The following is a 110,984-nucleotide window of genomic DNA, read 5'->3' on the forward strand; positions in this document are numbered from 1 at the left end:
ACGCCCCCTTCACCCTGTTCCGGTTCGCCGAACGGGAGCTGCCGGACATGGTGTTCACCGAGTATCTGACCGGCGCGCTCTACCTCGACTCGCGCGACGAGGTGGCCGCGCACCTGGAGGTGCTGGACCACATGACGGCGCTGGCCGCCTCCGCTCAGCGCACCCAGAAGCTGCTGCGGGAGTTCCGCGAGAGCCTGTGACCGGTGCCGCGCCCCTCAACCCCGAGGACGCGACGCGGCACCGGAAGAGCCACAGGCTTCAGGCCAGCTCGGCCGTGAGGCTGATGTCGGTGCCGGTCAGGGCCTGGCTGACCGGGCAGTTCTTCTTGGCGTCCTCGGCGGCCGCGCGGAAGCCGTCCGCGTCCAGGCCGGGGACCTCGCCGCGCACGGTGAGGTGGATGCCGGTGATGCCCTCGCCGGGCTGGAAGGTCACGTCGGCCTTGGTCTCCAGCCGGGTGGGCGGCGTGCCCGCGCCGGTCAGGCCGTGCGACAGCGCCATGGAGAAGCAGCTGGAGTGGGCGGCGGCGATCAGCTCCTCGGGGCTGGTGCGGCCGTTAGCCTGCTCGGCGCGCGACGGCCACGACACCGGCTGGGAGCCGATGCCGGAGGAGTCGAACGTGACGGTGCCGCTGCCCGACAGCAGTTCGCCTTCCCAGACCGTGTGTGCGGTGCGCGTGGTAGCCACGGTGGTTCCTTTCGCGTGTGTTCCGGTTCCGGTGTCCCGGTGCTCCGGTTTCTCGTGCCCCCGTACCCCCATCCGATCACATCCGAGGTCACGGCACCGTGAGGACCGGCCCGCGTGCTCAGGCCGCCCGGCGTTCGGGGTCCACGTCGAGCGGTACCTCGGGGCCGTTCAACTCGCTGAGCCAGCGGCGCAGTACGTCGTGCACGCGCTCGGCGCCGGAGAGGGCCTCGTCGTCCTCCTCGGGCACGGAGAGGGTGAGCGGGGAGAGCAGGAAGGGGCGGGACTGGGCGCCGCCGAGGCCGCCGTGGGAGCCGATCTGCTCCTCGAAGGCGTGCACGTGGCCGCTCGCCGGGTCGTGCCAGGAGTTGACCATGATGTCGGCGGTGTGCGGGAAGGCGTGGGCGCGGCGTACGGCGTCGGCGGCGCCGGGGCCGAAGCGGGCCAGCGGTCCGGGCCGCTCGTCCAGTTCGGCGAGCGGGATCTCGGTGCCGCAGGGGCCGAGGACCACGCCGTCGTGCTCGGCGCTGCGGACCAGCAGGAAGCCGATGCCGGGGTGGTTGGCGAGGGTGGGGAGCAGCGCCGGGTGGCGGGCGTCGATCTCCTCCTTGGTCATCCGGTGCGGGACGTCCGGGAAGGAGACCAGGCCGAGGTTGCCGGAGGCGAGGACGACGGGTTCGGAGCGCGGCGCGGGCCCGCTCTCCAATTCGCCCCGGCCGAGGGCGGCGCGTACGGCGGCGCGGGCCTCGGCACCGCTGGGGGTGCGTCCGGCTCCGCGTGGGACGGGCAGTCCGCTTCCGGCGCGGACGAGGTCGGTGAGGGTGAGGCCGTAGCGGGAGCGGAAGGTCTCACCGGGGCTCTGGCCGTGGTCGGAGAGGACGACCAGGCGGTAGGGGCGCGGGGCGTGCTCGGCGGCCTTCTCGATCAGGGCGAGGGAGCGGTCGAGGCGCCTCAGGACCTTGCGGGCGTCGCGGCTGTCGGGTCCTGAGTGGTGGGCGACCTCGTCGTAGGCGACGAGGTCGGCGTAGACGGCGGTGCGTCCGGCGAGGAGGTCGCCCATGACGGCGGTGACGACCACGTCCCGTTCGACGACGGTGGCGAAGGCGCGGACGAACGGGTAGAGGCCGCCCCGGCCGACGCGCGGGTGTTGTCCGGCGAACCGGGCGCGGGTGGACTGGCCTATCTCGCGGCCGATCTCGGCGAAGAAGGACAGCGCGGTGCGTACCGCGTTGGCGGGGTCGGAGAAGTAGGCGAAGTACCCGGCGCGGGAACGGTTCTCCCGGCCTCGGCGGCGGGTGGCGATGGACAGGACGAGGGCCTGTTCCCCGGCGCCGCCGCTGAACAGGTTGCCGCGGCTGGCGCCGTCGACGGCGAGCAGTCCGGCCTCGCCGGTGCGGGCCATGGCGCGGCGCTGCAACTCGGCGGCGGAGGTGGGCCGGTTGCAGACCATGATCTCGCCGCGGTCCTTCTCGTACCAGCGGAAGGCGGGGACGTCCCAGGTGCTGCCGTGCAGGATGCCGAGCTGGCTGGCGCCGGTCTGGCTGGACCAGTCGGTGCGCCAGGCGGTGAGCCGGTGGGTGGGCGGGATGATGCCGTCGGCGGCGAGCCAGCGGGCGACGGTGGGCATGAGGCCGTCGCGGACGGCGGCGGTGAGCACGTCGTGGCCGACGCCGTCGAGTTGGACGCAGACCAGGCCGGGGGTGCTCGCGCAGGGCAGGGTGGCTCGTCGGCGGCGGTCGGCCAGGCGGAGCAGGCGGCGGCGGTAGGCGTCGTCGTCGCGTACGGCGAGCGCGCCTCCGGTGGCGGAGGCGACGGCGGACATCACGGCGGCGACGATCACGGCGGTCTCGGGTGCCACCTCGCCCCGGCCGGAGGGGTTGACGCGCAGGGCGAGCAGCAGCAGGGAGCCGTTGAGGAAGAAGACCAGCAGGCCGAGGAAGAGCGCGGGCACGAGCAGCAGCATCCGCACCAGTACCGGCCAGGCGAGCGCCGACAGCAGGCCGAACGCCCCGGCTCCGCAGGCGGCGGTGACGGCGATACGGGTGGCGCTGTCGCCGTCGGGTGACTGGAGCCGGAAGTCGGGGAGGAGTCCGGCGAGTACGAGCATGGTGAGTGTGGAGACCGCCCACACCGTGACGCTCCGACCGATCTGACCGGCAACCCGCCGCCACCGCACGCCCCGCGCACCTCACGTCCCGGCCCGCCCCACGGAGCCTGCCCCCACCTTGTCACACCGGCCGGACGTGCCGGACGGCTTACTTGCCGTCGTATCCGGCCGTCGGCATCGAGAGCCGCCGGTGCACGCGCGCCTTCATCCGGGCGTCGTACGCGGGTTCGGCGCTGCCCACGGTCTCGACGCGGACCCCGCGGCGGGCGCATTCGGCGGTGAACTGCTCCGCCGAGGACAGCGCGCGTGCCAGGACCCTGAGGCTGGGGGCGACGAACACGTCCACGCCGGGCCGCATGCCGTCCCACAGCGCGCCGTGGTCGAAGCGCAGCCCGCCGACGAGGAGTTCGCGCGCGATGACATAGCCCTGCTCGGCGGCCCAGCGGGCGCACATGGCGTGCTGGCTGCGGGAGTCGACCAGGAAGGGGTCGGCCTCCAGCTCCTCCAGCGGGGTCAGGCTGGCGATGGCGGTGATCCGTACCGTCGCCGCACCGGCCGAGGCACCCTGTAACGGTCCCATGGCGTCCCCTCACCTCCGGGTTTCGCCGCCGACCCTACCGCTGCCCGTAGGCTTCGGGGGAGTCGCGCGGCGGAGGTGAGGGTAGTGCCGGTGGAGGTCACCTGGTGGGGTCACGCCACCTGCACGATCGAGGACTCGGACACCCGGGTGCTGACCGACCCCTTGTTCGCCTCCCGGCTGGCGCATCTGCGTCGCCGTAGGGGCGGTCCGCCGCCCGCCGGAGCCCGCCGTGCCGACGCGGTGCTGGTCTCGCATCTGCACGCCGATCATCTGCATCTGCCCTCGCTGGCGGGGCTGGCGCCGGGCACCCGCCTGCTGGTGCCGCGGGGCGCGCGGCGGGCGGTGCCGGGACTGCGTCGGCTGCGGGGGTTGGAGATCACCGAGGTGGCGCCCGGTGACGAGGTACGGCTCGGGGAACTGCGGGTGCGGGTGGTGCCCGCGCTGCACGACGGGCGGCGGCTGCCGTTCGGCCCGCACCGCTCCCCCGCGCTCGGCTATGTGGTGGAGGGCGAGGCGCGCACCTACTTCGCCGGGGACACCGGGCTGTTCGACGCGATGGCCGAGGAGGTCGGGCCGGTGGATGTGGCGCTGCTGCCGGTGGGCGGCTGGGGGCCGAACCTCGGTGAGGGGCATCTGGACGCGGGCCGGGCGGCGCGGGCGCTGGCCCGGCTGGCGCCGGGCTGGGCGGTGCCGGTGCACTACGGCACGTACTGGCCGATCGGGATGGACGCGGTGCGTCCGCACGAATTCCACGCGCCGGGCGAGGAGTTCGTGCGGCTGGCGGCCGAGGCGGCGCCGAAGGTGACGGTGCACCGGCTGGGGCACGGGGAGGGCGTACGGCTGGAGGTCGGCCGGTGAGATGCGTGGGGGGTGTGGCGGTGCTGGCCGCCGCCGTGACGACCGGGGTGCCGTTGGGGCCGTCGCAGCAGGCGTTCGGGTATCCGTCGCTGTTCCTGCTGGTGTTCGTCGGGGCGTTGATACCCGTGGTGCCGACGGGGGCGCTGGTGAGTACGGCCGCGGTGGTGGCGGTCCATCGGACGGCGCCGTTCTCCCTGGTGCTGGTGTTCGTGACGGCGTCGCTGGCGGCGTTCCTGGGGGACGCGGCGCTGTACTGGCTGGGGCGGCGGGGGCTGGGCTCGCGGAGCGGATCGCGCTGGCTGGAGGCGCTGCGGTCGCGGGCGCCGGAGGAGCGGCTGAACCAGGCGCGGGAGAAGCTGGCCGAGAACGGGGTGACGGTGCTGGTGCTGTCCCGGCTGATACCCGCGGGCCGGATTCCGGTGATGTTGGCGTGTCTGCTGGCCGAGTGGCCGTTGCGGCGTTTCGCGCGGGGCAACCTTCCGGCGTGCCTGGCGTGGGCGCTGACGTATCAGCTGATCGGCATTCTGGGGGGTTCGCTGTTCGCCCGGCCGTGGGAGGGCGTGCTGGCGGTGGTGGTGCTGACCGTGCTGGTCAGTGCGGCTCCGGGGCTGGTGCGCCGGGTGCGGGGCGGGGAGCGGTAGTACGCGGGTCCGGTTCCAGGACCCGGGAGGCGCCTACGGGCAGGTCCCACAGGTCGGTGCGGGCGAGGCCCGCCTTCTCCCAGGCCGCGCGGACGCGGGTGAGGGGTTCGAGCACCGGTTCGGCGGAGAGCACGAAGGTCCCCCAGTGCATGGGTGCCATCCGGCGGGCGCCGAGGTCGAGGGTGGCCCGCACGGCTTCCTCCGGGTCGCAGTGGACGTCGCTGAGCCACCAGCGGGGGTCGTAGGCGCCGATGGGCATCAGGGCGAGGTCGATGCTGGGGTAGCGGCGGCCGATGCGGCCGAACCAGTGGCCGTAGCCGGTGTCGCCCGCGAAGTAGAGGCGCTGTCCGTCGCGCGCGGTCATCACCCAGCCGCCCCACAGACTGTGGCAGGTGTCGGTCAGGGTGCGCTTGGACCAGTGGTGCGCGGGCACGAAGTCGAAGCGCACACCGGAGAGTTGGGCGCCCTCCCACCAGTCCAGTTCGGTGACGTGGGTGAACCGCCTGCGCCGGAACCAGCGTCCGAGTCCGGCGGGCGCGAACACCGGTGTGTGGCGCGGGAGTCGGCTCAGGGTGGGGGCGTCCAGGTGGTCGTAGTGGTTGTGGCTGACCACGACCGCGTCGACGGGCGGCAGGCTGTCCCAGGCGACGCCGACGGGGGTGACGCGGGCCGGGGTGCCGAGGATGCGGCGCGACCACACCGGGTCGGTGAGCACGGTGAGTCCGCCGATCCGCACCACCCAACTGGCGTGCCCGGCCCAGGTGACGGCGAGGGTGTCGGCGCCCACGCGGGGCAACGGGCCCGGCTCGTACGGGAGTCGGGGGATTCCGGCGAGGCCCTCGGGGTCGGGGCGTACGGCGCCCTCGCGGGCGAAGCGGGCCATGGCCTTCCAGCCGGGCAGCGGCGCGGTGAGCCGGTCGTGGAAGGTCCTCGGCCATACCCGGTGCTCGCCCAGCGGGCGGGGTTCGGCCAGCGGCGGGGACGCGGGCGCGAGCGGGGCGTCGACGACCACCTCGGGCGCGGCGTCCGCCGGTCCGGGGGCGCTCGGCGGGGGTGTGGTGGTCGTCGTGGCGGTGGACCCGGGCTCATGCGTCTGCTGCGTCATCGAGGGGGCTCCCGTCGCACGGTGTCGTCACGGAGTTCGTCGAGGACCGACCCCAGGGAGAGCAACGCGTCCCGGGTGTACGGCAGTTCCGTCGGGTCGGGCGAGGTGAGCGCGGCCTCGCGCTCCTCGTCCGTACCGCCCAGCAGCGGGCCGGTGGACAGTCGTACGCGCAGGGCGCCGAGGTCGTCGCCGAAGCGGTGGCCGCCGGGCGTGGGCATGCCGAGCCGGGCGGTGAGGAAGTCCTCCAGTTCCTGCGCGTCCCCGACACCCCGGGCGGCGAGGGGCTCGCGCAGTGGGCCGAGGTCGGCGTAGAGGTGGCGGCCCGCCTGCGGGGGCGTGGCGAGCGCGCCGCCCGCGAGGACCGTGCGGTGCGCGGCGGCGGCCAGGCGGGCGTGCAGCCGTACGGCGGCGTCGCGGCGGGCGGTGACCGGCTCGGGTTCGTCGAGCGCGTACTGGGCGGCGGCCGCGACGGGGGCGGCGAGCCGGGCGCCGAGCGCGGTGAGCACGTCCAGCACGCGGGCGTGGGCGTCCTGCCCGGCCGCGGTGTCCGGGAAGCGGGCGACGGCGGCGGGCCAGCCGACCGGGAGCAGCGATCCGGCGAGGTCGGCGACGACGGTGACGTGGTCGGGCAGCATCTCGGCCGGACTGACCAGGACCGTGTCGTGCGGGTGGTGCCGGGTGTCGCGCCAGGTCTCGTCGCTGATCAGGTGCAGGCCCTCGGCGGCGGCCGCCTCCACGGTCTCGTGCAGCAGTTCGGGCGGCGGGACGGCGGCGGTCGGGTCGTCCGCGACGGACACCACCAGCAGCCGGGGGTCGCCGCCCTCGGCGCGGACCCGGCGGACGGTCTCCAGCAGGGCGTAGGGGTCGGGTATGCCGCCGCTCCCGGCCGGGGCGGGCACCGGGAAGAGGCGTCTGCCGAGCAGCCGGGCGCTGGGCGCCCACCAGGCGGCGCGGGGGCGGGGCGCCAGGATGTCGCCGTGGTCCCCGGCGAGCGCGGCGGTGAGCGCGAGCAGCAGCGGGGGTGCGCCGGGGGCGAGGGTCACGCGGTCGGGGGTGCAGGGCAGTCCGCGCCGGGTCCAGTAGCCGCAGGCCGCTTCCAGCAGGGCCGGGATGCCACCGGCGGGCTGGGCCTCGCCGTGGTGGTCGGCGGCGGCGAGGCGGGCGGCGAGTTCGGGGAGGACGGGCAGGCCGTCGGCGGGGAACGGGGGGCCGTAGCGGACGGGGCCGTGGCCCTCGGGTTCCCTCCGCCGCATGTCCGCCTCCGCGCGGTCCGTGTGCCGAATCCCCTGTGTCCCTGGTGTACCTGGTGTCTCGTGCCGTGTGGCGGGTGCGCGGGGTGCCTGCTGGTGGTGCCCTCGGGAAGGTGTGTACCCGGCGAACGGCCCGGCATGGCTCGCGTCCGGCGTCGTCCCGGTCACGGCGGTCTTCCGGTGCCCGCCGTCAGCGCCCGGCCGGACGTCTGCGGCCGAACACCCGGTAGCCCGCGCCCGCGGCCGCCGCGGCGATCAGCGCGCCGCCCGCGGCGAGGGCGGGCACCGAGTCGGTGAAGGTGCCTCCGGCGCCCGCCCGCACCCCGTGCTCGATGGTGGGCGGGGCGTCCTTCGCCGGGCCGGAGTCCCAGTCCTGGCCGTCCTCGTCGCCGTCCTCCCGGACCGGGTCGTCGCCGCCCTGCCCGGTCTTCCCGGCGGAGCCGCCCGCGCAGCCTTCCGCGCCGTTCCACGCCGGGGCGGTGGGGGCCTTGCCGCCGGGGTCGGGCGCCGCGCTCAGGTACGGCGCTCCGGGCACCGGGCGCGTCCCGGTGCCCTCGTACGACGAACCGGGCGACCGGGACGCCGACGCGGCGGGGTCCTCGCAGGGGGCGCCGGGCTCGGCCGACACGGCGGGCCCGGCTATGGCGAGCGTGGCACCGGCCAGGGCGGCGGCGGTGGAGAGGGCGCGTACGGTGCGGCGCATGGGGCGGGCTCCTCGGCGGTACGGCGGTCGGGGCACGCGTTCCGTGCCCTCGCTGCCATCAGAGCCCCCCGGGCGCCGCCCCGCGCGCGGCCGGACCCCATTCGCGGGACACGGACGACACCCAACGGGTGACACCGGCCCCCGGAGCCCGCTCGGACGTCATGCCTCCCCCGGCTCCCCGCAGCCCCGTTCGCGGGCGCCTTCGCGGGTGCGGGCCGCGCTGACCAGGCGGCGCGGGTTGCGGCGGAGGTACTCGCCCTCCAGCTGGGCCATGCGTTCGTTGTGGGCGCGCAGGGCGTCGTTCGAGCCGTACAGCAGGGTGTCGTGGCGTGTGCGGTGGATCGTCTCCAGCTCTTTCATGAGCTGCTGGTCGTCCAGTCGGCTGGGGTCGACTCCGGTCATGGTGGTACCCCCGCTCGTGGTGTCCGCGGTCCTGAGGTCCACTGTACGAAGATCCCGCTCCCCCGGCCTCCGCGCGTGCCGCCCGCGCGCGTACCCGGGCGGGGGCACAAGAAAGGCGCGCTTCGGGGTAGAGGGTCGAGCATGAGCGCAGATGTCGACCTCACCGCTGTCCCGGCCACCGGCCGCAATGTCCTGCGGCGGCTGCTCGCGGCCGACGCCCGCCTCTTCGAGGTGGCCGCCGAGCGGAACTGGCCCGGCGCCCAGAAGGTGCTGCCCCGCCTGAGCCGGAGCGCCAACCACGGTGTGCTGTGGTTCGCTGTGGCCGGTGCGATCGCCGCGACCCGCACCCCGCGGGCACGCCGGGCGGCCGTGCGGGGGCTGGCCTCGCTGAGCCTGGCCTCGCTGACCGTCAACACCCTCGGCAAGCGGTCGGTGCGCCGCTCCCGGCCGGTGCTGGACTCGGTGCCGCTGTCCCGGCAGCTGAAGCGGCAGCCCATCACCACCTCCTTCCCGTCCGGCCACTCCGCGTCGGCCGCCGCGTTCGCGGCCGGGGTCGCGCTGGAGTCCCCGGCGTGGGGTGCGGCGGTGGCGCCGGTGGCGTTCTCGGTGGCTACGTCGCGGGTGTACACCGGTGCGCACTTCCCCAGCGATGTGCTGGCGGGTGCGGCGCTCGGGGTCGGGGCCGCGTTCGTGGTGCGGAAGCTGGTGCCGACGCGGGCGGCGGCCCGCCCGGTGGCCCGGCCGCGGGCGGACGCCCCGGCGCTGCCGGACGGCGAGGGCCTGGTGATGGTCGCCAACCGCTCGTCGGGCACCGCGGACCGGGTGAGCGCGCTGCACGACGCGCTGCCCCGGGCGGAGATCGTGGAGTGCGAGCCGGAGGAGGTCCGGGCCGAGCTGGACAAGGCGGCGGCCCGTGCCCGGGTGCTCGGGGTGTGCGGCGGCGACGGCACGGTGAACGCGGCGGCGGAGGTCGCCCTGCGGCACCGGCTGCCGCTGGCGGTGCTGCCCGGCGGCACCCTGAACCACTTCGCGTACGACCTCGGTGTGGAGGACGCGGCCGATCTGGCCGCCGCCGTCCGCGCGGGCGAGGCGGTGCAGGTGGACGTCGGCGAGTTCACCGCCGACGGCCGTTCCAGCGTCTTCCTGAACACCCTGAGCCTCGGCGTCTACCCGGAGCTGGTGCGTGAGCGCGAGCACTGGTCGCCCCGGATCGGCGGCTGGGCGGCCGGGGTGCTGGGCGCGGTGAAGGTGCTGCGCGCCGACCGGCATCCGCTGGTGGTCGAGGCGGGCGGCAAGCGGCATCCGCTGTGGATGCTGTTCATCGGCAACGGCGTCTACCGCCGCAGCGGCCTGGGCGCCGGGCGCCGTACGGAGCTGTCGGACGGGCCGCTGGACGTGCGGGTGGTGCACGGCAACGGCTGGCCGACGCTGCGTCTGCTGGCGGCCGCGGTGGCGGGCCCGCTCAGCCGGTCCCAGGGCCACGCGGCGGTGCAGCTGGGCCGACTGCGGCTGTCGGGCCTCGCGCCGGGCACCCCGCTGGCGTACGACGGTGAGGTCACGTCGGTGTCCGGCACGGTGATCGTGGAGAAGGTGCCGGAGATCCTGACGGCGTACAGCCCGCACCCGAACGTGGCCTGACGGTGCGTCAGTCCGTATCGCGGAACGGCGGTCTCAGCATCCGGGTCGCGGGCGTACCGTGACGTCATGCCGGAGACACGCGAGACCGCCGTCTACACGCACGGGCACCACGAGTCGGTGCTGCGTTCGCACACCTGGCGCACGGCCGCCAACTCGGCCGCCTATCTGCTCGGTTCGCTCGAACCGGGCATGCGCGTCCTCGACATCGGCTGCGGCCCCGGCACCATCACCGCCGACCTCGCCGCACTGGTCCCGGAGGGCCGGGTGACCGGCGTCGACCGCGCCCCCGGCATCCTGGAGCAGGCCCGTGCCACCGCCGAGGGCCGGGGTCTGGGCAACGTGGACTTCGAGGTGGCCGACGTGCACGCCCTCGACCATCCCGACGGCGCCTTCGACGTGGTCCACGCCCACCAGGTGCTCCAGCATGTCGGCGACCCGGTGGGTGCGCTGCGCGAGATGGTCCGGGTGACCCGGCCCGGCGGGCTGATCGCGGTGCGCGACGCGGACTACGCGGCCATGGCCTGGTACCCGGCCGTGCCCGGCCTGGACGACTGGCTGGACCTGTACCGGCGCGTCGCGCGGGCCAACGGCGGTGAACCGGACGCCGGTCGGCGGCTGCGGAGCTGGGCGCTGGCGGCCGGGCTGAGCGACGTCACGGCGACCTCGGGCACCTGGACGTACGCCACCCCCGAGGAACGCGCCTGGTGGAGCGGGCTGTGGGCGGACCGTACGCTCGCCTCCGCCTACGCCGACCGCGCGGTGGAGGGCGGCCACGCCACGCCCGAGGAACTGCGCGCGGTGTCCGACGCGTGGCGGGAGTGGGGGCGGCGGGAGGACGGCTGGTTCGCCGTCCTGCACGGCGAGATCCTGTGCCACAAGCCCGCCTGAACACGACGGCGGGCGCCGCGTGAGCGACGCCCGCCCTCGCACAGTGCCTAGCTCACCACGGCCTCGCCGACCAGCAGCCGGGCGGTCGCCGCGATGTTCGCGGCGTCGATCCCGGCCGCGTGCAGCTGCTCGTCGGGCGTGGCGGAACCCGGCATCATCCGGACCGCGAGGCGGACCAGGCGCGGTACGGGACGCCCGTCGGTGAAGGCTTCCACGACCGCGTCGCCGATGCCGCCCTCCTCATGGTGGTCCTCGACCGTCACCAGGCAGCCGGTGTCGTCGGCGGCCCGGCGCAGCGTCTCCACGTCGACGGGCTTGACCGAGTAGAGGTCGATGACCCGGACCTTGATGCCCTCCTCGGCGAGCTGGTCGGCGGCCGTCAGCGCCTCCTGCACGGTGACCCCGGCCGCGACGACCGTCAGCCGGTCCTCGTCGCCGGAGCGGAGCACCTTGCTGCCGCCGACGGGGAACTCCTCGTCGGCGTCGTAGATCACCGGGCTCTCGCCGCGCGAGGTGCGCAGATAGCGGACGCCGTCCAGGTCGGCCATGGCGGCGACGAGGCGGGCGGTCTGGTTGGCGTCGCAGGGGTAGAGCACGGTGGAGCCGTACACGGAGCGGAACATGGCCAGGTCCTCCAGGCCCATCTGGGAGGGCCCGTCCTGCCCGATGGCCACGCCCGCGTGCGAGCCGACCAGGTTGATCCCGGCGTCGCTGATGGAGGCCATGCGCACGAAGTCGTAGGCGCGGCTGAAGAAGGCCGCGAAGGTGGACGCGTACGGCAGCCAGCCGCGTGCCGCCATGCCGACGGCCGAGGCGACCATCTGCTGCTCGGCGATGTAGGACTCGAAGAACCGCTCGGGGTGCTCCTCGGCGAACACGCCGGTGCGGGTGGAGTCGCCGACCTCGCCGTCCAGGGCGACGACGTCGCCGCGTGCGGTGCCGAGGGCGGCGAGGGCCTTGCCGAAGGCGTCGCGGGTGGCGACCTCCTCGCCCTTGTCGAAGCGGGGCAGCTTCAGCGGCTCGTGGGCGAGCTTCTCGGGGCTCGCGGCGGGCGGCTGGCTGACGTGGACCCGGATGTCGCGGCGGCCGCCCAGCTCCTCGATGGCCGCGTCGGCGTCGGGCAGCGGCTTGCCGTGCTTGCCCTCCTTGTCCTCCACGGCGGCGACGCCCTTGCCCTTGAGGGTGCGGGCGATGATCGCGGTGGGGCGGTCCTTGGTGGACTCGGCCTCGCTGTAGGCGCGGTCGATGGCGGCGACGTCGTGGCCGTCGATCTCGATCGTGTGCCAGCCGAACGCCTGGAAGCGGCGGGCGTAGGCGTCCAGGTCGTGGCCGTGCCGGGTCTCGCCGCGCTGGCCGAGCCGGTTGACGTCGACGATGGCGGTGAGGTTGTCCAGCTTGTCGTACGCGGCTGCCTCGGCGGCCTCCCAGATGGAGCCCTCGGCCAGCTCGCTGTCGCCGCACACCACCCAGACGCGGTAGTCGGAGTGGTCCAGCCGCTTGCCCGCGAGGGCGATGCCGACGCCGACCGGCAGGCCCTGGCCGAGGGAGCCGGTGGCGGTCTCCACCCAGGGCAGCCTGCGCGGGGTCGGGTGACCTTCGAGGCGGCTGCCGAGCTTGCGGAAGGTGAGCAGTTCGGCGTCGTCGATGGCGCCGGCCGCCTTGAAGACGGAGTACATCAGCGGGGACGCGTGTCCCTTGGAGAGCACGAAGCGGTCGTTGGCGGGATGGTCGGGGCGTTCGAAGTCGTAGTGCAGATGGTTGGCGAGCAGGACGGCCAGCAGGTCGGCGGCGGACATCGAGGAGGTGGGGTGTCCGGATGCCGCGGCGTCCGCCGCCCGTACGCTGTCCACCCGCAACTGCTGACCGAGTTCGGCGAGTTCGTCGTTGTTCATGGGTCTCCTTTCCGCGGTCCGAGGCGACTCGGACGGTCCTCGGCACACCGGGCGGGCTGCCCGGCCCCCGACGGGCCGCGACTCGTCACGCTGGGTGACCGGCCGTGGGCGCCCCGGTGGTGCGGTTCGTCCGAGGTCTTCCGCGTAACCGGGGTGACGGCACCCAAACCCCCTTCACGTCACCCGGCCGCCGCGCACGCCCCCCGAAGCGGGCCGACGGCCTGTGCGCTCCGGTCCGCCCCAACTAGGCTCGTCCGTATGGAGATTCTTGGCGCCACCCTGCGCATCTGCGTCGACGACCTCGAAACCGCGATCCCGTTCTACGAGCGGCTGGCGGACGGCACGGCCCTGCGCTTCGAGCGCGGTGGCGTACGGGTCGCCGCGATCGGCTCGTTCCTGCTGATGAGCGGGCCGGAGGCGGAGCTGGAGGTGCTGCGCAAGGTGACGGCGACGATCGCCGTGAAGGACGTCGAGGAGGCGCACCGGCTGCTCTCGGCTCTGGGCGCGCAGATCATCGCGGGCCCGGTGCCGACGCCGGTGGGCCGGAATCTGCTGGTGATGCACCCGGACGGCACGATCCTGGAGTACGCCGACCAGTCGGGGGCCTGAGCGGGCGCGGGGCCCTGGATCAGCCCCGCATCTCCGCCGTGAGCGCCCAGCGTTCGTGGTCGCGCCATTCGCCGTCGACCCGGAGCATGGCGGGCGAGAACCCCTCCAGCCGGAACCCGGCGCCGCGCGCGAGGGCGATGGACGCGGTGTTGCCGGGCTGGACGTTGATCTCCAGCCGGTGCAGCCCGAGCGGCCCGAAGGCGTACCCGATGACCAGGTCGAGCCCCTCCCGCATCAGCCCCCGCCCGGCCGCGTGCGCGAACGCCCCGTACCCGAGCGCCCCGCACTGGAAGCCGCCCCGGACGATGTTGTTGATGTTGACGAACCCGGCGATGTCCCCGCCGTCCTTCTCGCACACCAGGAACCCGGCCCGCGCCGCGTCCCCGATCAGGCGTCCCGCGTAGTCGCCGTACGCCTCCTCACTGTCGGGCATCACCAGCCACGGCCGGTGCAGCTCCTTGCTCTCCCTGGCCCGCGCGGTGAACTCACCCCCGTCCTCCATCCGGAACCGTCGGACGGCCACCCGGGGGCCCTGGGCGAGGTAATGGGGCGCGGTGTGCGGCATCCGGCCAGCCTACGCCCGGCTCTTGACCGGAAGTCAGCGCAGCGCGGGCTCCTCCAGGGTCAGCGTGCCCGTGTCCGCGTCGAGTTCCGCCGCCAGGCCGAAGGGGATCGTCAGGGCGTCCGGATTGTGGCCGAAACCGGTGTTCTCGAGGACCGGGACGCCCAGGGGGGTGAGGCGGTCGGTGAGCATGGGGCGGAGGGTGTCGTAGGGGTCGCAGTCGTGCCAGGAGCCGAGGAGGACGCCGTGGACGCGGTCCAGCCAGCCGGAGCGGAGCAGCTGGGTGAGGTAGCGGTCCAGGCGGTAGGTCTCCTCGCCGACGTCCTCCAGGCAGAGGAGGCCGCCCGCGGCGGAGGGGCGGGCGTGCGGGGTGCCGAGTTCCGCCGCGAGGAGGGAGAGGCAGCCGCCGAGGGTGGTGCCCCGGGCGCGGCCGGGGACGAGGGGTGTGCCGTCGGTGGCGATCTCCTGGACCTTCTCCGGGGTGAAGAGGGTCGCGTGGAGGTGGTCGCGGGCGCGTTCGCTGCCGATGAAGTCGGTTCCGGCGGCCATCGGGCCGTGCAGGGTGACGAGGTCCAGACGGGTGGCGAACGCCTCGTGCAGGGCGGTGATGTCGCTGAAGCCGACGAACACCTTCGGTCCGGCCGCGCGCAACGCCTCCCAGTCGAGCAGGTCCACCATCCGCTGGACGCCGTAGCCGCCGCGCGCGCAGAGCACCGCGTCGACGGAAGGGTCGCACCAGGCCCGCTGGAGGTCCTCGGCGCGGGCGGCGTCGGTGCCCGCGAGATAGGTGAACTGGCCGTGCCGGTCCAGCACATGGGGTGCGGCGACCGGGTCGAGGCCCCAGCCGCGCAGGATGTCGAGGCCCGCGAGCAGCCGTTCCTCGGGGACCGGGCCGCTGGGCGCGACCACGGCCACCCGGGCGCCGGGGGCGAGCCGGGTGGGGCGCTTCAGTTGCTTCACGTGTCCAGCTCCAGTTTCGGGACGCCGGGCAGGTCGAAGCCGAACACCTGCGCGTAGAGGGACAGTTCGGCCTCCATCGCGCGGACCATGGTGTCGGCGCGGCGGAAGCCGTGGCCTTCTCCGGCGAAGGCCAGGTAGGCGTGCGGCACGCCCCGACCCGCGACGCGCTCCAGGAAATGCTCGCACTGCTCGGGCGCGCAGATCACGTCGTCCAGCCCCTGGAGGAGCAGGAAGGGGGCGGTGAGCTGGTCGGCGCGGTTGGCGGGCGAGCGCTCGGCGTAGCGTTCGGGGACCTCGGCGAAGGGGCCGACCAGGGACTCCAGGTAGCGGGACTCGAAGTCGTGGGTGCGGCCGGGGCCCCAGGTGGTGAGGTCGAGGATCGGGTAGCTGATCGTGCCGCAGGCGTAGACATCGGTGCTGGTCAAGGAGGCCGCGGTGGTCCAGCCGCCCGCGCTGCCGCCCCGGATCGCGAGCCGGTCCCGGTCGGCCGTGCCCTCCTCGGCCAGCGCGAGGGCCACGGTCGCGCAGTCCTCCACGTCGACCACGCCCCACTGGTGCCGCAGCCGCTCGCGGTACTCGCGCCCGTACCCGGTGGAGCCGCCGTAGTTGACCTCGGCGACGCCGATGCCGCGTGAGGTGAAGGCGGCGATGGCGACGTCCAGCACGAGCGGCACCCGGCTGGTGGGTCCGCCGTGCGCCCAGATCACGTAGGGCGGCAACTCGTCCTCGGGGCCGGTGATTTCGGGGTGCCGTGGCGGATAGACGTGCGCGTGCACCTCGCGGCCGCCAGGCCCGGTGAAGGTGCGGACCTCCGGCTCGGGGTAGTACGCGGGGTCGACGGGGTCCCGGTGCCGGGCGCCGACCGTGCGGGCGCGGCCGGTGCCGGTGTCCAGCTCGATCACCTCGTACCCGGTGCGCGGGCTCGCCCCGATGGCCGCGACCCGGCTGCCGTGGGCGGCGAGGGAGGACGCGAACTCGGTCCAGGGACCGGCCGCGTCGGCGATCTCACCGGTCTCGGAGTCGAGTATCCCGAGCACGGCGGCCCCACGCCCGTGCAGCACCGCGAGCAGCCCGTCGGCCAGCGGGACGAACCAGCGCTGGCCGGGCTTCCACAGTGGCCCGCCGAACTCCTCTTGGCGCGGGCACAGCGGTACGCCGTCCCGGTACAGGTTCCACCAGCCGCCCCGGTCGCTCGCGTACAGCAGCCGCCCGTCCGGCGCCCACTCCACCTGGGCGATGGCCTCGTCGTCGCCCCCGGCGACCGTGCGGACGTCCCGGAAGCGGCCGTCGTCGCCGATCTCCGCGACGAGCAGTTCGGTGCCGTCCCAGGGCATCCGCGGATGGTCCCAGGCGAGCCACGCGGCCTTGCGCCCGTCGGGGGACACACGGGCGCCGGTGACGAACCGGTGCCGCTCCTCGACGAGTTCACGCACGGCCGACCGGTCCTCGGCGGCCGAGCCGTCCAGCGGTACGGCGGCGAGCACGCGTCGCACGTCACCGCTGTCCTCGCCGGTGAACTCCTCCAGCACACAGCGGACTTCGCTGCGCTCGGGGTCCAACTCGAGCTCGGCCCAGCGCAGTCCGCCGCCGACCGACGAGAGCGGGGTCAGCGGGACCGGCTCGCTGCCGGGCTCGTAGCGGTAGAGCCGCTGGTCGGCGAAGTGGGTGAAGACGACCAGCGGCCGGTCCGCGCCGGGGGCGGCGGTCCAGGGGCGGCCGCCGTACTCGTGGACGCGGTTGCGGACGTTCCACGGCGGCGGCAGCACCGGCTCCTCGGCGCCGTCGGCCGTACGGCGCACCAGGGCGCGGCGGCCGCCCTCGGCGGGCCGCGGTTCGGTCCACCAGACCTCGTCCCCGACGAACCCCACCCACTCGGGGTGTCCGTCGTGCGCGGCGGCGAGCGCCGCGTCGATCGGCGACGGCCAGGAACCGTACGGCTGGACCTGCATCTCTTCCCCCATCTGGTCAGGCCGTCCGCAGGAAGCGGTCGAGGACGCGGACGCCGAACTGGAGCGCCTCCACGGGCACGCGTTCGTCCACGCCGTGGAACAGCGCCTGGTAGTCGAAGCCTTCGGGCAACCGCAGCGGGGCGAACCCGTAGCCGGTGATGCCGAGCCGGGAGAACTGCTTGGCGTCGGTGCCGCCGGACATGCAGTACGGGACGACGTGCGCGCCGGGCGCGAACTCCTCCACGGCCGCGCGCATCTTGCCGAACAGGGGTGCGTCGACCGGGGCTTGGAGGGCGACCTCGCGGTGCACGTACTCCCAGTCGACGTCGGGTCCGGTGAGCCGGTCCAGGGTGGACTCGAACTCCTCCTCGCCGCCGGGCAGGAAGCGTCCGTCGATGTGCGCGTGGGCCTCGCCGGGGATGACGTTGACCTTGTAACCGGCGTCCAGCATCGTCGGGTTGGCGCTGTTGCGGACGGTCGCCTCGACCAGCCCCGCGGCCGGGCCGAGCTTGTCCAGCAGCAGTTCCATGTCGTCGAAGTCGGCCTCCAGGCCGTACAGCGCGGCGAGTTCGGTGAGCGCGGCCCGCACGGTCGGGGTGATGCGCAGCGGCCACCGGTGCTCGCCGATGCGGGTGACGGCGGCGGCCAGCCGGGTCACCGCGTTCTCCCGGTTCACCTTGGAGCCGTGCCCGGCGCGCCCCCCTGCGGTGAGCCGCAGCCAGCCGGTGCCCCGCTCCCCCGCCGCGACGGGGTAGATCTCGCGTCCGGTGCCGTCGTGGAAGGTGAAGGCGCCGGACTCCCCGATGGCCTCCGTACAGCCCTCGAACAGCTCGGGGTGCTGGTCGGCCAGGAAGCCGGAGCCGTCCTCGGCGCTGGCCTCCTCGTCGGCGGTGAACGCGATGACCAGGTCCCGGCGCGGCCGCACGCCCTGCCGGGCCCAGCCGCGCAGCACGGCCAGGATCATCGCGTCCATGTTCTTCATGTCGACGGCGCCGCGCCCCCAGACCACGCCGTCGCGGACCTCGCCGGAGAAGGGGTGCACGCTCCAGTCGGCGGCCTCGGCGGGCACCACGTCCAGATGCCCGTGCACCAGCAGCGCGTCGGCCGACGGGTCGGTGCCCGCGACCCGGGCGACGACGTTGCCGCGCCCCGGTGTCCGCTCCAGCAGCAGCGGTTCGAGCCCGGCACCGGCCAGGCGCTCGGCCGCGTACTCGGCGGCGGGCCGTTCCCGGCAGTCGCCGCCGCCCCGGTTGGTGGTGTCGATCCGGATCAGCTCGGAGGTGAACTCCACCACCTCGTCAAGCGCGCGCTGGTCAGCCATACTGCTCCTCCACGGCGGCCGAGGCGATCGTGGTGACCGCCTTGAACGTGCGAATTGCCTCGTACATCGTGTCGGTGGTGTACGCCACCTTCCGCTCCCCGATCCGCGCGACGCCCGGCACCACGGTGACGGCCATCGCCAGATGCTCGGCGTCGAACTCGACAGCGACGGTGAACGGCCCCTGCTCCGAAGGCTCCTGGCGCACCGCGAGCCGGGCCGCCTCCTTGGCCGCCGCCCGGATGTCGGCGGCGGTACGGGCCGGGGTACGGCAGACGGCCGCGTACCGCGAGACATGGTCCTTGACCGCGACCTTCAGCGCCTCGGGCGCGTAGCCGAGCGCGTCCTCGCAGGCCAGGTCGTCCCCGGTGACCAGCACCACGGGCACCCCGTACTCCGCGACGACCCGCGCGTTGAGCAGGCCCTCGCTGGCGCGTACGTCGTTCAGCCAGACCCCGGTGATCTGGTTGGCTAGGTAGGTGTGGGCGAGGACGCCCTCCATCCCGGCGCCCGCGTGGTAGCCGACGAACGCGATGCCGTCGACGTCGCCGTGCTGGACGCCCTCCACCATCGACAGCGCCTTGTGCCGCCCGGTCAGCATCTCGACCCGCTCGTCCAGCCGCTCCAGCAGCAGGTTCCGCATGGTCCAGTGCGCCTCGTTGACGAGCACCTGGTCGGCGCCACCGTCGAAGAAGCCCTGCGCGGCGGCGTTCACGTCGGACGTGAACATCCCCCGGCACCGCTCCCACTCCGCCGTCCCCGGCAGCACGTCGGCGGGCCAGGTGACCCCGGTGGCGCCTTCCATGTCGGCACTGATGAGGATCTTCATGCCGCGCAGGTTACGCGCCCGGCCCGGCGACGGCTACGACCAGCCCCTCGGCCGCCGCCCGGCCCGCGCCCCTCTCACTCCCGCGTCAGCACGAACCACCGGGCGGGCAGGTCGATGCGGGTGCCGTCCGGGAAGTGTTCGGTCTGGGGGAGGACCGTCTCGCCGGTGGCGAGGATCTTGAGGCCCGCTTCGGTCAGGAGGCGGGGGATCTCCTCGTCCGGGGCGTCCGCGGGCTTGAGGTCGTGGTGGAAGACGCGGCGGAGTTTCGGGGGTGGCCCCGCGGGGCCCGCGGCCGCCCGCTTGAGGACGTCACGGGACGCGGAGGTCAGTTCGACGACGAAGGCGCGGCCCGACTCCCCGAGGAGTTCGGCCACGGCGGCGGCGACGAGCGGCCGGGCCGCGGGTTCGCTCTGGTGGATGACGGCCCGCATGTAGACGTGGGAGTCGCCGAGCCGGTCGTGCAGGGCGCGTACGGCGTCGGTGTCGGTCAGGTCGAGCTGCTCGAACTCGGCGGTGGCGCCCGCCGTGGCGCGGCGGGCGTGGTCGATCGCGGCGTGCGAGAGGTCGACGCCGACCGCGCGGGCGAACCGGGTGGCGAGGTAGCGGGTCTGGGTGCCGTTACCGCAGCCGAGGTCCACGATGACGCGGCCGGGGTCGGCGTGCGGCAGGAGGAGGTCGCTGTGCGGCTCGGCGGTCAGCGAGGGGTCGGCGTCCCAGATCGCGTCCCCCCGCTCCTCCGAGGTCTCCCGCCAGTAACTCTCCCAGTTGGAGCGGTAGTTGTCGGAAACGTTCACTGCGATCTCCCCAGGTTCGGTGCCATGATCGGGATATCGCGCCTCCTGCCCCTCGGCAAGGGGTCCAAGGGCACCTTTACGGGATCAGCGCCTGCTCGAACCACACCGTCTTGTGGTGTCCGCTCGTCGTGGCGCCCCACTCCTTTGCCAGTCGGCTGACCACGCGCAGGCCCCGGCCCGCCTCGTCGTCCGGCCCGGCGGTGAGCATGTCGGGCAGCTCCGGCTCCGCGTCCGTGACCTCGAACAGCAGGTCCTCGGTGCGGACCACGCGGAGCCCGACGGGGCCGCCCCCGCCGTGCCGTACCGCGTTGGTGACGACCTCGCTGACCAGCAGCAGCGCGGTGTCCACCGCCTGCGGCAGGCCCCACTTCAGCAGCCGCTCGCGGACCAGGTGCCGGGCGCGGGAGACCTCGCGCGGGTCGGCGTCCAGCCGCCACTGGGCCACATGGTCGTCGGGGATGCCGTTGAGCCGGGCCATCAGCAGGGCCACGTCGTCCTTGCGGCCGCCACGCGTGTTGAGGGCGCGGATGATGGTGTCGCAGGCGGCGTCCATCGAGGCGGCCGGGTGCGCGGCGGACTCGCAGAGCGCGGCCAGCCCCTCCCCGATGTCGGAGCCGCGCACCTCGACCAGGCCGTCCGTGCACAGCACCAGCCGGTCGCCGGGCGCGACCCGGAGAGTGGTCGCCTCGAAGGGCACTCCGCCGACGCCGATGGGCGCGCCGGTGGGCAGTTCGAGCAGATCGCTGCCGCCGTCCGCCGCGCGCACCAGCACGGGCGGGATGTGCCCGGCGTTGGCGAGCTGCAGCTCGCCGCGGATCGGGTCGTAGACGGCGTAGAGACAGGTGGCGAGGTAGTTCTCGCCCAGCCTGCGGGCCAAGTCGTCGAGGTTGCGCAGCAGTTGGGCGGGCGGGGTCTCGAGTACGGCCATGGTCTGGACGGCGGTGCGCAACTGGCCCATCATCGCGGCCGAGTTGAGCCCGTGGCCCATCACGTCGCCGACGACCAGCGCGGTGCGTGAGCCGGGCAGTTTGACGGTGTCGAACCAGTCGCCGCCGATCCGGCCGAGCCGGGTGCCGGGCAGATAGCGGGTCGCCACGTCGCACCCGGCCATGCGCGGGGTGACCTGCGGCAGCATGCTGTCCTGGAGGGTCTCGGCGACGTTCTCCTGGTACGTGTACATGCGGGCGTTGTCGAGCACGAGCCCGGCGCGGGCGGCGAGTTCGGCGCCGGTGGTGCGGTCGATGTCGTCGAAGGGAAGCCGGTCGGCGCGGCGCAGCAGCACCATGAAGCCGAGGACCACGTTGCGTGCCTTGAGCGGGACGATCAGCAGCGAGCGGCCGTTGATCAGCGGCCGGAGGTCGCGCTTCTCGAACTCGCCGGAGATCCGGTTGCCCAGTTCGTCGCTGATCCTCGGGATGAGGACCGGTTCGCCGGTGACCATGCACTGGTAGAACGGCGTGTGCTCGGGGAAGGCGAACGCCTCGCCGACCGGCACGGTGTCGTCCCAGCGGCCGGGTTCGTCGTTGTGCTCGACCCAGACCCGGTGCATCAGGGTGCTGGCGTCGGGCGGCCCGTCGGGGAAGCCCTCGCCCGCGAGGACGGCGGAGCGCAGGTGGGTGCCCGCGAAGTCCGCGAACCGGGGTACGGCCGCGCTGGTGACCTCGCGGATCGTCTCCCCCAGGTCGAGGGAGGTACCGATGCCGGAGCTGACCTCGTTGAGGAACTCCAGCCGCTCCCGCACGGCCGCGTACTCCAGGTCGGCCAGGGCGTCGGCCGGGATCAGGGGCTCGGAGCGGGGGCGGGGGACAACGCTGTCAGAGCGGCCGGGACGCCGGGGCACTCCCCAGTACGGGGTGACGGGCACCCGCTCGTACTGGCTGAACTCCAGCACCGGATAGCCGAGTTCGAGGACCTGGGAGACGATGCGGGCGCTGAGTCCGGGGCCCATGTTGGGCAGGATCTCGGGGAGCCTGCGCTCCAGGTCGGCGGCGGTGGGCAGTTCGGTGTGCCGGGCGAAGCCGGGCGCGATGCGCTCGGTGCCCTCGTCGAGGTGACCCCTCTCCTCGCGCAACCGGGTGGCGTCGGCGGCGAGCACCAGCAGCCGGGAGGGGCCGGGCCCGACCAGCGGGTAGGCCCACCACACCACGTCGATCCGCTCGTCGTCCCCGCGGCCGGGCGGGGTGAGCCGGGCGCGGCCCGCGGTCGGGTAGCCGGTGTACCCGCCGAGGGAGCTCTCCAGGTCAGGGCCGTCGTCGTCGGGGGTGTCGTCCAGCAGGTCGTCGGGCAGGGCGCCGGTGACGGGCAGCAGATCCGCGACGGGCTGCCCGACGGCCGCGTCCCGGCCGGGGCCGAACATCCGCCCGGCGCCGCTGCTCCAGTGGGACACCAGGCCCGCGCGGTCGACGATCACCACGGCCAGCGGAACCCGGCCCGCCGCGGGGGTCCCCGCACCGCGGCCGGGAGACGCGTCCCGCTCGCTGCCACGGTCCATGGCCCAGGCCCTCTCTCCCCACGGCTGTACGCGAACGATCAATGCCGCCCGCCACTACGGTACGGGGGAGTCACGTCGCCATGTGTGGCAAACCGCGAATTCCGTCCCCCGAGATCCCCGTGGGCCGAGAGGGCCCCTAGGGCCTGTCTCCGGATCTTGCCGGGGTCGCGGGCCCTGGCACGCACACCTGCGGCGTTGTCGTCACTCGCCGACGCTCCGCGTCGACTCCCTCCTCCGCCTTGCAGCTGCACGCACCAGACCCCGCTCGGGTCAGCCAGGAAGGCGCCGTCGGCCCGAGCCGGCCAGATCCGGAAGACAGGCCCTACCCTCAGTCCTCGTGCCCCAGTTGCAGGTCACGCTCGGTGCGGCCGCCGCCCGCGACCTGGAGCACCGTGGCGACGGGCGGGTAGCCCGCAGCGATGACGGTGTACTCGCCGGAGGAGAGGTCGACGAAGCGGAAGGTGCCGTCGGCGCCCGTGGTGAGGGTGTCGACGACGTTCCCGGCCGCGTCGAGCAGGGTCACGCGGGCGTCCTCCACGGCCCGCCCTCCCCCGGCCCGGACGGTGCCCTTCAGCACGGCGCCGCCCGCGAGTTCGACGTCCTGCCGGGTCTCGCGGGACGCCTGGACGGTGACCGGGAGGGCGGCCGGGCGGAAGGCGGGGGCGCTCGCGGCGAGGGTGTACTCCCCCGCGACCAGCTCGCCGATGACGTATCCGCCCTCGCGCCCGCTGCGGGTGGCGGCGACCACCTCGCCGTGCACGTTGGTGAGGGTGACGGTGGCGTCGCGCACCGGGCTGCCGTCGGCGGTGAGCACCGCGCCCGCGAGGCGTCCGGCGCCGCCGAGGACCACGTCGAGTTCGACGGGGCGTTCCCCGACGGTGACGGAGACGGCCTGCGGCTGGTGGCCGCCCGCCGCCGCGATCAGCACGTAGGAGCCGGAGCCTGGGGTGGCCAGCGCGTAGCGGCCGTCGTCGCCGCTGGCGCCCCGGCCGATCTGCACTCCGCCGACGTCGATGAGGGTGAGCGCGGCGCGGGGCACCACGGTGCCGTCCGGGTGCTGGACGGTGCCGCAGACGGCGATCCCGGCGGTGTGCGGCGCGCGGGCCTGGGGCGGTACGGGGATGCCCGGCACGGTGTCCGGTTCGGTGGTGGGGGCGTGCTGGGACACCAGGGGTTTCTCCTTGAGGAAGAAGGCGATGATCAGGCCGAGGACGAGCACCGGCACCAGGTACAGGAAGATCCGGGGCATGGCGTCGGCGTAGGCGTGGATGTAGGCGTCGCGCAGCGCCGGGGGCAGTGCGTGCACCAGTTGCGGGGTGATCGCCTCGGGGTCGGGCAGCGCGGCCGAGGCGTCCGGCGGGAGGTCCTCGCGCAGGGCGTCGGTGAGCCGGTCGGCGAAGAGGGTGCCGAAGATGGCGGCGCCGACGCTGCCGCCGATCTGCCGGAAGTAGTTGTTGGCGCTGGTGGCGGTGCCGAGGTCGGCGGGGCGCACGGAGTTCTGCACGGCGAGCACCAGGACGGGCATGACCAGGCCGATGCCGGTGCCGAGGACGGCCATCCAGACGCTGTAGGCGAGCCGGGAGGTGTCGACCTCCAGCCGGGACAGCAGCCACATGCCGAGCGCGGCGAGCGCGGCGCCGAGCAGCGGGTAGACCTTGTAGCGGCCGGTGCGGCTGATGAGCTGGCCGCCGACGATGGAGGCGATGACGATGCCCGCCATCATCGGCAGCATCAGCAGCCCGGACTCGGTGGCGCTGGCCCCGTCGACCATCTGGAGGAAGGTCGGCAGATAGCTGGCCGCGCCGAACAGCGCGACCCCGATGACCAGGCCGACCAGGCCGGTGATGTTGAAGACCGAGTCCCGGAACAGCCGCAGCGGGATGAGGGGTTCGGCGGCGAACCGCTCGGCGACGACGAAGAGGATCACGGCGGCGACCGCCCCCGCGCCGAGCCCGATGATCTCGCGCGAGTCCCAGGCGTACTCGGTGCCGCCCCAACTGGTCAGCAGCACCAGGCACGTCGAGGCGGCGGCGAGCAGCAGCGCGCCGGGTACGTCGAGCCGGGCGCGCTTGTTCGGCCGGGGCAGCTTCAGCACGGCGGCGACCACGGCGAGGGTGACCAGGCCGAAGGGGACGTTGATGTAGAAGCACCAGCGCCAGGAGAGGTGGTCGGTGAAGTAGCCGCCGAGCAGCGGCCCGGCGACCGAGGCGAGGCCGAAGGCGGCGCCGATCAGGCCCATGTAGCGGCCGCGCTGCCGGGGCGGCACGATGTCCGCGATGATCGCCTGCACGCCGATCATCAGGCCGCCCGCGCCGATGCCCTGGACCGCGCGGAAGGCGATCATCTGGTCCATGCTCTGGGCGCGCCCGGCGAGGGCGGAGCCGATGACGAAGACCAGGATGGCGAACTGGAAGACGCCCTTGCGGCCGAAGAGGTCGCCGAGCTTGCCGTAGAGCGGCAGGCCGATGGTGGAGGTCAGCAGATAGGCGGTGATCGCCCAGGACATCTTGTCCAGGCCGTGCAGCTCGCCGACGATCTTCGGCAGCGCGGTGGCGACGATCATCTGGTCCAGCGCGGCCAGCAGCAGCGCGAGCATCAGCCCGATGAAGACCAACCGCACCTGGCGCGCGCCGAGTTCGGGTCCGGGGGCGGGTGGTGGGTCCAGGTGTTCGACCGGAACCGGCACCGCCTCGGTGTCCGGCTCCTCCCACACCAGCGTCGTTCCGCCCACGTACCGCTCCCCTCGCTCACACCTGTCGCACATCCCGCGTTACGCGACAACTGCGAACACATACGGCGAGTTACGGCATGAATCCGGTCTCGGCGGCAATCACTCGAACCGGTGAGGGGAGCAACGTCCCCCGCACCGGCCGGTGTTTGGGGTCAGCTCTCGACTTCGGCGGCGAGCTTGTCGAGCACCGAGTCGTAGATGCGGCCGAGGCCCTTGGGGGCGAAGGTGCGCTCGAAGAAGCCGCCGATGCCGCCGGCGCCCTTCCAGGTGGTGGTGACCACGACGCGGGAGCGGCCCTCACCGGCCGGGGTGACGCGCCAGGTGGTGACCATGGTGGAGTTGCGGTCCTTCTCGACCAGCTCGCCGTCGGTGGGCTCGCCGACCTCCATCAGGCAGTCGCGTACGCGCTTGCTGGTGGCCTGGAGCTTCCAGTGGACGAGGGTGCCCGCGCCGTGGCCGCCCTCGCGCACCTCGTACTCGCTGAAGTGCTCGGGGAGCAGCTTCGGGCGGGTGGTCCGGTAGTCACCGAGCGCGTCGAACACCCTGTCGGCGTTCGCCGCGATGACTCGTTCCGTAGTGGCCTCGACCTGCGCCATCGCTCTCCTCCACGACCTGTTTTCCAGCGTTTCGGATCAGCCAACCACCCCGGCACCCCGGCTCCAAATCGGGGTCCGCCCGATCATGGGAACAGATGTTCTATTCTGGGGAACGAGCTACCGAGGAGGCGTCATGCGCTGGGAGAACCTGACCGACGAGTCCGGTGGTCACGGCCGGACCCCCGACGGCGCGCTGTTCGGCGCGGACGCCGTCACCACACGTACGTTCGACACACCGGAGTTCCGGGGCATCACCTTTCACGAGGTGCGAGCCCGCTCGATCCTGAACCGGGTGCCGGGCGCGTCCCGGATGCCGTTCGAATGGACGGTGAACCCGTACCGGGGCTGCTCGCACGCCTGTGTGTACTGCTTCGCCCGCAAGACGCACAGCTATCTCGACCTGGACACCGGGCTCGACTTCGACTCGCAGATCGTGGTCAAGGTCAACGCGCCCGAGGTGCTGCGCCGCCAGCTGGCCTCGCCGCGCTGGGGCGGGGAGCACGTGGCGATGGGCACCAACGTGGACTGCTACCAGCGCGCGGAGGGCCGGTACCAGCTGATGCCGGGCATCATCGACGCCCTCACCGAGCGGGCCAACCCCTTCTCCATCCTCACCAAGGGCACCCTGATCCTGCGCGACCTGGACCGGCTGGTGCGCGCGGCCGAGGTCACCGACGTCGGCATCTCGGTGTCCGTGGGCTTCACCGACCCCGAGCTGTGGCGGACGGTGGAGCCGGGCACCCCGGCGCCCGAGCGGCGGCTCGACGTGGTGCGCACGCTCGGCGAGCACGGCATCGGCTGCGCGGTGCTGATGGCCCCGGTGATCCCCTTCCTCAGCGACCGGCCCGGCCAACTGCGCGACACCGTGCGCGCCATCGCGGAGTCCGGGGCCACCTCGGTGACCCCGCTGGTGCTGCACTTGCGGCCCGGCGCGCGGGAGTGGTTCATGAGCTGGCTCGCCCAGCACCATCCACACCTGGTGGCCCGCTACGAGCGCATGTACGCGGGCGGCTCCTACGCCCCCACCTGGTACCAGCGCCGGGTCACCCGCCAGGTGCACGAGCTGGCGCGGGAGTACGGCATCGGGCCGACCCGCGCGAGCGCCACCCGGCGCATCCGCCCGGACCGGCCGCGGGAACGGCAGGCGGAGCCCGAGCCGACGCAGCTCACCCTCATGTGAGGGCGTTCGAGGGCATCGGGCGACCCGTTCGGGTCAACCACGGGGCGGACGGGCTCCGGGAGCGGGGATCGCAGGGACGATGCCGCGAGGGCCGTGACCCACGCGGTCCGCGCCATCCTCCGTCCCGTGGAGTTGCCACGCATGAGAACACGCGCAGCCGTACTGGGCGCGACGGCCGTCCTGCTGGCCGCCTCGGCCACCGCCCTGCCCGTCCAGGCCGCCCCCGCCCCCACCTCGCCGGGCCTGACCTGGAAGGACTGCGGCACGGATGACCACCCCACCCTCCAGTGCGCCTCCCTGAAGGTCCCGCTGGACCACGCGCGGCCCGCCGGGCGGCAGATCTCGCTCGCCCTGTCCCGCGTCCCGCACACCGCGAAGACCTCCGAGGGCCCGCTGCTGGTCAACCCCGGCGGTCCCGGCGGCAGCGGGCTGAGCCTCGCCGGTTTCGTAGCCTCCACACTGCCCGAGAAGGTGGCCGCGCGGTACGACGTCATCGGGTTCGACCCGCGCGGCGTCGGCAGGAGCACCCCGGCGCTGAACTGCGCCCCGGACCACTTCGCGCCGGTACGCCCGGACACCGTCCCGGCCACACCCGAGCTGGAGCGGCGGAACCTGGACCGGGTGCGGTCCTTCGCCGCCGCCTGCGGCAAGGCCCACGCGGACGTCCTGCCGTACATCGACACCGTCTCCGCCGCCCGTGACCTGGACTCGGTCCGCGCGGCCCTGGGCGCCGAGCGCCTCAGCTACCTCGGCTACTCCTACGGCACCTACCTCGGCGCGGTCTACGCCAAGCTCTTCCCGGCCCGGGTGCACCGCCTGGTGCTGGACTCGATCGTGAACCCGACCGGCGTCTGGTACGAGGACAACCTCACCCAGGACCACGCCTTCGACGCCCGCCACAAGGCCCTGATGGCGTGGATCGCCGGGCACGACGAGGCGTACGGCCTGGGCACCAACCCCGCGCGGATCGAGGCCGACTGGTACACGATGCGGGCCGCGCTGGCGAATGACCCGGCGGACGGCAAGGTGGGCGCCGCCGAGCTGGAGGACACCTACATGCCGGGCGGCTACTACGACGGCTACTGGCCCTACCTCGCCGAGGCCCTCGCCTCCTGGGTGCACGACAGGGACACCGGGCCGCTGGAGCAGGCGTACGAGAAGTTCGCCGCCGTCGACGCGGCCGGGGCCAACAACTACAGCGTCTACACGGCCGTGCAGTGCCGGGACGCGGCCTGGCCACGCGACTGGCGCCGCTGGTCACGGGACACCTGGGCCGCCCACCGCAAGTCACCCTTCATGACCTGGAACAACGCCTGGTACAACGCGCCCTGCGCGTTCTGGCCCACGCCTCCCCGGCAGCCGGTCAACATCGCCAACGGCCAACTCCCCCCGGCCCTGCTCTTCCAGGCCACGGACGACGCGGCCACCCCCTACTCCGGCGGCCTGATGACCCACCGCCTGCTGGCCCACTCCAGCCTCGTGGTCGAACAGGGCGGCGGCAACCACGGCCTCACCCTCACCGGCAACTCCTGCCTGGACGACCACCTCACCGCCTACCTCACCGACGGCACCGTCCCCCGCGGCCACGGCGAGGTCGACGCGATCTGCGACAAGTCCCCCGCCCCGAAGCCCCTGGACGCGAAGACGACACCCGCCACGTCGAAGGGCTCAACCCTCCACGGACTGCTCGGCTTCCGCCGCTGACGGCCCCGCCGGTGCCCGCTCGTCCGGCGGGCACCGGAAAATCCAGGGGCGCCGACCCATGCTCCTCCCTAGGCTCCCCGCCATGGACACTCTCCGCATCCGCCCGATGGCCCTCTCCGACTGCGACCGGGTGGCCGAGATCCGGGTGACGGGCTGGCGGCACGCCTACCGGGGGCTGGTGCCACAGGCCGAGCTGGACGAGCTGAGCGTCGAGGCGGACGCCGAACGCCGCCGGGCCCACTTCGCCCGCCCGGACGACCCCACCACCCACCTGGTCGCCGAACGCGCGGGACGGGTCGTCGGCTGGGCCGCGACAGGGCCGTACCGGGACGGCGAAACCCGTACCGGGGACGCCGAGTTGTACGCGCTCTACGCCGACCCCGCCCACATCGGGACCGGTGTCGGATGGGCGCTGCTCGCCGAGGCGCTCGCCCGCACCGCCGCTCGGCCGCGCATGCTGCTCTGGGTCCTGCGCGACAACACCCGCGCCCGCCGCTTCTACGAGCGGGCGGGCTTCCGGCCGGACGGCGCCGAGGACGGTACGTCGGCCCCTGAGGTGCGGTACGTGAGGTCTCAACTCCGTTGCTGTTGACGTGGGATGCGGCCCAGGGCCGTCGTCGCCGCGTCCGCCAGGAGCGGGTGGGCCAGGGCTTCCGTCAGGACGCGTTTGGCTCTGGGGTCGGCCAGGGTGCCGAGGCCGTCGACGCACGCGAGGGCGACGCGGCGGTAGGGGTCGTGGGGGCGCAGGCGGCGTTCGAGGGTGGTGATGAGGGCCGGGACGGACTCGGGGGCGCGCAGGCGGACGAGGAGGCGTACCGGCTGCAGGGCGTAGGCGACGCGGAGTTCGTTGGTGGCGAGGGCGGCGGCCGCGCGGGCGGTGCGCGGGTCGCCGAGGGCGGCCAGCGCGTCGGCGGCCGCGGCGCAGCGGGGTGGGTCACGGTGGTTGAGGAGCAGCACCAGGGACTCGAACGCCCGCCGGTCCCCGGCGACTCCGAGCCGGTACGCGGCCAACTCCCTGGCCCACAGCGGCTGTCCGGGCGCGGTGAGCACGTCGGCCAGTTCGTCGTGATCCCCGGTACCCACTAGCCTCTCGTACGCGGAACCGCCCCGCGACTCCTGCCGTAAGCGTTCGGTGAGCACTCGCAACTCTTCGTCCACGCACCCAGCGTAGGCGCGTGGTGACACCTGCGGGAGGTCCATCGCAGAGGTGCATCACAAAGACAGGGCCGGCCGTCGCCCCAGAGGCCCGCGTCAGTGGGTGCGTTCGTAGTGGCGTCGGGCCTTCTCGCGGTTGCCGCAGACGGCCATCGAACACCAGCGGGCGCGGTTGGCGCGGCTGCGGTCGAGCAGGAACAACCGGCACGCGGAGTTGGCGCACGGCCGCAGTCGGCCAGGCATGCGCTCCTCAATGTCGGCCCACGCGAGGATCACTTCGACAGCCAGCCGGGCGTGCGGCGGAGTCCTGAGCGTCCACCGAAGGCCCTCCGCGGCGACCTCCGGAATCCGCTGGACCCCGTCGAGCAGCGGCTCCAGCGCCTCGGGCGGGCGCGCTCCGGTCACGATGTCCCGCAGGACGTCCCGCGCCTCGCGCAGCGACGCCAGTTCCGCGAGGCTGCCGTCGCCGCCGTGCTCCCGTGCCCAGCGCCGCCCGTCGGCCGGGTCGGCGAGGGCGTCCGCTTCTCGCCCGTCGACCAGCGGCCTGCTGTTGAGCAGGTCCAGCAGCGTATCCACAGCACCTCCCTCTCTAACCACATCGGAGCACTTGACAGGTTAACCGAAGCGTGTTTGCGTGGCCAGGAGATAACCGGACTCAGCACCTGAAGGGGTTAGACATGAACTCGGTGCACCACCGGACCGCCACCGTCGACGGGCACGAGATCTTCTACCGCGAGGCCGGACCGGCCGACGCCCCCGCGATCGTCCTGCTGCACGGCTACCCGACCAGCTCGTTCATGTTCCGCGAGCTCATCCCGCTGCTGGCGGACACCTACCGCGTCATCGCGCCGGACCACCTCGGCTTCGGCCTCTCCGACGCCCCGGACGCGGCGGACTTCGCCTACACCTTCGACGCCCTCGCGGACATCACCGCCGAACTGCTCGACCAGCTGGGCCTGGACCGCTACGCCCTCTACGTCCAGGACTACGGCGCCCCCGTCGGCTGGCGCCTCGCACTCAAGCACCCCGAGCGGATCACCGCCCTCGTCACCCAGAACGGCAACGGCTACGAGGACGGCTTCGTCGAGTCGTTCTGGACCGACGTCTGGGCCTACGGGGAGAACCCCGGCCCCGACACCGAACCCGCCGTACGCCCGGCGCTGGGCATCGACGCCATCCGCTGGCAGTACCTGCACGGCGTGCCCGACCCGAGCGTGGTCAGCCCGGACACCTGGGAACACGACTTCGCCCTGGTCTCCCGGCCGGGCAACGACCAGATCCAGCTCGCCCTGTTCCGCGACTACCGCGACAACCGCCCGCTCTACCCGCGGTTGCACGAATTCCTGCGCACCACCGAGGTACCGGTGCTCGCCGTGTGGGGCCGCAACGACGAGATCTTCGGCCCGGACGGCGCCCGAGCCTTCGCCCGCGACGCCGAGGACGCGGAGGTACACCTGATCGACGGCGGCCACTTCCTGCTGGAGAGCCACCTGGACGTCGTCGCGGGGTATCTGCGCGGGTTCCTCGGCAGGGTGCTGGGCTGACGGCCAGGGGGACGAACGGGGGCCGGACGACGGGGGGTTCGAGCGGGCGGGGCACCGATGGCGCGTTCACGGTGCCGAGCCCAACCATCGGCACGCCAGTTCCCGCCAACCACTGGCGCGCTCGTTACTCACTGGTTAAGCTCAGACGAGCGAGTTACCCACTCGCGCTTCGGCTGGCGACGGTCTGGTGACGCAACCGTCGAGAGCACGACCCGGCTCCGGGACAGGGCCGGTCGGCAAGTTGGACCGTCCTGGGCGTGTGCGCGCCCGACATGACGGCACCGGGCGTGTGCGCTTCGCGGCCCGGCAACACCCGCATCCCCGCGCTCCGTCGCGTGTGCACCTTCACGCGTCCGGCGCGTTCCCTCGTCGTCACCACTCTTCCTGGAGTTCCGCGATGGCCACTCCCCTGTCCCACACCCCTCCCTCCCCGCTCCGGACGATCGCCGTGGTCGGTCTCGGCACCATGGGCACCGGTCTCACCGAGGTCCTGGCGCGGGCCGGTCGCGAGGTGGTCGGCATCGACATCGACGCCTCGCAGGCCGCCCGGTGCGTCCAGGCGCTGGAGACCTCCACCGCCCGCGCCGTCGAGCGCGGTCGGCTCACCGAGCCCGAGCGCGCGGCCCTGCTGGACCGGGTCACCACCTCCACCGACCTCGCGGCGGCGGCCGACGCCGACCTCGTGATCGAGGTGGCCCCGGAGTCGTACGAGATCAAGCAGCAGATCCTCTCCGAACTCGACCGCGTGGTGCGGCCGGAGACGATCCTGGCCACCGGCACCAACGCGCTGTCGGTCACCCGGCTCGCCGCCGGTTCGGACCACCCCGAGCGCGTCCTCGGCCTGCACTTCTTCAACCCGGTGCAGGCGATGAAGCTGGTGGAGGTGGTGTCCTCGGTGCTGACCGCGCCGCAGGCGGTCACCGCCGTCACCGATCTCGCGGTGGAGCTGGGCAAGGAGCCGGTCGCGGTCGGCGACCGTCCCGGATTCGTCGCGGACGGCCTGCTGTTCGGCTATCTGAACCAGGCCGCCGCGATGTACGAGGCGCGGTACGCCTCCCGCGAGGACATCGACGCGGCGATGCGGCTGGGCTGCGGTCTGCCGATGGGCCCGCTCGCCCTGCTGGACCTGATCGGCGTGGACACCGCCCGCCGGGTCCTGGAGGCGATGTACGCCGAGTCCCGCGACCGTCTGCACGCCCCGGCCCCCATCCTGAAGCAGCTCAGCCAGGCGGGCCTGACCGGCCGCAAGGCGGGCCGCGGCTTCTACACCTACGCGGCCCCCGGCAGCGCCGAGACCGTCCCGGACGCCCTCACCCCGGCGCCCGGCGACAGCGCGACGGCGGGCCGTACGGTGCGCTCGGTGGGCGTCGCCGGGTCCGGCACGATGGCGTCGGGCATCGCGGAGGTGTTCGCCAAGGCCGGGTTCGAGGTGATCCTGGCCGCCCGCAGCGAGGAGAAGGCGCAGGCCGCCAAGGCGCGCGTCGGCAAGTCGCTGGACCGCTCGGTCGCCAAGGGCCGCCTGACCGCCGAGTCGGCGGCCGGGATGCTGGAGCGGATCACCCCGGCGGGCGGCTACGAGGCGTTCGCCGACGTGGACCTGGCCGTGGAGGCGGTCGCGGAGGACCTGGACGTCAAGCGGCAGCTCTTCCAGGCGCTGGACAAGGTCTGCAAGCCGGGCGCGGTCCTGGCCACCACCACCTCCTCGCTGCCCGTCGTGGCCTGCGCCCGCGCCACCTCGCGTCCGCAGGACGTGATCGGCATGCACTTCTTCAACCCGGCCCCGGCGATGAAGCTGGTGGAGGTGGTGCGCACGGTGCTCACCGCCGACGACACCCACGCCACCGTCCGCGAGGTCTGCGCCCGCCTGGGCAAGCACCCGGTGGACTGCGGCGACCGGGCGGGCTTCATCGTGAACGCGCTGCTGTTTCCGTACCTGAACAACGCGATCAAGATGGTCGAGGAGCACTACGCGACCCTGGACGACATCGACGCGGCGATGCGGCTGGGCGGCGGCTACCCGATGGGCCCGTTCGAACTGCTGGACGTGGTCGGGCTCGACGTCTCGCTGGCCATCGAGAAGGTGCTGCACCGCGAGTTCCGCGACCCGGGTCTCGCCCCGGCGCCGCTGCTGGAGCACCTGGTGGCGGCGGGCTGCCTGGGCCGCAAGACCGGCCGGGGCTTCCGCGAGTATGCCCGCCGCTGACGGCGATGGTTTCCGGGACGGACCGGAGTGGGGCGGGCTGCTCGAACCGGGCGGCCTCACCCCGCCCGGCCGGGCCCCCGCCCGCTCCGGGGACGAGGAGGGCCTCCCGGCACCCGCGCGTGGGACGGCGTCGATGCAGTACGTTCGGGTCATGTCCCAGCCCGTCAGGTCCTCACGTACATCCGCCGCCTCCGACGCCCCGGAGAGCGCCGTGGGCGGTCGCGCCGCCGCCCAGCGGCTGAAGATGCGCCGGGAACTGGCGGCGGCCGCGATGGAACTCTTCGCGTCCAAGGGGTACGAGGCGACCACGGTCGACGAGATCGCCGCGGCGGCCGGGGTCGCCCGGCGCACCTTCTTCCGCCACTTCCGCTCCAAGGAAGAGGCGATCTTCCCCGACCACGACGACACCCTGATCCGGGCCGAGGCGGTGCTCAACGCGGCCCCGGCGCACGAGCATCCGCTCGACACCGTGTGCCGCGGGATCAAGGAAGTCATGAAGATGTACGCGGCCCAGCCGGAGATCTCGGTGGCCCGCTACCGGCTGACCCGCGAGGTGCCGACGCTGCGCGAGGCGGAGATCGCCTCGGTGGCCCGCTACGAGCGGCTGTTCACCCGCTATCTGCTGGGCCACTTCGACGAGCGGGCGCACGCCGACGACGCCAACGACGACCCGCTGCTGGCCGAGGTCGCCGCGTCCGCCGTGGTCACCGCGCACAACCATGTGCTGCGGCGCTGGCTGCGGGCGGACGGCCAGGGCGATGTGGAGGCGCAGCTCGACCACGCCTTCGCCATCGTCCGCCGGACCTTCGGCACCGGCATCGGGGCGGGCCGGAGCACGGCCACCGGCGCCGACCGGGCCCCGGCCGCGGTCTCCGCGCACGGCGAGGTGCTGGTGACGGTCGCCCGCACCGACGCCCCGCTGGACGAGGTCATGCGGACCATCGAGCAGGCGCTCAAGGAACGCTGACCGGTTTTCTCATCTTGTGCCGACGGCCACCCTCCGGGGTGGCCGTTTTGGCATGCCGGGGGCCGATTTCACCGGGCTTTCCGGCGCCGTTCGATCGATCATCGCTCATTTGTTACGTAAAGATTTCATGTGAGGCCAATTTCTGGCACTCAGTGCCTTGCCGCCTGACACGCGGTGTCATACGTTGAGAGTGTCCGGACGGCCGGCGCGTAGCGAAATCCCGCGCGTCGGCTGTCCCCGCAAGCCACCCGGCTCGCGCGTCCGGACGCCTGCGTCACAGGCAACCTCCCGCGCCACAAAGCGCCGCCGAAGCATCCGCCGCCACCAGACGGCACCCCCCTCGCACCCCCGAGCGCACTTCCCGCACCGACGAAACCCCAGCGCCCCTCCCTCAGGGCGCTCACCGCCGGAGGCAATACCGTGACCGTGAAGGACATCCTCGCCGCGATCCAGTCGCAGGACGCCACGTCCGCCGACTTCGCCGCGATCCCGCTGCCCGAGTCGTACCGCGCGATCACCGTGCACAAGGACGAGACGGAGATGTTCGCGGGCCTCGAGACCCGCGACAAGGACCCCCGCAAGTCCACCCACCTCGACGAGGTGCCGCTGCCCGAGCTGGGCCCCGGCGAGGCCCTGGTGGCCGTCATGGCCTCCTCGGTGAACTACAACTCGGTGTGGACCTCGATCTTCGAGCCGCTGTCCACCTTCGGGTTCCTGGAGCGCTACGGCCGCACCAACGAGCTGGCCAAGCGGCACGACCTGCCGTACCACATCATCGGCTCCGACCTCGCGGGCGTCGTCCTGCGCACCGGCCCCGGCGTGAACGCCTGGAAGCCCGGTGACGAGGTCGTCGCGCACTGTCTGTCCGTCGAGATGGAGTCCTCGGACGGCCACAACGACACGATGCTCGACCCCGAGCAGCGCATCTGGGGCTTCGAGACCAACTTCGGCGGACTGGCGGAGATAGCGCTCGTCAAGTCCAACCAGCTGATGCCGAAGCCCGGCCACCTGAGCTGGGAGGAGGCCGCCGCCCCCGGTCTGGTCAACTCCACCGCCTACCGCCAGCTCGTCTCCAAGAACGGCGCCGGGATGAAGCAGGGCGACAACGTGCTGATCTGGGGCGCCAGCGGCGGACTCGGCTCGTACGCCACCCAGTTCGCGCTGGCCGGTGGCGCCAACCCGATCTGTGTCGTCTCCAGCGACCAGAAGGCCGACATCTGCCGCTCGATGGGCGCCGAGGCGATCATCGACCGCAACGCCGAGGGCTACAAGTTCTGGAAGGACGAGCGGACCCAGGACCCCAAGGAGTGGAAGCGCTTCGGCAAGCGCATCCGCGAGCTGACCGGCGGCGAGGACATCGACATCGTCTTCGAGCACCCCGGCCGCGAGACCTTCGGCGCGTCCGTCTTCGTCACCCGCAAGGGCGGCACCATCACCACCTGCGCCTCGACCTCGGGCTACATGCACGAGTACGACAACCGCTACCTGTGGATGTCGCTCAAGCGCATCATCGGCTCCCATTTCGCCAACTACCGCGAGGCGTGGGAGGCCAACCGCCTGATCGCCAAGGGCAAGATCCACCCGACGCTGTCCAAGGTGTACTCCCTGGAGGACACCGGCCAGGCCGCCCACGACGTGCACCGCAATGCGCACCAGGGCAAGGTCGGCGTGCTGTGCCTGGCCCCCGAGGAGGGACTCGGCGTGCGCGACGCCGAGCTGCGCGCCGAGCACATCGACGCGATCAACCGCTTCCGGAACGTCTGAGGAGCGAACCGTGACAGAGCGTCAGGCGCCGCAGGCGCGTCAGAAGGACCGTCCGTGGCTCATGCGGACCTACGCCGGGCACTCGACGGCGGAGGCGTCCAACGAGCTGTACCGGCGCAACCTCGCCAAGGGCCAGACCGGTCTGTCGGTGGCGTTCGACCTGCCCACCCAGACCGGCTACGACGCCGACCACATCCTCGCCCGCGGCGAGGTCGGCCGGGTCGGCGTGCCCGTCTCGCATCTGGGTGACATGCGCAGGCTGTTCCAGGACATCCCGCTGGACCAGATGAACACCTCGATGACGATCAACGCGACCGCCATGTGGATGCTGGCGCTCTACCAGGTCGTCGCCGAGGAGCAGGGTGTGGACATCACCCGGCTCCAGGGCACGACCCAGAACGACATCGTCAAGGAGTACCTCTCGCGCGGGACGCACGTCTTCCCGCCGGGACCCTCGCTCCGGCTGACGACCGACATGATCGCGTACACGGTCTCCCACATCCCCAAGTGGAACCCGATCAACATCTGCAGCTACCACCTGCAGGAGGCCGGGGCCACGCCGGTCCAGGAGATCGCGTACGCCATGTCCACCGCGATCGCGGTGCTCGACGCCGTGCGCGACTCCGGCCAGGTGCCGCAGGAGCGCATGGGCGACGTGGTGGCCCGGATCTCCTTCTTCGTCAACGCGGGCGTCCGCTTCGTCGAGGAGATGTGCAAGATGCGGGCGTTCGGCCGCATCTGGGACCAGGTCACCCGTGAGCGCTACGGCATCGAGAACCCCAAGCAGCGCCGGTTCCGCTACGGCGTCCAGGTCAACTCGCTCGGCCTGACCGAGGCGCAGCCGGAGAACAACGTCCAGCGGATCGTGCTGGAGATGCTGGCCGTCACGCTGTCGAAGGACGCCCGCGCGCGTGCCGTGCAGCTGCCCGCCTGGAACGAGGCGCTGGGCCTGCCCCGCCCCTGGGACCAGCAGTGGTCGCTGCGCATCCAGCAGGTGCTGGCGCACGAGAGCGATCTGCTGGAGTACGAGGACATCTTCGCCGGGTCGCACGTCATCGAGGAGAAGGTGGCCTCCCTGGTCGACGACTCCTTCGCGGAGATGGCCCGGATCGAGGAGATGGGCGGCGCGATGGCCGCCGTCGAATCGGGTTACCTGAAGGCCCAGTTGGTGGCCTCGCACGCCGAGCGGCGGGCGCGGATCGAGTCCGGCGACGAGAAGATCATCGGCGTCAACATCTTCGAGACCACCGAACCCAACCCGCTCACCGCCGACCTGGACACCGCGATCCAGACGGTCGACCCGGCCGTCGAGAACCGGGTGATCAAGGCCCTGGGCACCTGGCGGGACACCCGCTACCAGCCGCCCTTCAACCACCCGCGCCCCTGCAAGGCGCTGGAGAAGCTGAAGGAGGCCGCGAAGGGCACCGCCAACCTCATGGAGGCCACCCTGGAGTGCGCCCGCGCCGGTGTCACGACCGGCGAGTGGGCGGGGGCGCTGCGCGAGGTGTTCGGCGAGTACCGGGCGCCCACCGGCGTCTCCTCCGCCCCCGTGGCGGTCCCCGCCGAGGCGGGCTCCGCGATGGCCGGGGTGCGGGCCCGGGTGGACGCCACCGCCCGTGACCTGGGCGTGGGCAAGCTGCGCTTCCTGGTCGGCAAGCCGGGCCTGGACGGGCACTCCAACGGCGCCGAGCAGATCGCCGTACGCGCCCGTGACGCCGGGTTCGAGGTGGTCTACCAGGGCATCCGGCTGACCCCGGAGCAGATCGTGGACGCGGCCCTCGCGGAGGACGTGCACGCGGTCGGCCTGTCCATCCTGTCCGGCTCGCACGCCCAGCTGGTGCCGGACGTGCTGGACCGGCTGCGCGAGGCCGGAGCGCACGACATCCCGGTCATCGCGGGCGGGATCATCCCGAACGCGGACGCCGAACTGCTGAAGTCGGCCGGTGTCGCGGCCGTGTTCACCCCGAAGGACTTCGACATCACCGGAATCATCGGCCGTATCGTCGACGAGATCCGCACAGCGAACAAGCTCGACCCCCTGGAGGTCCCCGCATGACTGTCAACCGTCTGCGTCCGCGCCGCTCCTGTCTGGCGGTGCCGGGGAGCAACCCGCGCTTCCTGGAGAAGGCGCAGGGGCTGCCCGCCGACCAGGTCTTCCTGGACCTGGAGGACGCGTGCGCGCCGCTCGCCAAGCCGGAGGCGCGGCACACCATCGTCAAGTTCCTCAACGAGGGCGACTGGACGGGCAAGACGCGGGTCGTGCGGGTGAACGACTGGACGACCGAGTGGACGTACCGCGACGTCGTGACGGTGGTCGAGGGCGCCGGTCCCAACCTGGACTGCATCATGCTGCCCAAGGTGCAGAACGCCCAGCAGATCGTCGCCCTGGACCTGCTGCTGACGCAGATCGAGAAGACGATGGGCTTCGAGGTCGGCCGGATCGGCATCGAGGCCCAGATCGAGAACGCGCAGGGCCTGAACAACGTCAACGAGATCGCGCAGGCGTCCCCGCGCATCGAGACGATCATCTTCGGCCCGGCCGACTTCATGGCGTCCATCAACATGAAGTCGCTGGTCGTGGGCGAGCAGCCGCCCGGCTACCCGGCGGACGCCTACCACTACATCCTGATGAAGATCCTGATGGCCGCCCGCGCCAACGACCTCCAGGCGATCGACGGCCCCTACCTCCAGATCAAGAACGTCGACGGCTTCCGCGAGGTCGCCGGCCGCGCCGCCGCGCTCGGCTTCGACGGCAAGTGGGTGCTGCACCCCGGCCAGGTGGAGGCGGCCAACGAGGTCTTCTCGCCCTCGCAGGAGGACTACGACCACGCCGAGCTGATCCTCGACGCCTACGAGTACTGCACCTCCGAGGCGGGCGGCAAGAAGGGTTCGGCGATGCTCGGCGACGAGATGATCGACGAGGCCAGCCGCAAGATGGCCCTGGTCATCGCGGGCAAGGGCCGCGCGGCCGGGATGCGGCGGACGACCAAGTTCGAGATTCCGGAGGCGTGAGCATGCAGTTCGGGCGCACCTACGAGGAGTTCGAGGTCGGGGCGGTCTACAAGCACTGGCCCGGCAAGACGGTCACCGAGTACGACGACCACCTCTTCTGCCTCCTCACCATGAACCACCACCCGCTCCACATGGACGCCAACTACGCCGAGAGCACGACCGACTTCGGCAAGAACGTGGTGGTCGGCAACTACATCTACTCGCTGCTGCTCGGCATGTCGGTGCCGGACGTGTCCGGCAAGGCGATCGCCAACCTGGAGATCGAGTCGCTGAAGCACGTGGCGCCGACCTTCCACGGCGACACGATCTACGGCGAGACGACCGTGCTCGACAAGTGGCCGTCGAAGTCGAAGAACGACCGCGGGATCGTGCACGTCGAGACCAAGGGCTACAAGCAGGACGGCACCCTGGTGTGCGTCTTCCGCCGCAAGGTCATGGTGCCGACCGAGACGTACATCAAGGAGCGGGGCGGCGAGCAGCCGGGCCGCCCGGAGCTCAAGGAGCAGGTGAAGTAGATGGCGCGCCTCGCCCGGACCGCCGGTCTGACGGACATCCAGCAGGAGATCCTCTCCACCGTCCGCGACTTCGTGGACAAGGAGATCATCCCGGTCGCCACCGAGCTGGAGCACCGCGACGAGTACCCGCAACAGATCGTGGACGGCCTGAAGGAACTGGGCCTCTTCGGACTGATGATCCCCGAGGAGTACGGGGGCCTGGGCGAGTCGCTGCTCACCTACGCGCTGTGCGTGGAGGAGATCGCCCGCGGCTGGATGTCGGTCTCCGGCATCATCAACACGCACTTCATCGTGGCGTACATGCTCAAGCAGCACGGCACGCAGGAGCAGAAGGACCACTTCCTGCCGCGCATGGCGGCGGGCGACATCCGGGGCGCGTTCTCGATGTCGGAGCCCGCGCTCGGCTCGGACGTGTCGGCCATCACGTCGAAGGCGGTGAAGGACGGCGAGGAATACGTCCTGAACGGCCAGAAGATGTGGCTGACGAACGGCGGCACGTCCTCGCTGGTGGCCGTTCTGGTCCGCAGTGACGAAGGACACCCCGAGGGCACCGCGCCCCACAAGTCCATGACGACCTTCCTGGTGGAGAAGGAGCCCGGCTTCGGCGAGGTCCGGCCCGGTCTCACCATCCCCGGCAAGATCGACAAGATGGGGTACAAGGGCGTCGACACCACCGAGCTGATCATGGACGGTCTGCGGGTGCCCGCGGACCGGGTGCTCGGCGGCGTCACGGGCCGGGGTTTTTACCAAATGATGGACGGCGTCGAGGTCGGCCGCGTCAACGTCGCGGCCCGTGGCTGCGGTGTCGCCCAGCGCGCCTTCGAGCTGGGCGTCCAGTACGCGCAGCAGCGGCACACCTTCGGCAAGCAGATCGCCCAGCACCAGGCCATCCAGTTCAAGCTGGCCGAGATGGCGACCAAGGTCGAGGCCGCGCATGCGATGATGGTGAACGCCGCGCGCAAAAAGGACTCCGGGGAGCGAAACGACCTGGAGGCCGGAATGGCCAAGTACCTGGCCTCCGAGTACTGCAAGGAGGTCGTCGAGGACGCCTTCCGCATCCACGGCGGCTACGGCTTCTCCAAGGAGTACGAGATCGAGCGCCTGTACCGCGAGGCGCCGATGCTGCTGATCGGCGAGGGTACCGCCGAGATCCAGAAAATGATCATCGGCCGCCGACTGCTCGAAGAGTATCGATTCCAGGGCTGATTGTCCCGAGACGGGGTGTTTTCTCCGAGAAGAAGATCACACCCCGTCGACGCTCTTCGGCCGCCGACTCGGCTTCCTGGCTTGCCCAGTTGCGCCCCGCGCCCGGTACGATCCCCGGAAAGCCGCCGTCCCCCGTCATTGCGCGGCATCATCCGCTACGAAGGTCATCCATGCCCCACAGCCAAACCTCTGCACCCAGCGACAGCCGAGCCGGCGGCGTACGCCTCGCGCGCGGAGCATCGCCGTGGCTCCTCCCGACCGTCGCCACCGCAGCCCTCAGCCTGGCGCGCTCCCGCCGCTCGGGCGTCGCCAAGGCCGTCGCCGTGCCCGCCACCGCTCTCGCGGCGGGCATGCTGTGGTTCTTCCGCGACCCCGAGCGCGAGATCGCCACGGGCCGCGTCATCTCGCCCGCCGACGGTGTGGTGCAGAGCATCATGCCCTGGAAGGACGGCCGCACCCGCGTAGCCATCTTCATGAGCCCGCTCAATGTCCACGTCAACCGGGCGCCCCTCGCGGGCACCGTGACGTCGGTCGAGCACATCCCCGGCGGCTTTGTTCCGGCTTTCAACAAGGAGAGCGAGAACAACGAGCGCGTAGTCTGGCATTTCGACACCGAACTCGGCGACATCGAGATGATCCAGATCGCGGGCGCGGTGGCCCGTCGCATCGTGCCCTACATCCCTGAGGGCACGAAGGTCGAGCAGGGCGACCGCATCGGCCTGATCCGCTTCGGCTCGCGTGTCGACCTCTACCTGCCGGAGGGCGTGGAGGTCGACGTCGAGGTCGGTCAGAAGACCGTGGCTGGGGTGACTCGCATTGACCGTGATTGATCCAGAGACACAGGCGGGCTGGGTGCCCGAGGCCGACGAGGCGGGCGACGAGGAGGAGATGCCCCTCTCTATGCGCCTGTCGATAGCGGACACGCTCACGCTCGGCAACGCGACCTGCGGCTTCATGGCGGTGTACTTCACCACCACCGGCATCCTCATCCCGCACCTCACCGGCAGCCAGGAATCCGGCATGGCCCGCCACAGCGCGGCCACGGCGGTCATCCTGATGCTCTGCGCGGCGGTCTTCGACCTGTTCGACGGGCTGGTGGCGCGCAAGCTGCGCTCCTCCCCGATGGGCGCGGAGCTGGACAACCTCTCCGACCTGATCAGCTTCGGCCTGGCCCCGGCGTACTTCGTCCTGGTCTACGGCATGGTCGCGGACGACGCGCACCAGCGGGTGGCGGCACTCGGGGCGATCGTGGTGCTGCTCGCCGTCGTCCTGCGGCTCGCGCGGTTCTCCTGCGTGACGCTGAAGGACGGCATGTTCCAGGGCATGCCCTCGCCGTTCGGCGCGCTGACGGTCGTCTCCATCGTGCTGCTGGAGCTGCCGTTCCCGGCCACGCTGCTGGCCATCGTGGGCACGGCCTGGCTGATGGTGAGCCGGGTCGAGTACCCGAAGCCGCGCGGCCGCTCCGCCGGTGCCGTGCTCGGCTGGATCGTCCTCTCGATGGGTCTGCTGGCCGCCTGGGCCTTCGACGCCCCGGGCGGACAGCTCCTCCTCCAGACGGGCTGCGCGCTCCAGCTGGTGATGGGCGCGGTGATCCCCCTGTTCGCCACGGCCCGCCGGGTGAACAACTTCCGCGACAACCGCCGGGAGGCCCGCGCGGCGCAGCTGCCGTAGGGCGGACGTAGGGCGGACGGCTTGGCTCGAGGGCCCCGGACCTTTTGGTCCGGGGCCCTCGGTCTGTCCGGTTCCAGGCAGTCGGCCTCAGGTCAGGTGCTGCTCCGCGATCCGGGATGCCAGGCGTTCCAGCAGGGGGCCCGCCTGGGCGATGCAGATGGCGGGGTCGGGGTCCAGGGCGGTCAGGGGGTAGGCCGCGGTGATGCCGGCCCGGTGCAGGGTCTCGGGGGGCAGGGTCAGGCGGCCGCACACCGCGACGACCTCCTTGCCCGCGGCACGGGCCGCCGCGGCCACCCCGGCGGGGGCCTTGCCGCGCAGGGTCTGTTCGTCCAGGGCGCCCTCGCCCGTGATGACCAGGTCGGCGCGGGCCAGGGCCTCGGCGAAGCCCAGGACGTCGAGCATGACCTCGATCCCGGCCCGGAAGCGGGCGCCGAGCAGCAGCGCCGCGTATCCGACACCGCCCGCCGCGCCCGCACCGGGCGCCGCCGCGAGGCCGGGCGCCAGGACGGCCGCGAGGTGGGTGAGGGCCGCGTCCAGGAGGGTCACGTCGGCCGGGGAGGCGCCCTTCTGCGGGCCGTAGACCGCGGCGGCGCCCTGCGGGCCGGTGAGGGGGTTGTCCACGTCGCTCGCCAGGACCAGGTCGACGGAGGCCAGCCGGGGGTCGAGGCCCGTCAGGTCGGCATGGGCGAGGTCGGCGAGTCCTCCGCCGCCCGGCGCGACCGGCTCGCCCCGCGCGTCCAGGAACCGCGCGCCGAGCGCCGTGAGCATCCCGGTGCCGCCGTCCGTCGTGGCGCTCCCGCCGACCCCGAGGACGATCGTCCGGGCGCCCGAGTCCAGCGCGGCCCGCAGCAGCTCCCCGGAGCCGTGGGTGGAAGCGGTGAGCGGGGCGAGGGTCCCGGCCGGGAGGCGGCGCAGTCCGCTCGCCTCGGCCATCTCCACGACCGCGGTGTCCCCGCGTACCGCGAAGGCGGCGGTCACCGGATGCCCGAGCGGTCCGGCGACCCGTACCTCCCGGCGCTCGAACCCGGCCGCGAGGGCCGCGTCCACCGTGCCGTCCCCGCCGTCCGCCACGGGCAGCGTCTCGACCTCCAGGTCCGGTACGGCCCTTCGCAGCCCGGCCGCCACATGGGCGGCGACCTCCGCGGCCGTCAGCGACCCCTTGAACTTGTCCGGGGCGACGAGCACCCCGCGGCCGACACCGTCCACCACTCCACGTCCCCTCACCGCTCGTCCGCCGCCCTCCGGGGGGCGCGGCTGCCACCCTAGGGCCCGTCCCCAACACGCCCCTGACCGGCCCGAACCCCACGACACCGGCCTCCACGAGTCCCTCACCCTGCCGCCTTGGTTACCCTGCCTGGATGACCGCCTCTGACGACTTCGCCACGTACATCGCGGGTCTGCCGCGCGTCCTGTCCGCCGCCGCGACCCTGTTCCGGGACGCGGAGGGGCGGGTGCTGCTCGTCGAGCCGAACTACCGGCCGGGCTGGGGGCTGCCGGGCGGGACGATCGAGTCGGACGACGGCGAGACGCCCCGGCTGGGCGCGCGCCGCGAGACGCTGGAGGAGATCGGCCTGGACCGCGCGCCGGGCCGCCTGCTGGCCGTGGACTGGGTCCCGGTCCCCGGCCACATGCCGCTGGTCGCCTACCTCTACGACGGCGGCGTCCTCACCGACGCCGACCTCAAGGCCATCCGCCTCCAGGAGGAGGAGCTCCTCTCCTGGCGCATGGTCCCCCGCACCGACCTCCCCGACCACCTCCCCCCGCCCCTGGGCCGCCGGGTCCTCGCGGCCCTGGACGCCCTGGAGGAGGGCGACGGCCCCGCGGAACTGGAGAACGGGCACCGGGCGGTCTGACGGGTCCGGGACGAGGCGAAGGGCGCGTATGACCTCCGTGGACGACGACCACCGCTGGCTCGTCGCGGTGTTCGCCGTGCCGGTCGTGCTGCTGACCCTCGTTTCCGCCTTGCGGTGGGCCGTAGGGGGATGAGGGGTATTTCGTTGGCCGGGCGGGGCGGCCCCGGCCTACCCTCGGCGCCATGACCAAGCCTCTCGTCGCCGTGCTCAGCGGCGCGGGCATCTCCACCGACTCCGGCATCCCCGACTACCGGGGCCCGAACGGGCTGTGGCGCCGGGACCCCGAGGCGGAGAAGCTCGTCACCTACGGGTACTACATGGGCGACCCCGAGATCCGTCGGCGGTCCTGGCAGCTGCGGCGCTCCCAGCGTGCCCTGCGCCACGAGCCGAACGCGGCGCATCGGGCGGTGGCCGAGCTGGAGCGCTCGGGGGTTCCCGTACGGGTCCTCACCCAGAACGTGGACGGGCTGCACCAGCGGGCCGGGCTGCCGGAGCGCAAGGTGCTGGAGCTGCACGGCAGCGCGCAGGGCGTGGTCTGCACGAAGTGCCACGCACGCGGTCCGATGGCGGACGCCCTCGCGCGCGTGGAGGCGGGCGAGGACGACCCGCCGTGCCTGACGTGCGGCGGCATCCTGAAGTCGGCGACCGTGATGTTCGGCGAGAACCTCGACCCGGTGGTCCTCGGCCAGGCGCTGGCGATCAGCAAGGCGTGCTCGGTGTTCGTGGCCGTGGGCAGCACCCTCCAGGTGCAGCCCGCCGCCGGGCTGGCCGGGGTCGCGGCGGACCACGGCGCCCGGCTGATCATCGTCAACGCCGAGCCGACCCCATACGACGACCTCGCGGACGAGGTGGTGCGCGAGCCGATCGGCACGGCGCTGCCGGAGCTGCTGCGGACGCTCGTCCCGGTGGGCGACGGCTAGGACGAGTCCGCGAAGTGCCGCCTGGCACGCCCTAGAACAGCACCCCCGCCTCGGCCCGCTCCGAGCCGCGTTCGAAGGCCAGGAGCCGTCGCTTGCGGTCCAGGCCGCCGCCGTAGCCGGTGAGGCTGCCGTCGGAGCCGACGACGCGATGGCAGGGGACGATGATGCCGACCGGGTTGCGGCCGTTGGCGAGGCCGACCGCGCGGGAGGCGCCGGGGGTGCCGAGGGCGAGGGCGAGTTGGCCGTAGCTCCGGGTCTCCCCGTAGGGGATCTCGTTCAGCTGGTCCCAGACCCGGCGCTGGAACGGGGTGCCGTGCAGGCCGAGCCGGACGGTGAACCGCTGGATCTCACCGGCGAAGTAGGCCGCCAACTGCTCCTGGGTCTCGGCGAAGACGCGGATGCTGTCGTCGCGCGGGCCGAAGGTGTCGTCGGCCGGGCGGTGCCGCTGGTCGGTCATGTACAGGCCGCACAGGGCGTCGTCGGCGTCCGCGACGAGGGTCAGCGGCCCGTAGGGGCTGTCGATCACGGTGTGATGTCGCACGGGAATTCCTTACTGGTTCACCCTGAGGCGGTTCAGGTGGTGCGGGCGGTGCGGGCGGTGCGGGCGGTGCGGGCGGTTCAGCCGGTTCAGGCCGGGAGGAAGTTGATCGGGTGGCTGTCGGTCGCCCACAGGTACTGCACGGCGTAGGCCCGCCAAGGGCGCCATGCCTCGGCGCGGGCGGTGAGCGCGGCCGGGGTGGCGGGCAGGCCCAGGGTCTCGGCGGCGCGCCGGACGCCGAGGTCGGTGGGGAGGAAGGCGTCGGGGTCGCCCAGGGCGCGCATGGCGATGACGTCGGCGGTCCAGGGGCCGAAGCCGGGCAGGCTCAGCAACTGGGCGCGGGCCTCGGCCCGGTCGGTCTCGACGCCCAGGTTCAGGGTGCCGTCGGCGAGCGCGCCGACGAGGGTCATCAGGGTGGCGCGGCGGCTGCGCGGCATGGCGAGCGTCTCGGGGTCAACCCCGGCCAGCGCGTCGGGGTCGGGGAAGAGATGGGTGAGCCCGCCCTCGGGGTCGTCCAGCGGTTTGCCGTGCGCGGTGACCAGCCGGGCCGCGTGCGTACGGGCGGCGGCCGTGGACACCTGCTGCCCGAGCACCGCGCGTACGGCGAACTCCGCCTCGTCGACCGTGCGCGGCACCCGGCGCCCCGGCCCGGCGTCCACCAGCGGGGCGAACAGCGGGTCGGCGCGCAGCCGTTCGTCCACGGCGACCGGGTCGGCGTCGAGGTCGAGCAGCCTCCGGCAGCGGCTGATGGCGACGGTGAGGTCCCGCAGGTCGCTCAGGCTGATCCGGCAGCCGATGTGGGTGGCCTCGGGGGTGAGGGCGACGATGCCGTGCCCGTACGGCAGCCGCAGCGTGCGCCGGTAGGCGCCGTCCCGCCACTCCTCCACGCCGGGTACGGCGGTGGCGGCGAGGTGGCCGAAGAGGTTGCTCGGGTTCAGCGGGGCACGGAACGGCAGCCGGAGCGTGAGCGTGCCCGCGGTCCCGGCCGCCTGGGCGCGGGGTGCGCGGGCGCGCAGGTCGGTGGGGGCGAGGGCGAAGACCTCGCGGACGGTGTCGTTGAAGGTGCGGATGGAGGAGAACCCGGCGGCGAAGGCGATCTCCGCCATGGGCAGCGCGGTGGTCTCGATCAGCAGCCGCGCGGTCTGGGCGCGCTGGGCGCGGGCCAGCGAGAGGGGTCCGGCGCCGAGTTCGGCGAGGAGCTGGCGCTCTATCTGGCGGGCGGAGTAGCCGAGCCGGGCGGCGAGTCCGGGCACACCCTCGCGGTCCACGACGCCGTCCGCGATGAGCCGCATGGCGCGCGCCACCAGGTCGGCGCGGTGGTTCCACTCCGGGGAGCCGGGGGTGGCGTCGGGGCGGCACCGCTTGCAGGCGCGGAACCCGGCGCGCTGGCAGGCGGCGGCGCTCGGGTAGAAGGTCATGTTCTCGGGCTTCGGCGGAACCGCGGGGCAGCTCGGGCGGCAGTAGATGCGGGTGGTGAGCACGGCGGTGAAGAACCAGCCGTCGAACCGGGCGTCCTTGGACTGGACGGCGTGCACGTGGTGCTCCCGGCCGAAGGAGGGGGGCTGGGTGCTGGTGGTCGCGTTCCGCATGCCTCCAGCATGGGGCAGGGCGACGCCGGAGGCTGGCGAGTTTCCGACATTCACGTCGGACGGGATCAGCCCCGCCCCTCCCGGTACCGGGTGATCCACTCGGCGGTCGGCCGGAGCCCGCCGAAGGTGTAGAAGTGCAGCTTGACGGTGCCGTGGCGGGCCGGGTCGTAGCCGCCGCCCAGGGCGTCCAGGAAGCGGTCCGGGCCCGCCGTGCCCATGAGGTTGGTCAGCGACAACCCGTACTTCCGGGCGACCGTGGCCCCGGTGCCGACGCCGAACCGGGTCGCGTACCCGAGCAGCCGCCGTACCCCCGCCGGGCCGGGTACGCCGACCCGCACCGGGAGGTGCGTCCCGCGCCCGCGCAGGGCCTCCAGCCAGCTGAGGACGGCGTCGGCGTCGAAGCCGAACTGGGTGATGACCTCGCCCGCTAGCCCCGCCTCCTCGAGCGCGGCCGCCTTGTCGGTGAGCGCGGACCACAGCGTGTCGTCGCCGATCGCCGGGTGCCCCTCCGGGTAGCCGCAGATGCCGACGTGCCGGACCCCGTACCGCTGGAGCAGGCCGCCGCGGATCACGGACAGCGCGTCCTCGTACGGTCCCTCGGGGCGGGCGGGGTCGCCGCCGACCACGAACACGTTCTCCACGGCGCCCGCCTCGGCGAGCCCGGCGAGGAAACGTTCCAGCTCCGCACTGGACGGCAGCCGCCGGGCCGACAGGTGCGGCACCGGCACGAACCCGGAGCCCTTGACCACCCGCGCCGCCGCGAGCCGCATACCGGGGTCCTCGCCCGCGAGGTAGGTGACGTTGATCCGGGTCCCCGGGGCGATGCCGCCGCGCGCCTCCTCCAGTCGGGGCACGTCCTTGCCGGTCATCTCCAGCGAGACCCCGTCGAGCAGCGCCCCGGCCCGGCCGGACACCCCCAGAACCCGTTCCATCACCCTCCGCGACCCTTTCTCCACCGGAACCCCGGCCGATGATGCCACGGGGCCGGGGCGGGCCGGGTCGGAGGTCCCGCTGGTCAGGAAGGGCGGGCGGATTCGAACGCCCGGGGGGACGTGACCGGGGGTAAGGCCGGTCGTTGGCTGTCCGTGGGGCTGGGGCGGGCGCGGGTGGCCGGGGTCGTTCCGGTGCCGCGTGTCCCGTCGTACGAACAGCAGGAGCTCCCACCGTGCCCCTTGCCGGACTCCTCCCCCGGATCTGGACCCAGCTACCCGCGCTGTGCGCGATATCCACGCTGTTCGTGCTGTTCGCCGGGCAGCTGACCGGCGCGCTGCTCCCGAACGCCCCGCTCCTCGTCGCCTCCGCCGCGGCCGGTCTCGCGCTAGACGCCTGCCTCCTGCACCGGTACCCGGCGCTGCTGTCCCCGCTGAGCCGCATCCGACTGGACGTGACCGTACGGCAGTTGCTGCGCGACATGCTGCTGATGGTGGCGCTGCTGCGGATCGACGGCATCGACCCGGAGCGGGAGACGCCCGCGCTGCTCGGCGCGCTGAGCGTGTTCTACGTCCTGCACTTCGCCTGCCAGGCGGTCTCCCTGCTGGTGCGCCGCGCCCGGACCCTGCCGGTCGTGACGCGCAACATCGACGTCTCCGCGCTGCACCCGACCGTCGCGCCGCCGTGCGTCCTGGCCCGCCGGGCCGGTCACCGCCTGCTGGCGTTCTCCGCCCCGGCCACGGCGGGCCTCCTGGTCACCGCCCTTACCGCGCACGCCCGTTGGGGAGCGATCGGCCTCGCCGCCTCCCTCACCCTGATCGGCATGGGCGTGGCCCGGCTGGCCACCTGGCTGCTGCCGGAGAAGCGTGCGGCGAGTGACGCGCGGGTCATGGAGTGGCTGGACGACTGGCTGGCCGAGTACCGGCCGACCGTGGCGATGTACTTCTCCGGCGGCGCCTCCTCCGCCTACCAGGCCAACATGTGGCTCGCCACGCTGGCCGGTCTCGAGCGGCCGCTGATCGTGCTGCGCGAGCGGTTCATGGTGCAGAAGATCGACGCGACGGACGTACCCGTCCTCTGCCTGCCCAAGGTCGCCACGCTGTTCGCGCTGGAGAACTCGACGCTGAAGGCGATACTGCACCCGGCCAACTCCGGTAAGACGTCCCAGGTGTTGCGCATCCCCGCCATCAAGCACGCGTTCATCAACCACGGCGAGAGCGACAAGCTGTCCTCCTGCAACCCCTACGCCAAGGCGTACGACGAGGTGTGGGTGGCGGGACCGGCGGCGCGCGAGCGGTACGCGCTCGCCGACGTCGGGGTGGAGGACAAGGATGTGGTGGAGGTGGGCCGCCCTCAACTAGCCGCGATTCAGGCGTACTCGGGGCCACCGGAAGGCGCGTACACGACGGTGCTGTACGCCCCGACCTGGGAGGGCTGGGACGGCAACCCGGGCAACACCTCGGTGGCCCTCGCGGGCGAGCACATCGTCGCGCAGCTGCTCAACGACCCGCTGGTCCGCGTGCTGTACAAGCCGCACCCGATGACCGGCTCGGTGGACCCGCGCGCGGGCGCGGCCGACGCACGTATCAGGACGCTGATCCGCGAGGCGAACGCGAGGCGCTCCGGCCCCCGGCCCACCCAAGAGGCTCAGGACGAACTGGTGCGCCGCACGGTGGAGTTGGACGGCCTCACCTCGATCGTGTTCCGTGGCGCGGCGGACGAACTGGAGCGGATGATGCTCCAGGGCACCCCCGACGGCGACCGGGAGTCCCGGATCGCACGGGCCACGGCCGCCTGGGAGAAGGCGTACTGGGCGTCGTTCCCCGAGTGGGAGCACCTGATCGTGACCGGCCCCCGCCCGGCCCTGTACGCCTGCTTCAACGTGGCCGACCTGCTGATCAGCGATGTCTCCAGCGTGGTCTCGGACTGGCTGAGCAGCGAGAAGCCGTACGCCGTCGCCAACACCTCGGGGCTGCCCGAGGAGGAGTTCCGGGCCGCCTTCCCCACGGTGTCGGCAGGCACCGTACTCACCCCGGACGCGGCGACCGTACGGTACCTGCTGGACTCGGTGCGCGACCCGCGCCAGGACCGGTACGCGGCCGACCGCGCCAAGCTCAAGGAGCGGTTGCTCGGCCCGGAGGAACCGCCCTCCCCCGAGCGATTCGCCTCGGCCGTACGGGAGTTGTGCGAGAAGTCCGACGAACGCCGGTCGCGCGTGCACGCCCGCCTGTCCCCGGCGATCCCGGCCCCGCGTACGGCGGGCGAAGGCGCCTCGGCCCGGCGAGGGGCCTCGGACACATAGAGAGCATCAGCCGGGCACCCTCTAGACGGCGCCTCCGCGCCCGAGCACCAGGTCCAGCAGACCGGGGAATTGGGCGTCGAACTCCGGCTTGCGGAGCCGGTTGAGGCGCTTGGGCCCCGCGTCCCGCTGCTCCAGGAGCCCCGCTTCGCGCAGCACGGTGAAGTGGCGGCTCAGGGTCGCCTTGGTGACCGGTACGTCGAAGCTGCCGCAGGCCCGCTCCCAGTCCCCGGCGTCGGCCAACTCCCGTACCAGGGTCTGGCGTACGGGGTCGGCGAGGGCGAGCAGGGCGGTCTCCAGCGGGACTTCGTCCGGGGGTGTGTGGACGGGCGGGGTGCGGTGGCTCGTCGCGTCCTGCCGCCGAGGGGTCTGTGCCGCCATGCCTGATCGCTCCGTCTCGCTCGCTTCCGCACACGCCGGGCGTACGGGATTGCAGAGTGTTCGATGATCTGCGTACACTCCAACTGTTCGTTCAGCAGCGAACAGTCTACCGGAGCGACCGGCATACCGCCCTGCGCCCGCACCCCCACTTCCCCTCCCCCGCCCGGAAGGAAGACCCGTGCCCCGGACCCAACCGCACCAGCCCCGGCCAGGACTCACCCTGTTCGCCGCGTGCCTCGGCTTCGTCGTCGTCATCCTCGACGTGAGTGTCGTGAATGTCGCCACCAAGGCGCTCGCCACCGAGTTCGGCGACAGCCTCTCCGGCCTGGAGTGGGTGATCAACGGCTACACCCTCACCTTCGCGGCCTTCCTGCTGACCGCGGGGGCGATGGGCGACCGCTACGACCCCCGGCAGATCTACATCTGGGGCTTCGCGCTCTTCGCCGCGACCTCGCTGGTCTGCGGCGCCGCGCCGACCCTGGTGGCTCTGATCGCGGCCCGGGTCCTCCAGGGCGTGGGCGCCGCGATGATCGTGCCGTCGTCGCTGTCGATCGTGAACACCAACTTCCCCGACCCCCACGAGCGCACCCGCGCGGTGAGCCTGTGGGCGGCGGCGGGCGGCCTCGCCCTGGCCCTCGGCCCGGTGGTGGGCGGCCTGCTGGTGGACGCGCTGGGCTGGCGCTCGATCTTCTTCGTCAACATCCCGATCGCCGCCCTGGGCATCGTCCTCGTCCGGGCCTACGCCCGCCCCGCGCCAGCCGGTGACGCCTCCGCGGCCCGCTCGCTGGACCTGCCGGGCCAGTTGCTCGCCGTGGTCGGACTGGGCGCGCTGACCGGGGCGATCGTGGAGGCCAACGCGCGGGGCTGGACCTCGGCCACCGTGCTGACCTGCCTGGTCGTCTGTGTCCTGGCCCTGACCGGCTTCCTCGCCGCCGAGCGCCGCACCCACGACCCGATGCTGCCGCTGCACCTGTTCCGCCGCCCCGCCTTCACCGCGACCTCGCTCATCGGCGCGCTGCTCAACTTCGCGTTCTACGGCCTCATATTCGTCTTCAGCCTGTTCTTCCAGCAGGTGTGGGACTACTCGCCGATCACCGCGGGCCTGGCGTTCCTGCCCATGACGGCCGCCATCATGATCGCCAACCTGTGCTGCGGCCCCCTGGTCAAGCGGTACGGCGCCCGTTCCGTCCTGATCACCGGCAACACCCTGGCCACCCTCGGCTACTTGGCCACGATCCCGGTCGTCGGCTCGGACTCGTACGCGCGGATGGTCGCCCAGTTCGTGGTCGCCGGGTTCGGCCTCGGCCTGGTCGTACCGTCCATGACCAACGCCATGCTCGGCTCGGTGGACCCCGCCAACGCGGGCATCGCCTCCGGCGTCCTCAACGCCTCACGCCAGCTGGGCGGGCTCATCGGGGTGGCGGTGATGGGGCTGCTGGTGGGGCAGGCGTCCTCGGGCCACTTCCTGACGGGGCTGCGGGCGGCGCTGGCGGCGGCGGTGGTCGCACTCGCGGTCAGCGCGGGGCTGAGCACCTTCGGCCCGCGCAAGCCCCGGCCGATGCCTGTGGCGGAGGCCCTCCAGCCGGTGTCGGCGGAAGCCCGCTGAACCGGTTCACCTTGGTGGGAGCGCGAGCCACCGCTCGTCCTCGAACTCCTCCGGAACGTCGCCCTCCCCCGGCTCGATCCCCCGCCGCTCCAACTCCTCGAACCACCGCTCCCGCCGCGACTCCGGCAACCGCCGCCCACACCAGGGGCAGAACCCGATGCTGCTGCTCGAGGTGCCGCCGTCGTGGATGATCAGCCCGTACTCCTGGAACTTGGCGCTGAACTCGATCAGCGCGTCGGGGCAGGAGTATGGGTCGGCGTGCTGATCGCAGGCCGCGTTCACCTGGCGGCTCATGGTCTCGCAGCAGTGGTTGGTCACGGCGGGAAGTAGATCACGGTCGGTGCTGGTCGGCGGATGGCACCCGTCGTCGCCGGACGGGACTTGCTGTCAGACCCGCCCGGTACGTTCCGCACCATGGCAGAGAGACCGACGATGCGCTGGCGCAGGGGCGTGGCCGAGGAGGCCGCAGAGCTCGCCGCCGGCACTCTGGACCCCGACTGCGGGTGCATGGCCCAGCTGTTCCCCGAGACACTCTTGCGGGCGACCGACGCCGTACTGGACGTGTTCGAGGCCGAGTTGCACACACTCGCAGAAGGAGAGGACGCACATATCTTCGCCGCGGTGGAGCACGTCGTCCTCTCCCTGAACGCCGTGAACGAAGCTCACGACGAATGTGCCTTTGAAACCGATGAACGCGAGCAACTGTGCGCCTACATCGATGCAGCGCTCACCGAGCAGGGAGTCGACGTCACATCTCTGACCGCAAGACACGGCCTCGATCGGCACGAACTGACGGATCGGTGGCGGGACTGGTGAGCTACGACATCTACTTCGTGACCCGGCGCGACGGACAGACCTGGGACGAGGCCATGGAGGCACTGGAAGACGCGGCCGACGACAGCGAGGGGTTGGTCCCTGCCCACCTCCTCGAAGCATGGGACCGCATAGTCCCCGAGGCCCGGCCGCTACTGGGCGAATCGAACCTCACGGACTACCAGCACGAGTCCCGGGAGCTCAGCCAGTCGGGCACCGGCATCACCCTGTCCCTGTACGGCGAGAGCTTCGCATCCATCGTCGAGAGGGAGACGGGACTGACGGCGTACGACCCCCAACGGGACCGCGCGCTGACAGAGGGCCAACCGGAAGGGGCGGCAGAGTTGATGTCGAGGATCGCCGAAGATCTGCGCAGCCGCTATGGGAGTTGATCGACCCCCGAATGAGATCGGCGGGTGCCGCAATCACGATTGGTGCCAGGCTCCCGGTTGTTACCACATATCCACGCTGCCTATGTACCGTCGGGAGTGAGCACCGAAGGAGGGCCCATGTCCGACGAACACGGCCTCGGGGATCGGCTACGCGACATCCGCAAGCGGCGCGGTCTCTCGCAACGCGAACTGGCGCAAGCGTCGAAGGTCAGCCACTCACTGATCACCAAGCTGGAACAGGGGGTGGTCACCGACACGCGCCTGGAGACCGCCCGAAAGCTGGCCAACGCCCTGCGGGTGCCCACGTCGGCCCTGGTGACCCGGGCGCCCGCTGAGCCCCGCCCCGCGCCCGAACCGTGGCAGGCTCTCCAACGTGCGGTGGAGCGCCCCGCCCAGCAGCCCGATGAAGAACCGACGATCCGAGGTGTCCTGACTGGCCTGGAGAACGTCCGGGCGGCCCACTTCGGCAAGCGGATGCGCGAGGCCGTGGACCTCTTGGTCCCGCTGCTGAGGGATGCTGAGGCCCTCGGAGACTCCCCGGCCGTACGCGCGGCCCGCGCCCAGCTTCTCCAGATCGCCGGATCGACCCTGACGGGTGCCCGCCAGTTCGCCGCCGCCGAGACCGCGCTGCGCCGAGCCCTTGACGAAGCCCCGGACCGTCTCCGGGCCGCGAGCGTCGTCACCACCTGGACATGGCTGCTCGTACGGCAAGGACGGTTCGACGCAGCCCGCGACCTGGCGGTGAAGTGGGCGGACGACACCGAACCGCGCTTGTCCCGGGCGACCGCCGAGGAGATCGCAGCCTGGGGCTGGCTACTGATCCAGGGACAGGCAGCAGCGCTCCGGGACAACCGGGGAGGCGAAGCCGCCGACATGCTGCGTCTCGCCCGGTCGGCGGCGGTCGCCACCGGCCCGCTGGCACACGGTGACGTACGGATCGCCACCTGGGGCCCCGCCACGGTCGCCTACAAGGCCGCCGAGCAGGGCGTCGTGACGGACAGGCCGGAGGAGGTCTTGGAGATCGCCGCCCGGCTGAAGGGCGGCAACGGTTCCGAATACCACCGCCACCGGCTCGACGTGGCGAAGGCGTACACGATGACGCGACAGCACGGACGCGCGCTGGAGGTACTGGGCGAAGTAGCGGCCGAGGCGCCGGAGTGGATCGCCGAGCAGCCCTACGCCCGTGACACCCTGGCCGACACGATCACCCGGCGCCGCACCGTCACCGACGAGACGCGCCAACTTGCCGACCTGGTGGGCCTACCGCTCTGAACTACGCTTTTGCTACTTTGATCTGACGAGCCACCAGACTGTCATTGAGCCCCGGGCAGTGGTTCCGCCACGGTTGAGAGCATGAGCCGTTTCCCATGCTCCACTGACTCCTCGTGTCGACCACAGAAAGCCCCGGACGGGGGCGCCCGGTGACCATGACCACCACATCCCGTCCGACCGGGCACCCCGGCTACAGCGAGACCCTGCTACGCGAGCCGGAAAGCGCCGCCACGGCGCGGCGCCTTGTACGTGCGGCTTGTACCGCGTGGGGCCTGGAGAGGCTCGCCCAGGATGGTGTCCTGGTCGTCTCCGAACTGGTGGCCAATGCCGTTCGGCACGCCCGTCGTGAATCCATCCGCGTGATCGTGGAGCGCACCGCACCGTGCACCGTCCGCGTGGCCGTGGCGGACTTCTCCCGTACGGTGCCCACGCTGTGCCCGCCGAAGGATGACGAGGAGAACGGGCGCGGTCTATTACTCGTGTCGGCGTTGGCGTCGGATTGGGGCACCGATGTACGGCGCTGGGGGAAGGTCGTCTGGGCCGATCTGGAGGAGCGCGAGTGACCACCGACGAGACCCCAGGCCGCAGCTTGGCTCGAGCCCACCTGTCGCAGCTCATGGACATGTTCGGCACGGACGGCTGCTTGCGGATCCGCACGGCCCCTGCCCATGACACAGGCGCCTCGGCTTCGGATATGGCCCCCGAGGGTGACGAACCGGGTCATGACGAGCAGACCTGATGCCTTATTAGAGTCCTGAGGGAGAAGGCGGCGCCTACCCGAACGCTCAGTGGCCGCAGCCTTCTCCCATCCGGAGATGACTGACGGCGATCTGACAGGACCGCATTATCTGCCCGCGCTGCGCCGACGGGCGCGCGCCCAACGCGAACGGGCCGGCCGATGAGTGCGTCCCCGCAAGGAGCGGCGCGGTCAGAACAACCCTCCAGCGGGGTAATCAGGGTCCGAGATTGAAGACTCCGTGTGCGAGTGCCGACCGTGGGGTGTGAACGACCAAACCCCCCGGCGCGCACCGAGTTGGAGGCAGTACGTCCATCGACACACCAGGCGCCTTCTAAGCGCTTGGCCGCAGGTTCGAGTCCTGCCGGGGGCGCGTCTTCTGGCCCTTCCTCCGGGAAGGGCTTTTTGCTGGTCAGGTGAGGTTCCGGTGGGTATGACGAGGCCCCGGCCTCTCCCCCGACGATCATGGGAAGACTCCGGGGCCGTCCGGCTGTCACCGGGTTTTGGCGGGTGGCCGTGTCGAATACGTGTCGAAGTTTTCGTGGGCCCCGTCAGCCGACATCCGGCCGCTCGGGCAGATCTCCGGCAGCCTCCAGCCGCCGTTTGAGATCGGGAAGCTGTCCTTCTACACACCGGGCGTAGGTGGCCAGAAGCACGGGCACGCTGTTGCCGGCCCAGTCGGCCACCTGTGCGGGCGGGATCCCGTCGTTGAGCCACTTGGTGAGGCGGGTGTGCCGGACGTCGTACACCCGCTTGCCAGTGGGCGACTCGAAGACGTGAGTGGGCAGTACCGCTTTGCGGGCGCCGCGCCAGGCTCGGCGGATGACGGAACCCGCCAGGACGCTGCCCTTCTCCCCCTGAAACAGCAGGTCGCCGGGGCGAAGTTCCTCGTTCTCGATGTGCCGCCGCAGGATGCGCGTCAGGGCCGGATGACCCGGAACGGTGCGCGTCTCCCCCTCGGCACGACCCTTGAGATCCCGCTCTTCATGGATCTTGCCGGTGTCGGTCCACTGCTTGCCCACTTCCGGCGTGGCTGTGTGGATCAGCAGCTCGCACCACTGGTCGCGGCTGTCGGGGTCCGGCAGCGTCACGTCCTCCACCCGCATCGCCACGGCTTCCTCGGGGCGCGGTCCGCAGTAGTACAGCGTGGCGAAGAAGGCGTGCAGCCGCTTGCCTCCGCGCGGCCGGCGCCGGACCCAGTCGAGAAGGGCCGCAGCCTGATCCGGGTTGACCAAGGACCGCTTGTCCACGGCGTTGGTGGTCTTCGTGGCGGCCGTCGGCTCCTTCCCCTTGGGAAGCGGGTTGGTCCGCAGGATGCGCCGTCGGATCGCGTGCTTCATGGCGACGTTCAGAATCCGGCGATGCCGCTTACGGGACCACGCGGCAGCCTGCCTTCCGTCGAGAAGCGTATCGAGGGCCCGCAGGACCTCATCGACCTTGTCCGGCTCCTCCCAGGCCGAGACGGGCAGCGAGTTCCGCTCCACCCACTGAAGGATGACCGCCACATCACCGGGAGCCGCAGCGCGCTGATTCTTGTTGAACGCCCACTCGCGTAGGGCTGTGCGAACCGCGGCCGGTTCGAACTGGGCGGGCTTGGTTCGAAGCAGTGCGATCGTGGTCGCCGTCATCGTCTTGGCAAGGTTCTTCCGGCTGTTGCCGCCGAGTTGAGCCCAGCGCGCGTCCACGTACTCGACGGCGAACTTGTACCAGCTCATGGCAGCCGACTTGGAACGGTGCGACACCGGCAGGCCGGTCGCGATGACGAACGCCTCCCCCTTGCCGGTCGCGGAGATGAGTTCCGAGCGGAAGCCCTCCGCGAGCGCGACCGTGCCGAACGGCTCACGCCAGCGCTTCCCCGCCACAACCCATCGCACTGTGTGGGTGGTCTTCCTGGCGCCCTTGTAGGTGAGGATCTTGTAGACCTTGACGTCGTAGGTCGTCTCCGTCGTCTCCATCAGGCGGCGTCCTCACGGTCGTCCAACCAATGTTCGAGGTCGCTGCGCCGAATCCTGAGATCGCCGTTCGGGAGCTTGATGCAACGCGGAGCGCGTCGCTTGGCCCGCCAGTCGTAGAAGGTCGAGCGGGAGACGGCCAGTTCCTCGCAGACCTCCGCGAGCGTGAGCATGTTCCGTGACCGAACGGCCGTGGTCATTCCGCGCTCCCTTCGGCCCGGAGTGCGTCTCGGGCGGTCTCGCGGTTGGTCTGGAGGTCGCGGGCGATGGTGGCCGCGAGGGCCGCTTCGCCGGGAGTGTGGCCGTGGCCGGCGTACTGCCAGTCGGCCAGGACGAGGACCGTGTCCGGTTCTCGGTCGGCGAGGCCGAGGGCAGCGGATTCCTGGACGGCTCGGTAGTCGGCGCGTTCCTGGCGGAGGCTGCCGAGGGTGGTGGAGTAGGTGCGCGACTTGGACGAGAAGTGCCCGCGGAATCCGAGCATGTGCGCCCAGGCCCAGAGCCGTCGGTCGGGGTACAGGGCGTCCAGGTCGCGGCACGCTGTGATGAGCCGCCGAACGTGGTCGGGGACGCGGTGGCGGTCGAGTTCGGCGAGTTCGCCGATACGGCGGTCGAGGGTTCCGGTGTTCTCGGCGGCCTTGGTCGCGTACTTGGCGACGTACGAGGCGACGGCCTGCTCGGTGATGTCGGAGCCGTCCCCGAAGGCTTTGACCGGGCGGACATCGAGTTGTCGGCCCCAACGGAAGGTGCGCCCCGGCTGGTCGCCGGCGGCCGGAACCGAGACGGACGTGTACGAGTGCGAGGCGGCAGCGCGAACCGCGTCCGTGAGGAGATCAGCCGTGGCCCAGGCGGGCGGCGGAGCTCCGGGGCCGTCGGGACCGTCGAGCCGCACGACGGCGTGGAAGTGCAGGGCTCCGCGCTTCTGGAATTCGGCGACCTTGCTGTACGAGACGCGCAGGTACTCAGCGAGTTCCCGGCGGGGCAGGCCGGCGCGGGCGGCGAGTTCGCGGCGGAGGCGCGTGGTGAAGCGCTGCCAGAGCTGACCGGCGTGGTTGTTGAAGAGGACCGCACCCGCGTAGTCGTAGGTGTCCGGGTCGAGCGGTGTGCCCAGTTCGGGGCTCTCGGGGGTGTGCGGGGTCCCGCAGCGGCACGCACCACGGTCGGGGCGGTTGTGGACCGGGCCGAAGGATGGGGCCGTGAGGGTGGCGAAGACGCGCGGGTGTTCGCGGACAGCGGCGGGGATGTCCCGTCGTTCGTCTCCGGCGAGGCCCGCACGGATCAGGTGGTACGTGTCGCCCGCGTAGGTCCAGGCGCAGGCGGGGCAGCGGGACGCACGGCGGTTGCCGCAGGCGAGGCGGAGTCGGCCGCCCGGCTCGTTGGCGGTGGAGTAGTGGTGCAGCGTCTCGCCGGTGGACTTGTCCTTGTGGAGGGTCCAGCCGGTGAGGTGGACAGGGTCGGAGCAGCCGCCCGTGCGGCGGATCTGGTCTTCCCAGCGGGAGTACTCGGCCGCCGAGGCGACGCGGAGAACGTCCCCGAGGATGATCGGGTCGAGCCGTTGAGCGGACGTTGCCGGCTTTTGTGTCCTGGGTGTGGCCCGGTAGGCCATGCTGGAGGTTCCTTCCGGTTGCGAGATCGGACAGGGACGGCTCCTGGGCGGCGGATGCTTGGCGGTATCGAGGCCGCCCAGGAGTCGGTCAGCGGCGCCTGGCGTCCGAGGCGAGCAGGGAGCGCAGGACGACCGCGCAGACGGCGACCGAGGCACCGGTGATGGCGACCGCCAGGAGCAGCGAGACCAGGACGGTGCCGAGGACCAGGACGACTGCCGTACCGCCGCCGACCAAGGCGAGGGCGGTGCCGGGCGTGAGCTGGACGACCGGACGGGCCGGCGCGGGGGCGACAGGTGACGGCGGGGCCGGGGTGTCCTGGCTGCCGACGGTGACGCTGGTCGGTTCGATCACGACGGGCAGACTGATCGGCTGCGGCATGGTCGGGAGTTTGGGCCGGAACATGGGCGGTTCTCCTTTCGTGACGGGCTACTTGACGGCGGTGTCGATGACGGGGGCCAGCACGCTGTCGGCCAGGAGGTAGCCGCCGAGGAGGAGCACGGCGATGAGCCACCAGGGCGGGCGGATGAACTTGACGCCGAGGCAACCGACGGCCAACAGGGCAAGCCAGAGAGGGACGTTCATGGACGGTGTCTCCTAGCGGACGTGGCAGCGGTGGGTGCGAGCGGCGAGCTGGGCGGCCGTCTGGCTGGAGTAGTCGGCGGACCAGCCGCAGCGGTCGGCGGTGCAGACGGCGGCGTGCGTGGTCCGGCCGCTGCGGTCCCGGTGCGTCCCGATCTGCACGGGACCGATCCGCATCACGGAGTGGAAGTTCTCGCGGGCAGGCATCGCGGGGTCTCCTTCCGGTCAGGCAAGTTGGGCGGCGATCGCGTCAGCGAGTTGGGACGGGACGCCGAGGCGGGATCGGAGGGTGTCGGGGTCGATCGGAGATCCGGTGCGAGCGCGGTACTCGTCGGCGACCTTGCGGGCGTGCTCGATGAGGACAGCGGGGACCTGCGGAGGGGGTGCCACCGGCGACGTCGAAGCGGGTTCGTCCGTGACGGGAGTGGGGACCACGTCGGGCTCGGACACCACTTCCGGTTCCAACTGCTCGCCCTCCGGCGCGTCGGCAATGGCTGCCGGTGGAGCCTGGTTCGGCTCCGTCTCGGGCGAGTGGGCAAGGAGCGTGCCGCCGAGAAACGCGACTGCGGGCCATCCGGCGATGCCAAGACGGAGCAGTGCGGGCGGGTTCGCCAGGTCGAGGAACCCAGCAGTGGCGACGTTGGCGCCGAGCGAGGCGAACAGCGCGACGACGAACCAGCACCAGGCCAGCCGGGATGGTCCATCGCTGCGCAGGCGCCGCCAGGCGGCGACCAGGAGCAGGTCGACGCTGACCGGATACGCCCACGCCTTCCATCCGTTCTGCCCGGCAGCGGCGGCCAGGTCGTGCAGATGGGCGAAGGAGAGGGCGCCGGCGATGACGGCCTGGACCAAGACCGCGTCGACCCGGAGACCGCGACGGGCTCCCATCAGGAGTCACCGGGGCGGGCGGGGCCGCCGTCGGAGTCGTAGCCGTCGGGGAACATGCCGGGCGGCGGCTCGGGCAACGACACGGCGAGGGCCGGACTGACGACCTCCACGAAGTCGAGGTCGGCGCCGTCTATGTCGGCGTACAGGGCGAGTTGACCCAGCAGGAGCACGGTTCGGGCGAAGTCCTCGCAGGCGGGGCACATGACGGTTCTCCCTTGTTCGGGCATGGCGGGGGTAGGGACATGGCGCGGGGGTGGTCGGCCAAAGGGGCCGGAACAGTCAGGCAGTGGCCGAGGACGCCCCGGCCAGCGAGACGGGCGCGGCGGCGGAGGCGGAGAGAACGGGCCGGAATACGGCCAGCTCAGGCAGAACCGGGGTCCGGTCGGCGTACCGGTTGCAGATGTTCACAGCCTGACGGAGCGAGGTGTGCGGGGCGCGGATGCGATGCCAGCCCCCGGAGGAGTCGCCCGCGATGGCGAGCCCTCGCATCTCGGCAGGGATCTGGATGGCGGCGAGAACAGCGTCCGGGGCGATGTCACCGAAGGCCATGTTGGCGGACGTCTCGTCGTTGACACGGTGGGCGGTGCGGCCGGTGAGCTGGGCACGGAGCATGGTGATGCCCTTGCCGAGTTCGGAGCCGAAGCGCTGCCCGCAGATTTCGAGGTAGATGCCGGCCGCACGTCCGAGCTGGGCGAGACGGACCAGAGCGGTGATGATCCGGTCTCGGCGCTTCTCCTCTTCCTTGCTGGCGTACAGGGCGAGTTCCGCGACCTCGTCGACCAGGACCACGACCGGGACCGGGCGCAGGCCGTCGGGGAGGTCCCAGATGTCGGCGGCGATCTCCGCATCCGGCACGTCAGAGGTGATCCGCTGCTGTGACCGGATGAGCTGGTAGACGCCTTCCATACGGCTGACCAGCGCATCGAGCACTTCAGCGGCGGTGTCGGCGTCGTCCGCCAGCGCGGAGAACCGACGGGCCAGGGGGTACAGCTCCACCCCTTGCTTGCAGTCGATACCGACGAGGGCGACGTCCATCGGAGCGAGTCCGGCGACCAGGTTGCGTTGGTAGACGGACTTCCCGGACTCCGTGGCGCCGAGGGTGAGGGCGTGAGGTATCGCCCGGTAGTCGCGGTAGTGCACCGAGCCGTCCTGCCGCAGGGCAACCGGGACTCGCATGGGCCGCGGGTCGGTCTCGGTCGGCATCTGCACCCGCTTGAGCACGTCGTAGCCGGTCATCCGCAGCTCGACGACGCCGGACCGGACCTCGCGCGAGGTGACGCCGTACATCGAGAACGAGTGCCGTAACCGGTCCGCGGCGGCAGCGACGTCGAAGGCGTCCTGTCCGGGGCGCAGCTTGAGCCGCAGGACCAGGCCGGTTCGGGTCGGCCTCATCCGCAGGATGCGCGGCGAACGCGGCTCCGGTATCGGCCGGTTGGTGGCTCGCGCCAGGGCGAGGCGCCACCGCGCGGCCGGAACCGTCAGCCCGCAGGCGTCCATGACCGACCTGTACCGGACCAGGACCCGCACCACTGCCAGCGTGACCCCGAAGGTCAACCAGTACCAGGCGGGGCGCCGCCACCGCAGGAGACCTACGGCAGCGGCGACCAGCACCAGGGCGACCGCGTAGACGGTCATGATCACGCCGCCTCGGCACCTGCGGCAGCGCCCGCGAGGGAAGTGACCGCGACCGCGCGGAACGCGATGCCGTGCCGCTTCTGACCATTGAAGTCGTTCTCCCACGGCCGGGCGATCAGACCGGTGAGCGCGACGGGCGTGCCCATGGCCAGTTCACCGGAGATACCCGGCTCCGGGACAGTGACGGCAAGGATCTCCACCTCCTCGTTGGCCGCGAACATCACGTCCACCGTCATGAGCTTCGCCCCGGTCTCGGTGTCGGTGGCGATCTCACCGGTGCGGCGGTCACGGACCTTGACCTGCGGGGACTTGGCGACCATGACGACGGCGCCGGAGGTGTCGACGGGGATCTGACGCACAGAGATCACTCCTCTATAGATGCCGCACTCCTGCACTCATGTATATGAGTGATACGAAGAAGAGTGCATGACTCCTGTACATGAGTCAACCCGCCGCGAGGAAGAACTCACGACGGGCTGCGCAGAATTGAGCGGCCGTCAGTCGTCGGCAGGGATCCGGTACTCGAAAACGAACTGGTCAGCGGCCATGAGGGTGTCGCACACCTCGACGACGAGACCCGCGGTTGTTCGGGCTTCGCGGATCAGGTGGACTACGGGAGCCCCTGGGCTCAGTGCCAGCTCCGAGCACTCCGCCTTGGAGGCCGGCCGCGCTTGCAGCGTCTCGACGAACTCCGCGAACTCGTGACCGTGGTCTTCGAGTCGGGCGTAGATGCCACCGCCGCCCGGATTTTCGGCGAACAGTTCCGGGATGTCCTTCACTACATCCCAAGGCAGGTAGGACGTCGCGGACTCGACCGGAGTGCCGTTACGGAAGTAGAGACGCCGACGGGCCAGCACCTGCGCGCCGACAGGGACGCCCAGACGCTGCGCGGCGTCCTCGGGCGCGTCCATGGGGCCGATGTAGAGAACACTGACTTTGGCAGTGGCGCCGGACTGTGCCGACTCGGCGAGGTAGGCCGCCTGCCCTCCCTGGCGGAGCGAGCGCCGGAAACGGTCGGAAGAACGGTGCCGTACCGGAGGCCGGCTCTTTACGATCGAGCCCTTGCCGTGCCGGGTCTCAACCAGCCCGCTCGCCCGCACCTCGACCATGGCTTTGCGGATCGTCCCCCCAGAGACGCCGTACCGCTCCACCAGCTCGGATTCACTCGGCACCATGTCACCGGGCTTCAGGATCCCCGCCCGGATCTGCTGCACGATCTCGTCCGCGATCTGCACGTATCGAGGCCCGGAACCGACCCCTCCCGCCGCAGTTCCCATAGTCCTTCTCTGCCTCCTATGCTCCTTTACATGAGTCAACCACAGGAAGTGAACCCGTCTCCCCTGCACTCCGTGTCCGTGGCCGGAGTGGTTGTGCGCGAGGACGGCCGCCTCCTGGCGATCCGCCGAGCCGACAACGGCGCCTGGCAACTCCCCGGCGGCATCCTCGAACTCGACGAGACCCCCGAGGCCGGCGTGGCCCGCGAGGTCCTGGAGGAGACCGGCATCCACATCGAGGTAGACGAACTGACCGGCGTCTACAAGAACTTGCCCCGCGGCATCGTGGCCTTGGTCTTCCGCTGCAAGCCGTCCGGCGGCACGGAGCGCACGTCGAGCGAGTCCACGGCTGTCTCCTGGCTCACGCCGGACGAGGTCAGCGAGCGTATGTCGGAGGTCTTCGCGGTCAGGCTGCTGGATGCCTTGGACGGCAACGGGCCGCATGTGCGGAGCCATGACGGCAAGCGCCTGATCCCAGCGGGATAAGACTTTCTCTACTTCATCAAGGCGGCTCGCTCCGCTCCCCGCGCGTGGCACGGGCGCCGGCCGGGCCTGCGCTCCTGTCTCCGCCCCGCTCCAGCCCGGCCGGCGCCCGTGCCACGCTCATGGCGATCAGCCACTTTAGGCGAGAGAAGAGGTACGCCGCGGCTGGGCGGTCGGCTCAGCTTTCAGTCTCTAGGTTTCACGCCTCACGCACACTGGTCCTCGCATAAGCTGACCACTCGAAAGATCGTCCACGCACAGTGAACTCAGCGGCTCCAGTTTCACAGCATTACCCAGCCGGCCGCGCGATTGATAGGGCATCCATCATGGGCGGGGGAACCTCCAAGTACTTGGTCGAGTACTCATTCGTCAGCAATTGCACGCAGGCATCCATTCTGTCGCCGGCCTACCTTGACGGCGTAACAAAAAGACATCCCTCTCTAATCAAGTCACACATATACGCCATCTGCACCCGCTCTCGCATCACAGTACCAAGCGGAGGAGTGATCATTGGCGAAGATACAATAAAAGTGACCTTCCTATCACAATTCAGGGATGCAGTAAACGAGGTCACTTTCGAGAGACCCAACTCTTTCGGGATCGCGGGATTGCACGCTTCCAGCGAGTGGCCCCACACCGAGGTAACCTTCCTGGACGGCGACGGCCAGGTACGCCTGCAGGCCACTGCCGCCAACCTACTTACCTCTTTGGCCAGCGACTACGAAATCGGGGAAATCGATGAAGTCCATAGAGAATTTCTGGATCTAGATATCGCCTACATCGGTCGCGCTTATGGTACAAACGGAAATCGCAATGCGATCAGTAGGCTAGCGAATCACGAGACCTTGCAGCGGATTCAAGGAGAAATGGCCATGAAGCGCCCAGACTTGGATCTTTGGCTAGTCCCACTATCCTTTCAAGGTTTCTCAATCATAGGCGAATTCGGCACCTGGACCGGAACGGTTACAGATGCCGAGGAGCGCGCGCATGCAGAGGAAGTCGAGCACTGCCCGATTCCCGAGCCGCAGCGCGTCGCACTTACAGAGGGTGCTTTGATCAAGTACTTCGACCCCGAGTACAATAAAAACCTGAAAGGAACATTTCCCAGCCGCAACCACAAAGACTATTCAGCGGTGTATTCAAAAGAATTGATCGGTGCGGGTTTTGACCTCGAAACCACACAAGTCGGTACACGCCTCGGAAGCGCCAAGATTCCTCACTTCTGGGCTCACGCGACAGTCTTTTCTCTTCGCACTGCGAGCGAGAAACGTTCCATACTCGATCTCACATCGCCCATGCAAGGATGAGACTCCCGCCTGCGCCATCACCCCCTCTCAAATCCGGAATTTTGGCGCGCTCACCACGTAAGGCGGCGGGGCCGTCTCTGAGCCGCGCGAGGCCACCAAACAGCGCCCGCCGACAGAACCCACGGAATCTGAACTGGTCAGATCCGTGGGCTTCTTCTTGCCGCTGGCGAGCGGAGGTGATGTAGTGATCAGTAGACGGTTACTGATCACAGTGGCCGACACTTGCCAGGTCCGCTGAGACGTCGCCGGCCTTCCTCTGTATTCCACAAGCTCCAGGCCGACCAAGAGCGATTAGACATCGATCATCTGCTTCATAGCCGTAAACCATCCGACTACCTCGTCAAGAACACCCAGTTGGGTCAGGCTCTTTTCAGTGATCCTGTCAGCATTTGAGCAGAGTCGCGACTTGACGTTTTTAGGCTTGAGTGGCTTGTGTCCGGCCACCTCCTTTAGAGCCTCGGAGACCTCTCTAGAGATATCGCTCAGGGCTTGAGACTGGGGAGCAAAGCCAACTCCCGGGAAGATGGCTTCAATGACTTCGGGAGCAAAGTAATTCTCAATCTCCCTGAAAGCCGTATGCGTAGCCTTCACTCCAATTCTGGCGTTCAACTCATTAAGCTGGCGAGTGTGCGCGACGAACTCTGGGTCGTCCGGATGATTATCTCTATCGAAAAGATAGAACTCAGGAATCGCCAAATTCTTCCATTGGCTGACCCAATGACCTAGGTTGTCTCCGCCCAAGGGGATGAAGACGACCTGTCCGGACTGAGTCAGCTTCGCCAATTCAAAATCGATCAGGCCGGACTTACTCAAGGATTCGTGCACGCCAAGCAGAAAATCAATGTCCGTGGCGCCCTCAACACCGATGAACAGTTTCACATCGTGGTCGGGTAGAACCCCTAGGTCTTGCGCAAGCCTCTCCACCCCAAATGGGTCAGGTCCGTCAATATAAGTCTTGTCCTCTTCCTTCACAACGCGGCGCAGAGACTGGATGGGGATTAGACGGGCGAGTGATGGTGAGTGAGTCGTGATCATTACTTGTGAATCGTCCAACTCGCTAAGCAGCAGCAAGTTCATCAGAAGCTTCCGCTGCATGCTCGGATGCAGCGCCGTTTCTGGTTCCTCGATGGCATAAATCATGGTGCGTCGCTGCGATTCGTCGGCCGCCGCTTCAACCTGTGCTCTGAAGAAATTCATGAGCAACAAACGTCGGGATCCACTTCCCCATTTATTTACAGGGACAGTGTCCTCATCCGTAAGACTCACCTTAAACACTGATTCCCATTTCGGGTTGGTCGAACGCGGTGCAAGCGAAGAGGCCATTTCTGGGTTGATGGCCGCCATGCCCCGGACAGTCTCGTCCAGAATCGGCTGAACCGCTTGGTGAATCTCCGCGGCAATCGCATCTAGGGCCTCACGATGCTGCTGCACGGCACGAGTGATGGCCGTTTTTATAGGGTCTTGCGCCTCACTATCCTGATCTGTGCTGGCCCTATCCGCGCGAAATAGCGAGAAGCTTGGAAGCTCCTTACGCAGCGACTCCCAAATTCTTTTTCCATCCTCCTGCTTCGCTAGCGGAATGTACCTCTCGCCGATTTCCAGAGTCTCGGCATTCATCCAGATTGCTCGGCGCATCTCAACATTACTGGCTTTATTTACACCCGAGAGATCAACCCCGAGTTCCCCAGCCCTTTTTTTGAGCTCCGTATTCTTCAGTGAAATCAAGTCGTCGTAGCCTTCTGCAGACGGATGAGCACACAGCGCTGCAACGCCAGACGGCTTCGGGGTGGCCAGACTACAGTTGTAGGTCTTTCGGATTACTAGCAATCCGTTACGTGAGAGCAGATGTTCGTCTTTTAGATTGGTGACGGCCTGCGCATCGAGAACGAGTTGTTCAGGGAATCCATCAAAGGTGCACTCGATCTCCACCTCGCCATCGTTCGAACCCCTGCACAAATCATCTTTGTCTGGAGCCTTTTCCGAGAAGAAGATCTCCAAGGCTTCAAGCAGTGTCGACTTACCTGAGTTATTCATCCCCGCCAAGGCAGTGAACTTGGAGATCGGAACCGACACTTTTTCGTTGATGCCGCGAAAGTTTCGGAGCGAAACTGCAATCAGCCTCAATGCAATCACAAGCCTTCGATCGTGCCGCACTCCCAGGTCATCGGAGTGACTTGAGATTCTCCAAGAAGCTAAAGGTGTGCTGCAACCACTTTGAGAAAGTGAAGGCATTTACGGCTATATGCCCGAAAATTCTGCTCCGTGGAAAGACGCGCGAGGCCATCCATCACATTGGCGTGCCAGACCCGTGTCAGATCGCGTGGTGACACTACGGGGAACAGCGGGGCCTGGTCAGCTACCCGCGACCAGGCTCCGCCCGGTCGCGGGTAAGCGCGGCAACCGCCTCTAGGTCGCCTTAGCTTCCCAACCTGAGAGCCGATCGCTGTCCGATAGCCTGTTCCCTGTGCCGGTCGCTCAGGCGCCAACGGGCGCCCTTCAGCTGAAGTGGGAACTTCAGGACCATGGTTGGGCGAGGTGCCACCTGGCCGATGACTCCCATCAGGCTTCGCTCGTGGTCAGCTACTGCACCGATGCATTGGCGGATCTCGTGGCAGCTGCAGGAGGGCTGTACGGGCAGCTGCGCACAACCCGATTCTTCTTCGACGCCGAGCCGCAGGAACTCCGCTGGGTGCTCCGTGCCACGGATGTACTGATCGACGTGACCATCTACGAGTTCCCCGATGTCTCGGTCAGCCCCGACCTACCGGACACCGCCGGCACGGTGATCTGGCAGTCGGCACACTCGCGTCGCTTGTTCTCCCACGCCGTGCTGAACGCCGCTCAGACTGTGTTCACAGAACACGGCGAGGCCGGCTATCAGGCCAAGTGGATGCTCCATCCCTTTCCCGTCGCTCTGGTCCAGGACCTCCGCAGACTGCATCTGCGTGACGACGCCTGCAGTCTGCCCCACGACCACTCACATCCCTAGGCGAACGAGGGGTTCCTGACTTCCCGAGGCTCCTGCGGTGACACCCGACGTGAAGCAGCGAGAGTGAGTGTCTGGCTGCGTGACAACGCCGACGAACAGCGGCGGACGAGCGCGGTCTCCAGCGGACCATCAGCGCCGGTAGCAAACGGGCCAGCCCAAGGCAGAACCCCCTACTCAAGTCGCTTCGGGACGAAGGAGTCACCGCGCAATGTCTCGTCGCCGCGGTTCCGCCGTCGCCGCTTGCTATGACAGACGCCGATCGAGCAGCGTGGCCGATGCTGGCGGGGGCAGAGCTACACACGCGCGCCTGATCGGTTGATGCACCCGCCGTAGTGGCTGACTGTCGTTGGCCGGGGCTCAGACCTGGGTCCGCCGCACGCCAGTGCACGCGATCAGCCTGATGCCGTCATCAGTGAGGAGCAGCATGAACGTCCACGAGCCATCGGCAGCTTTGATCTGCCCCAGGCGAACCGGATCCTGATACCGGCCGAGCAACTCCACGGCGCGTTCCAAGTTCGTGGTCTCGATGCCACGACGACGCGTGAGCCGCAGCCTGCGCCCATCGACACGGGCGAGCGACCCGTAAGCGTCCCTCCCGCAAGAACTAGGGTGGTCGGTCGGCTCCGAGGGGCAGAGAGGCAGGGCTCTACTTCCTCACCGGAAGAGAAGAGCGGAACCCAGCACGGTGGCTGGGTTCCGGTCCGCAGGTGAAAGCACAGCACCTTTCTCGTCAAGCGCCGCTTCATGGCATGTCTTCAAAGTCCCAGGGGTTCGCCCTCCGTCAGCAAGTAGTTTCGGCTGATTGCGACTCGAAGGACATCGCGCAGTGCGCCGGTCAGCTCCCGCGCCAGGCTGTGGAGCTCGTCCGGTTCCGCGTCTGCGTCGTCGAGAGTGTCCTGTGCCTGTTCCAGGATCTCAGCCGCAAAGCCGAGTTGGGCCGACTCGATGTTGTCCGCCAAGCGAGAGATGTAACCGCTTCCGTCGTCGGTGCTCAGGTAGCAGGGCTTGCCTTCCGGACCCACCCAAGGAAGAAGCCGGAGTTCGCTCGGGGCTGTCATGGCGAGGGATGCCTCTCGTTGATCACGTGGTGGGAGGTGAAGACCGCGTCGATGCGATCTCCCGGGAACGCCAGGAGCGCGGCCTCTGTGACGCGTCCGGTGGAGTCGGTGGCAATACGGGTGACGGCGAGGACAGCCGTCGCGGAAGGGATCTTCAGGGCCGAGGCTTCGCCCGGTGTCGCTGAGCGAGCGCAGACCGTCTCCCGAATGGCGGCCGGTGGCGGACCAACGACGGCGAATCTTGCGAGCGCTTCTCGGCGCGCGGGGGCGTCGTCGAGTACGCCAGCCGGCGCCAGATCGCGTGGCGTGTAGATGCGAGCCAGTCCCTGGGGCGTCTCGCCGTCGAGACTGAGGCAAGAGAGCTCCGCAAGGGGGCTGCCTGTCGGCACCATCAAGAGAGCTGTGAGGCTGCCGCGGGCCGGGACCGTGGCGCTATGAACGGTGATGCGCAACGCCGGTCCAGTGGCCGTAAACGGGTCCAGCGTTCCCCAGCCGCCCACGTACATGATCTTGCGGGGCGCGCACCGGACGAAGTTGCCCTTGCCGTGGATTTTCTCGACGAGGCGTTCGCCCTGGAGTACTGCGAGGGCACGGCGCAGTGTCACCGTGCTCACGGCGTACTGCTCGGCCAAGGCCGCCTCGGACGGGAGTCGTTCGCCGGGTTCGAGACGGCCGGACGTGATCTGCTGCCGTAGGTCGTCGGCGATGTCATGGTGGCGAGGAGGCATGAGTGCCGTCACCGCCTTCTCGTAGGCCGCACGGCAACGAGTCGGGTACGCGTGTGCATGGTCAGCAGCTCGCCCGACTCGAAGACCAGTTGCTTCGCCCCGTGAGGGAGCTGGAGCAGGTCGCTCACGCGGTAGGCGCAGCCGCCGAGTTGGATGACGTCGCCGCGCTGCACCGTGCTGGCAGTGATTTCGACGCTCGATACCGGTGCGCTACCGGCGAGCGGGGGCCTCACCGCGTCACCACCACGGGCGCGGGCAGGTCGACGGCCCGATGGCACAGGCAGTCGCACGCTTCGTAGATCACCGGGAGATCGATCGGTGCCGGTGCCGGCGGCGACTCCACGCAAGCGGAGTGCGTACCGATGTGGCAGGCGGTCGAGCGGTAGGGGCCCGGCATACCTTCCGCGATCGATGACTGTCGGCAGGGCGGCATCAGCGGACCCCCGCAAGGGTCGACCACGCTTCGGCGGATAGGTGAGGGGCAACAACCACAGCGCGAGGCCGCACGCGCCTCTTCCGCGCCAGCACGTACGGGCGGACCAGGGCGACTTCCTCACCGACAAGCGGGGCCAGACGAGCCTTCGTTGCGGAGGGCCGACGTAGGACGACGGTCGATGCGTCGGTGGGCACGGCGGAGAAGGCTTCGACCGCAGGGGTCGAGGGCCGTAAGGGGCGGCGATGCCTGCCCTTGGTCGAGGTCCGCACCCTAGATAGGGAAAGGGCACGGCGGATACGGTTGAGCACGCTGCTCAGCTCCTATCGCTGATGGCTCGGTCCCCCGACATCGCCCGTCGTGGGGACCGCTTTGCGTACGACCGCCCAGAGGGTGCGGGCGTTCAAGCTGGTGGCGAGGAGGCCGAATTGGTCGGCCGCAGACACCGCGTCCAGGACCTCTCGCCATGTCTCGGCGGAGACGTCGTCTGGCATCTCCGCTTCGACCGTCGTGTGCCGGGGATGTTCCTCCACTCGCGTGAGAAATCCGAGGGCGGACAGCCGGGCGGCGATGCCCTCCGCGCTAACTCCCGAAGCGGGCACAGGGCAGCCTCCGTCACCGGCGATCACTTTCAGTGAAGCTAGTTAACTAGGTTAGGGCTAGTGGACTAGATTTTCCATATGTCTGAGCAACCGCCGTACCTCCGCATCGCCGATGAGCTGAGGCGCCGGATCGCGGAACGTGTGTGGGAGCCGGGAGACCGCCTGCCGTCCCGTGCTCAGATCGGCCAGGAGTACGGCGTGGGCGAGAACGTGGTGCGCCGGGCGCAGGAGTTGCTGATCTCCCAGGGAGTGCTGGAGGGCCGCGCCGGTTCGGGCACGTACGTCGCCGAACCCCGGCGGCGCGTGCGGGTCGTACGGTCTTCCGCGCGGGAGCAGCCCACGGGCTCGCCGTTCCGGGCGGACATGAAGGCCGTCGGCAGGCAGGGCGACTGGGAGAGCCGGACGGACGCCAAGGTGCCGGCCCCCGCGGAGATCGCGGCGCGGCTGGGGGTCGACGAGGGCGCGTTGTGCGTACGGACGACGTACGAGTTCCTCGCGGACGGCAGGCCCGTCCAACTGTCCACGAGCTGGGAGCCGTACGACCTCACCGCTGGCACCCTTGTCGTCCTTCCCGAGGGAGGGCCGCACGCGGGCTCGGGCGTCGTGAACCGTATGGCCGCAATCGGCATCACGGTCAGCCACGCGGTGGAGCAGCCGGAGCCGAGGCAGGCGACCGCCGAGGAGGCGTCGCTACTCGGCATCCAGAAGGCCGCGCTCGTCACGCACATCAGGCGGACGTACTACAGCGACCAAGGGCGGCCCGTGGAGACGGCGGACATCGTCGTGCCCGCGGCGCACTGCGAGATCGTCTACGAGATCCCGATCGCATGACCGCCGCTGATCACGTCGAGAGCAAAGAGGACCTGGCGGCGCTCGTACGTTCTCTGCGTCGGAGTTACGCCGAAGGTGGGGACTCGTGGGAGAACGCGGACCTTCCGAGCTTCCTCGACGCCTTGGCGGCATGGATCGATGACTCGGATGGCTGGTACCGCAATACCGGCCAGGAGGTGCCGCCCAACGGTGACTGGGCGTTCTTCGCGCGCGCTCTGCGAGCCGCGGCCGTCTATGAGTAAGTGAGGCCCTGTCGAATAGGAGTCGAAGGTCAGCCGGTGGCGCGGGCTGCACGAGAATCGACCAGGTCAGCGGCGATGCGACGCTCAACCCACCGAGCGCCTTCTAAGCGCTTGGCCGCAGGTTCGAGTCCTGCCGGGGGCGCACTTCTCTGCCCTTGCGTCGGGGAGGGCTTTTTGCTGGTGGAGTCACAGCTCATCTCCCGACTCGCCCCCCGCTGAACCTCGATCAGAATCGCCGCAACGCGTTCCACAGCCGCTTGAAGGAGCTACGGGCTCAGGCTCGGCAACGGGCGCGGGAGTTGCCCTTCAGCTTCTAGTACGCCAGCCGGACATCGTGCTCGGCCGATCGAGGCTGCCCCCAAAACTTTGGCAGGTGTGAAGCTGTCCGGTGTCGGGCCAGGTGCTTTGGGGGGCGCCGGGGCTATCCGCCCCCACCCACAAGTGAAGGGAAAATCCTCTTCGGCGATGTCAGTGGCCTCTGTTAGTTTCATGCGACTCGTGTGATCCACGAGCTTCAAAGCTGCACAGGGGAGGGCCGCTTGACCATGTTCGGAAGGACAGGCAGACGCAGACGGATGGTGGTGGGGAGCTGCGCTGTTGCGCTACTGACCGCGGCTGCCGGTACGGCGCACGCGGTGGACAACCTGCCGCCGAAGCAGCCGCTCGTCCAGGATCTCCAGACGCAGAGCAAGGCCTGCGCAACGGGCGACGACACGTCATACGTGCCGCAGCCGCCGAGGCTCAGCGCCATGTTGTACGACCCCGAAGAGGACAACCAGCCCAGCGAATTCAGCCCGCTCACCGGGGAGTTCGAAGCGTGGTGGACGGACGCAGCGGGAGTGGAGCAGCGCCGCACCTACACCACTAGCACCTTGTCGTCGGGGTCGCGTTTCTACTGGACGATGCCGACCGACATCCCGGCCAACACGGTCGTGTCCTGGCATGTCCGCGCGAACGACGGCAAGGCAACCTCCGCATGGAGCGATGAGGGCAACGGCTCGGTCTGCTCGTTCGTGTACGACGACGTGAACCCCGAGAAGGCGACGATCAGCTCCCCCGAGTATCCCAACCCCGACACGGTGTTCTGGGTGGACGGGGTGGGCGTCTACGGCCACTTCACCATGGACTCGCCTTCCGACGACGTGGTGTCGTACACGTACGGCTTCATGGGAGGCCCTTACGGGACCGTCTCCGCGGAGTGGCCGGGCGCGGCCGCGACCATTCCGTACCTGCCGCTCACTTCAGGGCCCAAGTCGCTGACGGTCCGCGCGATCGACCGGTCGGGCCGGAGCAGCGGCGAGTCGTCGTACGACTTCAACGTGAAGGTCGGGCGTGCCCCTGTGGCCCGCTGGAAGCTGGACGACCCGGCAGGCTCACGTTCGGCCTCCGCCGAGGTGGGCGCCGAGGCACGTGCCGGTACCGGCGTGACCTTCGGTGGCCCCGCGCCCGCGGGTACCGGAGCCACCGCCACCGTCAGCCTTGACGGCAGCGGCCACGGCTTCCTCACCCCTGACGCGCCGGCCACCGACATCAGCAAGACCTTCGCCGTGAGCGCCTGGGTACGGCCCGCCGAAACCGGCCGGAACATGACCGTCGCCAGCCAGGACGCGGACGGGAAGCCCGGCTTCAGCCTCGGGCTTCGCAGCCAGGATCCCGGCCCCGTCTGGTCGTTCGCGATCGCGGGCGCGCGGGTGTCCGGTGGCGCGCCCGAGACCGGCGAGTGGGCCCACCTGTTGGGGCTGTACGACGCGGAAACAGGTCGTGCGCGGTTGTACGTCAACGGCCATGAGGTCGGCACCGCGGCAGAGGCGAAACCCGCCGCGACGGCCGGCGCGTTCCAGATCGGACGTGCCCGCGGGACTACCGGCTATCGTGACCGGTGGCACGGTGACATCGGTGATGTACAGGTCCACGACCGGGTCGTGGTGCCGGACGAGGCAGCCGAACTGGGAGGGCGCAAGCCGAAGCTACTCGGCCACTGGTCGCTGGAGAACGCGGCGGACGGCGTGAGTCCCGAGCAGTCGGACGGCGCCCCGCTGCGGCTCGGCGCAGGAGCGTCGATCTACCGCGGCTCGGACAATTCCTGCATCCCCGAACTCGACCCCGACTGCACCTACGTACCGCCGCCGCTCTCCGGCGACGGGCATCTGCGCCTGGACGGCGAGACCGGGTACGCCGCTGCTGACGGGCCCGTCGTGGACACCGGGGACAGTTTCACCATCGGCCTCGTCGTCCGCCTCGCGGACTCCGAGCCGACCCACCCGATGACAGTGCTCTCCCAGGCAGGCGAGCACACCGAAGCGTTCAAGGTCCGCTACGAGCCGTCCACGCGCAGCTGGCAACTGGTGATGCCGGAGAAGGACGAGGTCGGAGCCCCCGAGAGAGTGGTATCCCAGATCACGGGCGCGGACGGCGGCGCGGGGCAGGGTCATCGACTCGCCGTGATCTACGACGACGGGACCGACACGATCAAGCTTTACCTCGACGGGTACACGAACGACAAGGCGACCGCGAGCCTGCCCAACGGCTGGCACAGCACCGGTGCCCTCCAGATCGGCCGGGGCAAAGCCGGTGACGGCTGGGGCGAGTACCTCCACGGCGATGTGGACGAGGTGCAGGCATACTCCGGTGCGCTGCGGGACCAAGACGTGACCGGCCTGGGCTGGACCACGGATCCCTGTCTGTGCTGATCTGTTCGTACTGAGTCCAAAAGTCTCGCTCTCAGACGGCCCGCCGAAACCCAGTTTTGGCGGGCCGTCGGCTGTTGCGGGCTCGGCGAGGACACGGTCTTCGCAATCAAGCTGAACTGGCCCGCACAATAGCCGCTTGGCCCATCAGCCGGCCGACTCCGCTCACCCCGCCACCCCCTCGAACACCCCAAACGTCCCCCCGTCGAACAACACGAACCGCACCTCCTCCACCCCCGTATCAGCCGACCGCACCGTCTCCACCGCGACCCGGGCCGCCTCCTCCACCGGCCACCGATACACCCCCGTCGAGACCGCCGGAAACGCGACCGACCGTGCCCCCAGCTCATCCGCCACCCGCAGCGACTCCCGATAACAGGACGCCAGCAAGGCCGGATCGGAGCCGGGTCCCTGCCACACCGGGCCCACCGTGTGGATCACCCACTCCGCCGGAAGATCCCCTGCCGTCGTGGCCACCGCCTCGCCCGTGGGGAGGCCGCCGCCGTAGTGGGAGGCGCGGAGGTCGCGGCAGGCTTCCAAAATGGCAGGGCCGCCGCGGCGGTGGATCGCGCCGTCCACACCTCCTCCGCCCAGCAAGGACGAGTTCGCCGCGTTGACGATCGCGTCGACGCGCTGCTCGGTGATGTCGCCCTGGACGAGGGTGATCGTGGTCATCGTTGCCTCAGCCTTCTCCAGACTTCCTTCGCCGCGTTGTGGCCCGACATGCCGTGTACCCCGGCGCCGGGGGGAGTCGCGGAGGAGCAGAGGAAGACGGCGGGGTGGGGGGTGCGGTAGGGGAAGAGGGTGGGGCGGGGGCGCAACAACAGTTGGAGGCCGTCCACCGCGCCGCAGGCGATGTCGCCGCCGATGTAGTTGGCGTTGCGGGCCGCCAGTTCGGGTGGGCCTGCTGTCGCGCGGGCTAGGACTCGGTCTCGGAAGTCCGGTGCGAAGCGCTCCAGTTGGCGTTCGATCGCTTCCGTCAGGTCGCCCTGCCAACCGTTCGGGACGTGGCCGTAGACCCAGAAGACCTGCTTGCCCTCGGGGGCGCGGGTGGGGTCGGCCACGCTGGGCTGGACCGTGATCAGGAACGGGGGGTCGGGGGCGCGGTTCTCGCGGGACGCGGCGCGTAGGGCTCGGGCGATCTCGGCCTTGTTCGCGCCCAGCTGGACCGTGCCCGCTACGCGTGCCTCGGGGGCGGTCCAGGGGACGGGGCCGTCCAGGGCGTAGTCGATCTTGAAGACGCTGGGGCCGTAGCGGTAGCCGTCGTAGTAAGCGCCGAAGCCTGCGATGCGGGCCAGGGCCGTGGGTGAGGTGTCGAAGATGTAGGCGCGGGCCGGTGGGAGGTCGTCCAGGCGTTTGACCTCGTAGTCGGTGTGCACCGTGCCGCCCAGGTCGAGCAGGTACCCCGTCAGGGCGTCCGAGATCGACTGGGAGCCGCCCTGCGGTACCGGCCAGCCCCGTGCGTGTGCGGCCAGGGCGAAGACCAGGCCGATCGCGCTGGTGGCGAAGCCGCTCAGCGGGGCGATCGTGTGGGCTACCAGGCCGGAGAAGAGGGCCTTGAAGCGCTCGTCGTGGAAGCGGCTCATCAGGGCCGTGGCGGGCGGCAGGCCGGCCAGGCCGAAGCGGGCCAACGTGAGTGGGTCGCGGGGCAGCGCCGTCAGCGGGAGGGACATGAAGTCCCGCAGCAGCGTGTCCCAGTGGTGCAGGAACGGGGTGATCAGGCGGCGGTACGCCCCTGCGTCGCGCGGGCCGAAGGAGGCTGCGGTCTCGGCGACTGAGCGGGCCAGCACCGCCGCGCTGCCGTCCAGGAACGGGTGGGCCATGGGCAGCTCGGGGTGCAGCCAGCGCAGCCCGTACCGCTCCAGTGGCATCGCGCGGAACGCGGGTGAGTTGACGCCCAGGGGATGCGCGGCCGAGCAGGGGTCGTGCCGGAAGCCGGGCAGTGTCAGTTCCTCGGTGCGGGCGCCCCCGCCCACGGTGGACCGCGCCTCGAAGACGGCCACGGAGAAGCCCCGGCGGGCCAGCTCCACGGCGGCGGTCAGCCCATTCGGCCCCGCTCCCACCACGACCGCGTCCAGCATCGACGGCACCTTCCGACCCCCTCGTCAGCCGATGGCAACTCGGATCAGCATAGGCCGGGGCACCAGCGACGCCCCGGCCGCTCCCGTCACCCGGTGCGCAGCAGTTCCCCGACCTGGCGGGCCGTGGTGGCGTCGCGGGCGGCGGTGAACGGCAGCGCGTTACCGCCGGTTATCCGGAAGGGCTCCCCGGTGAGGGTGAGGTGGGCGCCGCCCGCCTCCTCCACCAGCAGCAGGCCCGCCGCGTGGTCCCAGGCGGCCTCCCAAGAGAAGGCCACGGCATCGGTCTCGCCCCGCGCTATCGCCAGGTACTCCAGGCCCGCCGAGCCGCAGGAACGCGGAGCCACCCCGTCGGTCCACAGGGCGCGCAGGGCACGCTTCTGTTCCTCGGTGGTGTAGTCCGGGTGCGAAACGGCGACCGCCAGATCCCGGCCCGGCCCGGGCGGCCCCGCGAACAGGCGCTCCCCGTCCAGGAAGGCGCCCTTGCCGCGCACGGCGGTGGCGAACTGGTCCCGGACCGGCGCGTACGTCCAGGAGGCCAGCACGGTGCCCCGGTGGGCGAGCGCGACCAGGGTGCAGAAGCCGTCGTTGCCGTGCACGAACTGGCGGGTGCCGTCGACCGGGTCGATGATCCACACCGGTGCGTCGCCCCGGATGGCGTCGTACGTCGCCGGGTTCGCGTGCACGGCCTCCTCTCCGACCACGACGGAGCCTGGCAGCAGGCGGCTCAGCTCCTCGGTGAGATACCGCTCGGCGAGCCGGTCGGCGTCGGTCACCAGGTCGTGCGGCCCGCTCTTCTGGTCCACCTCGTGCTCGGCGAGGCGGCGGAAGCGGGGCAGGATCTCGGTGGCCGCGGCCTTGCGGATCGCCTCCTCCACGTCGGCGGAGTGGTGGGCGAGAAACTCCTCGATGGTTCCGGTGTCGTCGATCATGTGTCCATGAGACCACGGTCCGCCGACATCCCCCTCCCGGCTGTGGATAACCTCCCGGCCCGCAGGTGAGCCGGGCCGCTCGACCAGCCGGACCGCTCGATCAGCCGAGCCGCTCGTCCAAGCCCGGCCGCTCTTCCAGGCCCCGGCCGCTCGGCAACGCCCAGTCGCACGGCCAGCCGGACCACTCCGTCACCCGGGCCGCCCGCCCAGCCCGAGCGCTCACCGGCCCACCGCGTACCCCTGCATGCCGCGCGCATTGGCCGCCGCAGACAGCACGCCGCTGGCCGGGTCACGGGCGACCGCGCACAGCCGCCCCTCCGTCCAGGCGCCCCCCACGGTGATGTCATGCCCCCGGCGGCGCAGCTCCGCCACGACCTCCTCCGGCATGCGGGACTCGACGGTCACGCTGCCGGGCCGCTGACCGCGCGGGTAGAACGAGCTGGGGAAACCGTCGTTGTGCCAGTTCGGGGCGTCGATGGCGCCCTGGAGGTCGAGGCCGCCCCGGACCGGTGCGCGCAGGGCCGCCGCCAGGAAGAAGTGCGTCTGCCACTGGTCCTGCTGGTCGCCGCCGGGGGTGCCGAAGGCCAGCACCGGCACGCCGTCCCGGAGGGCGAGCGACGGGGAGAGCGTCGTACGGGGGCGGCGGCCCGGCGTCAGCGTGTTCGGCAGGCCCTCCTCCAGCCAGGTCATCTGGAGCCGGGTGCCGAGCGGGAAGCCCAGTTCGGGCACGACCGGGTTGGACTGCAGCCAGCCGCCGCTGGGCGTGGCGGCGATCATGTTGCCCCAGCGGTCGACCACGTCGAGGTGACAGGTGTCCCCGCGCGTGGTGCCGTCGGGGCTCACGCGGGGCTCGGCCGCCATGGCCACCGTGGGCTCGCCCACCCCCACCGCGTCGCCCGGCACGCGCGCGTGCGCGAGCGTCGGCAGCCGGACCGTACGCCCGCCGGGGCTCCCCGGCCGCAGCTCCCAGGAGGCGTCGGCGCCGACCAGGCCCCGCCGCCCGGTGTTGTACTCCGCCGACAGCAGCTCGGTGAGCGGTACCTCGTCCGCGTCGCCGTACCACGCCTCACGGTCGGCCATGGCGAGCTTGCAGCCCTCGATCAGCAGGTGGACGTAGTCGGCACTGCCGTACGCCGGGAGCTCGGCCGGGAGCAGGGCGAGCTGCTGGAGGAGGGTCGGGCCCTGGCTCCAGGGGCCCGCCTTGCAGAGGGTCCAGCCGTTCCAGTCGTACGTGGCCGGAGCCTCGTACGTGGCCGTCCAGTCCGCGAGGTCGGTCTCGGTCAGGGTGCCGGTGTGACGCGAGCCGCTGGAGTCCAGCGTGGCGCGGCGGGACTGGCGGAGCAGGGCCTCGGCGATGAAGCCCGTACGCCACACCGCGCGCGCGGCGTCGATACGGGCCTCCCGGTCGCCCGCGCCCGCCGTCTCGGCCAGCAGGCGCTTCCAGGTCGCGGCGAGGGCGGGATTGCGGAGCAGCTCACCGGGGCGGGGTGCGTGGCCGCCGGGCAGGTACACCTCGGCCGAGCTGGTCCACTCGGTCTCGAACAGCTCCCGCACGCTCTCCACGGTCGCGGTGACGTTCTCCACGGGCGGGTGGCCGTGCTCCGCGTACCCGATGGCGTACTTCAGCACCTCGTCCAGAGGTTTGGTGCCGTGGTCGCGCAGAAGCAGCAGCCAGGCGTCGAAGGCGCCGGGCACGGCGGCCGCCAGGGGGCCGGTGCCGGGTACGAGGTCCAGTCCGAGGGCCCGGTAGTGCGCGACCGTGGCGCCCGCCGGGGCGACGCCCTGCCCGCACAGCACCCGTACCTCGCCGTCGGCGGGGGCGAGCAGGATGGGCACCTCGCCCGCCGGGCCGTTCAGGTGGGGCTCCACGACGTGCAGGACGAACGCGCCCGCCACGGCCGCGTCGAAGGCGTTGCCGCCGTCCTCCAGCACGGCCAGGGCCGACTGCGAGGCCAGCCAGTGGGTGCTGGACACCATGCCGAAGGTGCCCTGGAGGGTGGGACGGGTGGTGAACATACGGCCTCTTTCTCTGCACGGGCTCCACTGCGCACGGGCTTACGCGCCCGGTAACTCATGCAGGATGCAACGTGTTTCGCCCTGGCGGAAGCAAGAGGCAGCACACGAGAAGGCCCCGCGAGCAAGCGCGCCCGCGGGGCCGTCGTGCGAGAGCGGAACTCAGGCGGTGTGCAGCGTCAGCCCGTACCGGCCCAGGATCTCGTTGATCGGCTGGAACCAGGTCTCGCCGCCGCTGGAGCAGTTGCCCCAGCCGCCGGAGGTGACGCCCTGGGCCTGGTCGCCGCTGATGAACGAGCCGCCGGAGTCACCGGGTTCGGCGCAGACGCTGGTCTTGGTCATCTGATGCACCGCGCCCTGGCTGTAGTTGACGGTCTCGTTCAGCGCGAGGACGTTGCCGCAGTGCCAGTGGCTGGTCGAGCCGGACCGGCAGATGGAGGTGCCGGGCGGCGCGACGTTGGAGCCGCGCACCAGCTGGTCGGAGACGGTGCCCCAGCCGAGCACGACCGGTACGGTCCACCAGCCGCTGCCCACGTTGACCCAGGCGTAGTCGTTGTCGGGGAACGACGAGCCCTGGAAGTTGCCGACGTAGGACCGGTCCCAGCCGTACACGGCCGAGGACGGCTGGCCGCAGTGACCGGCGGTGACGAAGCCGCCGTACACCGAGAAGCCGATGGAACAGCGGACGTTGCCCGTGTAGTACGGGTCTCCGCCGACCGTACCGGCCGCGAGGGTGCTCACCGATTCGGCGACCTTGTTGACGGTGACGGGGCCCGCCTGGCGGGCGCTCGCCAGGAAGCGCTGGACATCGTTGTCCGCGGCCTTGGAGCGGACCACGTCGATCACGACGGACCCGGCGCTCGGGTCGGCGCGCCAACTGGTCACTGCCTTGGGGGCCTTGAGGCGGTCGACGCGAGCCTTGGCCGCGTCCAGCTCGCGGGCGCTGCGCTCCACCGTGCGGACGGTGGCACCGGCGTCCTGGAGCTTCTGGCGGACGCTCGCGGAGGCGTCGCCGGTCACGGCCACGGTCAGCCGGTTGCTCTTGGCGTCGAACCAGGAGCCGCCGTACGCGGCACCGGCGGTGGCGCGTGCCTTCGGGTCCAGGTCGGTGGCCGCGCGCTCCGCCTTGAGGCGGGCCTCGGCCTGGGACTTGGTGAGCCCGAAGTCGTGCTGCATGGCGGTCAGCATGCTCTGCGAGGCGAGGGGTTCGCCCGCGTTCTGCGCGGCGGCGGGGAGGGTGCCCGCCGCGGAGAGACCGCCGAGCATGAGCAGTGCGGCCGCGGCGGCGCGCATGACTTTCTTGCGTCTCATGGGGAGTTGCCCTTCGTCGTTCCAACGAGGTGGGGGTGGAACAGCCGATTTCTGAGAGCGCTCTCATCAGTGCGGGGCAGAGCCTAGCGGCACCTTCACAACAGGTCCATGCCAATCACACGCCATCCGTTCCGGCCGTGGGAGCGGAGTGGACGGCGGGGCGATTCGGGCCGGTTCGGGCCCGCTCGGCACACGGACCGCGTCACCGGCCGAGTACACAGCGAGTTCGGGCTTCCGCGTCGCGCGTCCCTCGTGTGAGACTGGCGTCCCCCGTCCCTGCGGACCCCTTCCGTCACCCCCTCCCCCACGAGAAGTGCGCCGTGAGTTCTCTGCCTCTGCCGCTCGCCCTCACCGCTCGTCTGTCCCCGGTCGTCGTACTGGCCGTCGCGGGCTGGGCCCTCAGCTCGGGTCCCGCCGCCACCGCCAACTCCGGTTCGGCGCAAGGAAGTCAGGCGTCCGCGGATGCCTCCGCCGCCCCGGCCGCGTCCTCCGCCGCGCCCGCCGCGAAGACGTACGACGCCGCGCCCCCGCCCTGTACCGGCGTGCCCGTGGCCACCGTCAAGTCCCTGGTGCCCGGCGCGAAGACGGCGGGCAAGGAGATACCGTCCACCGACTCGCGGCTGCGCCGCACCTGCTCCTGGAACGCCCTCAAGGGCTACGACTACCGCTGGCTGGACGTCTCCTACGAGGTGGCCGCCACCGACGACGCCGCGGAGAAGGAGTACCAGCAGCGGGTCACCGAGAAGAGCGGCGGCGGAGCCGTGCCGGGTCTCGGTGACGGCGGCTACTCCGTCGTGAACCTCACCACCGAGGACAAGCAGCAGACCCGCGAGGGTGTGGTGCTGGCCCGGGTCGCCAACGCCCTGGTGGTCGTCACCTACAGCGGCAGCGACTTCGAGAGCAAGAAGGCCCCGGACACGTCCACGATCAACAAGGGCGCCATCAAGGCGGCCAAGGACGCGGTGGCGTCCCTGCGGAGCGGCGCCAAGTGACGTCGGAGCCCCGGCGGCCGGGTGACGGCTGCCGGGGCTCCTGCCATCACCTCATCAACTCGACGCGGGCGCGGGCCTCTTGCCGCTCACCAGCGTCAGCACCACGTACAGCACCAGCGAGGTGCCGAGTCCGACCGCCCAGCCGTAGTTCGCCAGCGGGCTGAGGGCGGGGATCGGGCGGCCGTCGATCAGCGGGTGGAAGTCGGCGCCGCCGACGGCGAGGACACCGCCCACCACGAAGGCGACCACCGCCCGCCAGTTCCAGCCGCCCGAGTACCAGTAACGCCCGCCCGCGCGGTACAGGTCGGCCAGGTCGAGGCGGGTGCGGCGCAGGAACCAGTAGTCGGCGACCAGGATGCCCGCGACCGTGCCGAGCAGGCCGCCGACCAGGCCGAGCCAGGTGAAGATGTAGCCCTGCGGGTCGGAGTACAGCCGCCACGGGAAGATCAGCACCGCGAGGACGGCGGTGATCAGGGCGCCGGTGCGGAAACTGACCTTGCGCGGCGCGACGTTGGAGAAGTCGAAGGCCGGGGAGACCAGGTTGGCCGCGATGTTCACGGAGAGGGTCGCCACCAGCACGGTGACCAGGGCGTAGATCAGGCCCACCACGTTGTCGGTCTTGGCGGCGAGCTGGACCGGGTCCCAGACCGGCTCGCCGTACACCGCCTGCGAACCCGAGGTGACCAGCACCGACAGGAACGCGAACAGGGTCATGGTGGTGGGGAGGCCGAACGCCTGGCCGAGGGTCTGGGCGCGCTGGCTGCGGCCGTAGCGGGTGAAGTCGGGGATGTTCAGGGAGAGGGTGGACCAGAAGCCGATCATGCCCATCAGGGAGGGCCAGAACAGCTTCCAGAAGTCGCCGCCCCAGCCCAGCTTGGACGGCTGGTCGAAGAGCGGGCCGACTCCCCCGGCCTGGTCGCTCATCCACCACAGCATCACGAACGCGCCGACCAGCACGAAGGGCGCGGCCCAGTTCTCGAAGCGGCGGATGGTCTCCATGCCCCGCAGGATGATGGCCACTTGGATCGCCCAGAAGATGGCGAAGGAGAGCCACATGGTCCAGGCGTAGCCGCCGATGTGCGAGGCGCCGGACCAGCTGTCGCCGATCAGCTTGCCCGCGAGGAAGAAGATGGCCTCGCCGCCGATCCAGGTCTGGATGCCGAACCAGCCGCACGCCACCAACGCCCGTACGACAGCGGGCAGGTTGGCCCCGCGCACCCCGAAGGAGGCACGGGCGAACACCGGGAACGGGATGCCGTACTTGGGCCCGGCGTGCCCGGTGAGCAGCATCGGCACCAGCACGATCAGGTTGGCCAGCGCGATGGTGAACACGGCCTGTTTCCAGTCCATGCCGACCGCGATCAGGCCCGAAGCCAGCGTCCAGGAGGCGGTGTTGTGGGCCATGCCGACCCACAGCGCGGAGAAGTTGTACGTCGTCCAGGTCCGCTTGGCGGCGGGGACGGGGAGCAGGTCCTCGTTGGCGTAGGGGCCGCTGGGCACCGGCGTGCCGGGCGCGATCTCCACCCGGCCGTCGGCGAGGGTGACTTGGTCGGCGGGTGGTATGGCTGCTGTGTCGGTCATGGTGCAGGCCAATCGGATGGGAGGGTCGGGACAGGCCGTGCGGGGGGGGTGCGTCCCGTAAGGGTTCCGTACGGGCGTCCTGGCCCCCTTCCGCGCGCGAGGCGGGAAGGGGGAGTTCGATTCGCCTGCCGTGCTCAGGCGTTGACGGCGGGAATGACCTTCGAGCCGTAGGCGTCGATGGTGGCCTCCTGCGCGTCGTGCATGTCGTACACCGCGAACTGGTCGACGCCCAGGGCGCGGAGCGCGTTCAGCTTCTCGATGTGCGCTTCCACCGGGCCGATCAGGCAGAAGCGGTCCACGATCTCGTCGGGCACGAACTGGGTGTCGGGGTTGCCGCTGCGCCCGTGGTGGGCGTAGTCGTAGCCCTCGCGGGCCTTGATGTACTCGGTGAGTTCGTCGGGGATCTGCGCGGAGTGCTCGCCGTAGCGGGAGACCAGGTCGGCCACGTGGTTGCCGACCATGCCGCCGAACCAGCGGCACTGTTCGCGGGCGTGGGCGAGCGCCTCGGGCGAGTCGTCGTCGGTGACGTAGGCGGGGGCGGCCACGCAGATGGTGACCTCGTCGGGGTCCCGGCCCGCGGCGACGGCGGCGTCCTTGACGGCCTTCACCATGAACTCGGTGAGGTAGAGGTCGGCGAGCTGGAGGATGAAGCCGTCGGCCTCCTCGCCGGTCATCTTCAGCGCCTTCGGCCCGTACGCGGCCATCCAGACGGGGAGTTCGGCGCCCGGCTTCACCCAGGGCAGGCGGATCGGGGTGCCGCCGAGGTCGGTCTCCTCGCCCCGGCCGAGGGCGCGGATGACCTTCATGGCCTCGCTGATCCGCGCGAGGGTGTTGGGCTTGCGGCCCGCGACGCGCATCGCGGAGTCGCCGCGGCCGATGCCGCACACCGTGCGGTTGCCGTACATGTCGTTGAGGGTGGCGAAGGTGGAGGCGGTGACCTCCCAGGTGCGGGTGCCCGGGTTGGTGACCATCGGGCCGACGGTGAGCCGGTCGGTGTTGGCCAGGATCTGGCTGTAGATGACGAACGGCTCCTGCCAGAGCACGGCCGAGTCGAAGGTCCAGCCGTAGGTGAAGCCGTTGCGCTCGGCCCGCTTCATCAGGTCGATGACGCGGGAGGCGGGCGGGTCGGTCTGGAGTACGAGTCCGAAGTCCATTGGCACCGGTCCTAGTTGAGGTACTGACAGGTGGAGCGCGGGGTGTAGACGCCGTGCCCGGCGTGGCCGGTGTACTCCCGGTCGGTGATCACGGGTACGCCACGCGAGAGGACCGTCTCGACCCGGCCGGTGATCCGCCTGCCCTCGTACGCCGAGTAGTCGACGTTCATGTGGTGCGTCTCGGCCGAGATCACCTGCTCGGCGTGCGGGTCGTAGATCACCACGTCGGCGTCGGCGCCGGGCGCGATGGTGCCCTTCTTCGGGTACATGCCGAACATGCGGGCCGGGGTGGCGCAGGCGATCTCGATCCAGCGGCGGCGCGAGATGTGGCCGTCGACCACGGCCTGGTGGAGGAGGTCCATGCGGTTCTCCACGCCCGGCATGCCGTTGGGGATCTTGGAGAAGTCGCCCCGGCCCAGCTCCTTCTGGCCCGAGAAGCAGAACGGGCAGTGGTCGGTGGAGACCACCTGGAGGTCGTTGGTGCGCAGGCCCCGCCACAGGGCGGCCTGGTGCTCCTGGGGCCGCAGCGGGGTGCTGCAGACGTACTTGGCGCCCTCGAAGTCCGGCTCGGCGAGGTTGTCGGTGGACAGGAACAGGTACTGCGGGCAGGTTTCGCCGAAGACGTTCAGCCCCTCGTCGCGGGCCCGCGTCAGCTCGGCCACCGCCTCCTGCGCGGAGACGTGCACGACGTACAGCGGGGCGCCCGCGACCTGGGCCAGCTTGATCGCGCGGTGGGTGGCCTCGGCCTCCAGCAGGGCCTTGCGGACCTCGCCGTGGTAGCGGGGGTCGGTCTCGCCGCGGGCGAGGGCCTGCTCGACCAGGACGTCGATGGCGATGCCGTTCTCGGCGTGCATCATGATCAGCCCGCCGTTCTCGGCGGCCCGCTGCATGGCCCGGAGGATCTGGCCGTCGTCCGAGTAGAAGACGCCGGGATAGGCCATGAACTGCTTGAACGAGGTCACCCCCTCCTCGACCAGCAGGTCCATCTCCTTGAGCGTCTCCTGGTTCACATCGGAGACGATCATGTGGAAGCCGTAGTCGATGGCGCAGTTGCCCTCGGCCTTCTGGTGCCAGGCGTCCAGGCCCTCGCGCAGGGTGCCGCCGACGTTCTGGATGGCGAAGTCCACGATCGTGGTGGTGCCGCCCCAGGCGGCGGCGCGGGTGCCGGTCTCGAAGGTGTCGGCGGCGTACGTTCCGCCGAACGGCATCTCCATGTGGGTGTGGCCGTCGACGCCGCCCGGGATGACGTACTTCCCGGTGGCGTCGATCGTCCGGTCCGCGGTGAACGCCTCGGCGGCGGAAGTGCCTGCGGCGGCCAGGGCGGCGATACGGCCGTCCTCGATCAGTACGTCGGCGTGGATCTCGTCGGAGGCCGTGATGACGAGGCCGTTCCGGATGAGCGTGCGGCGGCTCATGGGGTCCTCTCCTTCGTGGTCTGCTGCGGGTTCGCTGTGGCTGGTCGCGCAGTTCCCCGCGCCCCCAAAAAGCCGATCGCCGGTGCTTCTACGGCGCCGTCAGTGGCGTGTACGCACCCGGCTCGCGGTCCCTGTAGAACTGCCAGCGGTCGCGGACCTCGCGGAGCTTCGCCATGTCGAGGTCGCGGACGACGAGTTCGGTCTCCTTGTCGCTGGCCACCTCGCCGACGAACTGGGCCTCCGGGTCCACGAAGTACGTGGTGCCGTAGAAGTCGTTGTCGCCCAGGTCCTCCACGCCGACCCGGTTGATGGCGCCGACGAAGTACTCGTTGGCGACGGCCGCCGCGGGCTGCTCCAACTGCCAGAGGTAGCGCGAGAGTCCGCGTGAGGTGGCCGAGGGGTTGAAGACGATCTCGGCTCCGGCGAGGCCCAACGCCCGCCAGCCTTCCGGGAAGTGGCGGTCGTAGCAGATGTAGACGCCGATCCGGCCGACGGCGGTGTCGAAGACGGGCCAGCCGCTGTTGCCCGGACGGAAGTAGAACTTCTCCCAGAATCCCTGCACTTGGGGGATGTGGGTCTTGCGGTACTTGCCGAGGTAGGAGCCGTCCGCGTCGATCACGGCGGCGGTGTTGTAGAGGACGCCGGGCTGCTCCTCCTCGTACATGGGCAGCACCAGGACGATGCCCAGTTCCTTCGCCAGCGCCTGGAAGCGGCGGACGGTGGGGCCCTCGGGGATCTGCTCGGCGTACTCGTAGAACGCCTTGTCCTGGACCTGGCAGAAGTAGGGGCCGTAGAACAGCTCCTGGAAGCAGAGGACTTGGGCGCCCTGGGCGGCGGCGTCGCGGGCCGCCTGCTCGTGCACCTGGATCATGGATTCCTTGTCGCCCGTCCAGGCCGTCTGGAAGAGGGCGGCGCGGATCACTCGGCTCATCGGGACCTCCGGCTAGCTCGACGTAGGGGGAGCCTAAGAAGGTTGCGCGGCCGGTTTGAGTGGCAGCGTGTCACGTCTGCGGGGTGCGGGCGTGCCACCGTGTCACGTTGTGCCGTGGCCATGTTTCACCGCCGTTTTCCCAGGTCGTGGCATGTTTCAGCCCTGTTGCGCGTCGTGTGCGAGGAGTGCGATGTGCACGGAGGCCGCCTGTTCGAAGTCGTCCAGGTCGATCCCGAGCCGCGTCTGTATGGCCTCCAGGCGGCGGTACAGCGCGGGCCGGGAGACATGGTGGAGCTGGGCGGTGCGGGACTTGTTGCGGCCGGTCGCGAGGTAGGTGCGCAGCACGTCCAGCAGCTCTCCCTCGCCGCCGCACAGCAGGCCGTCCAGCTCGCGTTCGGCGAAGGACTGCACCTGGGGGTCGTCGCGCAGCAGCCGGATCAGCCCGCGCAGATGCACGTCCCGGAGCCGGACCACCGGGGGCGGGTCGAGGGCTCCCCCGGCGACGGCGTCCGCGACGTGCCGGGCCTCCCGCAGCCCGGCGGGCACGTCGTCCCAGCAGGTGCGCGGGTCGGCGGCGGCGATCACCGCGTCCGGCAGGTCGGGGGTGCGCAGCCGGGCGGCGAGGCGGGCGGTGAGCGCCTCGGCGTCCTGGTCGCGGGCGAGGCTGAGCAGTACGGCGGTGGCGCCGTCGGCCAGTTCCGCGACCAGTCCGGTCAGGCCGAGCGTGCGCAGCACCCGGTCGAGCCGCTCGGGCTCGGCGCCGGGCACCACGAGCGGCACGAACGTCCGCCGGTTGACGGGGAGTCCGGCCGCGCGCGCCCTGGGCAGCAGGTTGCGGGCGGGTACGGTCCCGGAGGCGAGGTCGGTCAGCAGCCCGTGCGCGGACTGCTCCTCCCAGGTACGGCCGGAGGCGCCGCCGAGCATCCGGTGCAGCACCAGCGCCTCGGCGGCCCGGTCGGCGAGCAGGCGTCCGGTGGCCGTGTCGCCCCGGTACCCGCACAGCAGCAGCCTGCCCCAGCGCTCCCCGCGGCCGCCCAGCTCCGCGCGGACCCAGCCGTCGCCCTCGCTGCCCCCGGCCTGCCGGGCGATGCGCTCCCAGTCGCGCAGCACGTCGTCCACGGCGGGTCGCTCCCCCGCTGTGGCGAGGACGCGGTGCGCGAGGTTGGTGAGGACGACGGGACACCCGCTGTGCTGCGCTACCTCGTCCAGCAGCCGTTGCAGCGGGGCGCCGGAGGTGATCAGCGCGGTGAGGCTGGTGCGGACGGCCTCGGACAGGCTGACGGCGGCGAACTTCCGTCGTACTAGCCGGGATTGGACCTCTTCGGTGAGTTCGGCGAAGGGGAAGGGCCGGTGCAGCACCACCAGCGGCAGCCCGCACCGTTCGGCGGCCCGGCGCATCACCTCGGGCGGGGTGGGGAAGGCGCGGCCGAGTCCGAGGACGACGGCGGCGGCCTCCGCGCGGTGCAGCGACTGGATGTACGCGGCCTGCTTGGCCTCGTCCCCGGCGAGCAGCACCCCGGTGGTGAGCACCATCTCGCCGCCGGTGAGCATCACGCCCACGTCGGCGGCCTCGGCCACGTGCACCCAGCGCACCGCCCGGTCGAGCCCGTCGGCCCCGGCCACCACCTCGGGCTCCCCGGCGAGCACCCGTTCCAGCGTGAGCACCTGCCGCACGGACAGGGCCGGTTCCTCCGGCCGCCGGGACGTGTGCCGGAACTCCGAGGTCATGGACATCCGCTGTACCTCGTTCTCTAGCTCTAGTACGTGCTTCCCAGCGCGTCCTCGAGGATGGCCGCGCCCTCCTCGGCCTCCGCGACGGTGAGCGTCAGCGGTGGGGCGATGCGCAGGACGCTGGTGTTGTAGCCGCCGCCCTTGCCGATCAGCAGGCCGTTCCGGCGGGCGGTCTCCATGACCGCGGCGGCCGCGGCCGGGTCGGCCTCGTCGGTGCCGGGCTTGACCAGCTCGACGCCGATCATCAGGCCCCGGCCGCGCACCTCGCGGACGCCGGGCAGTTTGGCGGTGACGGCGCGCAGCAGCTCGATGAGCAGGCCCCCGACCCGGCGGGCGTTGCCCTGGAGGTCGTGTTCGAGGTGGTAGGCGAGGTTGGCGAGGCCGCCCGCCATGGTGATCTGGGTGCCGCCGAAGGTGGAGATGCTGTTGGCGTCGACGCAGTTCATGATCTCGGCGGGGGCGATCACCCCGCCGATGGACATGCCGTTGCCGATGCCCTTGGCGAAGGTGACGATGTCAGGCGGGCCGCTGCGGTCGTGCGCCTGCCAGCCCCAGAAGTGCTCGCCGGTGCGGCCCCAGCCGGTCTGGACCTCGTCGGAGATCCACAGCACGCCGTGCTCGTGCAGGACTTCCCGGAACGCCGCGTACAGGCCGTCCGGTGGGGAGGTGAAGCCGCCGACGCCCTGGATGGGTTCGGCGATCAGCGCGACCGGGGGCCGGGTCTGGCCGAGGAGGTCGCGCAGGTCGGCAACGCAGGCGTTGATGAACGCCCGGTCGTCGAGGTGGGCGTAGGGGCCGCGGGTGCGGACCCCGCCGTGCACGTACAGGGTCTGCAGCGGGGAGAGGGAGGTCGGGGACCAGGTGCGGTTGCCGGTGATGCCGACCGCGCCGAAGGAGCGGCCGTGGTAGCTGTTGCGCATCGCCAGCACGGTGTTGCCCTGGCGGTAGGTGGTGGCGAGCAGCATCGCCGTGTCGTTGGCCTCGGTGCCGGAGGTGGTGAAGAAGACGCGCGCGTCCGGGATGCCGCTCACCATGGCGACGCGCTCGGCGAGTTCGACCATCGGGCGGTTGAGGTAGAGGGTCGAGGAGTGGATGATCCGGCCGGCCTGCTCGCTGATCGCCTTGGTGACCTCGGGCAAGGCGTGCGCGGTCATGGTGGTGAGGATGCCGCCGAAGAAGTCCAGGTAGCGGTTGCCCTCAGCGTCCCAGACGTGGCGGCCCTCGCCGTGGGTGATCTCCAGCGGGTCGTCGTAGTAGAGGGCGAGCCAGTCGGGCAGGACCTCGCGGTGACGGGCGTACAGGTCGTTCACGGGTTCACCAGCCCCTCGTAGGCGTCAGGGCGGCGGTCGCGGTAGAACGCCCACTGCTGCCGGACCTCGTCGATGAGGTCGAAGTCCAGGTCGCGTACGAGGAGTTCCTCGGTCTTGTCGTCCCCGGTCTCGCCGACGAACTGGCCGCGCGGGTCCACGAAGTACGAGGTGCCGTAGAAGTCGTTGTCGCCGTACTCCTCCTGGCCGACGCGGTTGATGGCGGCGACGAAGTACTCGTTGGCGACGGCCGCGGCGGGCTGCTCCAGCTGCCAGAGGTGGGAGGAGAGGCCGCGGTGGGTGGCCGACGGGTTGTAGACCAACTGTGCTCCGTTGAGACCGAGTTGGCGCCAGCCCTCGGGGAAGTGCCGGTCGTAGCAGATATAGACGCCGACCTTGCCGACCGCCGTGTCGAAGACGGGCCAGCCGAGGTTGCCCGGTTTGAAGTAGTACTTCTCCCAGAAGCCCTTGACCTGGGGGATGTGATGCTTGCGGTACTTGCCGAGGTAGCTGCCGTCGGCGTCGATCACGGCGGCGGTGTTGTAGTAGAAGCCGGAGCCGTCGACCTCGAAGACCGGGGCGACGATCACCATGCCGGTCTCGCGCGCCAGTTCGCGCATCCGGGTCACGGTCGGGCCGTCCGGGACCGGTTCCGCCCAGCGGTAGTGCTCCGGCTCCTGCACCTGGCAGAAGTAGGGGGCGTTGAAGACCTCCTGGAACCCGATGATCCTCGCGCCCTGGCGCGCGGCCTCGCGGGCGTACTCCTCGTGCTTCTCGATCATGGACTCGGTGTCGCCGGTCCAGGTGGCCTGAACCAGTGCGGCACGTACGACGTTGGCCATGAGCTGCTCCTTCGACGCGGCGTCCGAGCCTCTACGCCCGTAGAAACGGGCCGTAGAGGGACGAAAGTAAGCCTCTTGGACGCCCTTGCCAAGACCATCGTCAGCAACCCGCTGATTCGATCCCGATTCACACCCCTGCGGGTGAGCGGGGTGCCGGTCAGGGGGTGATCCCGGCGGCGCGGAGCGCGTGCGCGAGGTCCCGGTGGTGCTCCTCGGAGACGCGCCGGGCCGCTGCCAGGAGGAGGGGGGCGAGCCGGTCGGGGTCCTCGGCGGCGGTACGGGCCGCGTCCTCGGGGGTACGGGCCCGGACGCAGGCGTCCAGGAGGGCGCGGGCCGCTCCGTGCCGCCCCTCGGCATCGAGTCGCGTCACGGCCGCGCCGGTCTCCTCGGGCGGTCGCGCGGCGCCCTCTCGCAGCAGACGGTCGCCTTCCCGGGCGTGGCCTGCCGACTCCAACGCGGCTGCTGCGGCGACCAGTTGACCTGGGGGCAGTGCGGCCGCCTCCCAGCGGAGGGTGGCCCAGTCGGCGTCGAGACCGGCCCCCGCCAGGGCCTCCGCGAGCAGCGGGAACCGGAGGGCGGGCCAGCGGGCGGCTTCCGCCAGGAGGATGTGCGCTTCACCGGTACGGCCCGCTGAGCGGAGGGCGGCGAGGCTTGCTACGGCGTGCGCTACGGCGCGGTGATCGTCGGCGTCGGGTACGGGTTCCGCGCGCTCGCCGTCGGGCGTCTCCTCCGCCTCGGCTCCGGCGAAGCGGGCGCCCCGAAGGTCGGGGGTGGCCTGCGGGGCGCCGGGGAGAACGAGCGGCGCGGAGGGGGTGTCGTCCAGCCCCGCGAAGCGGGCGCTGCCCCGGCGGCGCTTGCGGGGGCGAGCGAGGGCGGCCTCCCGGCTGTCGGCGGCAGCGGGCGGGGTCGCCGGGCCGCCCGGCGCGAAGTCGGCCCCGACCGAAGGCCCTCCCCCGGGAACGCGTACGGCCGACGGTTCCGAGCGGGCCATCCGGGACAGCCGGTCCCGGAGTTCCGCGCACCGGGCCGTCGCCCGATGCCGGTCGTCCCGGGCCCAGGCCAGGTCGACGCGGAGGGACTCCGCCTCGGACTCCGTCGCCGCCCCGGCGAGGCAATGGGCCAAGGCGGCCTCGCGATCGTCGGCCTGGCGGCGCGCGCGGAGCGTGGCGTGGAGGCGGCGGGTCAGGGTGTCATGGGCGCCGGGACGGGCGTCGTACGCGGTGAGGGCGGCCGTGTGCAGGAGGCGGGCTCGCTCGCGCTCGGCGAGGGCGGGGACCGTACCGTATGCCGCCGCGAGGTCCCGCAGCAGGGCGTCGACGAGGTCCCATGGAGGCACCTCGTGTCCCTCGCGGCAGGCGCGCATGCCGTCCGGGTCGCGCCGCCAGAAGACCCCGCACCAGCCCGCGCCCTGGTCGAGCCGGGCCAGGAGGCCGTCCAGGTAGGCCCCGAACTCCCCTACCGTCGCCGTGAGTTGTTCCGCCATCGACCGGCTCCCGCCCGATTGCCAGCACTGCGGGAGTCAGGCAACACCAGGCGTGTTACGGCCCTGCTACGCACAGTTTGCGGAACGAGGGCGCCCTCAGACGGGCACCAGCGCGCAGCGGACGACCAGGTCGTCCATGGACAGCTCCAGCGCCCGCGCCAGCGCCGCCACGGTGAAGAAGGCGGGGGTCGGCGCCCGGCCGGTCTCGATCTTGCGGAGGGTCTCGGCGGAGATCCCGGCGACCGCGGCGACCTCGCTCATGCTCCGCGGGCCGCGCGCCTCGCGCAGCAGTCGGCCGAGCTGCTCGCCGCGCTCGCGCTCTTCGGGGGTCAGGGGGGTGCGCACCATGGCGCCCATTCTAATACCGGTATAGTAATTGGCATGGTTGAACTCAAGACGAACGCCTCCATCGAGGCCATGTACACGTCGGGCCAGGTCGTCGGCCGTGCCCTGACGGCGGTACGGGACGCCGCTGACGTGGGCGTATCCCTGCTGGAGCTGGACGAGGTGGCCCGGCAGGTGCTGCGCGAGGCGGGCGCGACCTCACCGTTCTTCGGGTACCGGCCCTCCTTCGCGCCGACCCCGTTCCCGGCGGTGATCTGCGCCTCGGTGAACGACGCGATCGTGCACGGCATCCCGACCGGGTACCGCCTGCGCGACGGCGATCTCCTCTCGGTGGACTGCGGCGCGCTGCTGGACGGCTGGGCCGGTGACTCGGCGATCAGCTTCGTGGTCGGACGCCCGCGCGCCGAGGACCTGGCCCTGATCGAGACGGCCGAGCGCGCCCTGTCGGCCGGGATCGAGGCGGCGGTCGTCGGCAACCGCATCGGCGACATCGCGCACGCCATCGGCACGGTGTGCCGCGCGGCCGGGTACGGCATCCCCGCCGACTTCGGCGGCCACGGCATCGGACGCAAGATGCACGAGGACCCCGGCGTGCCGAACGAGGGGCGCCCCGGCCGGGGCATGCCGCTGCGCCACGGGATGGTCCTGGCGATCGAGCCGATGCTGATCGCGGGCGGCGAGGACGGCTACCACCCCGACCCCGACGGCTGGACCCTGCGCAGCAACGACGGCTCCCGCGCCGCCCACGTCGAGCACACCGTGGCCATCACGGACGCGGGCCCGCGCATCCTGACGGCCCGCGAGACGGTACGGCAGGGCGCGGGTTCGTAGGGCGGGACCGGCTGCGGGTGCCCTTCCCCCCTCGGCGTGCCATCGTTTGGGGAGCGGCCGATCCGGGGTACCCGGCCGCTCCGCACGCGTCGTCTGCGAAGGACGGAAACGATGACCAGCGGCTACATCGGCCCCGAGGGCGACCCCTTCGGGGAGTTCTTCTCCCGCTTCTTCGGCGGCTCCGGGGGTGGCCAGGGCCAGCCCGGCGGCCCCCGCCAGATAGACATCGGCCGCCTGCTGAGCCAGCCCGCGCGCGAGCTGGTCAAGGGGGCCGCGCAGTACGCGGCGGAGCACGGCAGCCGGGATCTGGACACCCAGCACCTGCTGCGCGCCGCGCTGTCCAGCGAGCCCACCCGCAGCCTGCTCAGCCGGTCCGGGGCGAACCCGGACTCGATGGCGACCGAGATCGACGGCCGGGCGGGACCCGTGCAGCATCAGCCGGGCAAGGTGCCGCCGACCGCGCTGTCCCTGACCCCGGCCGTGAAGCGGGCGCTCATGGAGGCGCACGAGATGGCGCGGACCAGCGGCGCCGGGTACATCGGCCCCGAGCACGTGCTGAGCGCCCTCGCCATGAACCCCGACTCGGCCGCCGGGCACATCCTGCACGCGGCCCGGTTCAAGGCGGAACCGGCGCCGCCCGAGGCACCGGACACCGCGCAGGGCCGCCAGGACCGCCCGCGCCCCTCGTCCACGCCGACGCTGGACAAGTACGGGCGCGATCTGACCGAGCTGGCCCGCGAGAACCGGATCGACCCGGTGATCGGCCGGGAGAACGAGATCGAGCAGACCATCGAGGTGCTGTCCCGGCGCGGCAAGAACAACCCGGTGCTGATCGGTGACGCGGGCGTCGGCAAGACGGCCGTGGTCGAGGGGCTGGCGCAGCGCATCGCGGACGGGGACGTGCCCGAGGGTCTGGAGGAGCGCCGGGTGGTGGCGCTGGACCTGACCTCGGTGGTGGCCGGGACCCGCTACCGGGGCGACTTCGAGGAGCGCCTGAACAACATCGTGCAGGAGATCCGCGCGCACTCGGACAAGCTGGTCGTGTTCATCGACGAGCTGCACACCGTGGTGGGTGCGGGCACCGGGGGTGAGGGCGGCGCCATGGACGCGGGCAACATCCTCAAGCCCGCCCTGGCCCGCGGCGAGCTGCACATCGTCGGCGCGACCACGCTGGAGGAGTTCCGGCGGATCGAGAAGGACGCGGCGCTGGCCCGCCGGTTCCAGCCGATCCAGGTGCCGGAGCCGAGTGTCGAGGACGCGCTGGAGATCCTGCGCGGACTCCGTGACCGCTACGAGGCCCACCACCAGGTCCGCTACTCGGATGAGGCGCTCGCCGCCGCCGTGGAGCTGTCCGACCGCTATCTCACCGACCGTCGGCTCCCCGACAAGGCGATCGACCTGATCGACCAGGCGGGCGCGCGGGTGCGGCTCGGCGCCCGGACCAAGGGCGCGGACGTACGGGCGCTGGAGCGCGAGGCCGAGCAGCTGGTCCGGGACAAGGACCAGGCGGTGGCGGACGAACAGTACGAGCAGGCAACGCAGTTGCGGGACCGGATCGCCGACATCCAGCGCCGGATCTCGGAGGCGGCCGATGACGGGGAGGCCGTCGAGGGGCAGAACCTCCAGGTGACGGCGGAGGCCATCGCCGAGGTGGTGTCCCGGCAGACCGGGGTCCCGGTGAGCCGACTGACCCAGGAGGAGAAGGACCGCCTCCTCGGCCTCGAGGAGCATCTGCACGAGCGGGTGATCGGCCAGGACCAGGCGGTCAACGTGGTCGCCGACGCCGTACTGCGCTCCCGTGCGGGCCTGTCCAGCCCGGACCGGCCCATCGGCAGCTTCCTGTTCCTCGGCCCGACCGGCGTCGGCAAGACCGAACTGGCCCGCGCGCTGGCCGAGTCGCTGTTCGGCAGCGAGGACCGCATGGTACGGCTCGACATGAGCGAGTACCAGGAGCGGCACACCGTCTCCCGGCTGGTCGGGGCCCCGCCCGGTTACGTCGGCCACGAGGAGGCGGGCCAGCTCACCGAGGTGGTGCGCAGGCATCCGTACTCGCTGCTGTTGCTGGACGAGGTGGAGAAGGCGCACCCGGACGTGTTCAACATCCTGCTCCAGGTGCTGGACGACGGTCGGTTGACCGACGCCCAGGGGCGGACCGTGGACTTCACCAACACGGTGATCGTGATGACCAGCAACCTGGGCTCGGACGTCATCACCCGGCGCGGTGCCGGGATCGGCTTCGGGCCGGGCGGCGCGGACGCGGACGAGGAGGCCCGGCGGGAGCAGATCCTGCGCCCGCTGCGGGAGCACTTCCGGCCCGAGTTCCTCAACCGGATCGACGAGATCGTGGTGTTCCGCCAGCTCACGCCCGAGCAACTGCGCCGGATCACCGACCTGTTGCTGAACGGCACCCGTGAGCTGACCAACGCGCGGGGTGTGACGGTCGATTTCACCGACGCGGCCGTGGACTGGCTGGCCGAGCGCGGCCATCAGCCGGAGTACGGGGCCCGTCCGCTGCGCCGTACGATCCAGCGCGAGGTGGACAACCAGCTGTCCCGGCTGCTGTTGAACGGCACGGTGGCCGAGGGCGGCGAGGTGACGGTCGATGTGGCGGACGGGCGGCTGGACTTCCGGGTCCAGGGCCAGGAGGCCCAGCCGGCGGAGGCGCGACGCGAGGGCGCTTGAGGCGTCTTGAGATTTTAGGTGCCCTCGATTCAGCCTGTCGGGTTCACCACCATGGCGGAGCCGCCGCCGCGCCGGGTCGTCTCGGCGGCGGCCAGCCACTTCCCGTCCGGCAGCCGCTGGACGCCGGTCGCGGCGCCGATCTCGGGGTTGAGCTTGAAGCTGTGCCCGAGCTGTTCCAGCCGGTCCCGCAACGCGCTGTCGTACAGGGCGGGTTCGAGTTCGGTCTGGGCGGCGTTGCGCTGGCTGGCGCGGGGTGCGGCGATGGCGTCGACCAGCGGGAGCCCCCGGTCGAGGAACTCGGTGAGGGTCTGGAGCACGGTGGTGATGATGGTGGCGCCGCCGGGCGAACCGAGCGCCAGCACGGGCCGGTTGTGCCGGTCCAGGACGATGGTCGGGGAGATCGAGGAGCGCGGGCGCTTGCCGGGGCCGGGCAGGTTCGGGTCCGGGACGCCGGGGCTCGCGGGGGTGAAGGAGAAGTCGGTCAGCTCGTTGTTGAGCAGGAAGCCCCGGCCGGGCACGGTGATGCCGCTGCCGCCGGTCTGCTCGATGGTGAGTGTGTAGGCGACGACGTTGCCCCACTTGTCGGAGACGGTGAGGTGGGTGGTGTTCTCACCCTCGTACGTGGTCGGCGCGGCCTTGCCCTTGGTGCCGCAGGCGGCCGGGTGGCGCGGGTCGCCGGGGGCGAGCGGGCTGGTGAGCACGGCGTCAGGCTTGATCAGGCAGGCCCGCGAGTCGGCGAACCGCTGCGAGAGCAGCTGCTTCGTGGGTACGTCCTCGAAGGCGGGGTCGCCGACCCAGCGCCCCCGGTCGGCGAACGCGATCCGGCTCGCCTCGATGTACCGGTGCAGGTACTGGGTCTCGCTCGCCTTGGAAAGGTCGCTCTTCTGGAGGATGTTGAGCGCCTCGCCCACGGTGGTGCCACCGGAGGAGGAGGGCGCGATGGAGTACACCTTCAGACCGCGGTACGAGGTGTCGGTGGGCCGCTGGAGCTTGGCGCGGTAGCTCGACAGGTCCTTGGCGGTGAGCTTGCCGGGGCGGGCGTTCCAGCCCGAAGAGGGGTCGACCGGGGGCTTGTTGACGGTGGCGACGATGTCCCGGCCGAGGTCGCCCCGGTAGACGGCGTCGGCACCCTGGCGGCCCAACTCCTGGTAGGTTCGGGCCAGATCGGGGTTCTTGAGGATGGAGCCCACGGTGGGAAGCTTGCCGCCGGGCAGGAACAGCCGTGCCGTGTCCGGGAAGTAGCGGAACCGAGTCTCGTTGGCGGCGGTCTGGGAGCGGAAGGCGTCGTCCACGGTGAAGCCGTCGCGGGCGATGCGCTCGGCGGGCCGCAGCACCTTGGCGAGGCTGTTGGTGCCCCAACTCCGCAGCGCTGTCTGCCAGGTGGCGGGGGTGCCCGGTGTGCCGACGCTCAGCCCGCTGGTGACGGCGTCCGCGAAGGCCAGCGGCTTGCCGTTCTCCAGGAACAGGTCGGAGCGGGCGGTGAGCGGGGCGGTCTCGCGGCCGTCGATGGTGTGCACGGTGCGGGACTTGGCGTCGTAGTAGACGAAGTAACCCCCTCCGCCGACGCCCGCCGAGTACGGCTCGGTGACACCCAGCGCCGCCGCCGTGGCCACGGCCGCGTCGACCGCGTTGCCGCCGTTGCGCAGCACCTCGATACCGGCCGCGCTGGCGTCGGCGTCCACGCTGGAGACCGCGCCCCCGTAGCCGACCGCCACGGGCACCTTCCCGCCGGGCCCGCCCGGCGCGGCCGGTGGAGCGGCGGCTCCCATGGACGACACGACGGCGGCCGAGGCCACCAACACCGCCAGCTTCCGCGTACCAGGACGACCCATCCGAACCTCCCGAGAACACCGTCCGCGCAGCGTAACCAGATCCCCAAGGCCCCCGACAGTATGCCTCGCGACCCGGCCCCCCGCACGCTGACTCAACCCGCCCGGATGGTGCGAACGGCCATCACCGGATCGACCGACGACACCAGCTCCCGCGTGACGATGTCCACGAGCCCTGCCGGAACCGCACCCTCAATCAGTCCCATCACGTAGGCGACGATCTGGCCGTGCGCCAGCGCGGGCACCCGCTGCCGCAACAGGTGCATGGCGGGAATCCGCCCCTGCGCCACGACGACCGCCCGTACCTCGTCGTGCAAGTCGTCCACGGCGGTCCGCACGACCTCCCCCCGGATGCGCACCCGATAGTCGCTCTCCCACGCCCCGGAAGCCCAGGAGACGGCACCGACCGAGTGCAGCCCGCCATCCATCCGATCGACCAGGTACGGGCCTCCCCCTACCAGCAGGAAGGAGGATTCACGGGTCCGCAGGTACTCCGCGGTCGCCACGTGGACGATCCACACGAGCTCATGCAGCACAGCACCCGCGACAACCAGCTTCAGCTGCCGCACCCCCAACCCCGCCTGCCGCCGAACCTCACGATCCAACTGTTCCTCGACGATCCGCACCGCTACATCCAGCTCGATCACGCGCCCAGCATGGCAAAGCGGGAGCCCCTCCCTCAGGCCCTCATGCGGGAGAGTTTCCAGAGGGTCGATAGCCCTTGGTCTCCCGCACGTGAGGGAGCGGATGGGGAGCCATCGCCCTGGGCTCCGAGGGATCGCTCCGCATTGTCGATCAACTCTTTGTAGGTCAGTACTTCAACCCGACTCATATGGCTGTTGAACGTCCTCAACGCCTCGTTGATCGCGTGTTCGGGGACATCTGGCTGTACGCCAGGGTGGCCGACCAGTACGACCGCACTTGCACGACGGGTTTCGATACCCAGGTCTCGGTAAATTGTCTGACGATTCTCATCGAGGCCGACGAGGTAGTTGATCGCCTGGCCCACGGCGTCGTGCACTGCCGCCGCGGGGACCCATGCACCGCGATGTTCTTTGACGAGCGGTCCACTCAGGCTCATGGACCGTTTCAGTTCCACGATGTGCAGGCTGCCGTCGCCGCGGATCAGAGGGATGTCGATCTCGTCGCCGGGTACCAGCCTGCGCTGCGCGGCTTCTCCCACGAAGTGTCCGCCGAAGATCCAGTGCTGGCCCTCCAGCGCGCTCTGGAGGTCGTGCTCGGTCGAAGTGCGGTCCTCCGCCACAGTGCGGAGATGGTTCAGCCCGGCGGCGCGGCGTTGGAGTTCCGCAGCCCTGAAGATCATCTGTCCGTCGCTGTCCGCTGCTAGGAGTGCCAGTGCTTCGGGGGAGGCGGCGATGCGATGTGCTTCCATCGCAGGATCGTCGACGTCGATGCGCTCCCGCCTGAGGACCCGTTCGAGCCAGAGGGCGAGCTCGGATCGTCCGCGCGGGATTCGATAGCGTCCGGGGCGCTCCGGCGGCGCTTCCAGAAACAGAGAGTCCTGTCCCAGAGACAGCAGATGAGCCAAGAGGTCGTCTGTGCTGGCATCAGGGGTGTCGTCGAGGAACTTCCTGCCCTTCTCGCCCAGGAACTGGCTGCTGACCCAGATGGTCGTTGCCAGGTAGTCACGAAGAGTGTCGCTGCGCTGCCCGTCCTGGAAGAGCCGGTACCTCTCTTCGAACTCAGGTTTGAGGATCCGGCCCTCCGCATAGTCGAGTGAGTCCTGGAGCAGGCGTACAACGTGCCACTCCCCGACCTGCGCGGCGATCGACCGAGCCTCCTCCAGCAGAGAAACGAGCCGCTTGCCCCCTCTGCGATTCCGCGATCCGAAGCCCCCCATGTGTGTGAGGACGGATTCGATGGCGCTCTCAATTTTGGGGCTGGCGGCTTGGTCCTTCGCGGCTTCGAGCTGCAGCTCCAAAGCCCAGTCTGATCTGGTAGCCATGGGGAAAGTCTCGGGGGTGGGTCTGACAGAGCCCCTTCGACTGGTGTGAGTGCAGAGCCAAGGGAGAGAGCGGGACGAGGCAACTGACCTGTGAGAGGTGCCTCCCGGCCCCTGGAGCCGGATAAGCTCCGCGCCCATGAATGACGACGTGCGCAACATCGTCCTAGGGGTCATAGCCGCCGGAGTGAGTGCCGTGCTCGGGTGGGTGGCTCGTACCTATTTGTGGCGGCGGAAACTGCGGCGGAAGCAGGTGTTCTTCGGGTTGCCAGACAACTCGGAGTCGCTGTTCGTGGTGAACCGGGACCCGGCGGCGACCGAACCGGCGGTGCACCGGTTCGACGTGTTCGCGTTGCTGGAGCTGTCCGCGCTGATCAAGGACTGTGGCGCGCATATGCAGTTGGTGACGCAGGACGTGGCGCACCAGGGGTTCGGGGAGCGGACCGAGTTCTGTGTGGGCGGCCCGGCGTCCAACCGGCGGATGCTGGCGCACATGTCGGCGATGCTGCCGGGGGTGCGGATGAACACCGAGAAGGAGAAGGGGCCGAACCGGGGCGCGTTCCGCGTCGGCGGCGAGACCTACCGGATGGAGCCCGGCACGACCGAGTACGTGCTGCTCGCGAAGGTCTCGGCGGGACGGCAGACGCGGCCGGTGTTCCTGTTCTGCGGGCAGCGGGCGATCACCAATCAGGCGGCGACGCGTTATCTGGCCCGTAACCACGAGCGGTTGGCCCGCAAGCACGGCTCCGGATCGTTCGCGCTGCTGCTGAAGGTGGTCAACTCCCAGGCGTACGGCCCCGATCTGGTGGAGCTGGTCGCCGATGTCACGCGGGCGGCGCAGGCACCGTTCCCCGAGACCGAGGAGACCCCGGCTCCGGCGGCACCCTCCTCGTAGCGCGCAACCGTCTTCAACTATTGTTACCCGTACGTAACTTACCCACGGGTTACTTGAGGTAAGAACCACCCACTACTGTCGGGTCACTTTCGCACTGGCACGCGTCAGGAGTGACCATGGCCCCCACCCGAAGCACCCTGCGCACCGGCGCCGTAGGCGCCCTCTCCGCGGCTCTGGTCGCCGGGACCGTCGTCGGACTGGCGCCCGTCGCGCACGCGGCACCCGCCGTACGGTTCGTGGACATTCCCGGCGACGGCGGCACCGTACTGAAGGCGAACGTCGTCACCCCGGCCGGTTCCGGCAGTCATCCGCTGCTGGTGCTGCCCACGAGCTGGGGGTTCCCGCAGGTCGAGTACCTCGCCCAGGCCCAGAAGCTCGCCGACTCCGGGTATGTGGTCCTCACCTACAACGTGCGCGGCTTCTGGCAGTCCGGCGGCGAGATCGAGGTGGCCGGGCCGCCCGACATGGCGGACGCCTCCAAGGTGATCGACTGGGCGCTGGCGAACACCCCCGCCGACCCGGCCCGCGTCGGCATGGCCGGTGTCTCCTACGGCGCGGGCATCAGCCTGCTCGCCGCCGCCCACGACAAGCGGATCAAGGCGGTGGCGGCGCTCAGCGGCTGGGCCGACCTGATCGGCTCGATCTACTCCGGCCGCACCCAGCACGTCCAGGCGGCCGCCCTGCTGGACGGCGCGGGCCTCGTCACCGGCAGGCGGAGCCCGGAGCTGCGGCGGATCTTCGACCGCTTCTACGCCTCCGACCTCTCCGACGAGCAGAACCTCATCGACTGGGGAAAGCGCCGCTCCGCGGTGACGTACCTGGACCAGCTCAACGCCAACAAGCCCGCCGTCATGCTCGCCAACGCGTGGAGCGACTCGGTCTTCCCGGCCAACCAGTACGCGGGCTTCTACGAGAAGCTGACCGGCCCCAAGCGCCTCCAGCTGCGCCCCGGCGACCACGCGACCCCGGAGCTGACCGGCCTGTTCGGGCTGCCCAACGACGTGTGGCGGGACACCGGCCGCTGGTTCGACCACTATCTGCGGGGCGTGGACAACGGCGTCGACCGCGAGCAGCCCGTCCAGCTGGAGTCCCGCACCGGGGGCGGTTACGAGGGCTACCCGGACTGGAAGTCGGTCGCCGCCACCGACCGCAAGATCGCGCTGGCGGGCAGCACCACCATCCACACCAACGTCGACTCGGGCGCGGACGGCGGGGTCGTACTGCTCTCCGGCCTCCTGGACCAGGTCGCCAAGGTGCCTCCCATGGCCTCCATCCCGCTGCTCCCGCGCCGCTGGGCGGCCGTCTGGCAGTCGGAGCGGTACGCAGGCCCCCAGCGCGTACGCGGCACCGCCAGGCTGCACACCACGCTCACCCCGACCGCCGAGAGCGGCACCTTCGTGGCCTACCTCTACGACGTGGGCCCGCTCGGCATCGGCAAGCTGGTCACCCACGCGCCCCTGACCTGGCACGGCCGTACCCCAGGCGAGCCGTTCACGGTGGATCTGGACCTGTTCTCCACGGCCTACGACGTCCCGGCCGGGCACCGGCTGGCCCTGGTGGCCGACACGGTCGATCCGCTCTACGTCGAGCACAACCCGTCCGGCGCGCGGCTGACCTTCTCCTCGCAGGAGAACGACCCGTCGTACGTGTCGGTCCCCCTGCGCGAGCAGTGATCTCCGGCCGCCGCCGGACGAGCATGGCCCGTGTGAACCGCCGCCTTCGTCACGGCTTCGGAGCCGTGGGTGGCTCCCCACCCGGCAGCGGCGCCCCAGGGCCGGGCGCGGCGACAGCCACGGCCTCGGTCTTGGGACTGCGCTGCTCCCGGCGGGACACCCAGACGGCGAACCACGAGAGCAGCATGCACATCCCGATGTAGATCGGCGAGATCACCATCACCACGGGGATGAACGGCAAATCGTAGTCGAGGTTCGAGGCGATGAGCTTCCCGGCGTGGAGGAACTCCTCGTAGGTGATGAGGAAGCCCAGCGAGGTGTCCTTCAGCGCGACCACCAACTGGCTGATGATCGCTGGCAACATGGCGCGTACCGCCTGCGGTACGAGCACGTAGGACATGACCTGGGTTTTTCTCATGCCGAGAGCGAACGCGGCCTCGCGCTGACCGCGTTCCACGGCGTTGACGCCGGAGCGGAAGACCTCGGCGAGCACCGAGCCGTTGTAGAGGGTCAGTCCGGCGACGAGCGCGGGCAGCGGCTGCACCTTGAGCGCCACGAAGATGAAGAAGATCATCACCAGCACGGGCATCGCGCGGAAGAACTCGACGACGAGCGTGGCCAGCCAGCGCACCGGGGCGTGGTCGGAGAGCCGTCCGGCGGCCAGTACCCCGCCGAGGACGAGGGAGAGCACGGCGGCCATGGCGAACGCCTTGAGGGTGTTGCCGAGGCCGCGCAGCAGCAGTTCCTGGATGCCCTTGTACTCGAACGGCATCCACTTGGTGGCGGTGAACTGGCCGGTGGAGAACAGGAGATAGAGCACCCAGGCGACCAGGCCCAGCAGAACGGCGGTGGACAGCCCCGCGTACAGCGCGTGCCGTCGGCGGGTGCCGGGGCCGGGGACGTCGTAGAGCGCGGTGGTCTCGGTCGTCATCGGGCCACTCCCCACGTGCGTTCCAGCAGGTTGAACAGGGCGCTGATGGCGAGCGTGATGATCAGGTAGCCGACGGCGATCCAGACGAAGGTCCAGATGATGTTGTAGCCCAGCTCGCTCAACGTCTTGTAGGTGCCGAGCAGTTCGGTGACGCTGAAGGCCCCGGCGATGGCGGAGTTCTTGGCCAGCGCGATCAGGGTGGAGCCGACGGGCGGGATCACCGAGCGGAACGCCTGCGGGAGCACGATCACGCTGAGCGTCTGGGAGAACGTCATGCCGAGGCTGCGGGCGGCCTCCCCCTGGCCCCGGGGGACGGTGTTGATGCCGGAGCGCAGTGCCTCGCAGATGAACGCGGAGGTGTAGCAGCCGAGCGCGAGGACCGCGAACGCCTGGAAGGGCAGCACGAGTCCGAACCGGGGCAGCCCGAGGAGCACGGCGAAGAACAGCAGGGTGAGCGGGGTGTTGCGCAGTACGGTCACCCACACCGTGCCGAAGACCCGCAGCGAGGCCACCGGCGCGACCCGGAAGGACGCCATCAGGAAGCCCAGCGCGAGGGCCAACAGGGAGGCGTAGACGGTCAGTTCGACCGTGCCGAGGAATCCCTCGCCGTAGATGGCGAAGTTGTCTGTCAGTACGTTCATGGCGTCCTCGGTCAGCTCGCCGGGTAGCGGTCGATAGGCGGCGGCTTCGGCGCGGGCACGCCGGACAGGCCGAGCGTGGCGTCGTACGCCCGCTTCCAGTCGCCGTTCTTCTCGCGGGCGGCGAGGGCGGTGTCCAGGGCGAAGCGCAGGGCGTTGTCGTTGCGCGGGACGCCGATGCCGTACGGCTCCTTGGAGAACGGTTTGCCGACGACCTTGAGTTCGTCGGGGGCCTTGGCCGCGTAGCCGATGAGGATGGCGTCGTCGGTGGTGACCGCGTCGACCTGGTAGGTGAGCAGGTTGTCGACGCAGACCGAGTAGGTGTCGTAGGCGACCAGGACGGCCTTCGGGTAGTCGTCCTTGATCCGCTGGTACGGGGTCGAACCGGCGGCCGAGCAGACGCGTTTCCCGGCGAGGTCCTGGGGGCCGTGGATGTCGTCGGTGTCCTTGCGGACCAGGAGGGACTGGCCGGCCATGTAGTAGGGGCCCGCGAAGCCGACGAGCTTCTTGCGGTTGGCGTTGATGGTGTAGGTGCCGACGTAGTAGTCGATCTGGCCGTTCTGCAGGGCCGTCTCGCGGTTGGCGGAGGCGATGGTGCGGAAGCGGACGCTGTCGCCGGGGAAGCCGAGGGAGGCGGAGAGCATCTTGGCAATCTCGATGTCGAAGCCGGAGTACCGGCCGGTCGCCGGGTCCTTCTCGCCGAGGTAGGGCTGGTCCTCCTTGGCGCCGACGACGAAGTGGCCGCGCTTCTTGGCGCGGACCCAGGTCGGGGAGCCGGGCAGGCTGAAGTTCCGGTCCACCGCGTACTGCGGGAGCTGGTCGGGGGCGGGGCCCTTGGTGGGCGGGCTGCCGTCCTTGCCGCAGGCGGCGGCGAGCAGGGCGAGCGGGGCCAGCAGGGTGGCGAGCAGGGCGAGGGCGCGGGGCGCGCGGGTGTGGCGGGACATGGGTCGCACTCCCCCGGTCAGTGCTTGAGGATCTTGGAGAGGAAGTCCTTGGCGCGTTCACTGCGCGGGGCGGTGAAGAACTCCTCGGGGCTGCGGTCCTCCACGATGCGGCCGTCGGCCATGAAGACGACACGGTTGGCGGCGGAGCGGGCGAAGCCCATCTCATGGGTGACGACGATCATGGTCATGCCCTCGCGGGCGAGCTGCTGCATGACCTCCAGCACCTCGTTGATCATCTCGGGGTCGAGCGCGGAGGTGGGCTCGTCGAAGAGCAGCGCCTTGGGGTCCATGGCGAGGGCGCGGGCGATGGCCACGCGCTGCTGCTGGCCGCCGGAGAGCTGGGCGGGGTACTTGTCGGCGTGCGCCGACAGGCCGACCCGGTCGAGGAGTTCACGGGAGCGGCGGTCGGCGTCGGCCTTCTTGCGGCCGCGCACCTTGGTCTGCGCGAGGGAGACGTTCTCCAGCACCGTCTTGTGGGCGAAGAGGTTGAACGACTGGAAGACCATGCCCACTTCGGCCCGCAGCCTGGCCAGCGCCCGCCCCTCCTCCGGCAGCGGCCGCCCGTCGAGCGTGATGGTGCCGGACTCGATGGTCTCCAGCCGGTTGATGGCCCGGCACAGCGTCGACTTCCCCGACCCGGAAGGCCCGATGACCACGACCACCTCCCCCTTGCCGACGGTCAGGTCGATGTCCTGCAGGACATGCAGCTCCCCGAAGTGTTTGTTGACGTCACGCAGTTCGATCAACGGATCGACGGCCATCCGCAGCCCTACTCACTCTCAGCCGAGTCGTAGTGGCCGAAACTATCCAGACCGTACTGGGACGCGCGGACGACACGCACTTGGGGGCATTAGCCGTATTTACGACCCCGTTGCGCGACCCGGTCCGCAACTCCGAGCGGCTCGGCGAGGGCAGGCCCTGATGCCGCTGGACGATTATCACAGCACTGTTATATTAGCGCTGTGACATCTTCGGATCCCACAGCGCTACCCGAACCCTGGCATTCACTGCACGAGCTTCTGGCAGCCATGGACGCCGAGATCGAGCAGGTCTACGTCGAGCGGGGCATCGAGGGGGTACGGCCTCGGTTCGCGTATCCGCTGATCCGGCTTGCCCACACCGGACCACTGACCATTCGCGAGCTCGCCAAGTCCCTGGACCGCTCGCACTCCGCGATCAGCCAGACCATCGCCGCCATGCGCAAGGAGGGTCTGGTCACCTCCGAGCCGGGGCCTGACGCCCGCACCCGGCGGATCGACCTGACCGAGCGCGGCCGGTCGCTGGTGCCCTTCCTGGAGGCGGAGTGGCGCGCCACCCACGAGACGGTCGCCGAGCTGGACGGCGAGGTCCCGTACGCGATGACCACCGTTGTCGAGGAGGTGCGGCGGGCGCTGGAACGCCGGTCGATGCGGCAGCGGGTCCTCCACCACCTTGTCGAGCCACCGCGTTGAGGGGGCGCGTCCGTGTCCGGTTCCTCGACACCCGTCCGCTGCGCGGCAGTCAGTCGTTTCGCGATCTGTGGATCGGCACCTCGGTCTCTCAAATCGGTGGGCAGATAGCCAACGTGGCGGTGCTGGCCCAGGTCTGGGACCTGACGGGCAGCCCGGCGGGCACCGGTGCCATCGGGCTCGCCACCGGCCTGCCGATGGTGCTGTTCGGGCTGCTCGGCGGCACGTTGGCCGATACGGTCGACCGCCGTGCGGTGGTGCGGGCCACCACCGCGGGCCAGTTGCTGGCCGCCGCAGGGATGTGTGCCCAGGCCCTGGCGGACAACCGCAACGTACTGCTGCTGCTCGCCCTGGTAGCCGTGGGGACGAGCTGCGGCGCCCTCGGAGCTCCCGCGCGCCGCACCTTCCCGGTCCGGCTGTTGCCGGGTGACCAGGTCGCGGCCGGTCTTGCGCTGACCAACGTCTCGTTCCAGGCAGCGATGCTGGCAGGTCCCGCGATGGCCGGGCTGATCATCGCCCGCTGGGGCCTCCCTGCCGCATACGCGACCCAGGCCGTGGCCATGATGGTCTCGACGCTCGCGATGATCCGCCTGCCTGCCATGCGACCCGAAGGCACCGACGCGGCAGGCGGCAGACGCAGGGCGGAGCGTGGCGGTTGGCGGATCGTTCTGCGCCGCCCGGCGCTGTGGGGCTCGATGGCCACCGACCTGTCCGCCACGCTGCTCGCCATGCCCATCGCGCTCTTCCCGCTGGTCAACGAGATGCGCTTCGGCGGAAACCCGCAGACCCTCGGCCTGTTCCTCTCGGCCGTCGCGGTCGGGGGGATCTCGGCCGGTCTGCTCTCCGGTACGGTGACGCGCTGGCGTCGTGGCGGCCTGGTCCAGCTGTCCGCAGCCGGTGTCTGGGGACTGGCGCTGGCCTGTTTCGGTCTGGCGGGGCCGTTGTGGCTGGCGCTCGGATGCCTGGCCGTGGCGGGTGCCGCCGACACCGTGTCTGTCGTCACCCGCAGCGCTCTGGTCCAATTGGAGACCCCGGACGGATACCGGGGACGGGTCTCCTCGGTAGAACACGTCATCGGTGTCGCGGGTCCCGAACTCGGCAACTTTCGTGGTGGGTTGTTGGCGTCGGCGACCTCCGCCTCCTTCTCCCTGGTCTTCGGCGGACTGTCCGCCATCCTGGCGATCGCCGCCGTGGCCGCGACCAACACGCCCCTTCGCGCCTACCGCACGCCGCCTGCTGCCGCGAAGCCCACCGTCCCCGGGGTCGCCGGCGCGACGGCGACCGCTGGCCAGGTTCCTGACTGACCCCCAGGAGGGGCGGGGTCACGGTTCGGCGATCTCCGCGTAGAGCTGGGAGAGTTCGGGGAGGCCGGTGGTGGCCCACTGGTGGCCGGGGGTCGTGACCTCGACCTCGCGGCCGGAGGCGAGGAGGAGGACGGGCTCGCCGTCGCGTCTGATGCGCCAGGTGGCGCCGGGGACGGTGCGGACGACGACGGTGCCGAGGTAGAGGCCCGCGTCGTTGCCGAGCCAGGGCAGGGTCTCGGGGTCGTCGCGCCAGCGCGGGACCAGCTGGTCCAGGGCCTCCAGGGAGGCCGGGGTGTCGTCCAGGCGGACGCCCGCCCGGTCCGCCTGGGAGCGCAGCAGTTCGCACTCGGAGAGCAGCGCGGCGATGGCCTCGGGGTCGGCCGGGAGCGCCGCGTCACCGCTCTTGCCGCGCCGGTGGCCCAGGAACGGGATGTTCATGGACCCCAGCGTGGCATCAGACGTCGAGGTCGACCACCACCGGCGCGTGATCGGAGGCGCCCTTGCCCTTGCGCTCCTCGCGGTCGACGTAGGCGTCCTTGACCGCCCCGGCGAACGGGCCGTTGCCGTACACCAGGTCGATGCGCATGCCGCGGTTCTTGGGGAAGCAGAGCTGGCGGTAGTCCCAGTACGTGTAGGGGTGGTCGTACTTCAGCGGGCGGGGCACGACATCGCTCAGGCCGGTCTCGCGCAGGGCGGCCAGGGCGGCGCGCTCGGCGGGGGTGACATGGGTGGCGCCCTCGAAGGCGGCGCGGTCGTACACGTCGTCGTCGGCCGGGGCGATGTTGTAGTCGCCGAGGACGGCGAAGGGGCGGCCGCCCGCCGCGTCCCCGGCGACGGCCGTCTTCAGGGCGTCCAGCCACTGGAGCTTGTACGCGTAGTGCGGGTGGTCGACCTCGCGGCCGTTGGGGACGTACACCGACCAGACGCGGACCGGGCCGCAGGTGGCCGAGACGGCGCGGGGCTCTTGGGCGCCCTCGTAGCCCGGGTCGCCGGGCAGGCCCTTGACCACGTCCTCCAGGCCGACGCGGGAGAGCACCGCCACGCCGTTCCACCGGCCGGTGGCGTGGACCGCCGCCTCGTACCCCAGCTCGCGGAGCGGCTCGACGGGGAACTGCGCCTCGGCGACCTTGGCCTCCTGGAGGCACAGTACGTCGGTGCCGCTGCTCTCCAGCCAGGCGAGCAGCCTCGGGAGGCGGGCGGTGATCGAGTTCACGTTCCAGCTGGCGATACGCATGTCCCTCAACCTACCCGCCGGGTCTGACAACCGGCCTCACAACTCGGCGGAGGCCCCCGGTGCCAGACGCAGGTGCTCGGCGTCGGCCAGGCCGCCGATCTGTCGGTCGTAGATCGGGCGGGCCAGGTCGGTGAGGAGGGCGTCGTGGATGTCGTAGGCCCGGCGCGGTCGCACCTCGCGGACGTAGTCGATCACCTCGGAGATCTTGTTCCACGGTGCCATCACCGGGAGCATCAGGGTCTCCACGGCCTGGTCGGGGACGGTGAGGGCGTCGCCGGGGTGGAAGACCTTGCCGCCGTCGATGAGATAGCCGACGTTGGTGATGCGCGGGATGTCCGGGTGGATCACGGCGTGCAGCTCGCCGTGGACCTGCACGTCGAAGCCCGCGGCGGTGAAGGTGTCGCCGTGGCCCACGGTGTGCACCCGGCCGGGGAAGGCCGCCGTGAGCTGGTCCGCGACCGACCTCACGGTCCAGATCTCCGCCTGCGGGTTCGCCTCCAGCGCGGTGCGCAGCCTGCCCTCGTCGAAGTGGTCCGGGTGCTCGTGGGTGACGAGGACGGCGTCCGCGCCTAGGGCCGCGTCCGGCTCACTGAAGTTGCCGGGGTCGATGACGAGCGTCCGGCCGTCCTTCTCAAGGCGGACGCAGGAGTGGGACTTCTTGATGAACTTCATGACTTCCCGTCCTGCTCGTCGGACCGCTTCGTCTCCATCGTGCCGCCTTCCGCGGCCACCGGCCTCACTCGGCGGGTGTGGTCTCCTCGCGGATGACCTGCTGGGCCACCCGGAAGGCGCTGTTCGCCGCCGGGAGACCGCAGTAGACGGCGGCCTGGAGCAGCACCTCCTTGATCTCCTGCGGGGTGAGGCCGTTGCGGAGCGCGGCGCGGGTGTGGACGGCCAGGTCGTCCAAGTGGCCGCCCGCGACCAGCGCGGTGAGGGTGACGCAGCTGCGGGACCTGCGGTCCAGGCCCGGCCGGTCCCAGACCTCGCCCCAGGCGTAGCGGGTGACCAGTTCCTCGAAGCCGCCGGAGAACTCGTCGGCCCGCGCGAGGACGCCCTCGACGTGCGCGTCGCCCAGCACCTCGCGGCGGATCTTCAGGCCCGTCTCGTACCGGTCCGGCGAGGCGACCGGCTGCGGCGGCTCGGCGGCGGACGCGATCTCGGCGACCGGCTCGGTGCGCTGGGGCGCCACGGGGGCGGGGGCACCGGTGGGCATGGCGACGGGAGCCGGGACCGGGGTGACCGTGGCGGCGGCGGCCGGGAGGGCGGTCTGGCCGGTGTCGAAGGGCTGCTGCCAGGCGGTGGAGAAGTGCCGGACGAGGAGGTCGGTGACGGCGGCGGGCTGCTCGACCGGCACCAGGTGGGAGGCGCCGG

Annotated in this window: 109 protein-coding genes and 1 tRNA gene (2 of these 110 cut by a window edge); 42 read left to right on the forward strand and 68 right to left on the reverse strand. The window is 70.9% G+C overall.

Annotation, left to right across the window (positions count from 1 at the left end; genetic code table 11):
- A protein-coding gene (locus ACI2LY_RS05805; RefSeq protein WP_404706039.1) for a helix-turn-helix domain-containing protein crosses the window boundary here: on the forward strand, positions 1 to 200 show its end. Its footprint begins 664 nt before the window's first position; 200 of the gene's 864 nt are visible here — the last part of the coding sequence; the start codon falls outside the window, past its left edge; it ends in the stop codon at positions 198 to 200.
- Positions 201 to 258: 58 nt separating this feature from the next.
- On the opposite strand, the gene ACI2LY_RS05810 is transcribed toward ACI2LY_RS05805, so the two are convergent.
- From ACI2LY_RS05810 to ACI2LY_RS05820, 3 genes are all read right to left on the reverse strand, one after another.
- Positions 259 to 684 (reverse strand): OsmC family protein, encoded by a 426-nt coding sequence (locus ACI2LY_RS05810; protein WP_030809452.1) that lies wholly within the window; start codon positions 682 to 684, stop codon positions 259 to 261.
- A gap of 118 nt (positions 685 to 802) precedes the next feature.
- Positions 803 to 2,857 (reverse strand): phage holin family protein, encoded by a 2,055-nt coding sequence (locus ACI2LY_RS05815; RefSeq protein ID WP_404706040.1) that lies wholly within the window; start codon positions 2,855 to 2,857, stop codon positions 803 to 805.
- A gap of 79 nt (positions 2,858 to 2,936) precedes the next feature.
- Entirely contained in the window at positions 2,937 to 3,368 is a 432-nt protein-coding gene (locus ACI2LY_RS05820) for a hypothetical protein (RefSeq protein WP_404706041.1), read from the reverse strand.
- An 84-nt stretch (positions 3,369 to 3,452) separates the two neighbouring features.
- Between ACI2LY_RS05820 and ACI2LY_RS05825 the strand changes: the two genes are divergently transcribed.
- Both ACI2LY_RS05825 and ACI2LY_RS05830 read left to right on the forward strand, forming a co-directional pair.
- Positions 3,453 to 4,226, forward strand: coding sequence for an MBL fold metallo-hydrolase (locus ACI2LY_RS05825; RefSeq protein ID WP_404706042.1), 774 nt, complete (start codon positions 3,453 to 3,455; stop codon positions 4,224 to 4,226).
- Between the two features lie 14 nt (positions 4,227 to 4,240).
- Positions 4,241 to 4,867 (forward strand): DedA family protein, encoded by a 627-nt coding sequence (locus ACI2LY_RS05830; RefSeq protein ID WP_404706486.1) that lies wholly within the window; start codon positions 4,241 to 4,243, stop codon positions 4,865 to 4,867.
- On the opposite strand, the gene ACI2LY_RS05835 is transcribed toward ACI2LY_RS05830, so the two are convergent.
- The 4 genes from ACI2LY_RS05835 to ACI2LY_RS05850 all read right to left on the reverse strand — a co-directional run bounded on the left by ACI2LY_RS05835 (position 4,818) and on the right by ACI2LY_RS05850 (position 8,327).
- A complete protein-coding gene (locus tag ACI2LY_RS05835) occupies positions 4,818 to 5,972 on the reverse strand; it encodes an MBL fold metallo-hydrolase (protein ID WP_404706043.1) in 1,155 nt (384 codons plus the stop codon). The genes ACI2LY_RS05830 and ACI2LY_RS05835 overlap by 50 nt on opposite strands.
- The gene (locus ACI2LY_RS05840; RefSeq protein WP_404706044.1) at positions 5,969 to 7,225 is read right to left on the reverse strand and encodes an aminotransferase class I/II-fold pyridoxal phosphate-dependent enzyme; all 1,257 of its coding nucleotides are present in this window, start codon (positions 7,223 to 7,225) and stop codon (positions 5,969 to 5,971) included. The genes ACI2LY_RS05835 and ACI2LY_RS05840 overlap by 4 nt, the downstream gene beginning before the upstream one ends.
- A 187-nt stretch (positions 7,226 to 7,412) precedes the next feature.
- Positions 7,413 to 7,925 (reverse strand): hypothetical protein, encoded by a 513-nt coding sequence (locus tag ACI2LY_RS05845; protein ID WP_404706045.1) that lies wholly within the window; start codon positions 7,923 to 7,925, stop codon positions 7,413 to 7,415.
- Positions 7,926 to 8,084: 159 nt separating this feature from the next.
- Entirely contained in the window at positions 8,085 to 8,327 is a 243-nt protein-coding gene (locus ACI2LY_RS05850; RefSeq protein WP_364811254.1) for a DUF6158 family protein, read from the reverse strand.
- Positions 8,328 to 8,468: 141 nt separating this feature from the next.
- Between ACI2LY_RS05850 and ACI2LY_RS05855 the strand changes: the two genes are divergently transcribed.
- Together ACI2LY_RS05855 and ACI2LY_RS05860 are read left to right on the forward strand one after the other, a co-directional pair.
- Positions 8,469 to 9,965 (forward strand): bifunctional phosphatase PAP2/diacylglycerol kinase family protein, encoded by a 1,497-nt coding sequence (locus ACI2LY_RS05855; RefSeq protein WP_404706046.1) that lies wholly within the window; start codon positions 8,469 to 8,471, stop codon positions 9,963 to 9,965.
- A 66-nt stretch (positions 9,966 to 10,031) separates the two neighbouring features.
- The gene (locus tag ACI2LY_RS05860; protein ID WP_404706047.1) at positions 10,032 to 10,853 is read left to right on the forward strand and encodes a methyltransferase domain-containing protein; all 822 of its coding nucleotides are present in this window, start codon (positions 10,032 to 10,034) and stop codon (positions 10,851 to 10,853) included.
- Positions 10,854 to 10,900: 47 nt separating this feature from the next.
- Here the strand turns inward: ACI2LY_RS05860 and ACI2LY_RS05865 are convergent, their stop codons facing one another.
- Entirely contained in the window at positions 10,901 to 12,745 is a 1,845-nt protein-coding gene (locus tag ACI2LY_RS05865) for a transketolase (RefSeq protein WP_404706048.1), read from the reverse strand.
- Positions 12,746 to 13,003: 258 nt separating this feature from the next.
- Between ACI2LY_RS05865 and ACI2LY_RS05870 the strand changes: the two genes are divergently transcribed.
- Complete coding sequence (locus tag ACI2LY_RS05870; protein ID WP_404706049.1) at positions 13,004 to 13,354, forward strand: VOC family protein; 351 nt, start codon at positions 13,004 to 13,006, stop codon at positions 13,352 to 13,354.
- Positions 13,355 to 13,373: 19 nt separating this feature from the next.
- Here ACI2LY_RS05870 and ACI2LY_RS05875 read toward each other — a convergent pair whose 3' ends face one another.
- The 9 genes from ACI2LY_RS05875 to ACI2LY_RS05915 all read right to left on the reverse strand — a co-directional run bounded on the left by ACI2LY_RS05875 (position 13,374) and on the right by ACI2LY_RS05915 (position 25,584).
- Positions 13,374 to 13,919, reverse strand: a complete 546-nt coding sequence (locus ACI2LY_RS05875; RefSeq protein ID WP_404706050.1) for a GNAT family N-acetyltransferase — start codon at positions 13,917 to 13,919, stop codon at positions 13,374 to 13,376.
- A gap of 33 nt (positions 13,920 to 13,952) precedes the next feature.
- Positions 13,953 to 14,876, reverse strand: coding sequence for an LD-carboxypeptidase (locus ACI2LY_RS05880; protein WP_404706051.1), 924 nt, complete (start codon positions 14,874 to 14,876; stop codon positions 13,953 to 13,955).
- Complete coding sequence (locus ACI2LY_RS05885) at positions 14,873 to 16,825, reverse strand: prolyl oligopeptidase family serine peptidase (RefSeq protein WP_404706052.1); 1,953 nt, start codon at positions 16,823 to 16,825, stop codon at positions 14,873 to 14,875. The genes ACI2LY_RS05880 and ACI2LY_RS05885 overlap by 4 nt, the downstream gene beginning before the upstream one ends.
- Positions 16,826 to 16,841: 16 nt before the next feature.
- Entirely contained in the window at positions 16,842 to 18,146 is a 1,305-nt protein-coding gene (locus tag ACI2LY_RS05890; RefSeq protein ID WP_404706053.1) for a M20/M25/M40 family metallo-hydrolase, read from the reverse strand.
- A complete protein-coding gene (locus ACI2LY_RS05895) occupies positions 18,139 to 18,972 on the reverse strand; it encodes a M55 family metallopeptidase (protein ID WP_404706054.1) in 834 nt (277 codons plus the stop codon). Before ACI2LY_RS05895 ends, ACI2LY_RS05890 begins: the two co-directional genes overlap by 8 nt.
- Before the next feature lie 74 nt (positions 18,973 to 19,046).
- Positions 19,047 to 19,766, reverse strand: coding sequence for a class I SAM-dependent methyltransferase (locus ACI2LY_RS05900; protein ID WP_404706055.1), 720 nt, complete (start codon positions 19,764 to 19,766; stop codon positions 19,047 to 19,049).
- Between the two features lie 76 nt (positions 19,767 to 19,842).
- Complete coding sequence (locus ACI2LY_RS05905; RefSeq protein WP_404706056.1) at positions 19,843 to 22,257, reverse strand: SpoIIE family protein phosphatase; 2,415 nt, start codon at positions 22,255 to 22,257, stop codon at positions 19,843 to 19,845.
- Between the two features lie 328 nt (positions 22,258 to 22,585).
- Positions 22,586 to 24,988, reverse strand: coding sequence for an MFS transporter (locus ACI2LY_RS05910; RefSeq protein ID WP_404706057.1), 2,403 nt, complete (start codon positions 24,986 to 24,988; stop codon positions 22,586 to 22,588).
- A 152-nt stretch (positions 24,989 to 25,140) separates the two neighbouring features.
- Complete coding sequence (locus ACI2LY_RS05915; RefSeq protein ID WP_404706058.1) at positions 25,141 to 25,584, reverse strand: SRPBCC family protein; 444 nt, start codon at positions 25,582 to 25,584, stop codon at positions 25,141 to 25,143.
- 133 nt (positions 25,585 to 25,717) lie between these two features.
- On the opposite strand from ACI2LY_RS05915, the gene ACI2LY_RS05920 reads away from it, so the two are divergent.
- From ACI2LY_RS05920 to ACI2LY_RS05930, 3 genes are all read left to right on the forward strand, one after another.
- Complete coding sequence (locus tag ACI2LY_RS05920) at positions 25,718 to 26,764, forward strand: Rv2578c family radical SAM protein (RefSeq protein WP_404706059.1); 1,047 nt, start codon at positions 25,718 to 25,720, stop codon at positions 26,762 to 26,764.
- Between the two features lie 141 nt (positions 26,765 to 26,905).
- A complete protein-coding gene (locus tag ACI2LY_RS05925) occupies positions 26,906 to 28,468 on the forward strand; it encodes an alpha/beta hydrolase (RefSeq protein WP_404706060.1) in 1,563 nt (520 codons plus the stop codon).
- A gap of 82 nt (positions 28,469 to 28,550) precedes the next feature.
- Entirely contained in the window at positions 28,551 to 29,060 is a 510-nt protein-coding gene (locus tag ACI2LY_RS05930; protein WP_404706061.1) for a GNAT family N-acetyltransferase, read from the forward strand.
- Here the strand turns inward: ACI2LY_RS05930 and ACI2LY_RS05935 are convergent.
- Positions 29,042 to 29,626 carry an adenylosuccinate lyase gene (locus ACI2LY_RS05935; RefSeq protein WP_404706062.1) on the reverse strand — a complete coding sequence of 195 codons (585 nt, stop codon included), beginning with the start codon at positions 29,624 to 29,626 and terminating at the stop codon, positions 29,042 to 29,044. The genes ACI2LY_RS05930 and ACI2LY_RS05935 overlap by 19 nt on opposite strands.
- A 93-nt stretch (positions 29,627 to 29,719) precedes the next feature.
- The gene (locus ACI2LY_RS05940) at positions 29,720 to 30,199 is read right to left on the reverse strand and encodes a CGNR zinc finger domain-containing protein (protein ID WP_404706063.1); all 480 of its coding nucleotides are present in this window, start codon (positions 30,197 to 30,199) and stop codon (positions 29,720 to 29,722) included.
- Positions 30,200 to 30,300: 101 nt separating this feature from the next.
- Here ACI2LY_RS05940 and ACI2LY_RS05945 point away from each other — a divergent pair, with 101 nt between their 5' ends.
- The 10 genes from ACI2LY_RS05945 to pssA all read left to right on the forward strand — a co-directional run bounded on the left by ACI2LY_RS05945 (position 30,301) and on the right by pssA (position 42,505).
- The gene (locus ACI2LY_RS05945; RefSeq protein ID WP_404706064.1) at positions 30,301 to 31,167 is read left to right on the forward strand and encodes an alpha/beta fold hydrolase; all 867 of its coding nucleotides are present in this window, start codon (positions 30,301 to 30,303) and stop codon (positions 31,165 to 31,167) included.
- A 397-nt stretch (positions 31,168 to 31,564) separates the two neighbouring features.
- Positions 31,565 to 33,370 carry a 3-hydroxyacyl-CoA dehydrogenase family protein gene (locus tag ACI2LY_RS05950; RefSeq protein ID WP_404706065.1) on the forward strand — a complete coding sequence of 602 codons (1,806 nt, stop codon included), beginning with the start codon at positions 31,565 to 31,567 and terminating at the stop codon, positions 33,368 to 33,370.
- A 151-nt stretch (positions 33,371 to 33,521) separates the two neighbouring features.
- A complete protein-coding gene (locus ACI2LY_RS05955) occupies positions 33,522 to 34,337 on the forward strand; it encodes a TetR family transcriptional regulator (RefSeq protein WP_404706066.1) in 816 nt (271 codons plus the stop codon).
- Positions 34,338 to 34,757: 420 nt separating this feature from the next.
- Positions 34,758 to 36,101 (forward strand): crotonyl-CoA carboxylase/reductase, encoded by a 1,344-nt coding sequence (gene ccrA / locus ACI2LY_RS05960; protein WP_404706067.1) that lies wholly within the window; start codon positions 34,758 to 34,760, stop codon positions 36,099 to 36,101.
- A 10-nt stretch (positions 36,102 to 36,111) separates the two neighbouring features.
- Complete coding sequence (locus ACI2LY_RS05965) at positions 36,112 to 38,157, forward strand: protein meaA (RefSeq protein WP_404706068.1); 2,046 nt, start codon at positions 36,112 to 36,114, stop codon at positions 38,155 to 38,157.
- A complete protein-coding gene (locus tag ACI2LY_RS05970) occupies positions 38,154 to 39,113 on the forward strand; it encodes an HpcH/HpaI aldolase/citrate lyase family protein (protein ID WP_404706069.1) in 960 nt (319 codons plus the stop codon). Before ACI2LY_RS05965 ends, ACI2LY_RS05970 begins: the two co-directional genes overlap by 4 nt.
- A gap of 2 nt (positions 39,114 to 39,115) precedes the next feature.
- Complete coding sequence (locus ACI2LY_RS05975; RefSeq protein WP_030809541.1) at positions 39,116 to 39,628, forward strand: MaoC family dehydratase; 513 nt, start codon at positions 39,116 to 39,118, stop codon at positions 39,626 to 39,628.
- Positions 39,629 to 40,834, forward strand: a complete 1,206-nt coding sequence (locus ACI2LY_RS05980; RefSeq protein ID WP_404706070.1) for an acyl-CoA dehydrogenase family protein — start codon at positions 39,629 to 39,631, stop codon at positions 40,832 to 40,834. It begins immediately after the preceding gene.
- A gap of 170 nt (positions 40,835 to 41,004) precedes the next feature.
- Positions 41,005 to 41,664, forward strand: a complete 660-nt coding sequence (locus ACI2LY_RS05985) for a phosphatidylserine decarboxylase (protein WP_404706071.1) — start codon at positions 41,005 to 41,007, stop codon at positions 41,662 to 41,664.
- The gene (pssA, locus tag ACI2LY_RS05990; protein ID WP_389002163.1) at positions 41,651 to 42,505 is read left to right on the forward strand and encodes a CDP-diacylglycerol--serine O-phosphatidyltransferase; all 855 of its coding nucleotides are present in this window, start codon (positions 41,651 to 41,653) and stop codon (positions 42,503 to 42,505) included. The genes ACI2LY_RS05985 and pssA overlap by 14 nt, the downstream gene beginning before the upstream one ends.
- Before the next feature lie 87 nt (positions 42,506 to 42,592).
- Here the strand turns inward: pssA and ACI2LY_RS05995 are convergent, their stop codons facing one another.
- A complete protein-coding gene (locus ACI2LY_RS05995) occupies positions 42,593 to 43,711 on the reverse strand; it encodes a glycerate kinase (RefSeq protein WP_404706072.1) in 1,119 nt (372 codons plus the stop codon).
- A 152-nt stretch (positions 43,712 to 43,863) separates the two neighbouring features.
- Between ACI2LY_RS05995 and ACI2LY_RS06000 the strand changes: the two genes are divergently transcribed.
- Both ACI2LY_RS06000 and ACI2LY_RS06005 read left to right on the forward strand, forming a co-directional pair.
- Positions 43,864 to 44,358 (forward strand): NUDIX domain-containing protein, encoded by a 495-nt coding sequence (locus ACI2LY_RS06000; protein ID WP_404706073.1) that lies wholly within the window; start codon positions 43,864 to 43,866, stop codon positions 44,356 to 44,358.
- A 182-nt stretch (positions 44,359 to 44,540) separates the two neighbouring features.
- Positions 44,541 to 45,278 carry an SIR2 family NAD-dependent protein deacylase gene (locus ACI2LY_RS06005; protein WP_404706074.1) on the forward strand — a complete coding sequence of 246 codons (738 nt, stop codon included), beginning with the start codon at positions 44,541 to 44,543 and terminating at the stop codon, positions 45,276 to 45,278.
- A 31-nt stretch (positions 45,279 to 45,309) separates the two neighbouring features.
- On the opposite strand, the gene ACI2LY_RS06010 is transcribed toward ACI2LY_RS06005, so the two are convergent.
- The 3 genes from ACI2LY_RS06010 to ACI2LY_RS06020 all read right to left on the reverse strand — a co-directional run bounded on the left by ACI2LY_RS06010 (position 45,310) and on the right by ACI2LY_RS06020 (position 48,337).
- Positions 45,310 to 45,819, reverse strand: coding sequence for a methylated-DNA--[protein]-cysteine S-methyltransferase (locus ACI2LY_RS06010; protein ID WP_404706075.1), 510 nt, complete (start codon positions 45,817 to 45,819; stop codon positions 45,310 to 45,312).
- An 86-nt stretch (positions 45,820 to 45,905) separates the two neighbouring features.
- On the reverse strand, positions 45,906 to 47,405 hold the full coding sequence (locus tag ACI2LY_RS06015) for a DNA-3-methyladenine glycosylase 2 family protein (protein ID WP_404706076.1): 1,500 nt from the start codon (positions 47,403 to 47,405) through the stop codon (positions 45,906 to 45,908).
- 65 nt (positions 47,406 to 47,470) lie between these two features.
- Positions 47,471 to 48,337, reverse strand: coding sequence for a methylenetetrahydrofolate reductase (locus ACI2LY_RS06020; RefSeq protein ID WP_404706077.1), 867 nt, complete (start codon positions 48,335 to 48,337; stop codon positions 47,471 to 47,473).
- A gap of 233 nt (positions 48,338 to 48,570) precedes the next feature.
- Between ACI2LY_RS06020 and ACI2LY_RS06025 the strand changes: the two genes are divergently transcribed.
- Positions 48,571 to 50,637: a hypothetical protein gene (locus ACI2LY_RS06025; protein WP_404706078.1), complete on the forward strand. Its 2,067-nt coding sequence runs from the start codon at positions 48,571 to 48,573 to the stop codon at positions 50,635 to 50,637.
- Between the two features lie 21 nt (positions 50,638 to 50,658).
- On the opposite strand, the gene ACI2LY_RS06030 is transcribed toward ACI2LY_RS06025, so the two are convergent.
- Positions 50,659 to 51,015 (reverse strand): ArsR/SmtB family transcription factor, encoded by a 357-nt coding sequence (locus ACI2LY_RS06030; protein ID WP_404706079.1) that lies wholly within the window; start codon positions 51,013 to 51,015, stop codon positions 50,659 to 50,661.
- A gap of 178 nt (positions 51,016 to 51,193) precedes the next feature.
- Between ACI2LY_RS06030 and ACI2LY_RS06035 the strand changes: the two genes are divergently transcribed.
- Entirely contained in the window at positions 51,194 to 52,621 is a 1,428-nt protein-coding gene (locus ACI2LY_RS06035) for an MFS transporter (protein ID WP_404706080.1), read from the forward strand.
- Positions 52,622 to 52,627: 6 nt separating this feature from the next.
- Here the strand turns inward: ACI2LY_RS06035 and ACI2LY_RS06040 are convergent, their stop codons facing one another.
- Complete coding sequence (locus ACI2LY_RS06040; RefSeq protein ID WP_404706081.1) at positions 52,628 to 52,939, reverse strand: DUF6980 family protein; 312 nt, start codon at positions 52,937 to 52,939, stop codon at positions 52,628 to 52,630.
- Between the two features lie 96 nt (positions 52,940 to 53,035).
- On the opposite strand from ACI2LY_RS06040, the gene ACI2LY_RS06045 reads away from it, so the two are divergent.
- The 5 genes from ACI2LY_RS06045 to ACI2LY_RS06065 all read left to right on the forward strand — a co-directional run bounded on the left by ACI2LY_RS06045 (position 53,036) and on the right by ACI2LY_RS06065 (position 55,837).
- Positions 53,036 to 53,437 carry a hypothetical protein gene (locus ACI2LY_RS06045; protein ID WP_404706082.1) on the forward strand — a complete coding sequence of 134 codons (402 nt, stop codon included), beginning with the start codon at positions 53,036 to 53,038 and terminating at the stop codon, positions 53,435 to 53,437.
- A complete protein-coding gene (locus tag ACI2LY_RS06050; protein WP_404706083.1) occupies positions 53,434 to 53,826 on the forward strand; it encodes a hypothetical protein in 393 nt (130 codons plus the stop codon). Before ACI2LY_RS06045 ends, ACI2LY_RS06050 begins: the two co-directional genes overlap by 4 nt.
- A 117-nt stretch (positions 53,827 to 53,943) precedes the next feature.
- On the forward strand, positions 53,944 to 55,098 hold the full coding sequence (locus ACI2LY_RS06055) for a helix-turn-helix domain-containing protein (protein WP_404706084.1): 1,155 nt from the start codon (positions 53,944 to 53,946) through the stop codon (positions 55,096 to 55,098).
- Positions 55,099 to 55,253: 155 nt separating this feature from the next.
- Positions 55,254 to 55,661: an ATP-binding protein gene (locus ACI2LY_RS06060; RefSeq protein WP_404706487.1), complete on the forward strand. Its 408-nt coding sequence runs from the start codon at positions 55,254 to 55,256 to the stop codon at positions 55,659 to 55,661.
- Complete coding sequence (locus ACI2LY_RS06065) at positions 55,658 to 55,837, forward strand: hypothetical protein (protein ID WP_404706085.1); 180 nt, start codon at positions 55,658 to 55,660, stop codon at positions 55,835 to 55,837. Before ACI2LY_RS06060 ends, ACI2LY_RS06065 begins: the two co-directional genes overlap by 4 nt.
- 548 nt (positions 55,838 to 56,385) lie before the next feature.
- On the opposite strand, the gene ACI2LY_RS06070 is transcribed toward ACI2LY_RS06065, so the two are convergent.
- The 11 genes from ACI2LY_RS06070 to ACI2LY_RS06120 form a co-directional block, all read right to left on the reverse strand.
- The gene (locus ACI2LY_RS06070) at positions 56,386 to 57,789 is read right to left on the reverse strand and encodes a tyrosine-type recombinase/integrase (protein WP_404706086.1); all 1,404 of its coding nucleotides are present in this window, start codon (positions 57,787 to 57,789) and stop codon (positions 56,386 to 56,388) included.
- Positions 57,789 to 57,986: a helix-turn-helix domain-containing protein gene (locus ACI2LY_RS06075; RefSeq protein WP_366571352.1), complete on the reverse strand. Its 198-nt coding sequence runs from the start codon at positions 57,984 to 57,986 to the stop codon at positions 57,789 to 57,791. Before ACI2LY_RS06075 ends, ACI2LY_RS06070 begins: the two co-directional genes overlap by 1 nt.
- A complete protein-coding gene (gene repSA, locus ACI2LY_RS06080) occupies positions 57,983 to 59,389 on the reverse strand; it encodes a replication initiator protein RepSA (RefSeq protein ID WP_404706087.1) in 1,407 nt (468 codons plus the stop codon). Before repSA ends, ACI2LY_RS06075 begins: the two co-directional genes overlap by 4 nt.
- 88 nt (positions 59,390 to 59,477) lie before the next feature.
- Positions 59,478 to 59,792: a SpdD-like protein gene (locus tag ACI2LY_RS06085; protein WP_404706088.1), complete on the reverse strand. Its 315-nt coding sequence runs from the start codon at positions 59,790 to 59,792 to the stop codon at positions 59,478 to 59,480.
- Between the two features lie 24 nt (positions 59,793 to 59,816).
- Complete coding sequence (locus ACI2LY_RS06090) at positions 59,817 to 59,972, reverse strand: hypothetical protein (RefSeq protein WP_404706089.1); 156 nt, start codon at positions 59,970 to 59,972, stop codon at positions 59,817 to 59,819.
- A gap of 12 nt (positions 59,973 to 59,984) precedes the next feature.
- On the reverse strand, positions 59,985 to 60,176 hold the full coding sequence (locus ACI2LY_RS06095; protein WP_387649222.1) for a mobile element transfer protein: 192 nt from the start codon (positions 60,174 to 60,176) through the stop codon (positions 59,985 to 59,987).
- 18 nt (positions 60,177 to 60,194) lie between these two features.
- Entirely contained in the window at positions 60,195 to 60,857 is a 663-nt protein-coding gene (locus tag ACI2LY_RS06100) for a DUF2637 domain-containing protein (RefSeq protein WP_404706090.1), read from the reverse strand.
- On the reverse strand, positions 60,857 to 61,060 hold the full coding sequence (locus tag ACI2LY_RS06105; protein WP_404706091.1) for a hypothetical protein: 204 nt from the start codon (positions 61,058 to 61,060) through the stop codon (positions 60,857 to 60,859). Before ACI2LY_RS06105 ends, ACI2LY_RS06100 begins: the two co-directional genes overlap by 1 nt.
- A 76-nt stretch (positions 61,061 to 61,136) precedes the next feature.
- Positions 61,137 to 62,492 (reverse strand): FtsK/SpoIIIE domain-containing protein, encoded by a 1,356-nt coding sequence (locus tag ACI2LY_RS06110; protein WP_404706092.1) that lies wholly within the window; start codon positions 62,490 to 62,492, stop codon positions 61,137 to 61,139.
- A 2-nt stretch (positions 62,493 to 62,494) separates the two neighbouring features.
- On the reverse strand, positions 62,495 to 62,851 hold the full coding sequence (locus tag ACI2LY_RS06115; RefSeq protein ID WP_404706093.1) for a hypothetical protein: 357 nt from the start codon (positions 62,849 to 62,851) through the stop codon (positions 62,495 to 62,497).
- A 138-nt stretch (positions 62,852 to 62,989) separates the two neighbouring features.
- The gene (locus tag ACI2LY_RS06120; RefSeq protein WP_404706094.1) at positions 62,990 to 63,769 is read right to left on the reverse strand and encodes a GntR family transcriptional regulator; all 780 of its coding nucleotides are present in this window, start codon (positions 63,767 to 63,769) and stop codon (positions 62,990 to 62,992) included.
- A gap of 18 nt (positions 63,770 to 63,787) precedes the next feature.
- On the opposite strand from ACI2LY_RS06120, the gene ACI2LY_RS06125 reads away from it, so the two are divergent.
- Positions 63,788 to 64,252 (forward strand): NUDIX hydrolase, encoded by a 465-nt coding sequence (locus tag ACI2LY_RS06125; protein ID WP_404706095.1) that lies wholly within the window; start codon positions 63,788 to 63,790, stop codon positions 64,250 to 64,252.
- 500 nt (positions 64,253 to 64,752) lie between these two features.
- Positions 64,753 to 65,556, forward strand: a complete 804-nt coding sequence (locus ACI2LY_RS06130; RefSeq protein WP_404706096.1) for a hypothetical protein — start codon at positions 64,753 to 64,755, stop codon at positions 65,554 to 65,556.
- A 291-nt stretch (positions 65,557 to 65,847) separates the two neighbouring features.
- Here the strand turns inward: ACI2LY_RS06130 and ACI2LY_RS06135 are convergent, their stop codons facing one another.
- Complete coding sequence (locus tag ACI2LY_RS06135; RefSeq protein ID WP_404706097.1) at positions 65,848 to 67,689, reverse strand: ATP-binding protein; 1,842 nt, start codon at positions 67,687 to 67,689, stop codon at positions 65,848 to 65,850.
- A gap of 439 nt (positions 67,690 to 68,128) precedes the next feature.
- Here ACI2LY_RS06135 and ACI2LY_RS06140 point away from each other — a divergent pair, with 439 nt between their 5' ends.
- Complete coding sequence (locus ACI2LY_RS06140) at positions 68,129 to 68,545, forward strand: hypothetical protein (RefSeq protein ID WP_404706098.1); 417 nt, start codon at positions 68,129 to 68,131, stop codon at positions 68,543 to 68,545.
- A gap of 357 nt (positions 68,546 to 68,902) precedes the next feature.
- On the opposite strand, the gene ACI2LY_RS06145 is transcribed toward ACI2LY_RS06140, so the two are convergent.
- The 5 genes from ACI2LY_RS06145 to ACI2LY_RS06165 all read right to left on the reverse strand — a co-directional run bounded on the left by ACI2LY_RS06145 (position 68,903) and on the right by ACI2LY_RS06165 (position 71,366).
- Positions 68,903 to 69,046 carry a hypothetical protein gene (locus ACI2LY_RS06145; RefSeq protein WP_404706099.1) on the reverse strand — a complete coding sequence of 48 codons (144 nt, stop codon included), beginning with the start codon at positions 69,044 to 69,046 and terminating at the stop codon, positions 68,903 to 68,905.
- A 254-nt stretch (positions 69,047 to 69,300) separates the two neighbouring features.
- On the reverse strand, positions 69,301 to 69,603 hold the full coding sequence (locus ACI2LY_RS06150; protein ID WP_404706100.1) for a hypothetical protein: 303 nt from the start codon (positions 69,601 to 69,603) through the stop codon (positions 69,301 to 69,303).
- Complete coding sequence (locus ACI2LY_RS06155; RefSeq protein ID WP_404706488.1) at positions 69,600 to 70,331, reverse strand: GntR family transcriptional regulator; 732 nt, start codon at positions 70,329 to 70,331, stop codon at positions 69,600 to 69,602. Before ACI2LY_RS06155 ends, ACI2LY_RS06150 begins: the two co-directional genes overlap by 4 nt.
- Positions 70,332 to 70,339: 8 nt before the next feature.
- Positions 70,340 to 70,564 (reverse strand): hypothetical protein, encoded by a 225-nt coding sequence (locus ACI2LY_RS06160; RefSeq protein ID WP_404706101.1) that lies wholly within the window; start codon positions 70,562 to 70,564, stop codon positions 70,340 to 70,342.
- Positions 70,565 to 71,087: 523 nt separating this feature from the next.
- A complete protein-coding gene (locus ACI2LY_RS06165) occupies positions 71,088 to 71,366 on the reverse strand; it encodes a hypothetical protein (protein WP_404706489.1) in 279 nt (92 codons plus the stop codon).
- A gap of 78 nt (positions 71,367 to 71,444) precedes the next feature.
- Between ACI2LY_RS06165 and ACI2LY_RS06170 the strand changes: the two genes are divergently transcribed.
- The 4 genes from ACI2LY_RS06170 (at position 71,445) to ACI2LY_RS06185 (ending at position 75,129) form a co-directional block, all read left to right on the forward strand.
- Entirely contained in the window at positions 71,445 to 72,197 is a 753-nt protein-coding gene (locus ACI2LY_RS06170) for a GntR family transcriptional regulator (protein ID WP_404706102.1), read from the forward strand.
- Positions 72,194 to 72,439 (forward strand): hypothetical protein, encoded by a 246-nt coding sequence (locus tag ACI2LY_RS06175; RefSeq protein WP_404706103.1) that lies wholly within the window; start codon positions 72,194 to 72,196, stop codon positions 72,437 to 72,439. Before ACI2LY_RS06170 ends, ACI2LY_RS06175 begins: the two co-directional genes overlap by 4 nt.
- A gap of 63 nt (positions 72,440 to 72,502) precedes the next feature.
- Positions 72,503 to 72,578, forward strand: a tRNA-Arg gene (locus tag ACI2LY_RS06180).
- A gap of 436 nt (positions 72,579 to 73,014) precedes the next feature.
- Positions 73,015 to 75,129, forward strand: a complete 2,115-nt coding sequence (locus tag ACI2LY_RS06185; RefSeq protein ID WP_404706490.1) for a LamG domain-containing protein — start codon at positions 73,015 to 73,017, stop codon at positions 75,127 to 75,129.
- Positions 75,130 to 75,291: 162 nt separating this feature from the next.
- Here ACI2LY_RS06185 and ACI2LY_RS06190 read toward each other — a convergent pair whose 3' ends face one another.
- The 6 genes from ACI2LY_RS06190 to ACI2LY_RS06215 form a co-directional block, all read right to left on the reverse strand.
- Positions 75,292 to 75,801 carry an O-acetyl-ADP-ribose deacetylase gene (locus tag ACI2LY_RS06190; protein ID WP_404706104.1) on the reverse strand — a complete coding sequence of 170 codons (510 nt, stop codon included), beginning with the start codon at positions 75,799 to 75,801 and terminating at the stop codon, positions 75,292 to 75,294.
- Positions 75,798 to 77,216 (reverse strand): phytoene desaturase family protein, encoded by a 1,419-nt coding sequence (locus tag ACI2LY_RS06195; protein WP_404706105.1) that lies wholly within the window; start codon positions 77,214 to 77,216, stop codon positions 75,798 to 75,800. The genes ACI2LY_RS06190 and ACI2LY_RS06195 overlap by 4 nt, the downstream gene beginning before the upstream one ends.
- 77 nt (positions 77,217 to 77,293) lie before the next feature.
- Positions 77,294 to 78,136 carry an inositol monophosphatase family protein gene (locus tag ACI2LY_RS06200; protein WP_393911638.1) on the reverse strand — a complete coding sequence of 281 codons (843 nt, stop codon included), beginning with the start codon at positions 78,134 to 78,136 and terminating at the stop codon, positions 77,294 to 77,296.
- A 100-nt stretch (positions 78,137 to 78,236) separates the two neighbouring features.
- Positions 78,237 to 78,359 (reverse strand): hypothetical protein, encoded by a 123-nt coding sequence (locus tag ACI2LY_RS06205; RefSeq protein WP_404706106.1) that lies wholly within the window; start codon positions 78,357 to 78,359, stop codon positions 78,237 to 78,239.
- Positions 78,356 to 80,152, reverse strand: a complete 1,797-nt coding sequence (locus ACI2LY_RS06210; protein ID WP_404706107.1) for a gamma-glutamyltransferase family protein — start codon at positions 80,150 to 80,152, stop codon at positions 78,356 to 78,358. Before ACI2LY_RS06210 ends, ACI2LY_RS06205 begins: the two co-directional genes overlap by 4 nt.
- A gap of 159 nt (positions 80,153 to 80,311) precedes the next feature.
- Positions 80,312 to 81,460 carry an alpha-lytic protease prodomain-containing protein gene (locus ACI2LY_RS06215; protein ID WP_404706108.1) on the reverse strand — a complete coding sequence of 383 codons (1,149 nt, stop codon included), beginning with the start codon at positions 81,458 to 81,460 and terminating at the stop codon, positions 80,312 to 80,314.
- A gap of 320 nt (positions 81,461 to 81,780) precedes the next feature.
- On the opposite strand from ACI2LY_RS06215, the gene ACI2LY_RS06220 reads away from it, so the two are divergent.
- Positions 81,781 to 82,452, forward strand: coding sequence for a hypothetical protein (locus ACI2LY_RS06220; protein WP_404706109.1), 672 nt, complete (start codon positions 81,781 to 81,783; stop codon positions 82,450 to 82,452).
- A gap of 54 nt (positions 82,453 to 82,506) precedes the next feature.
- On the opposite strand, the gene ACI2LY_RS06225 is transcribed toward ACI2LY_RS06220, so the two are convergent.
- The 9 genes from ACI2LY_RS06225 to ACI2LY_RS06265 all read right to left on the reverse strand — a co-directional run bounded on the left by ACI2LY_RS06225 (position 82,507) and on the right by ACI2LY_RS06265 (position 93,244).
- Positions 82,507 to 84,033 carry an NCS1 family nucleobase:cation symporter-1 gene (locus tag ACI2LY_RS06225; protein ID WP_404706110.1) on the reverse strand — a complete coding sequence of 509 codons (1,527 nt, stop codon included), beginning with the start codon at positions 84,031 to 84,033 and terminating at the stop codon, positions 82,507 to 82,509.
- A gap of 134 nt (positions 84,034 to 84,167) precedes the next feature.
- A complete protein-coding gene (locus ACI2LY_RS06230) occupies positions 84,168 to 85,187 on the reverse strand; it encodes a TIGR03842 family LLM class F420-dependent oxidoreductase (RefSeq protein ID WP_404706111.1) in 1,020 nt (339 codons plus the stop codon).
- 11 nt (positions 85,188 to 85,198) lie between these two features.
- Entirely contained in the window at positions 85,199 to 86,602 is a 1,404-nt protein-coding gene (gene hydA / locus ACI2LY_RS06235) for a dihydropyrimidinase (protein WP_404706112.1), read from the reverse strand.
- Positions 86,603 to 86,690: 88 nt separating this feature from the next.
- Positions 86,691 to 87,533: a nitrilase-related carbon-nitrogen hydrolase gene (locus ACI2LY_RS06240; protein WP_135786177.1), complete on the reverse strand. Its 843-nt coding sequence runs from the start codon at positions 87,531 to 87,533 to the stop codon at positions 86,691 to 86,693.
- A 156-nt stretch (positions 87,534 to 87,689) separates the two neighbouring features.
- Complete coding sequence (locus tag ACI2LY_RS06245) at positions 87,690 to 89,267, reverse strand: PucR family transcriptional regulator (protein WP_404706113.1); 1,578 nt, start codon at positions 89,265 to 89,267, stop codon at positions 87,690 to 87,692.
- 23 nt (positions 89,268 to 89,290) lie between these two features.
- Entirely contained in the window at positions 89,291 to 90,574 is a 1,284-nt protein-coding gene (locus ACI2LY_RS06250) for an aspartate aminotransferase family protein (RefSeq protein WP_404706114.1), read from the reverse strand.
- On the reverse strand, positions 90,571 to 91,413 hold the full coding sequence (locus ACI2LY_RS06255) for a nitrilase-related carbon-nitrogen hydrolase (RefSeq protein WP_404706115.1): 843 nt from the start codon (positions 91,411 to 91,413) through the stop codon (positions 90,571 to 90,573). Before ACI2LY_RS06255 ends, ACI2LY_RS06250 begins: the two co-directional genes overlap by 4 nt.
- Before the next feature lie 157 nt (positions 91,414 to 91,570).
- Positions 91,571 to 92,896, reverse strand: a complete 1,326-nt coding sequence (locus tag ACI2LY_RS06260; protein ID WP_404706116.1) for a hypothetical protein — start codon at positions 92,894 to 92,896, stop codon at positions 91,571 to 91,573.
- A gap of 96 nt (positions 92,897 to 92,992) precedes the next feature.
- Positions 92,993 to 93,244 (reverse strand): helix-turn-helix domain-containing protein, encoded by a 252-nt coding sequence (locus ACI2LY_RS06265; protein WP_404706117.1) that lies wholly within the window; start codon positions 93,242 to 93,244, stop codon positions 92,993 to 92,995.
- Positions 93,245 to 93,277: 33 nt separating this feature from the next.
- On the opposite strand from ACI2LY_RS06265, the gene map reads away from it, so the two are divergent.
- A complete protein-coding gene (gene map, locus ACI2LY_RS06270) occupies positions 93,278 to 94,072 on the forward strand; it encodes a type I methionyl aminopeptidase (protein ID WP_404706118.1) in 795 nt (264 codons plus the stop codon).
- A gap of 111 nt (positions 94,073 to 94,183) precedes the next feature.
- On the forward strand, positions 94,184 to 96,754 hold the full coding sequence (locus ACI2LY_RS06275; RefSeq protein ID WP_404706119.1) for an ATP-dependent Clp protease ATP-binding subunit: 2,571 nt from the start codon (positions 94,184 to 94,186) through the stop codon (positions 96,752 to 96,754).
- Positions 96,755 to 96,783: 29 nt separating this feature from the next.
- Here ACI2LY_RS06275 and ggt read toward each other — a convergent pair whose 3' ends face one another.
- The 3 genes from ggt to ACI2LY_RS06290 all read right to left on the reverse strand — a co-directional run bounded on the left by ggt (position 96,784) and on the right by ACI2LY_RS06290 (position 100,549).
- Positions 96,784 to 98,586, reverse strand: coding sequence for a gamma-glutamyltransferase (ggt, locus tag ACI2LY_RS06280; protein WP_404706120.1), 1,803 nt, complete (start codon positions 98,584 to 98,586; stop codon positions 96,784 to 96,786).
- Between the two features lie 92 nt (positions 98,587 to 98,678).
- Positions 98,679 to 99,230: a YrhB domain-containing protein gene (locus ACI2LY_RS06285; RefSeq protein WP_404706121.1), complete on the reverse strand. Its 552-nt coding sequence runs from the start codon at positions 99,228 to 99,230 to the stop codon at positions 98,679 to 98,681.
- A 32-nt stretch (positions 99,231 to 99,262) separates the two neighbouring features.
- Positions 99,263 to 100,549, reverse strand: coding sequence for a Shedu anti-phage system protein SduA domain-containing protein (locus ACI2LY_RS06290; protein ID WP_404706122.1), 1,287 nt, complete (start codon positions 100,547 to 100,549; stop codon positions 99,263 to 99,265).
- A gap of 136 nt (positions 100,550 to 100,685) precedes the next feature.
- Here ACI2LY_RS06290 and ACI2LY_RS06295 point away from each other — a divergent pair, with 136 nt between their 5' ends.
- A complete protein-coding gene (locus tag ACI2LY_RS06295) occupies positions 100,686 to 101,441 on the forward strand; it encodes a hypothetical protein (protein ID WP_404706123.1) in 756 nt (251 codons plus the stop codon).
- A gap of 116 nt (positions 101,442 to 101,557) precedes the next feature.
- Positions 101,558 to 103,114 carry a CocE/NonD family hydrolase gene (locus ACI2LY_RS06300; RefSeq protein ID WP_404706124.1) on the forward strand — a complete coding sequence of 519 codons (1,557 nt, stop codon included), beginning with the start codon at positions 101,558 to 101,560 and terminating at the stop codon, positions 103,112 to 103,114.
- 49 nt (positions 103,115 to 103,163) lie between these two features.
- On the opposite strand, the gene ACI2LY_RS06305 is transcribed toward ACI2LY_RS06300, so the two are convergent.
- Genes ACI2LY_RS06305 through ACI2LY_RS06320 form a run of 4 tightly spaced genes read right to left on the reverse strand, consistent with a single transcriptional unit; the run spans position 103,164 to position 106,388 of the window.
- Entirely contained in the window at positions 103,164 to 104,045 is an 882-nt protein-coding gene (locus ACI2LY_RS06305; protein WP_404706125.1) for an amino acid ABC transporter permease, read from the reverse strand.
- The gene (locus ACI2LY_RS06310; RefSeq protein WP_389002274.1) at positions 104,042 to 104,686 is read right to left on the reverse strand and encodes an amino acid ABC transporter permease; all 645 of its coding nucleotides are present in this window, start codon (positions 104,684 to 104,686) and stop codon (positions 104,042 to 104,044) included. Before ACI2LY_RS06310 ends, ACI2LY_RS06305 begins: the two co-directional genes overlap by 4 nt.
- A gap of 11 nt (positions 104,687 to 104,697) precedes the next feature.
- Positions 104,698 to 105,627 (reverse strand): glutamate ABC transporter substrate-binding protein, encoded by a 930-nt coding sequence (locus tag ACI2LY_RS06315; protein WP_404706126.1) that lies wholly within the window; start codon positions 105,625 to 105,627, stop codon positions 104,698 to 104,700.
- A 17-nt stretch (positions 105,628 to 105,644) separates the two neighbouring features.
- Positions 105,645 to 106,388, reverse strand: coding sequence for an amino acid ABC transporter ATP-binding protein (locus ACI2LY_RS06320; protein WP_393592014.1), 744 nt, complete (start codon positions 106,386 to 106,388; stop codon positions 105,645 to 105,647).
- Positions 106,389 to 106,655: 267 nt separating this feature from the next.
- On the opposite strand from ACI2LY_RS06320, the gene ACI2LY_RS06325 reads away from it, so the two are divergent.
- Positions 106,656 to 107,078: a MarR family winged helix-turn-helix transcriptional regulator gene (locus tag ACI2LY_RS06325; protein WP_404706127.1), complete on the forward strand. Its 423-nt coding sequence runs from the start codon at positions 106,656 to 106,658 to the stop codon at positions 107,076 to 107,078.
- Positions 107,075 to 108,379 (forward strand): MFS transporter, encoded by a 1,305-nt coding sequence (locus ACI2LY_RS06330; protein ID WP_404706128.1) that lies wholly within the window; start codon positions 107,075 to 107,077, stop codon positions 108,377 to 108,379. The genes ACI2LY_RS06325 and ACI2LY_RS06330 overlap by 4 nt, the downstream gene beginning before the upstream one ends.
- Before the next feature lie 18 nt (positions 108,380 to 108,397).
- Here the strand turns inward: ACI2LY_RS06330 and ACI2LY_RS06335 are convergent, their stop codons facing one another.
- The 4 genes from ACI2LY_RS06335 to ACI2LY_RS06350 all read right to left on the reverse strand — a co-directional run.
- Positions 108,398 to 108,817 (reverse strand): DUF6278 family protein, encoded by a 420-nt coding sequence (locus ACI2LY_RS06335; RefSeq protein WP_404706129.1) that lies wholly within the window; start codon positions 108,815 to 108,817, stop codon positions 108,398 to 108,400.
- Between the two features lie 16 nt (positions 108,818 to 108,833).
- Positions 108,834 to 109,613 (reverse strand): exodeoxyribonuclease III, encoded by a 780-nt coding sequence (locus ACI2LY_RS06340; protein WP_404706130.1) that lies wholly within the window; start codon positions 109,611 to 109,613, stop codon positions 108,834 to 108,836.
- Between the two features lie 36 nt (positions 109,614 to 109,649).
- Positions 109,650 to 110,285, reverse strand: coding sequence for an MBL fold metallo-hydrolase (locus ACI2LY_RS06345; RefSeq protein WP_404706131.1), 636 nt, complete (start codon positions 110,283 to 110,285; stop codon positions 109,650 to 109,652).
- Between the two features lie 64 nt (positions 110,286 to 110,349).
- On the reverse strand, positions 110,350 to 110,984 hold the final stretch of the coding sequence (locus ACI2LY_RS06350; RefSeq protein ID WP_404706132.1) for an alpha/beta fold hydrolase. Its footprint extends 697 nt past the window's final position; only the last 635 of its 1,332 coding nucleotides appear in the window; its start codon lies off the right edge, out of view; it ends in the stop codon at positions 110,350 to 110,352.

It is taken from the genome of Streptomyces sp. NPDC002176 (genome assembly GCF_044903645.1).
Classification (GTDB): domain Bacteria; phylum Actinomycetota; class Actinomycetes; order Streptomycetales; family Streptomycetaceae; genus Streptomyces.

Coding starts and splice junctions, on each gene's coding strand:
- ACI2LY_RS05920 (WP_404706059.1), top strand. CDS start 25,718: ATGCGCTGGGAGAACCTGACCGACGAGTCCGGTGGTCACGGCCGGACC.
- ACI2LY_RS05895 (WP_404706054.1), bottom strand. CDS start 18,972: ATGAAGATCCTCATCAGTGCCGACATGGAAGGCGCCACCGGGGTCACC.
- ACI2LY_RS06015 (WP_404706076.1), bottom strand. CDS start 47,405: ATGCGGAACGCGACCACCAGCACCCAGCCCCCCTCCTTCGGCCGGGAG.
- ACI2LY_RS06265 (WP_404706117.1), bottom strand. CDS start 93,244: ATGGTGCGCACCCCCCTGACCCCCGAAGAGCGCGAGCGCGGCGAGCAG.
- ACI2LY_RS06215 (WP_404706108.1), bottom strand. CDS start 81,460: ATGAGACGCAAGAAAGTCATGCGCGCCGCCGCGGCCGCACTGCTCATG.
- ACI2LY_RS06335 (WP_404706129.1), bottom strand. CDS start 108,817: ATGAACATCCCGTTCCTGGGCCACCGGCGCGGCAAGAGCGGTGACGCG.
- ACI2LY_RS05970 (WP_404706069.1), top strand. CDS start 38,154: ATGACTGTCAACCGTCTGCGTCCGCGCCGCTCCTGTCTGGCGGTGCCG.
- ACI2LY_RS06315 (WP_404706126.1), bottom strand. CDS start 105,627: ATGTCCCGCCACACCCGCGCGCCCCGCGCCCTCGCCCTGCTCGCCACC.
- ACI2LY_RS06155 (WP_404706488.1), bottom strand. CDS start 70,331: ATGCCTCCTCGCCACCATGACATCGCCGACGACCTACGGCAGCAGATC.
- ACI2LY_RS06225 (WP_404706110.1), bottom strand. CDS start 84,033: ATGACCGACACAGCAGCCATACCACCCGCCGACCAAGTCACCCTCGCC.
- ACI2LY_RS06105 (WP_404706091.1), bottom strand. CDS start 61,060: ATGTGCCCCGCCTGCGAGGACTTCGCCCGAACCGTGCTCCTGCTGGGT.
- ACI2LY_RS05945 (WP_404706064.1), top strand. CDS start 30,301: ATGAACTCGGTGCACCACCGGACCGCCACCGTCGACGGGCACGAGATC.
- ACI2LY_RS05885 (WP_404706052.1), bottom strand. CDS start 16,825: ATGCAGGTCCAGCCGTACGGTTCCTGGCCGTCGCCGATCGACGCGGCG.
- ACI2LY_RS05890 (WP_404706053.1), bottom strand. CDS start 18,146: ATGGCTGACCAGCGCGCGCTTGACGAGGTGGTGGAGTTCACCTCCGAG.
- ACI2LY_RS06085 (WP_404706088.1), bottom strand. CDS start 59,792: ATGTTCCGGCCCAAACTCCCGACCATGCCGCAGCCGATCAGTCTGCCC.
- hydA (WP_404706112.1), bottom strand. CDS start 86,602: ATGAGCCGCCGCACGCTCATCCGGAACGGCCTCGTCATCACGGCCTCC.
- ACI2LY_RS06045 (WP_404706082.1), top strand. CDS start 53,036: ATGGCAGAGAGACCGACGATGCGCTGGCGCAGGGGCGTGGCCGAGGAG.
- ACI2LY_RS06310 (WP_389002274.1), bottom strand. CDS start 104,686: ATGAACGTACTGACAGACAACTTCGCCATCTACGGCGAGGGATTCCTC.
- ACI2LY_RS06110 (WP_404706092.1), bottom strand. CDS start 62,492: ATGACCGTCTACGCGGTCGCCCTGGTGCTGGTCGCCGCTGCCGTAGGT.
- ACI2LY_RS06190 (WP_404706104.1), bottom strand. CDS start 75,801: ATGACCACGATCACCCTCGTCCAGGGCGACATCACCGAGCAGCGCGTC.
- ACI2LY_RS06030 (WP_404706079.1), bottom strand. CDS start 51,015: ATGGCGGCACAGACCCCTCGGCGGCAGGACGCGACGAGCCACCGCACC.
- ACI2LY_RS06175 (WP_404706103.1), top strand. CDS start 72,194: ATGACCGCCGCTGATCACGTCGAGAGCAAAGAGGACCTGGCGGCGCTC.
- ACI2LY_RS06075 (WP_366571352.1), bottom strand. CDS start 57,986: ATGACCACGGCCGTTCGGTCACGGAACATGCTCACGCTCGCGGAGGTC.
- ACI2LY_RS05850 (WP_364811254.1), bottom strand. CDS start 8,327: ATGACCGGAGTCGACCCCAGCCGACTGGACGACCAGCAGCTCATGAAA.
- ACI2LY_RS05955 (WP_404706066.1), top strand. CDS start 33,522: ATGTCCCAGCCCGTCAGGTCCTCACGTACATCCGCCGCCTCCGACGCC.
- ACI2LY_RS06230 (WP_404706111.1), bottom strand. CDS start 85,187: ATGGACTTCGGACTCGTACTCCAGACCGACCCGCCCGCCTCCCGCGTC.
- repSA (WP_404706087.1), bottom strand. CDS start 59,389: ATGGCCTACCGGGCCACACCCAGGACACAAAAGCCGGCAACGTCCGCT.
- ACI2LY_RS06240 (WP_135786177.1), bottom strand. CDS start 87,533: ATGAGCCGAGTGATCCGCGCCGCCCTCTTCCAGACGGCCTGGACGGGC.
- ACI2LY_RS05855 (WP_404706046.1), top strand. CDS start 8,469: ATGAGCGCAGATGTCGACCTCACCGCTGTCCCGGCCACCGGCCGCAAT.
- ACI2LY_RS05835 (WP_404706043.1), bottom strand. CDS start 5,972: ATGACGCAGCAGACGCATGAGCCCGGGTCCACCGCCACGACGACCACC.
- ACI2LY_RS05820 (WP_404706041.1), bottom strand. CDS start 3,368: ATGGGACCGTTACAGGGTGCCTCGGCCGGTGCGGCGACGGTACGGATC.
- ACI2LY_RS06120 (WP_404706094.1), bottom strand. CDS start 63,769: ATGGGAACTGCGGCGGGAGGGGTCGGTTCCGGGCCTCGATACGTGCAG.
- ACI2LY_RS05985 (WP_404706071.1), top strand. CDS start 41,005: ATGCCCCACAGCCAAACCTCTGCACCCAGCGACAGCCGAGCCGGCGGC.
- ggt (WP_404706120.1), bottom strand. CDS start 98,586: ATGGGTCGTCCTGGTACGCGGAAGCTGGCGGTGTTGGTGGCCTCGGCC.
- ACI2LY_RS06260 (WP_404706116.1), bottom strand. CDS start 92,896: ATGGCGGAACAACTCACGGCGACGGTAGGGGAGTTCGGGGCCTACCTG.
- ACI2LY_RS05870 (WP_404706049.1), top strand. CDS start 13,004: ATGGAGATTCTTGGCGCCACCCTGCGCATCTGCGTCGACGACCTCGAA.
- ACI2LY_RS06320 (WP_393592014.1), bottom strand. CDS start 106,388: ATGGCCGTCGATCCGTTGATCGAACTGCGTGACGTCAACAAACACTTC.
- ACI2LY_RS06125 (WP_404706095.1), top strand. CDS start 63,788: ATGCTCCTTTACATGAGTCAACCACAGGAAGTGAACCCGTCTCCCCTG.
- ACI2LY_RS05930 (WP_404706061.1), top strand. CDS start 28,551: ATGGACACTCTCCGCATCCGCCCGATGGCCCTCTCCGACTGCGACCGG.
- ACI2LY_RS06325 (WP_404706127.1), top strand. CDS start 106,656: ATGGACGCCGAGATCGAGCAGGTCTACGTCGAGCGGGGCATCGAGGGG.
- ACI2LY_RS06000 (WP_404706073.1), top strand. CDS start 43,864: ATGACCGCCTCTGACGACTTCGCCACGTACATCGCGGGTCTGCCGCGC.
- ACI2LY_RS06090 (WP_404706089.1), bottom strand. CDS start 59,972: ATGAACGTCCCTCTCTGGCTTGCCCTGTTGGCCGTCGGTTGCCTCGGC.
- ACI2LY_RS06055 (WP_404706084.1), top strand. CDS start 53,944: ATGTCCGACGAACACGGCCTCGGGGATCGGCTACGCGACATCCGCAAG.
- ACI2LY_RS06305 (WP_404706125.1), bottom strand. CDS start 104,045: ATGACGACCGAGACCACCGCGCTCTACGACGTCCCCGGCCCCGGCACC.
- ACI2LY_RS05950 (WP_404706065.1), top strand. CDS start 31,565: ATGGCCACTCCCCTGTCCCACACCCCTCCCTCCCCGCTCCGGACGATC.
- ACI2LY_RS06200 (WP_393911638.1), bottom strand. CDS start 78,136: ATGATCGACGACACCGGAACCATCGAGGAGTTTCTCGCCCACCACTCC.
- ACI2LY_RS06095 (WP_387649222.1), bottom strand. CDS start 60,176: ATGCCTGCCCGCGAGAACTTCCACTCCGTGATGCGGATCGGTCCCGTG.
- ACI2LY_RS05915 (WP_404706058.1), bottom strand. CDS start 25,584: ATGGCGCAGGTCGAGGCCACTACGGAACGAGTCATCGCGGCGAACGCC.
- ACI2LY_RS05980 (WP_404706070.1), top strand. CDS start 39,629: ATGGCGCGCCTCGCCCGGACCGCCGGTCTGACGGACATCCAGCAGGAG.
- ACI2LY_RS06005 (WP_404706074.1), top strand. CDS start 44,541: ATGACCAAGCCTCTCGTCGCCGTGCTCAGCGGCGCGGGCATCTCCACC.
- ACI2LY_RS06070 (WP_404706086.1), bottom strand. CDS start 57,789: ATGGAGACGACGGAGACGACCTACGACGTCAAGGTCTACAAGATCCTC.
- ACI2LY_RS06170 (WP_404706102.1), top strand. CDS start 71,445: ATGTCTGAGCAACCGCCGTACCTCCGCATCGCCGATGAGCTGAGGCGC.
- ACI2LY_RS06275 (WP_404706119.1), top strand. CDS start 94,184: ATGACCAGCGGCTACATCGGCCCCGAGGGCGACCCCTTCGGGGAGTTC.
- ACI2LY_RS06020 (WP_404706077.1), bottom strand. CDS start 48,337: ATGGAACGGGTTCTGGGGGTGTCCGGCCGGGCCGGGGCGCTGCTCGAC.
- ACI2LY_RS05840 (WP_404706044.1), bottom strand. CDS start 7,225: ATGCGGCGGAGGGAACCCGAGGGCCACGGCCCCGTCCGCTACGGCCCC.
- ACI2LY_RS05975 (WP_030809541.1), top strand. CDS start 39,116: ATGCAGTTCGGGCGCACCTACGAGGAGTTCGAGGTCGGGGCGGTCTAC.
- ACI2LY_RS06185 (WP_404706490.1), top strand. CDS start 73,015: ATGGTGGTGGGGAGCTGCGCTGTTGCGCTACTGACCGCGGCTGCCGGT.
- ACI2LY_RS05875 (WP_404706050.1), bottom strand. CDS start 13,919: ATGCCGCACACCGCGCCCCATTACCTCGCCCAGGGCCCCCGGGTGGCC.
- ACI2LY_RS06150 (WP_404706100.1), bottom strand. CDS start 69,603: ATGACAGCCCCGAGCGAACTCCGGCTTCTTCCTTGGGTGGGTCCGGAA.
- ACI2LY_RS06255 (WP_404706115.1), bottom strand. CDS start 91,413: ATGGCCAACGTCGTACGTGCCGCACTGGTTCAGGCCACCTGGACCGGC.
- ACI2LY_RS06345 (WP_404706131.1), bottom strand. CDS start 110,285: ATGAAGTTCATCAAGAAGTCCCACTCCTGCGTCCGCCTTGAGAAGGAC.
- ACI2LY_RS06245 (WP_404706113.1), bottom strand. CDS start 89,267: ATGTCCATGACCTCGGAGTTCCGGCACACGTCCCGGCGGCCGGAGGAA.
- ACI2LY_RS05905 (WP_404706056.1), bottom strand. CDS start 22,257: ATGGACCGTGGCAGCGAGCGGGACGCGTCTCCCGGCCGCGGTGCGGGG.
- ACI2LY_RS06295 (WP_404706123.1), top strand. CDS start 100,686: ATGAATGACGACGTGCGCAACATCGTCCTAGGGGTCATAGCCGCCGGA.
- ACI2LY_RS06100 (WP_404706090.1), bottom strand. CDS start 60,857: ATGGGAGCCCGTCGCGGTCTCCGGGTCGACGCGGTCTTGGTCCAGGCC.
- ACI2LY_RS06300 (WP_404706124.1), top strand. CDS start 101,558: ATGGCCCCCACCCGAAGCACCCTGCGCACCGGCGCCGTAGGCGCCCTC.
- map (WP_404706118.1), top strand. CDS start 93,278: ATGGTTGAACTCAAGACGAACGCCTCCATCGAGGCCATGTACACGTCG.
- ACI2LY_RS06340 (WP_404706130.1), bottom strand. CDS start 109,613: ATGCGTATCGCCAGCTGGAACGTGAACTCGATCACCGCCCGCCTCCCG.
- ACI2LY_RS06290 (WP_404706122.1), bottom strand. CDS start 100,549: ATGGCTACCAGATCAGACTGGGCTTTGGAGCTGCAGCTCGAAGCCGCG.
- ACI2LY_RS06210 (WP_404706107.1), bottom strand. CDS start 80,152: ATGTTCACCACCCGTCCCACCCTCCAGGGCACCTTCGGCATGGTGTCC.
- ACI2LY_RS05865 (WP_404706048.1), bottom strand. CDS start 12,745: ATGAACAACGACGAACTCGCCGAACTCGGTCAGCAGTTGCGGGTGGAC.
- ACI2LY_RS06060 (WP_404706487.1), top strand. CDS start 55,254: ATGACCACCACATCCCGTCCGACCGGGCACCCCGGCTACAGCGAGACC.
- ACI2LY_RS05860 (WP_404706047.1), top strand. CDS start 10,032: ATGCCGGAGACACGCGAGACCGCCGTCTACACGCACGGGCACCACGAG.
- ACI2LY_RS05925 (WP_404706060.1), top strand. CDS start 26,906: ATGAGAACACGCGCAGCCGTACTGGGCGCGACGGCCGTCCTGCTGGCC.
- ACI2LY_RS05845 (WP_404706045.1), bottom strand. CDS start 7,925: ATGCGCCGCACCGTACGCGCCCTCTCCACCGCCGCCGCCCTGGCCGGT.